This is a genomic window from Methylobacterium sp. NFXW15 (assembly GCF_049887755.1).
GTDB lineage: Bacteria > Pseudomonadota > Alphaproteobacteria > Rhizobiales > Beijerinckiaceae > Methylobacterium.
The window spans coordinates 56,386-170,144 of sequence record NZ_JAGEKG010000002.1 but is presented as its reverse complement, the minus strand read 5'-3'; the positions used below and the strand labels follow the sequence as shown (position 1 = coordinate 170,144).

Sequence of the window (113,759 nt, the reverse complement as noted above, 5' to 3'; positions counted from 1 at the left end):
CGGAAATGGGTCTCCGCCAGTTCCTGCAATCGCATCCCCGCGATGCCCGCGTGCCCGGCGCGACCTACTGGCTGGGTGAGAGCTATCTCGCCCGAGGCCGCACCCGTGAGGCGGCTGAGCAGTTCCTGAAGGTTTCGACCGACTACGCCCGCTCTGCCCAGGCGCCGGAGGCGATGCTGAAGCTCAGCGTGTCTCTGAACGCGCTCGGCGCCAAGGAGCAGGCCTGCGCCACCCTTGCGGAACTGGAGCGCAAGTTCCCGAATGCCGGGACCGGCGTGCGCCAGGGCGTGACCCGCGAGCAGAAGCGCGCCCGCTGCACGGCGTGACCGGACCGGACGATCCGGTTCTCGATGCGCTCCGCCCCTGGCTGAAGCCGGGCGGGGCGGGACACGTGCTCTTGGCCGTCTCGGGCGGTCCTGATTCAACCGCGCTGATGTACGCCGCCGCGAGCCTGCGGCCGACGAGTCCGCTGCTCGTCGCCACGATCGACCATGGCTTGCGGCCTGACGCCGCCGCTGAGGCCGAAGCTGTCGGGCGCGCGGCCCATGCGCTCGGCCTGCCCCATGCGGTGCTGTGCTGGCGCGGCGACAAGCCGATCACCGGCCTTCAGGACGCCGCCCGCGCTGCCCGCTACCGCCTCCTCGCGGACCATGCCGCTCAAGCGGGCGCCGATCTCGTTCTCACCGCCCATACCCGCGACGATCAAGCCGAAACGGTCCTGATGCGCCTTGCCGCGGGCAGTGCCCTCGCCGGATTGGCGGGGATGCGTCCCGAGCGACAACTCGCCCCTGGACTGCGCCTCGGGCGGCCCTTCCTCGGCCTCGACAAGACGGCTCTGGTCGGCTGGTGCGAGGCCCGCGGCATTCCGTTCGTACGCGATCCGTCGAACACGAATCCTCTCTTCGCCCGTGCGCGTCTCCGCGCGGCGGCGAAGGCCCTCGCCGCCGAGGGCCTGACGAGCACTCGGCTCGCGCGCCTTGCCGAGCGGGCTGCCCGCGACGAAGCGGCACTGCGCCAGGCGGCCCAGTGCGCCTTGCTCGATATACGGCTGTCCGCGCCGGATGGAGGGATGCGCCTCGACGGCCTGCGTCTACGTGATCTGCCGGAGGCCGTGGCGCTGCGCTGCATCGATCTGGCAATCGAGGCCGCGGGGGGATCGGGCCACCGGCTCGAACGGCTCGAAGCACTCGTGTTCACGCACCTCCTGCCGGCCCTGCGCGCCGGAACGACGATGCGGCGGACCCTTGCGGGGCTCGTGATCGGCGTCGATGCGCGCGGAATTCTGATTTTTTCCCCTGCACCCCCACGGAAGAATGCCGGACCTGCGTCACCCACGACCGGCTTACTTGGCAACGGGGACCCCCCCGCCTACATTGGCGATGCGTGATCGGACAGGCTGGCGCTGTTGCGCGAAGGCCATCTGGGGGACCGCGCGCGCCAAGGATCGATCGATGAACCCGAATTTCCGCAACTTCGCCTTGTGGGTCGTCATCTTCCTGCTTGTGCTCGCCCTCGTCACGCTGTTCCAGAATCCTGGGCATCGGGGCGGCGGCAGCGAGATCGCCTACAGCCAGCTGTTGAACGATGCCGATGCCGGCAAGATCCAGTCGGTGGTGATCTCCGGGCAGGATGTGTCCGGGACCTACGTGGGTGGCGGCAACTTCACCAGTTACGCGCCCAACGACCCGAGTCTCGTGTCCAAGCTTCAGGGCAAGGGCGTCCAGATCACCGCGCGCCCGCCGTCCGACAACACGCCGTGGTTCATCCAGCTTCTCGTGAGCTGGCTGCCCATCCTCGTGTTCATCGGTGCCTGGATCTTCCTGTCGCGTCAGATGCAGTCTGGCGCGGGCCGGGCCATGGGCTTCGGCAAGTCGAAGGCCAAGCTCCTCAACGAGGCGCATGGGCGTGTCTCCTTCGATGATGTCGCCGGCGTCGAGGAGGCCAAGGAGGATCTGCAGGAGATCGTGGAGTTCCTCCGCGACCCGCAGAAGTTCCAGCGCCTGGGCGGCCGCATCCCGCGCGGCGTGCTCCTCGTGGGCCCGCCCGGCACGGGTAAGACCCTCATTGCCCGCGCCGTCGCGGGTGAGGCCAACGTGCCGTTCTTCACCATCTCCGGCTCGGACTTCGTGGAGATGTTCGTGGGCGTCGGCGCCAGCCGCGTGCGCGACATGTTCGAGCAGGCCAAGAAGAACGCGCCCTGCATCATCTTCATCGACGAGATCGACGCGGTCGGCCGCCATCGCGGCGCGGGCCTCGGCGGCGGCAACGACGAGCGCGAGCAGACCCTGAACCAGCTCCTCGTGGAGATGGACGGGTTCGAAGCGAACGAAGGCGTCATCATCATCGCGGCCACGAACCGTCCCGACGTGCTGGACCCCGCCCTGCTGCGTCCGGGCCGGTTCGACCGTCAGATCATGGTTCCGAACCCCGATGTGACCGGCCGTGAGCGCATCCTACGCGTCCACGTCCGCAAGGTGCCCTTGGCTCCCGATGTCGATCTGAAGACCATCGCCCGCGGCACCCCCGGCTTCTCGGGTGCGGACCTGATGAACCTCGTCAACGAATCGGCTCTGCTCGCCGCCCGTCGCGGCAAGCGGATCGTGACGATGCACGAGTTCGAGGATGCCAAGGACAAGGTGATGATGGGCGCCGAGCGGCGTACCCTCGTCATGACCGAGGACGAGAAGCGGCTCACCGCGTACCACGAGGGCGGCCACGCCATCGTCGCCCTCAACGTCCCGGCGACCGACCCGGTCCACAAGGCCACGATCATCCCCCGCGGCCGGGCGCTCGGCATGGTCATGCAGTTGCCCGAGCGCGACAAGCTGTCGATGTCGTTCGAGCAGATGACCTCGCGGCTGGCGATCATGATGGGTGGCCGCGTCGCCGAGGAGATGATCTTCGGCCACGACAAGGTGACCTCCGGCGCCCAGTCGGACATCGAGCAGGCGACCCGCCTCGCGAAGATGATGGTGACGCGCTGGGGCTTCTCGCCCGAACTCGGCACCGTGGCCTATGGCGACAACAACGACGAGGTCTTCCTCGGCATGTCGATGGGGCGCCAGCAATCGGTGTCCGAATCGACCGCCCAGAAGATCGACGCGGAGGTTCGGCGTCTGGTCGAGACCGGTCTTACCGACGCCCGGCGGATCCTTGCCGAGCGGAAGGACGACCTCGAGTCTCTGGCTCAGGGGCTCCTCGAATACGAGACCCTGACCGGCGAGGAGATCCGCAACCTCATCAAGGGCCAGCCCCCGGTTCGCGACGGTGGCGATACGCCCTCGACACCGGCCCGGCCGTCTTCCGTCCCCTCTGCTGGCCGTGGTCGGCCGAAGGAGAGCGATGGCGGGATGGAGCCACAGCCGCAGGTCTGACCTGTCAGCACTGACGTGATTGGGGGCGCCGTGAGGCGCCCCTTTTCTTTGCGCTTCCCCTCAGCCCGCTCCGTCATTGCGAGCGCAGCGAAGCAATCCAAGGGCGGGAGGGCGGCTTACAGCCGTGGCGCTTCCCTGGATTGCTTCGTTCCTCGCAAAGACGGTGAGGGTATCAGGCCCGCCACCAACCTTTCCGGTCAGAGTCTCAGATGGCGGCGCATCCCTGGATTGCTTCGCTGCGCTCGCAATGACGGCGGGCGTGTAGGCATTCGTGACAAGCTTTGCGTTTTGTCTGCTTAGCCATTCGTGATGCTTGGCCGTATGGATCTTCGGTGTTTCAAGGTCCGCTGACGACCTCATCACCCCACGAACAATGTCCTCCACCGTCGCCATCGTTGCGCTCGGAGCCGTCACGGCAGGCTTCGTCCAGGGGCTCTCCGGCTTCGCCTTCGGGCTCGTCGCCATGTCCTTCTGGGCTTGGGTGATCGATCCGAAGCTAGCCGCGGTGCTGGCGGTCACGGGGGCCTTCACGGGCCAAGTGGTCGCGGCCTTCTCGGTGCGGCGGAGCTTCGACCGCGCCACCTTGGTCCCATTCCTCTTGGGTGGTCTCGCGGGCATCCCGATCGGCGTCGGGCTGCTGCCTCATCTCGATATGATGTGGTTCAAGGCGCTCCTCGGTTTGCTTCTCGTCCTGTGGTGCCCGGCGATGCTGCTGGCGAAGGATCTGCCGCGCGTCACCATCGGCGGGCGACCAGCGGATGCCGTGGTCGGGCTCTGCGGCGGCATCCTGAGCGGGTTCGGGGGCTTCACCGGCACGCTCCCGACCCTGTGGTGCACCTTGCGCGGCTACGAGCGGGATACGCAGCGAGCAGTGATCCAGAACTTCAACTTGTCGATGCTGGCCGTCACCCTGACGAGCTACATCGCCACCGGCCTCCTGACGCGGGAGGCGCTGCCAATGCTGGCCATCGTCCTTCCGAGTATGCTGGTGCCGTCCTTTCTCGGTACCCGGCTCTATCTCGGCATCAGCGAGGCGACGTTCCGCAGGCTGGTGCTGATGCTGCTGACTGTTTCGGGCCTGACACTTCTCGGCTCGGCCGTTTCCCGTTGGCTCTGACGAAGCCCGCCCCATTTCGACCGCCTTTGTCGCGGAGCACCCGATTCACCACGCCATCGCCCGAAGCTCGGCCGATGGGCGATTTTTGCTATGATGATCGGGTGCGCCCCGCACGGCGCAGGAGATGCGACGTTGCGCAAGTATTTCGGGACCGACGGCATCCGTGGCCGCGCCAACGGCATCATCACGCCGGAGCTCGCCCTCAAGGTTGGGCAGGCGGCGGGCCTCGTCTTCCAGCGCGGCGACCACCGCCATCGGGTGGTGATCGGCAAGGATACGCGCCTCTCGGGCTATATGATCGAGACCGCCCTCGTCGCAGGTTTTACCTCGGTCGGCATGGATGTGCTCCTCCTCGGCCCGGTGCCGACGCCGGCTGTGGCGATGCTTACCCGGTCGATGCGCGCCGATATCGGCGTGATGATCTCGGCCTCGCATAATCCGTTCGAGGATAACGGCATCAAGCTGTTCGGCCCGGACGGGTTCAAGCTCAACGACGAGGTCGAGCGCGAGATCGAGGCCCTGATCGATGCCGAGCTGCACACCAAGCTTGCGGGCTCGTCCGACCTCGGCCGGGCGAAGCGGATCGAATCCGTCCATGCCCGCTACGTCGAATTCGCCAAGCGCACGCTGCCCCGCTCCGTGACCCTGGAGGGTCTGCGAGTGGTGGTCGATTGCGCCAATGGCGCCGCCTACCGCGTCGCCCCCGAGACTCTGTGGGAACTCGGTGCCGAAGTCATCAGCATCGGCGTCGAGCCGGATGGCTTCAACATCAATCGGGATGTCGGGTCGACCGCGCCGACCGCCCTGGTGGACATGGTGCGCGAGCGCAGGGCCGATATCGGCATCGCCCTCGATGGTGACGCCGACCGGGTGCTCATCGTGGACGAAAAGGGCCAGGTCGTGGACGGCGACCAGTTGATGGCTGCCATCGCCCGTTCCTGGCAAGAGGACGAGCGCCTCACCCAGCCGGGCGTGGTCGCCACCATCATGTCAAACCTCGGCCTGGAACGCTTCCTTGGCGGCCTGGGGCTCAACCTCGCCCGGACGGCGGTGGGCGACCGCTACGTGCTCGAGCATATGCGCGAGCACGGCTACAATCTCGGCGGCGAGCAATCCGGCCACATCATCATGTCGGATTACACCACCACGGGGGATGGTCTCGTGGCGGCTCTGCAATTGCTCAGCGTCGTCCAGCGCAGCGGGAAGCCGGTGAGCGAGGTGTGCCACTGCTTCGATCCGCTGCCGCAGATCCTCAAGAACGTTCGCTACCGCTCCGGCGAGCCCCTGCGGCAGGACAGCGTGGTGACGGCAATCGAACAGGCCCGCGGACGGCTCGGCCAATCCGGTCGCCTCGTCATCCGCCCGTCCGGTACGGAACCGGTCATCCGCGTGATGGCCGAGGGCGATGACCGGAGTCTCGTGGCGGAAGTCGTCGACGAGGTGGTCGAGGCCGTCGCCAAGGCCGCCGCCTGAGTGAGGCTCGGCAACGGCTTTATTCGTAAAGGGAGACGAGGTCGCTCGGCGCGGTGACGCGCCATGCCGCGAGCAGCGCCTCGCGGAGGGTCTCCTCCTCGCAATCGGGCAGATCGAGATTGGTCCACCCCCTCCGGCCCCACGAGCCGTCGAGGGGCTGGAATAGGTCCGGCTCGGCTTCACAGAATGCGTCCTGCACCTCCGGCGTCAGGCGCAGCACGAGCCTGTCCTCCTCGATCCAGAGCGTCGCGAGCACCCGGCCCCCGACACGGAAATCCGGATTGCCGCGATGAGCGCCCTCGATGACGTCGGGTAGCAGGCGCGCCAGCGCCCGCACATCGTCTCCGTTCATCGCCTCTCCCTATCCGACAATGATTCTCCCTCATCCGCGTCGCATTCCGAGATTTTAACGCCTCGGTAAGACTTCAAGCGCCGCGCGAATCCTTGATCAGGGATAAAATTTAACGTTAAGCTCGGTTTAAGGTCTTTCGGGCACCTTCACGAATGTCTCACGGCCGGAGAGCAGTTTCCGGCGCACGATACGAGTGAAGGAACCCTTATGGCCCGCTCCAAGCTTCATGCTGTGGTGCGCGTCGCGACGCTCGTGGCGAGCGTCGGCGCACCCTGCCTCGCCCTAGCTGCGGATCTCCTCCCGCCGCCCCCGCCGCCGCCCATGCCGCCGCCGGTCGAGTTCGCGGGAGGCTGGTACCTCCGTGGCGATGTCGGCGCCAGCATCTACACCGCGCCGAAGTACAGCGTGAACGACATCCCCGGAACGGTCTTCTTCGGTGAAGCGCAGTCCGGCGGGCTCTTCGCGGGCGTCGGTGTCGGCTACCAGTTCAACAACTTCTTCCGCGCTGACGTGACGGGCGAGTACCGCACCGCCGCCCTGCGCCTGTCGAGCTACAACGACTTCGGCACCGGCATCAACAACGACGTCACCGGCCGCAACTTCAACCTGACCAGCGGCCACTACGATGCGGCCGTGGTTCTGGCGAACGCCTATTTCGACCTCGGCACGTGGTACGGCATCACGCCGTTCGTCGGCGGCGGCGCGGGTGTGGCGTTCAACAACTTCTCGGGCTTTACCGATAGCGGCATCACGAATTTCACCTACCCCTTCCGTTTCAACCAGCCGACCTCGCCCGGCTTCTTCAAGACGAAGTCCACGGAAAGCTTCGCCTGGGCGCTCCATGCCGGTCTCGCCTATGACGTGACCCCGAACTTCAAGGTCGAATTGGCCTACCGCTACCTGAACCTCGGTCATGGCCAGACCGGCGCGCTGACCTGCCTCGACGTGTCTTCGCCGCCCTGCACCACGGTGCTGAAGGCGAAGAACATCGAAGCCCACGATATCAAGCTCGGCCTGCGCTACATGATCGGCACCGCCTTCGTGCCTCCGCTGCCGCCGCTCATGCCCGAGCCGCTGGTGACGAAGTACTGATCCACCCAATCAATAACTTTCAAACGGCGCGGGCTTCCCGCGCCGTTTGCGTTTTTGCGACCGCGTCGATCGAGGTGCTTTCAACTCAGGACACCTAAAGATTTTCAAATTCAACGCTCGATTAAGGTTACTACTGTACACGAAAGGAGTGGCGTGAAGACTCATCTGCTTCGCAGCCCCGAGGATTGTTGGGATGCGTAAGATCTTGATTTCGCTGGTCGCCGTGGGCGCAGCCGGAGCGGCCCAAGCCGCCGATCTCGATTACGATTACCTCCGCGGCGCCGATTACGACCCGCCGCCCTCGGCGACGATCGACTGGAGCGGTTTCTACATCGGTGGTCACGGCGGTTGGACCTCGAACAGCCTCGGCTACGGCAACACCGCCCGTCCGATCGTGGCGAGCTATCTGCGCCAGACCGTGATCGAGAACGAGATGGGTGTCTCGTCCCTGCTCTCGACGCCGACGAGCAAGCGCGTGAACGGGACGTCCTTTGGCGCCTATGTCGGCTTCAATGCTCAGTTCGATGATATCGTGCTCGGTATCGAAGCCGATTACACGCATTTCGGAACTGCCGGCAGCGTATCAGACCGGATCGGTCGCACGATGGTGACGAGCGACGGCTATTTCAACACCGTCAACCTTGCGGCCACCTCATCCACCAAGGTCACGGATTACGCATCGCTGCGGGCGAGAGCCGGTTACGCATTCGGCAATTTCATGCCTTACGTGACCGGCGGCGTCGCCATTGGCTCAGCCCAGGTGACGGACAAGGTCAGCATTCAGGTCGCTGGCTACGATCAGACGACCTACCGGGCCAACCTCGCCCAGGGCGCGGGCGGCACGCCCGCGTTCGTCAACAGTTACGGCTACAGTGCCTTCAACCAGGCCAACCCAGGCGCGGGCATTCTGGCGGCTCCTTACATCTTCAATCGCACGAAGACGAAGACCGTAGCGGGCGTCGCGGCGGGGGCGGGTATCGAATACGCGATCACGCCGAACATCCTGCTCCGTGCCGAATATCAGTACGTGCTGTTCGACGCGTTCGAGGGCCACAAGGCCAACCTGAACACCATCCGCGGCGGCGCGGCGATCAAGTTCTGAGCCTGGAGGCTTCGCCATGACACAGGGTTCGCGGGCCATCCGCCTGCCGCTCGTTGCGATCCTCCTCTGCGGTGGGCTTCTGCCCGCCACGGCGCGCGACGACGTCTTCTCCGATGCGCCTCCGCGCCGGGTCTATCTCAAGCGCCACCACGCCCTACGCGTCTACGGCCCGCCCCCGGCCATCGTGAGCGGCTACCTGCCCCGCAACAACGGCGTGCCGATGTACAACGAGCCGCCGGGCCCGCGCGCGCGCTACGGCTATTACGGCCGCTGATCAGCTTTCCAGCTCGCTGTCCCAGTAGAGATAGTCGAGCCAGGTGTGGTGATACTGGCGGTGGTCGAATTCGGGCTGGCGGTGGTGCAACTCGTACCGCGTCGGCCGCCGCGGCTCGTTCATGAGCGGCATCTCGGCTTCGTCCGGCGTGCGATTCGCCTTGCGGAGGTTGCAGGGCGAGCAGGCCGCGACGACATTCTCCCAACTCGACAGGCCACCCCGCGAGCGCGGGACGACGTGGTCGAAGGTCAGGCCGCCCGAAGGCAGGCGCAGGCCGCAATATTGGCAGGCGAAGCCGTCCCGCAGGTAGATGTTGTAGCGGGTGAAGGCCGGGCTTCGTGCCAGCGCCACATAATTCTTCAAGGCCACCACGCTCGGCACCCGCAGCGACCGCGAGGGTGAGCGCGCCTCCACGTCGTAGCTCGCGACCAGGGTGACGCGGTCGAGGAACAGCGCCGTGAAAGCGTCCTTCCAGGACCAGAGAGACAACGGATTATACGAGAGCGGCCGATAATCCGCGTTCAGGACGAGTGTTTGAAGGTCCATCATCGGCACGACTCGCTCACGGCTATCTCTGGCGCGTCCAGCGCGCGGGAAGTGTCCCGCGCCCCGCCCATCCCCCGCGCTCGCGGCCGGAAACGGGCGGAGAGCGCCGTCGGGATGCTGCCGCCAAGCAGATCCCGGCGCACGCCTCGCGCGGTGTCGAAAGAAGGGTGAGGTGGTGCGACAGGGCCGGGGGCCGGCGCGAAGACGCGCCGGGTCTGGCACTCGGATACGGTACGCGGCCGGGCCGGGGCGTCACTGCCGCTGGCCGCGCCCCTTCGCTAAATGACGAAAAGGCCCTGTCCATAAGGCGTTCATCTAAGCTCACCGTGACAGCCTTGTGAAGCTTTTCGTGTCCGGTCGCAGGGACGCACCCACACCTCAGTCAATCCCGCGAGATGCCCCCGCGTTCGCTGCACCGCGTGAGCTCGGGGGTTGGGTCCCGCACGCTTTGGCCTTATTCCTCTGGCGAAACGGCGGCCCCGCGCGGTCCGCCCACCGCGACTCGCCCGCGAATCGCCGGACGCCCGCCGCCCAGGCGCCACCCCGGCCACCCGTCGAGAGGTTTGCTCATGCTGTTTTCGCCAGTGCGCGTGTCGACGCCGCACGGCCCGCGCCGGCTCCACACCACGCCGCTCGCGTTTCTGGCCACCCTCATGGTGGCTTTGTGCCTTGCCTCCCCCCTTGCCACCCCCCTCCCCGCCTCGGCCCAGGAGCCCGCCGCACCGCCGCCGGCCGCTCCAGCCAAGCCGGATCAAGCGAAGCCGACCGAGGGAAAGCCGGGTGAAGCGAAACCCGGGGAGGCGAAGGCAGCGCCCAAGCCTCCCATCGTGCTGCCGGAGCCCCCGAAGGAGTTCAAGGAGGTTCGCGCCAAGCTTGATCAGGCCAAGGCCCAGCTCGACAAGGATGAGAAAGAGCTCGCCAATCCCGACCTGAGCGCCGTCGACCTCACCCGCATCCGCGATGCGGTGCAGACCGTGAGCGACGAGGTCCGCGAGATCGTCGGACGCCTCGATGATCCGCTCGCCTCGGCTAAGGAGCGACTCACCCAGCTCGGCGCCAAGCCGAAGGAGGGCGAGGAGAGCGCCGACGTCGCCCAGCAGCGCGCCGAGCGCGAGGCCGCCGTCAACCGGATCGACGAGACCCAACGCCTCGCGCGCTCCCTGGTGGTGCAAGGCGACCAGATCATCGACCGCGTGTCGAACCGGCGCCGGGCCTCCTTCGCCAAGGACCTGTTCAACCGGACCCAGCCGCTCATCAGCCCGAGCCTCTGGACGAAGGTGATGGCGGACGTCCCCCGCGACACGCGCTCCCTTCAAAGTGCGCTCTCGGATATCGGCCTGCTGTTCTCGCGCAACGGCAGCCTCGGCAACCTGCTGGTGCTGGGCCTTGCCTTCGGCATCTCGGTCGCCCTGTATTTCGGGCGGCGCAACATCGCCCCCCGGGCGGCACGGCGCGACGAGAGCAAGACGGAGCCGTCCCGCCGGGCGACGCTTCTCGGGGCGTGGCGCGTGATCCTCGTCGGTACGGTTCCGGCGGTCGCCGGATCCTACGCGGTCTACTACGCCCTCGATGAGACCAATCTGCTGCCGTCCCGCCTGCTTCCCGTGGCGGGGATGATCCTCTGGGGGCTCGCCTTCATCGCGGCCGTCGAGGCCCTGTGCGACGGGTTGCTGAGCCCGGACAAACCGAACTGGCGCCCCGCGCCGGTCAGTGATTCCGCGGCGACCCGGCTCAAGCTCCTGGCGGTCGGCATCGCCACCATCGCGGTGGTGGTGAAGTCGGTCGAGGCGCTGAACTCCGGTATCTCGGCAGCCCTGCCGATCTCCATCGCGACGAGGGGCATCGGCGCCCTGGCGACCGCGCTCATCCTCGCCATCGGCCTGCACCGGTTCGCGGATACCGAGGACGAGGAAGAGGCCTGCTTCGGTCCCTACGTGCCGACCAAGACGACCACCGGCATCGGCGGACCCGCGCGGCTGCTCGGCTGGATCGCGGTGGCGGTGATCGGTTTTGCGGCGCTTGGCGGCTACGTGGCGCTCGCGACCTTCATCATCGACCAGATGATCTGGACGGCCAGCGTACTCGTGCTGCTCTACCTGCTGGTGCAGAGCGTCGAGACCTTCCTCGGCAAGGCGCTGACGGACGGGAGCCGACTCGCCACGGCGCTCCAGGCCAATACCGGCCTGCGCAAGCGGTCGCTCAACCAGATCTCGGTGCTGGCGACGGGTGCCGCCCGCGTCGTTCTGATCCTGCTGGCGGCTTTGCTGATCCTGGCGCCCTGGGGACTCGATTCGACCGACATCGTGTCCTCGATGCGCTCGGCCTTCTTCGGCTTCCAGGTCGGCGGCGTCACGATCTCGTTGTCCTCGATCGTGCTGGGGATCGGCGTCCTGGCGATCGGGGTGATCATCACCCGCGCGATCCAAAGGTGGCTCGACCAAACCTACCTGCCCGCCACCGACCTCGATGCGGGCCTCCGCAATTCGATCTCGACGGTCGCCGGGTATTGCGGCTTCCTGCTCTCGCTGGCGCTTGCCTTCTCGTATCTCGGCCTGAGCCTCGAGAAGATCACCATCGTGGCCGGCGCCCTCTCGGTCGGTATCGGTTTCGGTCTTCAATCCATCGTCAACAACTTCGTCTCGGGCCTGCTGCTCCTGTGGGAACGGCCGATCCGCGTCGGCGATCAGGTGGTGATCGGCGACTCGGAGGGCATCGTGAAGCGGATCTCGGTGCGCTCCACGGAGATCCAGACCTTCGACCGTTCGGCGGTCATCGTGCCGAACTCGAACCTCATCTCCGGCATCGTGAAGAACCGGGTACGTGGCGACAGGACGGGACGGCTCTCGCTCCTCGTCAACGTGCTGCGCAATCAGGATCCGGTGAGGGCGGCCGAACTCATCACTGGCTGCGCCGACGCACATCCGAACGTCGTGCGCGATCCGCCGCCCCGCGTCGTATTCCGCAAGATCGGCGACACCTTCCTCGAATTCGAGCTGCTGGCCTGGATCAGCGACGTGTCGCTCGGCCTCAAGGTGCAGACGGACCTGAACTTCGCGGTGTTCAAGACGCTGACGGAGTCCGGCCTGATCCCGCCCCTAGGACCTGGCTCCAGCGTCGTCACCATCCAGGGTCTTGACGGCATGCAGAACGCGATGGGCGAAATCGCCAAGACCTTCGTCCGCCCGAACCCCGATGCCGACAAAGGTCCGCAGGCCCCGGCCATGCCCCAGACCGCGCCGCTTTAACCGCCAGAGCGGCCGGCCGCCGCAACGTGGAGCTTTTCGTCCCCCTCGGGGTCGTCGATCCGCGCCGCGTTGCGGCCCGTCTTCTTGACCGCGTAGAGCGCGGCATCGGCCCGGGCGAAGAGATCGTGATGCGGGCCCTTACCCGCACGGGCGATGCCGACCGAGGCGCCGACCTTCAGTAGGAGGCCGCCATGGGGGAACGGGCAAGCGAGGCCCGCGACGATGGCCGTGCCGAGGGTGCGCAGGGCCGACGTCTCGGCTGGAGGGGGCATGAGCACGGCGAATTCATCCCCGCCGAGGCGCGCGACGAGGTCGGCGCTCGCGCAGATCTGCGCCAGCCTCGCCCCGGCTCGTTTGAGACACGCATCGCCCGCCGCGTGGCCGTGCTCGTCGTTGATGGCCTTGAACCCGTCGAGATCGATGAGGATGAGCGCACCCGGAGCCACCCGTCCATCGGCCTCCGGTTCGCGGAAGCGGCGCTCGAAGGCCCGGCGGTTCGGAAGCCCGGTCAACGCGTCGAGATCGGCGCTACGCTTCAACTCGGCGAGGCGGACGATATCCATCGTCACATCCTGATGCGTCCCGAACAGGCGGACCGGAACGCCATCGCGCATCTCGATGCCCGCCCGCGACCGCAGCCAGCGTCGCTCGCCACGCGGCGTGACGATTTCCGTATCGACGGCGAAGCCTGCGCCCCTGGCGATGGCCCGGGCGCGCAGGGCCTGGAGCAACCGCCGCGACGCGTCGTCATACAGGTCGAGGATGCGCGGGCGGTGGAGGCGCGAGCCGCGCGGCAGACCGAACACGTCGAAGCTGTTTCCGGACCAGTCGAGGGTGTCGTCCCACAATCGGCATGACCACAGACCCGCGCCGCCCGGCAGGTCCGCCTGCCTGATGATGCCATCCTGGCGTGTGAGGAGTGCGGCCTGCGCGCGGATGATCGCGGACTGGATAGCCAGCCGTGCCGCCGCCTTGTCGCCTGCCTCGGAATGGGGGATGTCGGCTCGCCCTGACATCTCACCGTGCTCGCCTGAGATCGGCTGATCGTGCCGTATCCCGGTAAACGTTCGATCAAGCACGGCCCCCGATGCGAATTCGTAACGCCACGCCTATATGCGGCTCTCCCTTGCTGAGTTGTCGATCGAGGCGGATGTGAGCGAACGGCCCGGACGGAGAGCGGGACAGGGATACGGATTCGTCGCCGCGTTGACGGTCACGGCCGTCCTCGGTGCCTGCGCCGCGAACACGCCCGTCACGAACACGGTCCCCACGCTCTACCTGCCGCTCGCGTCGAACACGGCACAGGTCGATACCGGGACCGCGCGGGACATGATCTCGTCCTACCGGCGCAATCACGGCGCAGGCCCGCTCGCCCTCGATCCGGAGCTGCAAAAGCTTGCGGAAACGGAAGTGGCCGCCATGGCCGCCGCCGACCGTCCGAGCCAAGCGCAGACGGTGAAGTCGGCCGTGACGCGGCTCGGCTACGAAGACGTGAACGCGAACCTCTCCGCCGGGTACCATACCCTTGCGGAAGCCTTCTCGGGCTGGCGCGAGAGCCCGCCGCACAATGCGACCATGCTGGCGCCTCAGGCGACCAAGATGGGCATCGCCACCGCCTACGCGCGGGGGTCCAAGTACAAGGTGTACTGGGCGTTGCTCACCGCGCGCTGAAGCGACGCTGCCGGTCAGTCCGACGCCAGTGCGGCATGCTCGGCGACATGATGCTGCCTACGGCCCCCTGAGCGATAGGAAACCTGGCACAACCGGTGGCCAGCTTTAGTGTCATAGACTGAACGAAACGTAAAAGTCGCAGGGATCCTGTCACATCCCGTCATCGCCCGTTCAGCCGGGACAGGGCATAAGCGCCTCGTCACATGGGGCATTGCCCCGGCAAGCGGGCGCACCCCGCTGTTGGCATTGGGGGACGGTTCCCGCCTGATCAGGGCCGGGTCCGTCGGCGGAGCAGTAAGATGGTTCGTCTTTACGGACGGGTTCTTGGTTTCCTGAAGGCGGAGCGGGGTCTGGCGACCTCGCTCGCTGTCGCCAACGTGCTGTTGGCCGTGGCGGCTTTCGCTGAACCGTTGTTGATGGGCCGGATCATCGACGGGCTCACGCATCTGAAGCGTGGCGGCAACGCCATGTCCCAGATGCTGCCGCTGATCCTGGCCTGGGTTGGTTTCGGTTTCTTTACCATCGGCGCAGGTGTCTTCATCGCCCTGCATGCCGACCGGCTGTCTCACCGCAACCGCCTGTCCAGCATGGCGGCCTATTTCGAGCACGTGCTGGATCTGCCTCTGGCCTTCCATTCGGCCAACCATTCCGGCCGCGTCCTCAAGGCGATGCTGGAGGGCACGAACGGCATGGCGTGGCTGTGGCTCGGCTTCTTCCGCGACCACCTCGTGGCCCTCGTCTCCCTCGGCGTGCTCCTGCCGATGACCCTGTTCATCAACTGGCAGCTCGGTTCGATCCTCGTGGTGCTCGTGCTTGCCTTCACGGCGCTCACCACCTTCGTGATGCGCCGGACCGAGACCCTTCAGGGTCAGGTGGAGCACTTCAATTCGGGCCTCGCCGCTCACGCCTCGGATGCGCTCGGCAACGTCGCCGTCATCCAATCCTTCACCCGCGCCAAGGCGGAGAAGGACGCGATGCGCGACATCATCGCCAAGCTGCTCGCCGCACAGATCCCTGTCCTGTCCTGGTGGGCGCTTGCGAATGTCGCGACCCGCGCTTCGGCCACGATCACCATGACTGCGATCTTCGTGACCGGCATCTCGCTCTACCAGGCAGGTACGACCACCGTGGGTGAGGTTGTGGCCTTCATGAGCCTTGCGACCGCCTTCGTCTCGCGCCTCGACCACGTGGTCGGTTTCGTGAACGGCCTGTTCCAGCAGGCGCCGAAGATCGCCGAGTTCTTCGCGATCTACGATACGGTGCCCGCCGTGGCCGACCGGCCGCACGCCAAGCAGGTCGCTCGTTTCGAGGGCGAGGTCACCTTCGAGGACGTGACCTTTTCCTACGACGGCCGCCGTCAGGCGCTGGATGGCGTCTCCCTCTCGGCCAAGCCGGGTGAGACCATCGCCCTGGTCGGCACCACGGGTTCGGGTAAGTCGACCACCCTCGGCCTGCTTCACCGCAGCTTCGACCCGGCCTCCGGCGCGATCCGCATCGATGGCCTGGACGTGCGGGATGTCGCTCTCTCGTCGCTGCGCCATAACATCGGTGTGGTGTTCCAGGAGCCGATGCTGTTCGCCCGCTCGATCCGCGAGAACCTGCAGGTCGGCCGTCCGGACGCGACCGATGCCGAGATGCTGGAGGCTCTGGACCGCGCCCAGGCCGGGGAGTTCATGGCCCGGCAGGCCGATGGGCTCGACACGATCATCGGCGAACGCGGCCGGTCTCTGTCGGGCGGCGAGCGTCAGCGCCTCTCGATCGCTCGCGCCCTGCTGAAGAACCCGCCGATCCTCATCCTCGATGAGGCGACCTCGGCGCTCGACGCCGCGACCGAGCGCAAGCTCCAGGGCGCCCTGGAAGCGGTGATGGAGGGCCGGACGACCTTCGTGATCGCCCACCGCCTCGCCACCATCCGCGATGCCGACCGGATCCTCGTGTTCCACGAAGGCCGGATCGTGGAGAGCGGCACCTTCGACGATCTGGTGGACCAGAACGGCCGATTCGCCGACCTCGCCCGCGCTCAGTTCATGGCGGCGCAGGCCGACGACGCCGAGAGCGGCCTCGCCCTCGCGGCCTGAGGCTCGCCGAACAAACAGAAGGCCCCGGTGATCCAGCGATCACCGGGGCCTTTGTCGTTTGACCGTACGTGAAAACGGATCTGCCTCACACTGCTGCGTAGCGCCGGGACGCCACGCGAACCGGGACGGCAACAGGTGCCTCGCGCGGGCGGAGGACGTCGGCGAGAGAGACGAAGCCCTCGGCCGCGCGCTCGTCCGAGGCACGTAGACCGAAGCCGAGAGCGAAGGAGCGAGTGAGTTCACCGTCCCTCTCGATGCCGAACCGGTCGAGAGCGGTGAGGAACGCCTCCCGAAACAGGCTCGGGCGGCACCACGACTTCTCGGCCATCTGCAACGGCCAATCCCACAGGCGCTCCGCCCGGCGCGAGGCGACGGAGCCGCGGGCGATGAAATAGCCCGTTCCGCGATGCTCCAGCCCGTCCTCTTGGACGGACCATTCGGCATTGCGGAAGAGTTCGACGGAAGCCGCTTCGCTCATCGGGAAGGCCCCAGGTGTTAATGGAACGTTCCAAGAACACTGGACCGTAACAACGGACACGTCAAGCGCTCGTTCCCGAAGCGTTCGCGGTCGTCCCGTTGAGGAGGTTGCTATCGCCTGTCAGCGCTTGCCGAACATCGGATGCTCGACCCGATCGCCCGCCTTGATACCGAGACGCGCGGCCGTCCCGGCATTGAGTTCGAGCACAGCCAGTACAGGGCCATTCGAGGGAATGATGGCTGTCGACAGCGGCTCCGTATCCGCAGCGACGCGCGAAACCGTCCCGTCCGGGCGGATGAACACCATGTCGAGCGGCAGATAAGTGTTCTTCATCCACATGGTGACCGGCTCGTTGCGTTCGAAATCGAACAACATGCCGTGGTCGGAAGCCATATGGCGGCGGAACATGAGGCCTCGGCTGCGCCCGGCATCATCGCGCATCACCTCCACCGAGAAACGGCGCGGGCCACCCTGCGTGGCGATGGTCAGGGGCTCGGTCGGAACCGGCGCGGCCTTCACGACAGTCTGAGCGGATGCCGTGTCGAGGCAGACGGGCGCGAGCCCGAGACCCGCCGCCGAGAGGAGACAAGCCAGGATGCGTGCGGATCGTGAAACGCTGGTCAAGAGTCGAGCCTCACACGGATCGGGCCGTCGCGGCCCGTGGACATTCCGTCATAGCCCGTTGAAGCCGAGAGCGCGACGCGCCGGCCGGTCACGATTCGTCTCAGTGAGACGAGGGTAGGCCCCCTTCGATAAGCCGCACCTCGGCCGCCATCACACCCTTCGAACCGTCGCCGTAGCGCACGAGGACCGCCTCGCCCGGCTTCAACTCGGCGATGCCATAGCGGCGCAGCGTCTCCATGTGGACGAAGATGTCCGGCGTACCATCACCCCGGGTCAGGAAGCCGAATCCGCGCAGGCGATTGAACCATTTCACCACCGCCGTCTCGAGGCCGCTCGTCGGCGTCACCGTCACGTGGGTGCGCGGCATCGGCAGTTCGGACGGGTGCAGGGCCGCCGTCTGGTCGAGGGAAATCACCCGGAAAGCCTGCCAGCCGCGAGGCTTCTGCACCGCCTCCACGACGATGCGCGCACCTTCGCTCGCCGCCTGGAACCCATCCCGGCGCAGACACGTGACGTGCAAAAGCACATCGGCGGAGCCGTCATCGGGGACGATGAAGCCGAACCCCTTGGCCACGTCGAACCATTTCACGCGGCCGGCCACCTCGACAAGGTCCAGGGGCTCCTCGGTGCGTTCGGCGATCTGCCCCTCGGGCAGTTGGGGGATCTCCGGCCCGGATCCGCGTTCGTCAGACATGGCCGAAACTACCTACACTGAATCGCGGTGCGCGCTCACGAGATAAGATTAACGAAGTCCTGAATCGCTGAAAGCCCATTTGGCCAGCAACGGCGCTCGTCCGCGTTGCAATCTTGGCCGGGGCGGCGCGCCCGCAACAGTTTTAAGGGTTCGATAAGGTCCGGCTGCAGGCCCTGCGACACTTATGCAATCATAGATTGAGATACGAAGGTGGATGAAGACACGCCATCCGTCCGAATGCGACTTCCAGCATGACCGTCCGGTGGTCACGAGAAGGTGAAAGCTATAGCGGTCGCGGGCCGCCCATGGTTTGAGCGGGGCATGGCTTCACCCTCCTCATCCAGCTCCCCGGACGCGCGGCGCCTGCCTGTCATCGACGCGGCCCGCGCCATCGCGCTTCTCGCTATGGCGTGTTTTCACGGCCTGTGGGATCTCGGAAATGTGCGGCTGACGCCGGAGAACTACGCCGCCACACCCATCGGCAAGCACGCGGCCGAGGGGATCGCGGGCTCGTTCCTGATCCTCGTCGGTGTGGGGCTGGTCCTGATGAACGGGCAGGGCGTCCGCCTTCGACCGACCCTGGTGCGACTGGCAAGGATCGTCGCCGGCGCGCTTGCGGTGACGGTCGCGACCTATGTGGTGTTCCCGGATGCCTTCGTGTTCTTCGGCATCCTGCACTGCATCGCCGTGGCGAGCGTGCTGGGGTTGCCGTTCCTGTTCCTGCCCTGGCCGGTCACGCTGACGGCCGCCGCCCTCGTGCTGGCAGCGCCTCTTCTGGTGCAGGCCGATTGGCTCGATTCCCCGGCCCTTTGGTTTCTCGGCCTCGGCCGGATCACCCCGCACACCAACGATTACGTGCCGCTCTTCCCATGGTTCGGGCTCGTGCTGACGGGCATCGTGCTCGGGAGGCTCGGCCTGTCGATTTTGGCACGCTCGCGTCTCGGCCTATGGCAACCGAGGAGTAAGCTCGGCAAGGTCGCGACCTTTGCCGGTCGGCACAGCCTCGCGGTCTATCTGATCCACCAACCGGTGCTGTTCGGCCTCGCCTTCGTGCTGGCGCAGGCCGTGGGGCCGAACCCGAGGGCCGGGCTCAAGGCGTTCCGAGCGGATTATCTCGCCATGTGCACACGGGGCGGCGGCGCGGCAGCCCCCTGCCGGATCGCGGCGCGCTGCACCGGCGAGGCGCTCCTGCGCGAAGATCTGTTCCGGGAAGACGGGCGCCCCTACTCGGTCGAGGAGCGCGCCCGTGCCCAGGCCCTGTCGCGGGGCTGCTACGACGCCGCGGAGGGCGGCAGCGACCCGCGCTGAGGCGGGCCGCCCGGCGAAGGATCAGTCCTTCGCGCGCTCGACGTAGGCGCCATCGGCGGTCATCACGACGATGCGGGTGCCGGCGGCGATGTGCGGCGGCACGGTGGTGCGCACGCCGTTGGAGAGCGTCGCGGGCTTGTAGGAGGACGAAGCGGTCTGGCCCTTGAGCACCGGCTCGGTCTCGGCGACCTCGAGCACGACGCGCTGGGGCAACTCGATGGTCAGCGGCACGCCGTTATGGACCGACAGCATCACCGCCATGCCTTCCTGAAGGTAGGGGGCGGCATCGCCCACCACGTCTTCCGGCACCGCGATCTGCTCGTAGTTCTCGGGGTTCATGAAGTGGAACCCCTCGCCGTCGCTGTAGAGGAAGGTGTGCTCGCGATCCTCCACGAAGGCGCGCTCCACCTGCTCGGTGGTGCGGTAGCGCTCGGAGACCTTCACGCCGTCGGTGATGCGGCGCATGTCGAGCTGCGTGACCGGCGTGCCCTTGCCAGGGTGGATGTTCTCCGCGAACAGGATCACATACAGCTTGCCGTCCTTTTCGACGACGTTGCCCTTGCGGAGCGTCGAGGCGATCACCTTCACGGAAATGGTCCTAAATTGACGAGGTTCTGGCGGCGCGCGGAAGGCGCAGTTCCGCGAGCGGATGTCCGCACCTATCTCATTCGCGGCCCGGTTGCCAGCCGCGCCGGACGACTTCCCCCGGAGCACCGGAACCGTGGCTGACGCCCCCTCCCCCTGGTGGACGCGAGGTCGCCATGCCGACAGGCGGCCCCGGCTGCTGCTGCGGAACCGAATCACCGCCCAATTCAGGGCGTGGTTCGCTACTCGCGATTTCGTGGAGATCGAAGCCGCCTGCCTTCAGGTCTCGCCGGGTAACGAAGCGCATCTCTCGGCCTTCTCGACGCACGCCATCGGCGCCAGCGGTGCACGAACCGGGCTGCATCTGCACACCTCGCCGGAATTCGCCTGCAAGAAGCTGCTGGCGGCGGGGGAGAGCCGCTTGTTCAGCCTCGCGCGGGTGTTCCGCAACCGCGAGCGCGGGCCCCTGCACCACCCCGAATTCACGATGCTCGAATGGTATCGCGCGGGCGAGGGCTACGAGATCCTGATGCGAGATGCCGCCGACCTCATGGCGCTCGCCGCCGAGACGGCGGGAGCGAAGACCTTCACGTGGCGGGGGCGCGAAGCCGATCCCTTCGCAGCACCCGAACGGATCACGCTCGCGCAGGCCTTCGATCGCCATGCGGGGATCGATCTCCTGGCCTGCATCGCGGCGGACGGCACGACGGACCGCGACCGCCTCGCCGCCGATGTCGCGCGGGTGGGCCTGCGGGTGGCAGAGGACGACACCTTCGCCGACCTGTTCTCCCGGGTGCTGGTCGCACGGGTGGAGCCCCATCTCGGCATGGGGCGGCCGACGATCCTGTGCGAATACCCGATCAGCGAGGCCGCCCTCGCCCGGCCCGCGCCGCACGATCCCCGCGTGGCCGAGCGTTTCGAGCTCTATGCCTGCGGTGTCGAACTCGCCAACGCCTTCGGCGAACTCACCGACCCCGCCGAGCAGCGTCGCCGTTTCGAGGCGGAGATGGACGAGAAGGAGCGCGTCTACGGGGAGCGTTATCCGATCGATGAGGAATTCCTCACCGCCCTGGCGGCGATGCCGGAGGCCTCGGGCATCGCGCTGGGCTTCGACAGGCTGGTGATGCTCGCCTGCGGCGCCGGGCGGATCGAGGACGTGTTGTGGACGCCCGTCGCGGAGACCGCGCCGTGAGCGGGATCCTGCGCCACCCGGAGCAATTGCTGGCCGCCGGTCTGGCTACGGAAGAGGACCTCGCGGCCCTCCGCCCGGTGCTGGCCCGCTACGCCCTGTCGATCACCCCCGACATGGCGGAATTGATCGACCCGGCCGATCCCGCCGACCCCATCGCCCGCCAGTTCGTGCCGCGGGCCGAGGAACTGAAGGCCACCCCGGAAGAGCGAGCCGACCCGATCGGGGATGGCACGCATGAGAAGATGCCCGGCCTCATCCACCGCTACCCGGACCGGGTGTTGCTGAAGCCGCTCCATATCTGCCCGGTCTATTGCCGCTTCTGCTTCCGCCGGGAGAGCGTCGGCCCCGACGGGCTCGGCACCCTTACCGAGGCACAATTCGAGGCGGCCTTCGCCTATATCGCGGCCGATCCGGCGATCTGGGAGGTGGTGCTGACGGGGGGCGATCCCCTGGCGCTCTCGCCCCGGCGGCTCGGGATGATCGCCGAGCGTCTGCGCGCCATCCCCCATGTGAAGGTGCTGCGCCTCCATACCCGCGTGCCGGTGGTGCAGCCCGCCCTCGTGACGGATGGCCTCGTGAAGGCGCTGTCCCGGTTCGGCGGTGCGGTGTTCGTGGCGCTTCACGCCAATCACCCGCGCGAGTTCACCGCGGCGGCCCGCGAAGCCTGCGCGCGATTCGTGGATGCCGGCATCCCGATGGTGAGCCAGTCGGTGCTGTTGCGCGGGGTCAACGACGATGCCGCCACCCTGGAGGCGTTGATGCGCGTCTTCGTGGAGAACCGGATCAAGCCCTACTACCTGCATCACGGCGATCTCGCGCCGGGAACAAGCCATCTGCGCACCGGCATCGCGGAGGGGCAGGCGCTGATGCGAGACTTGCGTGGGCGCCTGTCAGGGCTCGCGCAGCCGACTTACGTGCTCGACATCCCCGGCGGGCACGGCAAGGTGCCGGTGGGACCAACCTACATTCACCGGACCGAGGCCGGCATGGCGGTATCCGACCCCGCCGGGCGAACCCATCCCTACCCACCCGAGGAGACCCGATGATGCGCAGGCTCTGGGGCCGACTGAGTTCGGTGAACGTCCAGAAGGCCGTCTGGGCGCTGGACGAGGCGGAGTGGGCCTATGAGCGGCTCGATGCGGGCGGCGCCCATGGCGTGGTGCGCGAACCCGCCTATCGCGCGATGAACCCGAACGGGCTGGTGCCGACCCTCGAGGAGGACGGCTTCTTCCTGTGGGAATCGAACGCGATCCTTCGCTACGTCGCCTCGCAGAGCCCGGCTCTGGCTCTCCCCACCGACTCGCGCCAGCGCGCCCATGTCGAGCAATGGGTCGATTGGCAGGCGACGAGCTTCACCCCCGCCATGCGCGATGCGTTCTGGCAGCTATTCCGGGTTGCCGATCCGAACCGGGACCTCATTGCCGCCTCGCTCGCGGCCTCGGAGGTCTATGCCGCAATCCTCGACGCGCATCTCGCCGGGCGGGACTATGCGGTGGGCGAGAGCTTCGGCATCGCCGACATCGCGCTGGGCTGCGCCGCGCATCGCTGGCTAAACCTGCCGGCCGAGCGCCAGGAGCGCCCGAATTTGCGCCGCTGGTACGAGCACATCGCCGTGCGCCCCGGCGCCGCCCGCGCGCTGGGAGAACCAGTCGGCTGAGCCGAGGGATCGGTCCCGGCCGCCCTTGCGTTGCCGCCGGACCCACGCCATCCCCACCGCCACCTTTGCTGCCAAGATCAGACTACGAAGAGCTGGAGCGTCCGTATGGCGATCGACCCCACCCTGCGCGATGCCCTGAGCGCCGTCACCACGGCCAGCATCGGGCGCGCGCTCGAACGGGCGGGCCTTCGCGACTTCGCGCCCGCCCATCTCGGCAAGCGTTCCGGCACCACCATCGTCGGTCCGGCCCACACCCTGCGCCTCGTGCCCGCCCGGGGCGAGGGCATCGGCGACCTCGCGACCGCGATCGAATCGGTGCCAGAGGGCGCGGTCGTCGTCATCGACGCGGCGGGCACGGGACGCCCCCTGCCCTTCGGCGCGATCATCGCAGGCCGCCTGTCGAGCCGCGGCGCGGCGGGGCTCGTCACTGACGCGTCCCTCTCGGAGGAGATCGGCCTGCCGGTCTGGGCCGCGCAGGGCGGCGCGCTCGGGGGCCTGTCGCTCGCGGGCAGCTGGCAGCCCGTGGCCTGCGGTGGCGCGGCAGTCCATCCCGGCGACATCGTGGTCTGTGGCCCGGACGGAGTCGTGGTGATTCCGCCGGAGAGGGCGGAGCAGATCGCCCTGGAGGCCGTGGAGCAGCAGCGCCTCGACCTGTGGCTCCAGCGCGAGGCCGAGAAGGGCGTGAGCCTCTACGGGTTGCTGCCGCCGGATTCGAGCGCCCGCGCCCGGTTCGAGGCCGAGACTGGCTCGGCCTGACCGGGATGTTCTTCCCGCTCTCGAAGCTGATCTTCTTTCTGATCACCCCTTCGAACCTGCTGATCATGATGAGCGTGGCGGGGGCCCTTCTCCTCGCCGCCACGCGGCTTCGGCGCACGGGCTCGACCCTCGTCCTATCAGGCACGCTCGGCCTGCTTCTGGCGGGGATGTCGCCGCTCTCGGACCTCGTGATCCTCCCACTGGAACAGCGGTTCCCCGCCTTCGCGACCGAGGGCCTCGAGCCCACCGGGATCATCATGCTCGGCGGTGGGATCGAGACCGGCCTCTCGGCGGCGCGGGATCAGGTCGTGGTCAATGATGCGGGCGAGCGGCCGATCTACTTCGCGGACTTGGCCCGCCGCTTTCCGAAGGCGCGGCTCGTCTTCTCGGGCGGCAGCGGCATCCTCGGAGGCGGCACGTCCGAGGCCGACATGGTCAGCCGCCACGCGGATGCGATCGGCCTGCCCCGCAGCCGACTGATCCTCGAAAGCCACTCGCGCAACACCCGCGAGAACGCCACCTTCACGGCGGCGCTCGTTCACCCGAAGCCCGGCGAAACCTGGCTGCTGCTGACTTCGGCCTGGCACATGCCGCGAGCCGTCGGCTGCTTCCGACAGGCGGGCTTCACGGTCGAGGCCTTCCCGGTCGATTACCGGACCAGGGGATGGAGCGACCTGCTTCATTTTCACAGCTTCAGTTCGGACGGGCTGCTCCAGCTCGACCTCGCCGCCAAGGAATGGGTCGGCCTGTTGGCCTACAAGCTCGCGGGCTATATCCCCGACTGGCTTCCGGGTCCGGCCTCACCCCCGCCTTCGGGCAATGCCAGCCGGTAGATCCCCCGGAAATCATCAGGATCGACCGGGCGGCCTTTCCGCAGGATCGCGACCCGGCCCTCATGGGCCAGACGCACCGCGACGCGCCGCACCGGTTGCATCAGAGGCCCCCATCCATCCGGATGCGGGCCGCCGAGCGCCCGCGCCACTTCCGATGGGCAGATCGTCTTTCCCGCGCCGCGCTCGGCGACGAGGCGCAGCAACGTCGCCTCGATGGCATCGGCATCGGTACTCATCGTTTTCTCCCGTCCAACGGGCCTTCGTGCGCACATTCGCCCAAGGCCAGCAATTCCCGCCGGATGCGCGATCCGAATTGGCGATGCCACATCACGCACACGACGAAGGTGGTGGAGCCGAACAGGATGAGCGGCCCCACGAACCAGCCGAGATAGGCGAGCGCGAAGAAGAATGCCCGCTGCCCCCGCGCGAAATGACTGCCCGCGCTGACATTCATCGCCGCGATCCGGCTGACCGTACGCAGCATCTCGGATTCGGGCAGGTCCGTCCCCCGGGGCGGGACCGCGCCCAGGAGGATCGCGCTGTAATTGAACAGCCGGTAGGCCCAGGCGAATTTGAAGAAGGCGTAGGTGAAGACGAAGGCCAACCCCGCGACCTTCACCTCCCAGGTCAGCCGGTTGGCGACCGTGCCGAAGGGCAGCATGGCGAACATGTTGATCACCTCGTCGCCCGAGCGCGACAGGGTCAGCACCGAACCCAGCGCGATGAGCGAGGTGGAGGCGAAGAAGGCCGTGCCGTTCTGAAGCGATGCGTTGATCTGCGTGTCGACCACCCGGTTGTCGCGCACGATCACCTGCCGCGCCCAGTTCCCCCGGTGACGGTCCATGATGCGGCTGAGCGAGATGCGTGTCCCGCTGAGACGGCTCACCGAGATGCCGTAGGCCGTCCAGGCCGCCAGGAAGTACAGCAAGGCCGCGAGATCGAGGGGCGAGAAGCCGGAGCCGGCGGGCAGATTGGGCATGGTCTCCGGTGCACAGTGGGACACGGATCGGGCCCCGGCCTTACCAGCCGGATCGTCCCGACAGAACCGCCCTCTGGTGATGATCAGCCCCGCTCGACAGTGAAGCCCGGTCTTGCGGGCGCTTCGGCACCCTCCGTGACGGCGACGTCATCGACACGCGCGAGGAGCGGCCCTTTACGGCAGAGGGCGAGCATTCGCTCCACGGTCTCGGCCGGTCCGCTGAACAGGGCCTCGACGCTCCCATCGGGCAGGTTGCGGACGTAGCCCGACAGGCCGAGCCCCGCGGCCTTGTCCTTGGTCCAGGCGCGGTAGGACACGCCCTGAACGCGCCCCCGGATGATGGCGGACACGGTACGCTCGTCGCTCATGCCACGCCTTCCCATTCGGTGATCGTCATGGCGGCGGCCCGCGCAGCCAGCCACCGAGCTCGCGGATGTAGGGCGCGGGCAGTTGCGCCGCCGTCGCTGCCGCGAGCACGGCTTCGAGATAGCCGGGCCTCGGACGCCCCGGCGCTGTCGAGCGACCGAGATAGATCAGTGCTCGGCGCACTCCCTCGGCCGTCCGCACCGGTAGATACGCCTTGGTGTAGAGCCCACCCGACACACCCTCGTAGCGGTCGAGGGCCGGTATGTCGTCGAGGGCGAGTTCCCACAGGACACCGTGAACGAGTCGCCCTGGACAAGCCACCACCGAGGCATAGCCCTCGCGCATGACGATGAACCGATATCCCGGCAGCTGCCCCCGGCCGATCAGGCGCGAGACGGGGCATCGCCGGGCCATGGCGGCGGCGTCCATATTGGCGCCGTAGGCGAAGTAGAGCGGCAAAAGACGCGGCGTATTGCGACGTTACTCACCCCGTTCGCGGGCGCGGGCCAGGGCCCATTCGTTGGCCCGCATCGCGGCATAGGCCAGGATCACGCCCGCCGCCGGGATCACAAAGATGACGAAGATCTCGCCGGAACTCATAGCCTCAGGCTCCGAAGCACCCGTCTCGCCGTCCAATGTATGATGGCCCCAGCGCAAAGCCAGAGCAAGACGAACAGCAGGGTCGCCAGCTTCAGCGGCGGAGCGGTGGAGACGCCGAAGCTGAACGCCGTCATCGGCGTTACGAACCCGATGACGACGTAGGCGACGGCGACGTTATTCAACGCCGTCGCCAGGAGCTTCGTCTGCTCGTTATGGATGGCCGTGACGTTCGCCTGGGGCTCACGCGAATTCGAGGATCACCGCGTCGACGGCGAGACTGTCGCCCTCCTTCGCGTGGATCTTGCCGACCGTGGCATCGCGCTCGGCCCGCAGGACGTTCTCCATCTTCATCGCCTCGACGACCGCGATCGGCTCGCCGTTCTTCACCTCCTGGCCCTCGGCCACGAGGATCTGCTTCACGAGGCCGGGCATCGGGCAGAGCACCTGCTTCCCCGAGCCCGCCTGCTCCTTCACCGGCATCAGGATGGCGAGTTCGGCCTCGCGACGGGTATAGACCCGCGCCTCGGCCGCCGCGCCGGCATGCTGCAGGAACACGCCGTTCAGCAGGCCGCGCACCTGGATGGCGACGCGCTCGCCGTCGATCGTGCCGATCCAGACCGGCTGGCCCGGCAGCCACGTGCTGGCGACGCTCAGCGCGGTGCCGTCCTCGCGGGTCACGCGCACGCCGTCGCCCTCGCTCTCGACCGTCACGGCAATTCGCTCGCCCGCGAGCGACACCACCCGCTCCTTCTCGAAGTCGAACAGGCCGGGGGCGCGCATCTGGCCGCTGATGCCGCGCTTGCGCTGGTTGAGCTTGTGGTCGATGGCCGCCGCAGCCGCCATCATCCGGGTCGCGACGATGCCCTCCGGCTCCGGCGCGGTGAAGCCGTTCGGGAATTCCTCGGCGATGAAGCCGGTGGAAAGCCGTCCTTCCTGCCAGCGCGGATGGGCCATCAGCGCCGAGAGGAACGGGATGTTGTGGCGGATGCCGTCGATGGCGAAGGCGTCCAGCGCCTCCCCTTGCGACTTGATCGCCTCAAGGCGCGTCGGCGCCCAGGTCACGAGCTTGGCGATCATCGGATCGTAGTGGATCGCGATCTCGCCACCCTCCTCCACGCCGGTGTCGTTGCGGACGATGGCCTCGCCCACCCGGCCCTCTTCCGGCGGCTGGTAGGTGGTCAGGCGGCCGATGGACGGCAGGAAGTTGCGGGTCGGGTCCTCGGCGTAGACGCGGCTTTCCACAGCCCAGCCGTTGAGCTTCACCTGCTCCTGCGTGAGCGGCAGCGTCTCGCCCGCCGCAACGCGGATCATCAGCTCGACGAGGTCGAGGCCGGTGATCATCTCGGTGACCGGATGCTCCACCTGGAGGCGGGTGTTCATCTCGAGGAAGTAGAACGACTTGTCCTGCCCCGCGACGAACTCGACCGTGCCAGCCGAATCGTAGTTCACCGCCTTGGCGAGGGCGACGGCCTGCTCGCCCATCTTGCGGCGGGTCTCCTCATCGAGGAGCGGCGACGGCGCCTCTTCGATCACCTTCTGGTTGCGGCGCTGGATCGAGCACTCGCGCTCGCCGAGGTAGATCACGTTGCCGTGCTTGTCGCCGATCACCTGGATCTCGATGTGGCGCGGGTCCGTGATGAACTTCTCGACGAACACACGGTCGTCACCGAAGGAGGACGACGCCTCGGACTTGGCGCGGGCGAAGCCCTCCGCGACTTCGTCGGCCGAATGGGCGATGCGCATGCCCTTGCCGCCGCCGCCTGCGGAGGCCTTGATCATCACCGGATAGCCGATCTCGTCGGCGATCTTCACGGCGTGCTCGGGGCTTTCGATGATGCCGAGGAAGCCCGGGACGGTGGAGACGTTGGCGGCCGCGGCGGCCTTCTTCGATTCGATCTTGTCGCCCATGGCGGCGATGGCGCCGGGATTCGGACCGATGAACACGATGCCGGCGGCTTCAAGCGCCTTCGGGAAGGCCTCGCGCTCGGACAAGAAGCCGTAACCCGGATGCACGGCCTGAGCGCCGGTCTGCTTGCAGGCCTCGACGATCTTCTCGATCACCAGATAGGACTGCGAGGCGGCGGCCGGGCCGATATGGACAGCCTCGTCGGCCATCGCGACATGCACGGCATCCCGGTCGGCGTCCGAGTAGACAGCCACGGTCTTGATGCCCATGCGCCGCGCGGTCTTGATCACACGGCAAGCGATCTCGCCGCGGTTAGCGATCAGAATCTTGTCGAACATCACTCAAGCCGCCCTGCATCGGATCGCCGGATTGCAGACCGGCTTATTTGATCCGATAAATCAGATATGTCGCGGACGGAAGCTGTGCGGCAACGCCGATCACGCCGCGAGGGCGAAGTGGCGGCGGGAGCGGGTTGCAGGCTCGCGGACCCAGGAGTTCGCTTCAAGGGCGAAGGCGGTCAGCGACTCGGACGATCCTTGCGCCTCGCGGACGATCTCCTGAGCGATCCGGGCGGCGACCGGGGTCGGGCCGGTACGGCCGGTCAAGGTGGCGGCGAGCCAGGACGCGGTCTCGCGATCGACGTAGCCGGTGGAGCGCTCGCCCCACACCACGTAGTCCACGACCATCGCGGTAAGGAAGTCGGCGAAATCCTCGGAGGACGGCACGGCGCGCTGCAAGGCGATCAAGAGGTCGACCTCCTCGCGATGGGTGATGCCGTCCATCAACACCTCGCGCTTGAGGACGAGGAGGTCCTCCGCGGAAATCTCACCCGCCGAGACGGCATGGTTGCAGAACTGTTCAACCGAGATCTGGATCATGATCGCTGCCTCCGCGACCTTCTTCGAGGTCGCCCCTGTCGTTCCGTGTATCCGACAGTACGAGGCGGCTGATCTTCCAGAGGTTAACACGCAAATCTGAACGGATCTTCAGGTAAACACCTGACAACGAGAGAGGCTTATTCGAAGGTTGCCGTGTTTCGTTAGCGGAGAATGACCACGCTCCCTTCGCGGCGGCGCGCGAGGCCCGTTGGGTTTCGAAAAATGCCGCGATCCCTAGGCTTCCGCTTTCAACCCATGGTCCGCGCCCTTCGGCCGTGGCACATTGCCGGCTCCTGTTGCAGCGGCGCGGCAGAGTGCATTTCGGGAGACAGCCCGCGTGACGACCCTCTACGTCAGCCATCCCGCGAGCTTCGACCACGTAGTCCCGGAGGGGCATCCGGAGCGTCCGGCGCGCATGCGCGCGATCGAGCAGGCCCTGGAGGACGAGCGGTTCTCCGCGCTCGTGCGGGTTCAGGCCCCACGGGCCGAGCCCTCCGTGGCAACGCTGGCCCACCCGGCCGAATATGTCGATGCCCTGATGGCGGCGGTGCCGGAAACGGGCATGGTCGGCATCGATTCCGACACGATCCTGTCGCCCGGCAGCATGGAGGCAGCGTTGCGCGCGACGGGCGGTGCCATCCATGCCGTGGACGCGGTGATGCGCGGGGAGGCCTCCAACGCCTTCGTCGCCATGCGCCCGCCCGGCCACCACGCCGAGAAGACTCGGGCGATGGGCTTCTGCCTGTTCAATCACGCGGCCATCGCGGCCCGCCATGCGCGCGCAGCCTTCAACGTGGACCGCGTGGCCCTGGTCGATTGGGACGTCCATCACGGCAACGGCAGCCAGGACATCTTCTGGGACGACGGCGCGGTGCTCTACTGCTCCACCCACCAGATGCCGCTCTACCCCGGCAGCGGTGCCGCCTCCGAACGGGGCGAGAAGAACACCATCGTCAACGTGCCCCTGCACGCCAACGACGACGGCGAGGTCTTCCGCGAGGCGTTCGAAAACGGAATTCTGTCGCGACTCGAAGCCTTCCGTCCGGATCTCATCATCATCTCGGCGGGGTTCGACGCGCACCGTCTCGATCCCCTGGCGAATCTGCGTCTCGAGGCCGAGGATTTCGCTTGGGCGACCCGGCGCCTCATGGAGGCCGCCGAGCGCAGCGCGGGCGGGCGCGTCGTCTCCGTGCTGGAGGGCGGCTACAGTCTGGAAGGGCTGTCCCGCTCCGTCTCCGCCCATGTCAACGCGTTGATGGGCCACTGAGAGCTCCTCACAAACGTCTCGTTCACCAGGAGTTCTGCCCCTGGCCTCGACAGCGCAGCGGGAGTTTCGTGAGAGACTCCAAGCCCGTCGAGGCGACGAGCGGGGCGATCCGATAAGAGCGTCCAGTTTTCCAGCACCCGCAAGCAAGCGATAAGGATCGCGAAGAGCTTTCTTCGTTTCACCTTGGCGCTCGCTCGTTAGTTGCATATTTCATTAGTCATTCGCGTGCAGTGGTACTCTTTCGGGGAGAAAGAGTTTGCTGCCGCACGATGGCACCGCCCTCAGCCACGATGAACCGTGCGGCCCGCCGCTTCCGAAAAGATCGGGCGGGCACGACGGCGGTGGAGTTCGGGATCCTGGCGGTCCCGTTCATGCTGACGCTCATGGGTGTGTTCGAGGTCGGCTACACCTTCTTCATGATGTCCGCACTCGATTACGCCGCGAACAAGAGCGCGCGCGCGGTGATGACGGGCGCGGTCTCGACCGCCGGCATGAGCGCGAGCACGTTCCGCACGTCGGTGGTGTGCCCGAAGCTCCCCGCGAATTTCAGCTGCGCGGATATCTTCGTGAATGTGAGCCTCGTGCCCGCAGGTACGAACCCGACCGGCTATTACTCGTACGTCAACACGGGACAGAGCGCCCTTATCGTTCCAGCGCTCAATGCCACCGCCAACAAGTTCTGCCCCGGCTCCGGCGGACAATACGTAGTGGTGCAGATTCTCTATCCCGTCAGCTACTTCACCATGCTGTTCGCCGGGCAATCCCCGACGATCTACAATGGCCGCCAGGTCAACGTCCTGATGTCGACCGCGACCTTCAAGGCCGAGCCCTACGGCAACGGCGCGGCCTATGCGAATTGCTGACGATGGGGTGTCGCGACATCCGGGCTCGTTTCCGCCGTGATCGCAGGGGCGTCGCGGCCGTCGAGTTCTCGCTGATCTTCCCGGCGCTGCTGGCCATCTCGGCCTGCATCTTCGAGTATTCCAGTTTCGTGCGTCAGTCGCGCCAGCTCACCGACACGGCCAATTCCATCGCGGAGCTTCTGGCGGCGGATTCGGACACGACCGTCTCCTACACGGACCTGCACTACGCTTTCGACTCCGCGATGCTGACCTTCCCCAAGGTGTTAAGCGACGCCACCCGCAAGGGCATTGCCTGGTCGAACGACATCACGATCTCGCTCGCCGGAATCAGCTTCGCGCCGACGGTCAGCGGCTGCACGAGCAACTGCACCTACGTCGCCAACGTGAATTGGACCGGGGCAGCCAAGGAGCGCGCCTGCGCCGTCCGCCCGACATCGACCACCGATACGAGCCGCCCGAGCACCGCGACCCTGCCCGCCAGCCTGTTTACGCCGGTGGCCAGCCCACAGGGGGGCAACGGCCCGCCGCTCTACGTCGTCGTCGCGGACGTGACCTACACATGGTCGCCCGTGGTGTTCACGGGTCTGCTGAACAGCGTCACGCTCAGGCGGTCCTCATACATCAACCCCCGATACGTCAGCACGCTCAAGTACAAGGTCGTGAGCGGCGATGACGGCTTCGGGCTGGCCTGCCCGGGCTATTGACCCATGCCTCCGACCCATCCCGGCGCAACGCCCCCAGCGGTCTTACGGAACCTCATGACGACGCCAGCCGGACTGTTCATGCGCTTCCGTCGCGTGCCCTCTTTCCTGCGCCGTGCCTGGAACGAGCGCCGGGGAAGCCTCACCCCGATCTTCGCCTTCTCGGCGATCCCGATGGTCGGTTTCATCGGTCTGTCCATCGATTACGGGATGGAGCTGGCTGCGAAGGCGAAGCTGGATCACGCGGCCGACGCGGCGGTGGTCGCGGCGATCACCAGCGCACAAACCTATATCGTCAGCTACACCGGCCAGGGCGATCCCACCTCGTCCGCCATGGATGTCGGGAAGGCCCAGGCGGCCGCGCAGTTCAAGGCGAATACCGGCACGCTCCCCGGCACGGCGCCGACGCCGACCATCACCATGACGGCTTCGGGCCGGACGCTCAGCGCAACGACGTCCTATGCCTTCTCAATGCCGACGATCTTCATGCGCGCGCTCGGCACCACGACCGCGAGCTTCACCGGCACCGCCAGCTCGACCCTCACGATCCCAGCCTTCACGAACATCCATATCGTGATCGACACGTCATCCTCGATGGGCATCGGCGCCACCACGGCCGATCAGCAGATCGTCTACAACGCGACCGGTGGCTGCGCCGTCGCCTGCCACCACACCAACACGACCGACCTCGCCCGCAACAAGGGCGCGACGTTGCGCATCGATGTGGCCAAGAACGCCGTCGTCACCGCCCTGAAGCAGATTATCGCCTCGGGCAACGCGAGCCGTTTCAAGGTCTCGGTCTGGACGATGAGCACCCAGTTCGCGAACGTCTTTCCCCTGTCGACGGCCATCTCGGACGCCGTCACGACAGTGCAGGGCCTGGACATCACCGACGCCGCCAAGGACGGCGGCACCAACACGAGCTACAGCCTGAAAACGCTCGGCAACACTCTCAATACCGACGGCAACGGGCTGACATCCAACACCGCCCAAGGGTTCGTGATGCTGATCACCGACGGGGTGCAGGATTCGGACATGAAAGTGAAATCCGGCAGCAACTGGGTCGATGGCTACGACCCCAATTTCACGCCCTATAGTCCCTGCCAGAATCCGAACTGCAAAAGCCTCACCGGCTTTTCCGTGCCCATCTACATCCAGTCCTTCGATCCGTCGGCCTGCGCAACGATCAAGTCGAAGGGCTATACGCTCATGACCTTGAACACGAAGTACATCGTGCCCCCGGCAAACCTGCAGAGCAGCAGCGCGACGCTCAACAGCGTGTTCACCTTCGTCAAGGATTATCTGGCGAGTTCGATATCCTCGAACCTCGCGTCCTGCGCGTCGTCGTCGAGCTACGCCTACGCGGCCGACTCGCCGAGCGAGATCAATACCGCCGTCCAGCAGATGTTCTTGGCCGCCGGAGCGCAGGCGCGGATCACGAATTGATCCGCGCCCTCTCGGCCTAGAGAGGCTCGTCGCCCAGAAGCTCGATGCCGAAGCCCGAGAGGCCGACATAGGAGCGCGACGAGGTCGCGAGATTGCGGATCGAGACGACGCCGAGGTCGCGCAGGATTTGGGCGCCGAGGCCGATCTCGCGCCATTGCCGGGCGCGCGCCGCCTCGGCCCCCTCGTCGGTGACGCTCTTGAGGGGAACGCCCGCCGTCCCGTCGCGCAGGTAGACCAGGACGCCCCTGCCCTTCTCCGCGAAGCGACGCAGGACCGAGTCGATCTGCTGGCCTCCGCCGATCACATCGGCCGCCACGTTCGAACGATGTAGGCGCACCAGAACGTCGCGACCGTCACCGATATCGCCCATCACGAAGGCGAATTGCTGGATGCTCTCAAAGGGCGTCGTGTAGGCATGGGCGGTCACGGTGCCGTGCGCCGACTGCACGGGGAAATGCCCGACGCGCTCAACCAGACGGTCGCGGGACTGCCGGTAGGCGATGAGGTCGGCCACCGAAATCCGCTTGAGGTTGTGCGTCTGCGCGAAGGCGTCGATCTGCGGCCCCTTCATCACCGTGCCGTCGTCGTTGGCGAGTTCGCAGATCACACCGACCGGCGGCAGGTCCGCGAGCTTGCACAGGTCGACCGCAGCCTCGGTATGGCCCGAGCGCATCAACACGCCGCCGTCGCGGGCAATCAGCGGAAAGACGTGGCCGGGCCGCACGAAATCGGCGGCGCCCATGTTGCCGTTGGCGAGCGCCCGCACGGTGTTGCAGCGCTGCTCGGCCGAGATGCCGGTGGTGAGCCCGTGCTTCACGTCGACGGTGACGGTGAAGGCCGTGCCCAGCGGCGCGTCGTTCGAGGCGACCATCGGATCGAGGCGTAGGCGCCGCGCCTCAGCGACCGTCAGGGGCGCGCAGACGATGCCGCAGGTGTTGCGGATGATGAAGGCCATCTTCTCCGGCGTGCAGAGCGAGGCGGCGACGACGAGATCGCCCTCGTTCTCGCGGTCGTCATCGTCGGTGACGACGACGATCTCGCCGCGGGCGAAGGCGGAGATCACTTCGGTGACGGTGGAATGGCTCACGTCAGGCTTCCTAAACTCATGAACGTCCCGCGCGGGATCGGCCTTACCTGTCAGGGCTGCCCCACCTGACCACGATGGCGCAGATAATGGTCCGCCAGCACGCACGCCATCATCGCCTCCGCGACCGGCACAGCGCGGATGCCGACGCAGGGGTCGTGACGGCCCTTGGTGATCAGGTCGAGCTCGGCGCCGTCGCGGCTCACCGATTGGCGGGGGGTGAGGATCGAGGAGGTCGGCTTCACCGCGAAGCGCACCACCACCGGCTCGCCGTTGGAGATACCCCCGAGGATGCCGCCTGCATGATTCGCGAGGAAGCGCGGGCGGCCACCGTTGCCGGAGCGCATTTCATCCGCATTGTCCTCGCCGCGCAGGGCCGCCGCCGCGAAGCCGTCGCCGATCTCGACCCCCTTCACCGCGTTGATCGACATCATCGCCGCGGCGAGGTCCGCGTCGAGCTTGCCGTAGACCGGTGCGCCGAGCCCCGGCGGCACGCCCTCGGCCACCACCTCGATCACCGCGCCGACCGATGAGCCATCTTTCCGGATGCCGTCGAGATACTCCTCGTAGAAGCGCGCCGTCTCCGCATCGGGGCAGAAGAACGGATTGTTGCCCACCTCGTCCCAGTCCCACCGGCTGCGGTCGATGGCGTGGGGGCCCATCTGAACGAGGGCGGCCCGGATCGTGACGCCCGGCACGACCTTCCGCGCCACGGCGCCCGCCGCCACCCGCGCGGCGGTCTCGCGCGCGGAGGAGCGACCGCCGCCCCGGTAGTCGCGGATGCCGTACTTGGCGTCGTAGGTGTAGTCCGCATGGCCGGGCCGGTAGCTGTCGCGGATCTCGGAATAATCCTTCGAGCGCTGATCCGTATTCTCGATCATCAGCGCGATCGGCGTTCCGGTGGTGAGCTGGCGCCCGCCGGTGCGATCGTCGGAGAAGACGCCGGACAGGATCTTCACCTGATCGGGTTCGCGCCGCTGCGTGGTGAAGCGCGACGTTCCCGGCTTGCGACGGTCCAGCTCCGCCTGAATCTCCTCGGCTTCGAGGATCAAACCCGGCGGGCAGCCATCGACGACGCAGCCGAGCGCCACCCCGTGGCTCTCGCCGAAGGTCGTGACGCGGAACAGGTGGCCGAACGTGTTGTGAGACATGGCGGCTCGCTCTAGCGCGGGTCGACGCGAGTCACAAACCGTATCCTTGTGGCCCGGAAGCCGCACGCCGGGACGAATCGCCAAAGAGCAGTCGAATCATCAAAACTTACGTATTCGCGGAGGGAATAAAATTCGCAGTACGGTCGTGGAACCGAGGTGCCATGCTCACGCTTGTAACGGCAAAGGTTATTGCACAGGCAGGCACCATGAAGACCTCGGTCACTGCGCTCGCAGCGCTCCTCGGCATCTGCGTTCTTTCCGCTCCCGCCTTCGCCGCTTCGTCCTACGACCCCTTCGGTCAGAACGATGCGGAGGATTACTACGCCGAACAGAGCCCCTACGGTTACCAGGGCACCTACAACCCGAGCTACGGCCAGGGCGTGCAGGCCGCACCGCAGGCGCAGGTCCAGCCGATTCCGCGCGAAGTGGTGGCCTTCTCGGGCAACTACGCGCCGGGCACGATGGTGGTCTCCACCTCCGAGCGGCGGCTCTACCTCGTCCTCGGCAATGGTGAGGCCCTGCGCTACGGCGTCGGCGTCGGCCGTCCGGGCTTCACGTGGAGCGGCGTGAAGACGATCACCGCCAAGAAGGAGTGGCCGTCGTGGGTGCCGCCGAAGGCGATGCTTGCCCGCCGCCCCGACCTGCCGCGCTACATGGCTGGCGGCATCGAGAACCCGCTCGGCGCCCGCGCCATGTATATCGGCGGCACCGAGTACCGCATCCATGGCTCCAACGAGCCGGACACGATCGGGCAGGCCGTGTCATCGGGCTGCATCCGCATGACGAACGACGATGTCAGCGATCTCTATGAGCGCGTGAAGGTCGGCGCGAAGGTCGTCGTCCTGAACTGATCGACGCCTTCTGAAGCAAAAGGCGCCCTGCCCGGCCTCGACAGCCGCGCAGGGCGTTTTCATTTCTACGGAACGACGCGGCCCACGGCAGTCTGCGCCGGGCTGAACGAAGCGATCGGCAGATCGCAGAAGCAACGGGCGCCCAGCGGGCGCGGGCCCGGCAGCGGGCAGGAATAAGGCTTCGGCCCGGTCAGCCCCTGCTGCACGGCATCGCAATTGTAGCCCGCCTCGCGCACAACCCGGCGGCGCGGCGGCGGTGCGTATTCCTCTTCGTAGGCCGGGGCGCGGCGGTAATAGCCCTCGCGCGGGCCATCGTAATATTGAGCGTCGGCCGTCGTGACCGACGAGGCGAGGGTCAGCGCACCCAGGGCGCCGCAGAGCCAGCGCGCTCCGCCACGGAATCCGTTCATCGTCGCACTCCCATTTCCACTCGAGCCGCATCGGCCCCGCTTCGCCGCTCTCCGTGGGAATGGGGGCGAAAACGAGACGGCCCGCCCCAGGGTGGGGCGGGCCGTCTACCTAGTCAGGGACCCGGACGAACCGAATCAGTGGTTGGTCGAACGCTCGGCGGCGTTCTGGACGTTCTCGGCCGTCTGGTTGGCGGCGTCGCGGCCCTGCTCCATGGCGCGGCGAGCCTCATCGGCACCCTGCTGCATGGCGGACTTGGCGCGCTCGGCGCCTTCCTGCATGGCGCTCTGCGCGATGCCGCTGAACTCCTTCGCCTGGCTTTGCATCGCCGCGAACTGGCTGCGGACGAAATCGGCCTGGATCTGCATGGCTTCCTGCACGTCCTTCGCGCGCACGAGGCGCTTGGCGAAGTCGAACGCCGCATTGACGTTCTGCTCGGCATATTCGAAACCGCGCGACGAGGCGTTCTGCGCATTGTTGCGGGCCACCTCGGCCGAACCCTGGACCGTGTCGGCCGTGCGGCGAGCAGCGCCCATGAAGCTGTCGAAAGCCTTGCGGGCTTGGTCAACGCTCTTCTCGGCGAAATCGCGCATCTCGGTCGGGACTTCGTAATTCGGGGTGTTGCTCATGGAGGGCTCCTCTTTTGTAAGCGGCTGTTGATGGCGCGTTGTGCACTGCACAATAATCGATTCGCAACCATATGCCACCCGCGCCGCCGGCATTAAGGTTGACATGACGTAAACGTGTGACGGCGAACGCCGGAGTCCAGTCATGGGCTCCACTTCACGCTACAAAGAGTGTCGTTCGCATGCCACGAGCAGGCGTTCGGCATGGTGAACGGACTTTGGTTTAGGGCCGGGAGCGGAGTCGCGGGGCTTGCACACCGACAGCACATCGCGGGACGACAGCCTCGCGTCGGCTTTCGCACTCTGGGAGCGCGAGCCGGCGCTTGCGGCTGCCTTGAAGAATCCCGGCGGGAGCCATCTCGTGCTCGATGCGCGGCATGGGCGGGTGCGTCACGCCTCGCCCGCCGCCGCGCGTTTGGCGGAGGCCCTGCGCGGCGTCGACGGCGCGGGCATCGCACGGCAGATCGCGGCCTGTTGCCCCCACGAGGGCGGCCATCGGCTCCTGCGCCTGCGCCTCGATCCACGCCGGATCGTCCCGCCCTCACTCTTCCTCGTCTCCCGCGCGTCGGATGCGTTAGGCTCGACCGTTTACCTCGCCGTGCCCTCGGGGCCGCTCGCCTTGCCGCGCCTCCCTGCGGCACCGGCCGCAGCGGAGCCTGCCTCTCCGCCACCTGCCCCACCGCACGCACCCGAACCCGTGGTGGAAGCCCCACGGGAGGGAGACCGTTTCCTCTGGCGGAGCGACGAGAATGGCGTGCTGACCCGTATCAGCGGCCCGCTCGCGATTCTGGTAGGCCGGGATTGGCGGACTCTCGCAGGGGGCGACGCCTCCGGCGCCGAATCGCTGGCGACCGCGCTGGCGGGACGCGCGACGTTCCGCAAACTCCCGATCAGCCTCCGCTTCGGTCCCAACAGGGTTCACGCCGACATCTCGGGCGCGCCCGCGGGTCGCGAGGGCGCATCCTTCACGGGCTTCGAGGGGTTCGGGGTCGTTCGCGGCGTCGCGCGGGCAGATGCCGGGCTCGCGACACTCGCCGACGATCTCATTGCCTTCGGCTCGGACGAGGACGCCGAGACCGGCAACGATGCCACCCTCTCCAATGACGAGCACGCGGCCTTCCGCGAGATCGCGCGGGCGCTCGGGGCGCGCTACGCCGGAGACGAGGCGGATCCGGCGGGACATGTGCCGCCCGAGCGCATCGCCGGGTCGGTCATGCCCTTCCCCGGCTTGCGGGCGGACCTCGCCCCCGTGGCGCCGGAGGCGGGCGACGAGAGCGGTGGGTTACTCGACAGCTTGCCCATGGCGGCCCTGGTCCATCGCGGCGACACGATCCTGGCGGTCAACCGACCCTTCCTCGACATGACCCGCCACGCCGACCTCGCCTCGCTGCGGGACGTGGGCATCGATGCGATCTTTCCCGGCGGCCCACCGAATTTCCGCAGCGGACAGTCCCACGAGACCGCCATCGGCACCGCGAGTGGCAATGCTCGCCCGGTCGAGGTGACGCGCGGGATCTGCGCCTGGGACGGCGGCCCCGCCGCCATCCTTCTGCTGCGCAGCCTCGAAGAGAACGACCCGCGCCGGGAACTCGCCGCCGAGCGACTCGCCCGCGAGGTGCAAGCCGGGCGCGCGCTGGGCGCGGAGGCGGCGCTCGATGCCCTGCAGGCGGGCGTCGTCACCATCGACCGCGACGGACGCGTCGTGACCCTGAACCGTGCGGCGGCCACCTGCCTCGGTGGCACTCCGACGGAACTCGTCGGCAGCGCCTTCGCGGGCCTGTTCGATACGGGCAGCGCGACCCTGCTTGCGGCGGCCCTGGCCGGCAGCGGCGACACACCCGCTGCCGTGCTCGCGCAAGGCCGGGCCATGACCCTTGCCTTGGCGCCGCCGCGTCCGGACGGGCATCGGGTCGCGGTTCTGCATCGGCTGCCGGACGCTATTCAGAGTGTCGCCCCGGCGCCGGTCGAAGCCCGGCCGGAACCCGCGCCCTCCCCCGCGATGAACCTGAGGCGGCTGGACCGTGAGTTGCGCGAGCCGGTGGATGCCATTCTGTCGCTGACCCATGCGATGCTGGAGGAGCGCTACGGCGCACTCGGCGATCTGCGCTATCGCGCCTGCCTGTCCGACATCCGCGATGCGGGCGAGCGAATCGTCGGCCGCATGGCCGAGTTGGCGGATCTAGCCGCCGTGGAAGCGGGGCAGATCGCCCTCGATCCGCATCCGCTGGCCCTGAACGAGGTCGTCGCGACCTGCGTCGCCCAGCTTCAGCCGGAAGCGGCGCGGGGTCGGATCGTCGTGCGCACCAGCTTCTCCGCCGATCTCGCCGAACTCGAGAGCGACGAGCCGAGCCTGCGCCGGGCGGTGATCCTGGTGATCGAGCACGCGATCCGCCGTTCGGTGGCTGGCGGACAGGTCATCGTTTCAACGGGGCCGAGCGACGGCACCGAGATTGCCCTGCGCGTCCGTGACGGCTGCCCGTCGAAGGAGCACGCCGCGACGAACACGGCCGAGGAGGATACCCGCCTCGCCCTGCCCCGTGCCCTGGTTCAGGCCAATGGCGGAAGCCTGCACATGGCGGGCCGCGGCGACGAAGGGATGCTGGTCGAAATTCTATTGCCCACCCGCCGGGGAATGCGGTCAGGCCAGCGAGACAAGTCAGAACCTTTGTCATCGTAAGAACCGGGCTGACTGGAATGTTACCGTCCGCTCTTGGTTACCTAAGTCAAGGTTGCTTGACAGACCGGTGATACCCCAGTCATCACGTTTGCATTGCGCTCAATTTAATTCGGGCCCGTCGGGTTCTTGTGCGCAGGGCGAGCGACGGGGTTACCGGACAGCCCGCCATGGCGCTACACGACTTTGGAAGTCCTGGCTGCGCGGTGTGAACCGCGATACGATCAGGCACCAAAAACAGGGATGGAACACGATGGAAGGCAGGGTCGTCGAAGTCCAGGACGCGTGGCGCCAGGGCGCCCTCGTCAATGATGCCCAGTATCGGGAAATGTATCAGGCCTCGGTGAATGATGCCGAAGCCTTCTGGGGCGATCACGGCAAACGCATCGACTGGATGACGCCTTATACGCGCGTCAAGAACACCAGCTTTGAACCCGGCAATGTCTCGATCAAGTGGTTCGAGGACGGCAAGACCAACGTCGCCTATAATTGCGTCGACCGTCATCTCGAGACGCGCGGCGAGCAGACCGCGATCATCTGGGAAGGCGACAACCCGGACGAGTCGAAGCACATCACTTATCGTGAATTGCACGCGCAGGTCTGCCGCTGGGCCAACGTCCTGCGGAACCGGGGCGTCGAGAAGGGTGACCGCGTCACCCTCTATCTGCCGATGATCCCCGAGGCCGCCTACGCCATGCTGGCCTGCGCCCGGCTCGGCGCCATCCATGCCATCGTCTTTGGTGGCTTCTCTCCGGACTCGCTGGCCCAGCGCATCCAGGGCTGCGGTTCGAAGCTGGTCATCACCGCCGACGAGGGCCTGCGCGGCGGACGCAAGGTTCCGCTGAAGGCCAACGTCGACGAGGCGATCAAGCGCCTCAGCTCGCCGATCGTCGATCACGTCGTCGTCGTACAGCGCACGGGCGGCGCCGTGACCATGGAGCCCGGCCGCGACGTCTACTACCACGAGGCCGCCGAGCAGGTGACCGACGAGTGCCCGGCCGAGCCGGTCGAGGCCGAGCACCCGCTCTTCATCCTCTACACCTCGGGCTCGACGGGCCAGCCGAAGGGCGTGGTGCACACCACGGGCGGCTACCTCGTCTACGCCTCCATGACCCACCAGTACGTGTTCGATTACCGCGAGGGCGACGTCTACTGGTGCACGGCCGATGTCGGCTGGGTGACGGGCCACAGCTACATCGTCTACGGGCCGCTCGCGAACGGCGCGACGACGCTGATGTTCGAGGGTATCCCGACCTATCCGTCCAATTCCCGCTTCTGGGATGTCGTGGACAAGCACAAGGTCAACATCTTCTACACCGCGCCGACCGCGATCCGCTCCCTCATGGGCGGCGGCGAGGGCCCGGTGAAGAAGACCTCCCGCGCCAGCCTGCGCGTGCTGGGCTCGGTCGGCGAGCCGATCAACCCGGAAGCCTGGGAATGGTACTACAAGGTCGTCGGCGACAGCCGCTGCGCCATCGTCGATACGTGGTGGCAGACCGAGACCGGCGGCATCCTGATCACCCCGCTCCCGGGTGCTACCGCCCTGAAGCCGGGCTCGGCCACCCGGCCCTTCTTCGGCGTGAAGCCGGAGATGGTCGATGCCGAAGGCAAGGTTCTGGACGGCGCCTGCGAGGGCAACCTCTGCATCGCCGATTCCTGGCCGGGCCAGATGCGGACGGTCTACGGCGACCATGAGCGGTTCGAGCAGACCTACTTCTCGACCTACCCGGGCAAGTACTTCACCGGCGACGGCGCCCGTCGTGACGCGGATGGCTATTACTGGATCACCGGCCGCGTGGACGACGTGATCAACGTCTCGGGCCACCGGATGGGCACGGCGGAGGTGGAATCCTCCCTCGTCGCGCACCCGAAGGTGTCCGAGGCGGCCGTGGTCGGCTACCCGCACAACGTGAAGGGCCAGGGCATCTACGCCTACGTGACCCTGAACGAGGGTGAGAACGGCGATGACGCGCTCCGCAAGGAGCTGGTCGCCTGGGTGCGCAAGGATATCGGGCCGATCGCATCGCCCGATCTGATCCAGTTCGCCCCCGGCCTGCCCAAGACCCGCTCCGGCAAGATCATGCGGCGCATCCTCCGCAAGATCGCCGAGGACGATTTCGGCTCGCTCGGCGATACGTCGACGCTGGCCGATCCGGCGGTGGTCGATGACCTGATCGACAACCGGCAGAACCGGGGCTGATCTTTCCCGTATCGATGACGGGCAAGGAAAGACGGGGCGGTCACTGCAAGGTGGCCGCCCCCAATAACAAGATGAACCCAAGACTTAAGCTTGGACAGGACATGGAAGGTCGGACACACCCGCCTTCCCGGGAGGATATCGGCATGAGTGGCTCGACGGTTGGACGTGCGGGGGCGAAAGTCACGCCCATAGGAGCAACGGGCGGGGACACCGTCGATCCGCAGCTGGAACGCATCGCCAGGACACCGGAATTCCAGATGCTCGTGGCCGAGCGCACAAAGTTCGGCTGGATCCTGACCGGCCTGATGCTGCTGGTCTATTTCGGCTTCATCGGCCTGATCGCCTTCGACAAGTCCGTGCTGGCGATCAAGGTCGGCGGGGCCACGGCCTCGCTCGGCCTGTTCCTCGGGGTCTTCGTGATCCTCTTCGCCTTCTTGCTCACGGGCATCTACGTCGCCCGCGCGAACACGCGCTACGACGCCCTGAGCGACGCCCTCAAGTCCAAGGTCGGCCGGTAATGCGTCACGCTCCCCTCTTCCTCGGCCTGACCCTCGCCGCGATGGCGGCGACGGCGGCTTACGCGGCCGGTCCCGATCTCGGCGCCGTGCAGCAATCGGCCACGAACTGGCCCGCCATCGGCATGTTCCTGTTCTTCGTGCTGCTGACGCTCGGCATCACCTACAAGGCGGCCCAGGGCTCCAAGTCGGCGGCGGATTTCTACGCGGCGGGCGGCGGCATCTCGGCGGGCACCAACGCACTCGCCATCGCGGGTGACTACATGTCGGCCGCCTCGTTCCTCGGCATTTCCGGCCTCGTCTACACCTCCGGCTTCGACGGTCTGATCTACTCGACCGGCTTCCTCGTCGGCTGGCCGATCGTGCTGTTCCTGATCGCCGAGCGGCTGCGCAACCTCGGCAAGTTCACCTTCGCCGACGTGGCGAGCTTCCGTCTCGACCAGACGGCGATCCGCATCATCTCGGCGACGGGCACCCTCGTGGTGGTGGCTTTCTACCTCATCGCCCAGATGGTCGGCGCCGGTAAGCTCATCCAACTCTTGTTCGGCCTGCCCTACCTCTACGCCGTCGCCATCGTCGGCGTGCTGATGATCGTCTATGTGGCCTTCGGCGGCATGAAGGCGACCACCTGGGTGCAGGTGATCAAGGCCTGCCTGCTGCTCGGCGGCGCCACCTTCATGGCGGGCGCCGTGCTCTACTTCTACGGCTTCAACCCCGAGGTCCTGTTCAAGAAGGCCGTCGAGGTCCACCCGAAGGGCGACGCCATCATGGCGCCCGGCGGTCTGGTCTCGAATCCCATCGAGGCGATCTCGCTCGGCGTCGGCCTGATGTTCGGCACCGCGGGCCTGCCGCACATCCTGATGCGCTTCTTCACGGTGTCGGACGCGCAGGCCGCCCGGAAATCGGTGTTCTACGCGACCGGCCTCATCGGCTACTTCTACATCCTCACCTTCATCATCGGCTTCGGCGGCATCGCGCTGCTCATGTCGGATCCGAGCTACTTCAAGCTCGGCGCGGCGGGCACCTTCGACAAGCTGAAGGACATGGTCGGCGGCACCAACATGGTCGCCGTGAACCTCGCCAACGCGGTCGGCGGCCCGTACTTCCTGGGCTTCATCTCGGCGGTGGCCTTCGCGACCATCCTCGCGGTGGTGGCCGGGCTCACCCTCGCGGGCGCCTCGGCGGTCAGCCACGATCTCTACGCTCAGGTGATCGCCCGCGGGCGCACCACCGAGGCGGGCGAGGTTCGGCTGTCGAAGATCGCTGCGGTGGTCATCGGCCTCGTCGCCATCGTCCTGGGCTACATCTTCGAGAACCAGAACGTCGCCTTCATGGTCGGCCTCGCCTTCTCGGTGGCGGCGAGCTGCAACTTCCCCGTCCTCGCGATGTCGATCCTCTGGCGCGACACCACGACCTGGGGTGCGCTGGCAGGCGGCCTCGTCGGCCTCGTCTCGGCCGTGACGATGGTGGTGCTGTCGAAAGCCGTGTGGGTCACCACCTTCGGCCACCCGGCGGCGCTGTTCCCCTATGACAACCCCGCCCTGTTCTCGATGCCGCTGGCCTTCGCGACGATCTTCATCGTCTCGAAGATGGATAATTCCCGCCGCGCCCAGCGCGAACGGGCGGCGTTCGAGGCGCAGTTCGTGCGCTCGGAAACCGGCATCGGCGCGACCGGCGCCCACGCCCACTAGTCGATCTCAGTACTTTTCCGGCCAACACAAAAGGGCGCGGCGAAAGCCGCGCCCTTTTTCGTGTCCAGCGTTCGCCTGACGCTTTGCGACGGTTGTGTTGATAGTTGCCGTTCACGAACGCTTTACCGGTTGGGCCGGGCGTTCCAATGAGGTAACGCATAACTGCCCTGCGCAAGAAGCAGGTCTACGCCGGGGTGAAAGGGACGGTCGAAACATCCGTTCCCTCCCGGCGGTGCGATACCTTGGGAGGACAAGAAAATGGCAGTGGCAACCGCGGTACCGCGGGCCGGAGAGACCGCCCGGCCGATGACGGCCGGCGAGAAGAAGGTCATCCTGGCCTCCTCGCTCGGTACCGTCTTCGAGTGGTACGACTTTTTCCTCTACGGCTCTCTCGCGACCGTGATCGGCGCGCAGTTCTTCTCGGCCTATCCGGAAGCCACGCGCAACATCTTCGCACTGCTCGCCTTCGCGGCGGGCTTCATCGTGCGGCCGTTCGGTGCGCTGGTGTTCGGCCGCCTCGGCGATCTCGTCGGGCGCAAGCACACCTTCCTCGTCACTATCCTGATCATGGGCATCTCGACCTTCGCGGTCGGCCTGCTGCCCTCCTACAACACCATGAACGCCTATGGCGTCGGCTGGATCGCGCCGGTGACGCTGCTCGTCCTGCGCATGCTCCAGGGCCTGGCGCTCGGTGGTGAGTATGGCGGCGCGGCGGTCTACGTGGCCGAGCACGCTCCGGTGGGCCGTCGCGGCTTCTACACGTCGTTCATCCAGGCGACGGCGACGCTGGGCCTCCTGCTGTCGCTGATCATCATCCTGTCGACGCAGGGCTACGTGAACAGCGCCTTCCCGGCGACCACGGTCACCAACGCCGACGGCACCACGACCACGCTCACCGCCTTCCAGGTCTGGGGCTGGCGTATCCCGTTCCTCGTCTCGGTGGCGCTGCTGGCGATCTCGGTCTGGATCCGCCTCCAGATGAGCGAAAGCCCGGCCTTCAAGAAGATGAAGGAAGAGGGCACGCACTCCAAGGCACCGCTGTCCGAGGCATTCGGTCAGTGGAAGAATGCCAAGTGGGCCCTTCTCGCGCTGCTCGGCCTCACCGCCGGTCAGGCCGTGGTCTGGTACACCGGTCAGTTCTACGCGCTGTTCTTCCTCCAGAGCATCCTGAAGGTCGATCAGTTTACTGCCAATGTCATGGTGGCGTGGTCGCTGATCGCCGTGACCGGCGGCTTCCTGGTCTTCGGCGCGCTCTCGGACAAGATCGGCCGCAAGCCGATCATCCTGGGCGGCTGCCTTCTGGCCGCGCTCACCTACTTCCCGCTGTTCAACATGCTGACCGCCAGCGCCAACCCGGCCCTGCACGCGGCTCAGGCGAACGTGCCGGTGGTGGTGAAGACCAACACGTCGGACTGCTCGTTCCAGTTCAATCCGGTCGGCACGGCCAAGTTCACGAAGGAGTGCGACATCGCCAAGGCGCTGCTCGCCCGCTCCGCCGTGAACTACACCACCGAGAACCAGTCGGCCGGCACGCCGACCGTGGTCACCGTCAAGGGGAAGGACTTCCCCGTGGCCGACCCGGCCTTCGCCAAGACGATCACGGCCGCTCTCACCGAGGCCGGCTACCCGTCGGCGGCGGCGAACCCGAGCGTGATCAAGGCGGCGCATCCGCTCGACATCTTCTCGGGCCAGAAGCTCGCGGTGATCGGAATCCTGTTCATCCTCGCGGTCTACGTGACGATGGTCTACGGCCCGATCGCCGCCGCGCTGGTGGAACTGTTCCCGACCCGGATCCGCTACACCTCGATGTCGCTGCCCTACCATATCGGCAACGGCTGGTTCGGCGGTCTCCTGCCCGCCACCGCCTTCGCGATGGTGGCCCAGACCGGCGATATCTACTACGGCCTCTGGTATCCGATCGTGATCGCGCTGTTCACCTTCGTGGTGGGCCTGATCTTCATCCCCGAGACCAAGGATCGGGACCTGATGGCCTGAGCCGGCTTCCCGGCGCGGTCACGCGCCGGGGATTTTCGCGCAACGTCATTGCGAGCGCAGCGAAGCAATCCAGGACAGCGGGACGTTTCAGGACGTCTCGTATCCCTGGATTGCTTCGTTTTCGCTCGCAGTGACTGCGGCGATCAGTGCCGGAAGTGCCGGTGTCCGGTGAACACCATCGCCAACCCCGCCGCATCGGCGGCGGCGATGACGTCGTTGTCCCGCATGGAGCCGCCCGGCTGGATCACCGCCGTAGCGCCCGCCTCGGCCGCCGCCATCAAGCCGTCGGCGAAGGGGAAGAAGGCGTCGGAGGCGACCACTGCCCCCTGGGCGAGGCTCTCGGCGAGGCCGAGCCGGTCCGCACCCTCGCGGGCCTTCCAGGCGGCGATGCGCGAGGAGTCGACCCGCGACATCTGCCCGGCGCCGATGCCCACCGTCGCGCCGCCCTTTGCGTAGACGATGGCGTTCGACTTCACGTGCTTGGCGACCCGATAGGCGAAGCGCATGTCGGTGGCCTCGGCCTCCGTGGGCGCCCGCTTGGTCACGACCTGGAATGGCATGTCATCGACGGTGACGGCATCGCGGCCCTGCACCAGCAGGCCGCCCGCGAGCGTGCGCACGGTCTCGCCGGGCGCATGGGGATCGGGCAATCCGCCCGCGAGCAGGAGACGCAGGTTCTTCTTGCCCGCGAGGATGGCGATGGCCTCCTCGGTGGCTTCGGGCGCGATGATGACCTCGGTGAAGATCTCCACGATCTTGCGCGCGGCCTCGGCATCGAGCGCCCGGTTGAGCGCGACGATGCCGCCGAAGGCCGAGACCGGATCGCAGGCGAGCGCACGCTCATACGCGTCGAGCAGGCTCGCCCCTTCGGCCACGCCACAGGGATTGGCGTGCTTCACGATCACCACCGCCGCCGTGCGAGCGGGGTCGAACTCCGCGACGCATTCGTAGGCCGCGTCCGTATCGTTGAAGTTGTTGAACGACAGTTCCTTGCCCTGAAGCTGGCGGGCCGTCGCCACGCCCGCGCGGGGAATGCCCGGCGCGCGGTAGAAAGCGGCGCTTTGGTGCGGGTTCTCGCCGTAGCGCAGCCCCTGGGCGAGGCTGCCGCCGAAGGCCCGGAAGGCCTGCGGCTCGTCCACCTCGAAGCGCGCGCCCATCCAGTTGCTGATGGCCGCGTCGTAGGCGGCGGTGCGGGTATAGGCCTTCTGCGCGAGACGGCGGCGAAGGGCGAAGCCGAGGGTGCCGTCTCCAGCCTCCAGCGCGGCGAGCACCGTTCCGTAATCGGCGACGTCGGTCACCACCGCCACATCGGCGTGGTTCTTGGCCGCCGCGCGGATCATCGCCGGGCCACCGATATCGATGTTCTCGATGCAGTCGTCCTCGGGCTTGTCGGCGGCGATCGTCGCCTCGAACGGGTAGAGGTTGACCACGAGCAGATCGATGGCGCCGATCCCGTGGGCGGCGAGCGCCGCCTGATGCTCGGGATTATCGCGAATCGCCAGGAGCCCGCCATGCACCGCCGGGTGCAGGGTCTTCACGCGCCCGTCCATCATCTCCGGGAAGCCGGTCAGGTCCGCGACCTCCACGACCGGGATCCCAGCCTCCTTCAGCGTCTTGAAGGTGCCGCCGGTGGAGACCAGCGCGATGCCGCGGCCATGGAGGGCGCGGGCGAAATCGACGAGGCCGGTCTTGTCGGAAACGGACAGGAGCGCGCGGGACACCCGCACGTGATCGTGGGTCATGGGAGCGTGCCGAATTTTTTATGGATTTCAGCGTCGCGGTTACACGGAAACGACGCGAACGGCCAGCCTCGGGCTCATCCTCAGCGGGCAGACGCCCCGGCGAGCCGTGCGAAAGTCCACCGTACCTCGGCCGAATCGGTCACGGCGAGGTAGAGAACGATCTGATCGGAGCGGCGCGGCCCGCTGAGCCCCGCGAAATACACGCTCTCCTCGATTCGCACCTCCGCCCCCTCGGCATCGAACAGCCAGACCTCGCCGAGCGCCGAGGCGAGCTCGATTCCGCCGGGGACATGGCGCACGGCAACCGCCGGGTGAATGTGGAACCGCACCGCCACGGAATGGCCCCGCGCGCGCCCCGGCAGGCGGGCCTTCGCACCCTTGCCCTGGCGCAAGAAGGCATCGTGCCCGTCGAGGCGCCCCTCTTCCGGAAGCAGGTGCCAGCGGCGCTCGTGGATCAGCCCGAATTCCTGCATGTAGCCGTCGTGCCGGGCGGCCAGGACGAGACCGTCCCCCTGTTCGACGCGCTCGGCCGCGACGTTCATCGGACCGCGCAGGACCACCGGCCCGAGGCGGCGACTGAGCCACGCGCTCATCCGCCGTTCCCACCACCAGCCGGATTTCACCACGAAGCGGCAGGAGGAGGCATCGTCCACCGTGGCAGTGGAATGAGCGGCGGTGGAACGGGCGAGCTGACGCAGGTCCGACCCGCTGGCGGGCAGGCCGCAATTCACGACGATCCGCTGCGGGCCGCTCGACATTTCGAAGGACAGGCACCCCGCCCCCGCTGCCACCGAGTAGGGCAGCGGCGCACAGGCGCCGACATCGGCGGTGAGGACGACGCGTCCCCCTTCCAGCCTCTCGTAGCCGGAATTCGGCGCATGCATCATCGGCCGCCCGAACGTATCGTCATAGACGAGCAGCGTGGCGAGATGATCGGCGTCGGTCGCCCCCATGCCGTTGAAATGGCTGAGGGACGCATCCGGGTGGCGCAGCAGCCGCAAGAGCGGCAGCATCCGGTCGATAGCCCGCAGCAGCGCGGAAGGCGGCTCGACCGAGCGGCTGAGGAAGGCCTGCCGCAGGGGCAGGAGATCGAGCAGGAGTTCGACGCAGAAGCGTGGGTTGCGCGAGAGATGGCCGCCATCGGCCAGGATCTGGCGTTCGAGTTCCCGCACCAGCACCCGCGTCGCCCGGCGCAGGATCGACTGGATCCCCTCGCAGCAGAGGCCCGCGTAACAGAGCGCCACCGCCGCGTTCAGCCGGAAGGGAGGGACCACGCCGCGCCGCAGATCGCGTTCGAGCTGCTGCGCGTTCCGGCCGATGGCCCGCAGGAAACTGTCGTAGAAGCCGTGATCGGCGCCTTCCAGCACGAGCGGCGACTGGCACAGGAACGAGATCAGCCGCCGCGCGGCCACGGGCGTCCGCCGCGCGAGCACCGGATCGCCCCGCCCCGCGATGAAATCGGAGACGAAGCTGCGGGCATTGGCGCGGGCCAAGGCCGTATCCGCTGCGCGCAGGTGGCGGAGCCAGCCGAAGCCGTACAACTCGTCCGCCCATTCCGGCGAAGGCGGCGCATAATCGAAGGGCGAGCCGCCACCCGCCGCGAGCGAGCGCCCGGCGAAGACGAAGAGGCCGGAATAGATGTCGTCGGCGAAGGTGGCGTCCGAGGTGCGCAGATCCTGCGGCGCGATCACGAGGGCGCCCACACGGACGCGCGCCAGGATCGCCGGCGGCGCACTCAGGCGCGCGACCGCGCCCCGCACTGTCCGTGCCACCTCACGCCCGACCAGGCGATAGAGGCGCCAGCGGTCAGGCCCCCAGCCATCAGGCCCCCAAGCCACGCGTTCTCCCATGACTTCGGGACCGGGAGACCTCGCGTCGAGGTTCGGCCGGTACCCTCCCGCCTCAAGGTAGGGCGGGCCTCTTAACCATTGGTTTACGCTGTGTCAGCCCATCCGGATCCGTCAGCGCGGCGCCAGGGCGGTCTCGAACGCCTTCACGTTGGAGGCGATCATCGCGAGATAGGTCGGGGCGGGACCGTCCGAGGGCGAGAGGGCGTCCGAATAGATCTCCCCGCCGATCCTTGCGCCGCTCTCGCGGGCGATGCGCTCCATCTGGCGCGGGTCGGTCACCGTTTCGAGAAACACCGCTGGGACCTTTTCCTTTCGGATCTGGGTGATGATCCGGGCTACGTCGCGAGGGCTCGCCTCGCTTTCGGTGGACAGGCCCTGCGGCGCCATGATCTTCAGGCCGTAGGCGGCCGCGAAATAGCCGAAGGCGTCGTGCGTGGTGATGAGCCGTCTGTTCTCCGCCGGGATCCGCGAGAGAGCCGCCCGCACGTCCCGGTCGAGCGCATCGAGCTTGGCGCTGTAGTCGGCTGCGGCACTGGCGTAGTCGGTGGCATGGGCCGGATCGACCTTCGCCAGCCCGTCGCGGATATTGGCCACGTAGGTCTTCACATTGGCCACGCTCTGCCACGCATGCGGGTCCACCGCGCCATGGCCGTGATCGGCATGGCCATGCGGATCGGCTTCCTCGATCGTCGGCACGCCGTTGCTGGCGGTGACGACCGGCGCCTTCGTACCGGACGCGCGGATCAGCCGCTCGATCCAGCCTTCGAGGCCGAGGCCGTTGACGACCACGAGATCGGCGCCGGCCAACTTGCGCGCATCGCCCGGCGACGGGCTGAAGCTGTGCACGTCGGAGCCCGGCCCCACCAGCGTCGAGACCTCGACATGGCGCCCGCCAACCTCTCGCACCAGATCGCCGAGAATCGAGAAGGTCGCCACCGCGCGTACCGGGCCCTCCCCGGCAATAGCCGAGGCCCCGGCCCAGAGACACACGGCGATCACAGCCGCCACACGCACGATCCCGCCCAACCCGCACCTCCATGCCATGGCGGGCTCATAATGTAACATTATTACATACACAAGGCGGATACATCGCGAGCGCCAGATCGGAACCGGAAACGCGTTCACGCGCGTCTCCCGAACCACGAGGAGATCACCATGTCCCGTCGCACCACCGCCCTGCTCGCCACCGGCCTCGTCGGCCTCGGGCTCGCGGGTGCTGCCTGGGCGCACGACAGACACCCCGGCGGCCCGCACGGTCGCTGGAGCGCCCTGACGCCGGAAGACCGCGCCGCCTTCGCCGATGCCCGGATCGCCGCGATTCATGCCGGCCTGAAACTCACGCCTGATCAGGAGAAGCTGTGGCCGCCCGTCGAGGCCGCGATGCGCGACATGGCCAAGATGCGCCAGCAACGTCACGCCGCCATGGAGAACCGGCCGCGCTTCGCCGACGACGCCCCCGCCGCCCTCCGGTCCATGGCCGACATGGCGTCTGCCCGCGCCGATGCCCTGCGCAAACTCGCGGACGCGACGCAGCCGCTCTACGCGAGCCTCGATCAGGACCAGAAGCGTCGCGCGCTGGTTCTGTCGCGTCCGATGGGACCGATGGGCGGGCCGGGCTGGCGCCATCACCATCACGATCGCGACCACGAGGATGGGCCGGAGGGCGAGGACCGCTGAGTCGGCTTTCGAGCGGAATGGCTTGATCCGCGGCGGCGGGGGCGTCACACCGCCTCCGCCGCCCCAATCCGGGGCCGGCGATCAGGATCGAACCGGACTCTTCATGGCACGCCTGCCGGGCGACACGGCCCCCCTGCTCGTCCGGCTGTGGCGGGAATGGCTCTCCCCCCACCGCGCGGTCCTCGCCATCGTGCTTGGGTTGATCGCGGTGGTCGGCGCCTCGACAGGGCTCTACCCGGCGCTGATCAAGGCGGCCTTCGACGCCTTCGACCGCAAGGATGCGGCGGCCATCGCTTATGGCCCCCTCGTCGTCGTGCTGGTGACGTCGCTGCGCGGCTTCGCGCTCTACGGCCAGACGATCCTGACGAACCGCGTCGTCACGCGCGTCGAGGCGGACATGCAGGCCGCCCTCTACGGCCACCTCATCGATTCCGATCTCGCTCAGCTCGGCCGGGAGAGCCCCGCCGCCCTGACCCAGCGCTTCACCACGGATTTCGCCTTCATCAAGGAGGCGCTGACCCGCATCTCCACCGTGCTCCTGCGCGACGTCGCGATGCTGATCGGCCTCGTCGCCGCCCTGCTCTGGATGGACCCGATCCTCACCCTGGTCGCGGCGGTGACCGTGCCCTTCGTGGCGGGCCCGATCGGCAAGATCGGCAAGAAGCTGCGCCGCGTCTCCACCTCGACGCAGGAGCAGATGGGCGCCACCGCGAGCCTCATTTCCGAGAGCCTGCAGGGCGCCCGCGTCGCCAAGACCTTCGCGATGGAGGGCTACCTGAAAGGCCGCACGGCGGAAGCGCTCGACGAGGTGCGCCGCCTCAAGATGAAGGCCGCCAATGCGCGCGGGCGGCTCGATCCTCTGCTCGAAATCGGCGGCGGGCTCGCGGTGGCCGTGGTTCTGGTCCTCGTCGGTCAGCGGGTGTTGAACGGAGACCGTACGGTCGGCGATTTTACCGGCTACGTGGCGGCGTTGCTGCTCGCGGCTCAGCCCGCGCGGGCGCTCGGCAACCTCAACGCGATCCTGCAGGAGGCCGCCGCTGCCCTGCGCCGCTACTTCGACCTGATGGATGAAGCCCCCACGATCCGCGAGGCCTCCGGTGCCACGCCCCTGAGGGTGACGAAGGGCGAGATCCGGTTCGAAGGCGTACGCTTCCGCTACCGCGCCGACGCGCCTGCTCTCGAAGGCATCGATCTCGTGGCCCCGGCGGGCAGCGTGACCGCCCTGGTCGGCCGGTCCGGCTCGGGGAAATCGAGCCTGCTCAACCTCGTGCCCCGGCTCTACGACGTGAATGCGGGCCGGGTGACGATCGACGGGCAGGACGTGCGCGGGGTGACGCTTGCATCCCTACGGGCCGCCGTCGCCGTCGTATCCCAGGACGTCGTGCTGTTCGACGACACCATCGCCGCCAATATCGGCTTCGGACGACCCGGCGCATCGCAGGACGAGATCGAGGCGGCGGCCCAGGCGGCGGCGGCGCACGGTTTCGTCTCGGCGCTGCCGGGGGCTTACGGGTTCCGCGTCGGCCCGGGGGGCGGAAAACTATCGGGTGGGGAGCGGCAGCGGATCGCCCTGGCCCGCGCTTTCCTGAAGGACGCGCCGATTCTCCTGCTCGATGAGGCGACCTCGGCCCTCGATTCCGAATCGGAGCGGCTGGTGCAGGAGGCGCTGAGCCGCCTGATGCACGGGCGTACAACGCTCGTCATCGCCCACCGCCTCTCCACCGTCCGCGATGCCGGGCTGATCGCGGTCATGGAAGCGGGCCGCGTCATCGAAACCGGCGACCATGACGAGCTCGTCGCGATGGGCGGGGCCTATGCCCGCCTGCGGCAGTTGCAACTCAGCGACGATCCGGTGCGTCGGGAGGACAGTGGCGTCCTGGCTCAGAGCACGCCATAAGGCTTGGGATGTGCTCCCCGCCGCCGCGACCGCCCGTGCCGCGCGGGCGAGCGCGCCGGAACAAGGGTTCCGAGCCGAACGGGTCCGTGATGGGGCCAAGCGCGGCTCGGACCGAGAGGACCTGACCGTGAGCGACCTGACGTTCGAGATCGAGAGCAACCCGGCCCCCCGCTCCACCGAAGACCGCGCGGCCCTGATGGCCAATCCGGGCTTCGGCAAGGTGTTCACCGACCACATGGCCATCGCCCGCTACAGCGCGGAGCGCGGCTGGCACGATGCGCGAATCACCGCGCGGGCGCCCATTCCCCTCGATCCGGCAGCGGCGGTGCTGCACTACGCGCAGGAAATCTTCGAGGGCCTCAAGGCCTACCGCACCGCCGACGGCGGGGCTGCCCTGTTCCGGCCCGAGGCCAATGCCAAGCGGTTCTGCAGCTCGGCCGAGCGCATGGCGATGATGCCCTTCCCCGAGAAGGCCTTCATCGACGCGCAGCGCAAGCTCGTCGAGATCGACCGCGCCTGGATCCCCGACTCGCCGGATGGCAGCCTGTATCTGCGCCCCTTCATGATCGCCAACGAGGTGTTCCTGGGGGTGAAGCCCGCCACCGAATATCTGTTCATCACCATCGCCTCGGCGGTCGGTTCCTACTTCAAGGATCCGAACGGCACCGTCACCGTGTGGCTCTCGGAGCATTACACCCGCGCGGCGCCAGGCGGCACCGGCGCGGCCAAGTGCGGCGGCAACTACGCGTCGAGCCTCGCCGCGCAGGCCGAGGCCGCGAGCAAGGGCTGCGAGCAGGTGGTGTTTCTCGACGCGGCCGAGCGCCGTTACGTCGAGGAATTGGGCGGCATGAACGTGTTCTTCGTGTTCGAGGACGGCTCGCTGCTGACCCCGCCGCTGTCGGACAGCATCCTGCCGGGCATCACGCGCGATTCGATCATCACCCTGGCCCGTGAGGCCGGAATGACCGTGCGCGAGGAGCCCTATGCCATCGATCAGTGGCGCGAGGATGTGCGCTCCGGCCGCCAGACCGAGGCTTTCGCCTGCGGAACGGCGGCGGTGATCACACCCATCGGCAAGGTGCGTGGCCGCGAGGACGATTTCGCCATCGGCAACGCCGTTGCCGGGCCGGTCGCCCGCAAGCTCCGTAGCATGCTGGTCGATATCCAGCGCGGCAACACCAACGATTCCCACGGCTGGTTTCAGAAGGTGTTCTGAGCGGCTTCGGCCGCCATTCCATCTCCGTCGTCATTGCGCCCCCGGGCGGAGCCATGACGACGGAGGGGCCGGACCAGCAAACAATTTTAGATTGTAAGTATTATCTCCTTCATTTCACAAATTGTATTTGTATTACAATTCAATAATTCAGTTTTGACCGGAAACATTTAGCGCTAAACGCTTCCATGCCAGCGGCCAAAGCCGCCCGCCATGGAGAGGGTTTGATGCTGCTGCCGACCTCGGCGCTTCGGTCGATGAAGGTGATGTTTGCGACGCCTTGCTACATCTCGGCGGTGTCGATGAACTACGTCACCAGCATGTACGGGCTGGCCTATGCTTGCGCGCAGAACGGCATGACGACGATGCTGGCGATGCGCAGCGAAAGTCTGATTACCCGGGCCCGAAACCGGATCGTCAAGGAGTTCCTTGCGGACGAGTCGCTGACCCATCTGTTCTGGATCGACTCCGACATCGCCTTCACGCCGGACGCCGTCTTCCGGACCTTACTGGCGGACCGGGACATCGCCTCCGGCGTCTACCCGTTGAAGACCAACAACTGGCCGGCGGGGGGACTACCGGCGGGGATGACCTACGCCGATTATCAGCGCTGCTACACGAACTACGCCTTCAACCCGATCGGCCAGGGCACGGAACCGCTTCAACCCTACATCGACGAAGACGGCTTCATCGAGGTCGCGGAGGCGACGACGGGCTTCATGGCGATCAAGCGGGAGGTGTTTATCCGCATGATGAAACACTACCCCGAATTGAACTACGTACCGGATGGGCGCCAGCAGGACCCCCTCGCCCATCTCTACTGGCTCTTCTTCGATTGCATGCTCGACCCGGATTCGCGCCGGTACCTTTCGGAGGATTATGCCTTTTGCCGTCGCTGGCGCGACATGGGCGGGAAGGTCTATGCCGACTTGGAGTCCCGGCTCGATCATCTCGGCCAGCACACCTATGTCGGCGACTTCGGCGCCAGCCTCCGGGCTCAGGGTCATCTCTGAAGAACGAAGCGCAATCCTCAGATTCGCCTCTTTCCTGCGGCAGGGCTCGACCCGATCGGCACGGAGGCTCTCTCGTTGATCCGCTTCGAGAACGTCACGAAGGTCTACAAGACGGACGGCCACCGCCGCACCATCCTGGAACAGGCATCCTTCACCCTGAAGCCCGGCATCTCCTACGGCATTCTGGGCATCAACGGCGCGGGTAAGTCGACCACCATGCGGCTCATCGCCGGCACGGAAGAGCCGACGCGCGGGCTGGTGAAGCGTGGCCTGCGCGTATCCTGGCCGCTTGGGTTCGGCGGCGGCTTCCACCCGCAGATGACGGGCCGCGACAACGTCAAGTTCATCGCCCGCATCTATGGCGAGGATCCCAAGCGCGTGCTCGACTTCGTGGAGGACTTCTCCGAACTCGGCAGCTACCTCGACGTGCCGATCCGGACCTATTCTTCCGGCATGAATGCCCGCCTCGCCTTCGGGATGAGCATGGCGATTCCGTTCGACTGCTATCTGATCGACGAGGTGACCTCGGTCGGCGATGGGCGTTTCTCCCGGCGCTGCGAGGAGGTATTCTCCCAACGCCGCAAGCATGCCGACGTGATCATGATCTCGCACTCGATGGAGGTGATCCGGTCGTGGTGCACGCAAGGCATCGTGCTGCTGAATGGCCGCGCCATCGTCTACGAGGACGTGAACGACGCCATTGAAGTCTATCACCGCCTTAACGCCTGACGCTGTACACACGCGCCGACATTGTTTTGCCGTCAGGCACTGGCATGTCCCACCCGGCGCTGGTGACGATGGCCGACTGAGGTCGGCACCGGACGTTCGGACAGATCGGGAATCGCTCGATGAACATGGAGATCGGCAAGCCTGAGGGCAAGCCGCTCACGCCGGCCGACCGGCAGCAGCAGATCGCGGAATCGCTTCGGCAATTCGCGCGCATGTCGCGCTTCGCCGACCGGCGGAAGGGCATCCGGTCGTACCAGACTCACGTCAAGAGCGACCCGTGGGTTCCGGTCCTGTTCGTGATCTGCTTCATCCTGCCGACCCTGGCGGGCGCCATCTATTACGGCCTGATCGCGTCCGACCGCTACGTGACCGAAGCGCGTTTCGCGATCCGCCCCGCCATCGGCGCCGTCGAGAAGGCGACACCGGATTCCGTCGGCACCAATTCCGGCGTGGCCTCGCAGATGGTCGCCCAGGACACGCTGATCACCTTCGCCTACATCCATAGCCGCCCGATGGTGGAGGTCCTCGAGAAGCAGCTTCCGATCCGCGAATGGTTCGGCCGCGATAGCATCGACTTCCTGTCCCGGTTCGACACCGAGAAGCCGATCGAGAAATTCCTGAAATATTGGAAGCAACGGGTGGATGTGGAGGTCGAATCCGGCTCCGGCATCATGAGCCTGACTGTCGAGGCGTTCGACCCAGACGAATCGCTCTCCATCGCCAAAGCCGTCCTCAAGGAGTCGGAGAGGATGGTCAACGAGTTGAGCACGACCGCGCGCAATGACGCCTTGGCCGAGAGCAACCGCGAGCTGAAGCTGGCGGACGAGCGCCTGCGGAAGGTCAGCGTCGCCGTCCGTGACCTTCGCAACCGCGAGGGCGTCCTCGATGCGCAGAAGAGCAACGAAGCCAACCTGAAAGTCGTCTCGGAATTGCGCGCGGGTCGTATCAACCTCGCGATACAATTGGCCATCGGCCAGCGCGACCTCGGGCCGGAGTCCCGCCGCATCATGGATCTCAAGCAGCAGATTCGTGACATCGACGACAACATCGCGCGGATCGAGAAGGCGAGCGCCACGCAGGACCCTGAGCAGAAGCGCGTGTTGTCAGAGGCGCTCACCCGCTTCGAGGCCCTGGAGAACGAACGCAAGAACGCGACGAAATATTACGAGCAGGTGCTGAGCGCCCATGAGCGGGCCCGCATCATCGCCGCGCGACAGGTCGAATTCTTCAGCCCCATCGTGCAGCCGGTTCGAGCAGAATCCTCGACCCAGCCGCGCCGTATCCTGATGATCAGCCTGATCACGGCCGGAGCGGCGTTGTTCTTTGCCACCGCCCTGTTCGTGCGCAAGGCCATGGAATAATCGAAGGGCAGCAAGACCCAAACTTGAAGGGCAGACGCCGCACGCTTACACTACTGTCGGCAATACTACAGTAAAGTTGCAGTATTAATATACACAACTTGCTGGTGCAGACGACGGTGAAGCGAGATGAGCGCCAGCGAAGAGGCTGTCTGCGTCGCGATCAATGACAACGATCGCGCGTGGTACGAGATGCTGGTGCCCTTCATCCTCTCGCTTCGGCGGAGCGATTTTCAAGGCCACATCGCGGTCATTGGGTTCGGGCTATCCCAGCGCAAGATCGATATTCTGCGTGAGCAGGCCATCAACGTCCTGGTGGCCGAGGAAGAGTCTCTGCCGGTCGGGCGCTACCTCGAGGTGGCGCGGATCTGCGATCTCAATCCCGGACTGAAGAAGATCGCGCTCTACGATGCCGACATCTGGTTCCCGGCACGCACGTTCGATCTGTTCTCACTGGTCGAAGGCGACACCATCTTCGCTTGCACTGATGCTTGGTTCTCCGACTTCATTACAAACCCGTTGATCGGGCCGAACAGCCAAGCCCATTCGCGGATGGTCCGCGATGAAGTTGCGAACCTCTACGGTAGCGCCCTCCAGGCAGGCCTGATCGCCGGCTCGAGGCAGGCTTGGCGGGACTTCGCGGCACATGTCCGCGAATGCCTCGGCCGGATCGGGACCGATTTTCGTGCGATCTACGGCCTGGACACGACCATATTGCATCTATGGGGCGCGAAAGAACGCGTGACGCTGCTGCCGGACACGCAGAATTTCGTCACGAAGAACGGCGTGAAGGAGGGAATAGACGCACATTGCAATGTCACGCTGTCTTCCGCGTCGGGTCCGATCCGTGGCCTGCACATGACGACGGACATCCGCTTCCTGAATTGCTGGCGCTTCTACAATATCCATAGCAGCGAGGCGCTAGGCGCCGCGGCTCCCTTCGCTCTGTCGGCATCCGAGGTGTCGCCCCTCCCGGCCGTGCCGCCCCAGGTCGAGGGAGCGGCGGCGGAAATGGGACTCGAGATCGTCGCCATCGCCAGCGAGGAGAGCGCGCGTTGGCAGGCTTTCCAGGACGGCGAAAACCTCACAGTCATCGCTGCGGGCAATCACCAGATCCGGCTTCGAACGGCGAGGGAGTTCACGCCGTTGGTGATCACCGTGATGTATCTGTCGGGCCATCCGGCACCCGTCCGGGCATGGATCGAATCCGCCGGACAGGTCTTGGTGATCGGCCGGAACATGATGCAGGCCGTTTTCCTCCCCGCGCCGCCGGGAACGGAGCTCTCGCTCCATTCCGAAAGCCTGCCGGGGCAGGACTGCACGATCGTGTGGAAGCTCTCAGATCGTGACGCCATGCGGCAGTAGCGCGGCCATTCTTAGGGCCGGTTGCCGCCGAAGACTTGATGAGGCCCGTTCTCGGCATCCTGTCCACTGGTACCGCCGGTCCAGCCCTCGGCGCGCCAGCCCTCGGCCCGCTCGTCGAGATCGATCGAGCCGGATTCCCGTAAGGCCGAGATCACCTGCTCGGCGCGCCCCTCGTCGCTTCGCACGGTCACAAGGGTCCCACCCCGTCGGACGCCTTCGGCATAGGCGGCCGCCTCGGCCTCGGTCATACCGGCGCCCGTCAATCCGCCGACGAGTCCCCCCGCAGCCGCGCCGATCCCCGCCCCGGTCAGGGCTGAGACGAGCCAGCCTGCCGCGACGACCGGACCGATGCCGGGCACGGCAAGCATACCGAGACCGGCGAGCAAACCCGCCCCGCCGCCGATGATGCCGCCGACCGCAGCGCCCGTACCCGCCGTCCCGGCGGCATTGGCCTCAGCCTCTCCGGCAATGGGAGCGGCTCCCGGCGCGGAGACGTCGGGGGCGTCCGGCGAACGGGTCGCGAGAATCGCGATGTCGGCATGGGGAATGCCGAGGGCTTCCAGACGCTCGATGGCGGTCTGCGCTTCCGCGTAGCGCTCGAACAGGGCGGTGACGGCGCGTTCCGGCATGATGCCTCCTTCGGGTCTTGCCCGGTCAAGCGCCGGGCGCCGGGCCGGTTCCGGCCAGAAAGCATTCGGTTAACGCGCCGCTAACCATCCGCCCGGCAAATCTTGCCGGGTGTTTGCGGGCGAGGCCCGGCGGGGGACGGAATGAGCGAGGCGGCCACGCCCACGGGCGGGGGACTCAGCGGCACCGCGGCGATGCTCGGGCAGATCGGGCTGCCGACCCGCAGCGATCTGCACGCACTGTCGAAGCGGTCCGACCTGCTGTTCGCGACCGGCGTGCTCGGCATCCTCGCGGTGCTGATCTTCCCGTTGCCGTCGATGCTCCTCGACCTGCTGCTCGCGGTGTCGATCATCATGTCGGTGCTGATCATGATGGTCGGCCTGTCGATCGACAATCCGCTCGAGTTCACGGTCTTCCCGACCCTGCTGCTCATCGCGACGATGTTGCGGCTCGCCCTGAACCTCGCCTCCACGAGGCTGATTCTCGGGCACGGGCACGAGGGCACGGCCGCAGCCGGTCACGTCATCGAGGCGTTCGGCCATTTCGTGATGGGCGGCAATTTCGTGATCGGGATCATCGTGTTCGCGATCCTGATCATCGTGAACTTCGTCGTCATCACCAAAGGTTCGGGCCGTATCGCGGAGGTGGCGGCGCGCTTCACCCTCGATGCCATGCCCGGCAAGCAGATGGCCATCGATGCCGACCTGTCGGCCGGTCTGATCGACGAGAAGGTCGCCAAGGCTCGCCGTGCCGCCTTGGAAGAGGAATCGTCCTTCTTCGGTGCGATGGACGGTGCCTCGAAATTCGTGCGCGGCGACGCGGTGGCGGCGCTGCTCATCACCTTCATCAACGTCATCGGCGGCATCATCATCGGCGTCGCGCAGCAGAGCATGAGCTTCGGCGACGCGGCCAAGAGCTACACGCTGCTCACCATCGGCGACGGTCTCGCAAGCCAGGTTCCGGCGCTGATCGTCTCGACGGCAGCGGGCATTCTCGTCTCGAAGGCGGGCGTGCGGGGGGCGGCCGACAAGGCGATGGGCAAGCAATTGGCCCATTACCCGAAGGCGCTCGGCATGTCGGCGGCGGTGATGCTGCTGATCGGCCTCCTGCCGGGCATGCCCATCCTGCCCTTCCTGCTGCTCGGCGGCGGGGCGGGCTACGCGGCCTGGAAGCTCAACAGGGAGGCCAAGGTCGCTCCGGTCATGGATGCCGAGGGCAAGCCGGTCGAAGCCGCGCCGGGCGCGCCCGCGAAGGAGGAGACCGTCACCGACCTCCTGAAGCTCGACGATCTCAAGCTCGAGATGGGCTACGCCCTGCTGCCCCTGGTGAACGGCGAGGGACAGGACCGGCTCACCGATCAGATCAAGGCCTTGCGTCGACAGCTCGCGGCGGAACTCGGCTTCGTCATGCCCTCCGTCCGCATCCTCGACAACGTCCAGCTCGATGCCAATTCCTATGTGGTGCGGGTGAAGGAGATCGAGGCCGGCACCGGCAAGATCTTCCCCGGCCAGTTCATGGCGATGGACCCGATGGGCGGTCAGGTGCAGCTGCCGGGCCAGCACATGCTGGAGCCGACCTTCGGCCTGCCCGCCACCTGGATCGACGCCTCCCTGCGCGACGATGCGCAGCTGAAGGGCTACACCGTGGTCGATGCTGCGACCGTGGTCTCGACGCATCTCACCGAGGTCATCAAGGCGCACGTCTCCGAGCTTTTGAACCACGTCGAGGTCCAGAAGCTGATGCGCGAATTGCCGAAGGAGCACGGCGAGCTTCTGAAGGAGGTCTGTCCCTCGCAGATCTCGACCACCGGCATTCAGCGCGTGCTGCAATTCCTGCTGGCGGAGCGTGTCTCGATCCGCGACCTGGGCACGATCGTCGAGGGGATCGCCGAGGTCGCCGGAGCCGTGAAGAACCCGCGCGACGTGGTCGAGCATGTCCGCGCCCGCCTCGGCCGCCAGATCTGCGCGCAGTATCAGGGACCGGACGGGGCTCTGCCGATCGTCACATTGTCCCCTGCCTGGGAGCAGGCCTTCGCGGAATCCATCGTGGGGGAGCGCGAGGAGCGTTACCTCGCGATGCAGCCCTCGAAGCTGTCGGAATTCGTCAATCTCGTGCGGGACCGCTTCGAGACGGCGGCGCGATTGGGTGAAATGCCGGTCCTCGTCACCTCGGCCCAGTCGCGTCCGTTCGTCCGTTCGATCATCGAACGCTTCCGCCGCGAGACGCCGGTGATGAGCCAAGCGGAGATCCACCCTCGCGCAAGGCTGCGGACGGTGGGCTCGATCTAGCGCCGTATCCGACCCATTTGGCTGACTTGCCTCCGTCTTTGCGAGCGTAGCGAAGCAATGACGAACGGGGATCCATCAACGGGAAGGGCTCAACTCGGTCGGCCACCGTTTTGAAACGCAGCGAAGCGGCCCGGGGGACCGGACCGCTTCGACACGTTCGATTGGGAGAGGCGTGGGGACCGGTCTCAGACCGCCTTGCGCTTCAGGTCCCGCTCCAGTTCGTGGGCATCGAGGCCGGGCACCGTCACAGGCGCGTCCGGCACGGGCTTCGGTGCGTGCGGGTGAGCGGCCGTGCCGATGGCAGCCGCGAGGCGGGCGCGCTCGAAGGCCACCACCACGACGATCGAGATTAGCGCAGGGATCCAGAAGTAGAAGATGCGGAACACGATCACCGCCGCGATGATCGCGTCCTTCTGCGCCGCGTCGGTGATGTTCATCGCCGTGATGAACACGATCTCGAACACGCCGAGACCGCCGGGCGCGTGAGAGGCGAGCGCCACCGAGAACGAGGCGAGGAAGATCGCCAGGACGGGGATGAAGCCGGGGTTCATCGCATCCGGCAGGGCGAAATAGATGATGCCCGCCGCGCCGAGGAGTTCGAGCGGGGCCGCCACGAGCTGCCGCACCATGATCCCAGGACGGGGATATTCGAGCTTGAACGAGCGGATGTGCAGGGGGCGCAGATGCAGGATCGAGCCCGCCGCATAGAGCGCGACGAAGCCGAGCATGCCCGCGCCGACGATGTAAGCGGTCTTCGGATCGGTGAGGAAGCCCGGCAGCTTGCCGTCGAGGCGGCTCAGTAGCTGCGGGTCGATGACCAGGGTGATGCCGCCGAGCAGCACCGTGCCGAGAAAGAAGGTGAACGAGCAGAGGGCGACGAGCACCGCCACCTGTGCCGCCGTGAGGCCTTTGGCCGTGTACGCGCGGTAGCGAACCAGGGCGCCGGAGAAGACCGAGGCGCCGATATTGTGGGACAGGGCGTAGGTCGTGAAGGAGCAGAGCGAGACGAACAGCCACGAAATGTGGCGCACCCCGAGATGCAGCAGCGCGATCCGGTCGTACCAAGCCAGCGCTGCATAGGCGACGAGGGTCGAAAGGGCCGCCAGCATGATCCGGTGCGGCGGAATCGCAAGGATTGCGTTGCCGATCGCCGAGATCGAGGTGGTCTTCAGCTCCTGATACAGGAAATAGCCGGAGATCACGACGGCCGCGAGGCCGATAAGCGGCCAGATAAACTCGCTGAGCTTCTTCATGGATAAGGACGCCTTGGGAATGGCCCCTGATGCGCCACTATCCGGCGCGCCGCAACCCGGTGGGACCCGGTTGCCGGCGCGCTCACATGTCATTCGATCGTGACGGTTTCGTGCACGCTGGCACGACGCCGACTTCAGGCGCGGGCGCGGTTCAGCCCGATGCCGTCCATGGCCGCCTGATCGCGGGCGTTCTCGGCCGCGCGCTCGGCGGACCGTTCGCGGTCGTCGAGGATTTCGACCTTCTTCAGCTCTTCGAAGGCTTCGCCGAGTTCGGCCTTGGCCTCGGCCAACTGGCCTTCGAGGGCCTGGGCCGATTGGCGCATGTTGTCCCGCCGGGTCGCGGCCGCGCGGGCATAGGTCGGGTAGGCGAAGTGACCAACATCGGTGATCCCGGCGCGGGACTCCTCCAGGGCGACTTCCCGATCAAGTTCGGTCGCCATGCGGTTGAAGTCCGCCATCATCATCTCGATCTGAGTCACGCGGCGACGCTTCTCATCGACCTGAAAGCGACGCAGGCGAATCAGCGTATCACGCGATTTCATGGGGGGACGCTCACTCCACGCGGTGCGCGCCGGCCATTGCCGCCCGATGCGCGACGAACTCAGGCTCCCCCGACGATCTGGGCGAGCCGTGCGTAACCATCGCCGATGGACGTTGCTTCTTCCTTACCTTGCCCCAGAAAAGCCTCAAGATCTGGCATGAGCGCCACCGCCTCATCGACCTCTTGAGACGAGCCCGCGCGGTAGGCGCCGAGGCGGATCAGCTCCTCCATGTCGGCGTAGGTCGAGAGCACACGGCGCGCCCGCCTCACCACCGGCAGGAAGGCCGGATCGCAGGAGCGCGGCATGGTGCGCGACACGGAGCGCAGCACATTGATCGCCGGATAGCGCCCGCGCTCGGCGATCGACCGCTCCATCACGATATGGCCGTCGAGGATGCCACGCACGGCATCGGCCACCGGCTCGTTGTGATCGTCACCCTCCACCAGAACCGTGAACAGCGCCGAGATCGTGCCCGCGCCGGTTCCCGGCCCCGCCCTTTCGAGCAGGCGCGGCAATTCGGAGAAGACGGTCGGCGTGTAGCCCTTGGCGGTGGGTGGTTCGCCCGCCGCGAGCCCGATGTCGCGCTGGGCCATGGCGAAGCGGGTGATCGAGTCGATCATACACAGCACGCGCGCGCCTTGATCGCGGAAGTGCTCGGCCACCGACAGGGTGACGTAGGCGGCGTTCCGGCGCATCAGCGCGGGCTCGTCGGACGTGGCCACCACCACGACGGAGCGCGCGAGACCCGCCGCGCCGAGATCGTCCTGCAGGAACTCCTGAACCTCGCGCCCGCGCTCGCCCACGAGTCCGATGACGGCGACATCCGCTGCCGTGTAGCGCGCGAGCATGGAGAGCAGCACGGACTTGCCGACGCCGCTGCCCGCGAAGATGCCCATGCGCTGGCCGGCGCACATGGTGAGGAAGGTGTTGATGCAGCGGATACCGAGATCGAGCGGTGCGCCGACCCGCTGCCTTGCATGGGCGGGGGGAGGATCCGCCCGCAGCGGATAGATCTGCGGCCCCTGCGGTAAGGGCCCGAGCCCGTCCACCGGCCGACCCAGGGCATCGATGACCCGGCCGAGCCACTCGCCTGTGGGGCGGATCGCGCCCGCGGCCTCATCGCGGACATAGGCCGGGCAACCCCTTCGAACCCCATCGAGGGAGCCGAATGGCATGGCGAGCGCCCGCTCACCCTGAAAGCCGATGATCTCGCAGGGAATGACGCCCTGCCCGCCCGCACCTTCGATATCGAGCCGCCCGCCGAGCCGCATTGCCGCGACCGGCCCGGCCACCTCGATCAGGAGCCCCCGGATCGCCACGACCCGGCCGTAGGTTTCCAGCGCTTCGACCCGCGCGACCCCGTCGAGAGCCGACGACAAATTCGTCACGGATCTTGCCGGCTCGTTCGCCAACGCACCCCTCCTCAACGGTTCGTTTACCCGCCTCCTTAACACTGCGGTCATCGGGCTTGTAGCGGCCTGATGCCGGGAGGCTCGTCCGCCTTTGCTCGCTCGCAATGCCGAGGGGGTGTGGCAGGCGGGTGACGCCCTCGCAGCGGATCGTTACGGCCGAAGTACTTAGATGCGTATCGCAGGCGAAACACGCTGCGATCGAGGGGGCGTTTGCGCGTCTCGCCACCGACGCCGGGGGAAATTTCTCCGGTCAAGCTGGCCGATTGCGAAAGTATGAGCTTGCGGGCGGGAATCAGGTTTTGTTAACGATTAACTCATAGCGTTTCACGTCAAGTGCGGTGGGGCGCCTGTCCACAGGCCGGTGGCAGGCTGTCAACGGGGACGTGTGCGCGCGCTGTTACGGCCGGCTGGGCTGGGGACCGACGATGCGGGTACTTCTGATCGAGGACGACAGCGCGACCGCGCAAAGCATCGAATTGATGCTGAAGTCCGAGAACTTCAACACGTACACGACAGATCTTGGCGAGGAAGGGATAGACCTCGGCAAGCTGTACGACTACGACATCATCCTCCTTGACCTGAACCTGCCCGACATGTCAGGTTACGAGGTGCTTCGCAACCTCCGCGTCGCGAAGGTGAAGACCCCGATCCTCATCCTCTCCGGCCTCGCCGGCATCGAGGACAAGGTGAAGGGTCTCGGCTTCGGCGCCGACGACTATCTCACCAAGCCCTTCCACAAAGATGAACTCGTGGCGCGCATCCACGCCATCGTCCGCCGGTCGAAGGGCCATGCCCAGTCGGTCATCACCACCGGCGACCTGATCGTGAACCTCGATCAGAAGACGGTGGAGGTCGGCGGCGCACGCGTCCACCTGACCGGCAAGGAGTACCAGATGCTGGAACTCCTCTCCCTGCGGAAGGGCACGACCCTGACCAAGGAGATGTTCCTGAACCATCTCTATGGCGGCATGGACGAGCCCGAGCTGAAGATCATCGACGTCTTCATCTGCAAGCTGCGCAAGAAGCTGGCCAATGCCAGCCAGGGCAAGAACTACATCGAAACCGTCTGGGGCCGCGGCTATGTGCTGCGCGAGCCGATGGACGGCGAGGAGCGTATGGCGGTCTGATCCGCCTCGAAGGTCCAGCCCCCTTCGAACCCCGTCGGCCTCGGCCGGCGGGGTTTTTCGTTTTGGCTGCCCCGCCACGACGTCCCGCAGCGACGTCTTGCCTGCAGCATGATCCGAGGAAACTCGGAGCAGCCCCCTTCCACCATCATGGCGAGCGGAGGGCGCAATCTGGGGAGCCGCCCCCCAGGCTTAGGCCCGCAGCCATGATCGTTCGGCTCCGCCCGCGATCAAGACGCGGCGGCATCGATCAACCGACACCGAAACCGCGCGAGTCGATCGGCTCAACAATAACAGCTCAGGTATATGCACGAGACAACCGATCTTGTTCGATCGAATGATCGAATATGATCTTATCTAATCAAATTATGTATTTTCTGGCTCAATGCGGATGTTTTTGTCTCATATATATTTGTATTCGTATATTTTGTATCGACATTTGTTGCATATTTGCGACATATCAGACCAAGAACTGTCGTATAAATCCAATATTGTTGGCTATAATGCCGATATTGGAGGTTGCATACATGAAAACACTTACAATTTCAGCTTTCGTGGCGGCATTTTCAGCTACAACAACTTATGCGGGCGATCTTCCGCGCAGACCCATTCCTTCTGAGCAGGTCGGGGTCCCCAACCCGATCTTCAACTGGTCCGGTCCTTACGTCGGCATGAATGCCGGATATGCGCAGGGTGGCGATACCCTCAAGGATCTCGGGTCTCCCACTGTCGTGTCGGCGCTCGGGACCAACAGGGTCAATCTCGAGAGCGAGGGTTTCACCGGGGGCGCCCAGGTTGGCTACAATTACCAGCTCAGGCCGGGCGACGGCTTCGTGGTGGGCATCGAGGGCGACGCGCAACATGTCGGCCTACAACGCATGCGCAACCTGCAATCCACGCCCGAGATTCCAGCCAATAACGCCTCCGGGTTTGGCTTCACGGACCGCAATAATTCTGTAGCCACATCAACCACCAACGGCCTTTACACGATCCGTGGCCGTGTCGGCTTTGCGTTCGATCGCTTCCTCGTCTACGGGACGGGTGGCGTAGCCTTCGGCGATATCCGTACGCGCGGCGCCTATACGTCCGAAGAGCTCACCTACCAAGATCACGTCTTGGTCAGGAGCCATCCGGACACACAGCAAAGCTTCCGCCTGCGCAGCATTCAGACTGGCTATGCGGCCGGTGGCGGCATCGAGTATGCGCTTCCGCAGCAGGAAAAGACCGCCCAGGCCGTCACGATACGGGTCGAGTACCTGTACTACGACCTCGGTCAACGGACCATCGTCGTGAACAATGGCTTCAGGCCCAAGGCGACCACCCATGGGGACTTGGTCCGGGCAGGCGTGAACTTCAAGTTTGGCGAGCTCTGATACGGGGCTCTCAACGAACCGGGGATCGGGGCGCTCACCGCGCGGCTTGCCGCACGGGGGTGCCCCGTCCTCGCATGAGGTCGCACGCTGATCCCGTCGAAGGACCGATGGCGCGACCTCTCAAAGAGAATGCCCCGCGCCCGTGACTTGGCGGCGAGTTCAGTGACAAACGACTGTCTGCCAACTCCGCGGACCTAGCCTGGCAGACCGCGTTTCACCGCATTCCCGGTCCCGAAAAAACCTGTGCAGCAGGGGCGACGATGACGTAGCTACCGCAGGGCGCTGTCTTGGAGATCACGGCGCTCGCCACACCCCAGACATAGGTGCCGCCCCGATCCGTCGCGACGACGGGGCCGCCCGAATCGCCGAGGCAGATTCGTCCGCCGCCATCGACCCGGGCGATGGTGAGACCGGTGCTGGTGGAGGCGACGGGGGTGAGGCCTGCCGTGCGCAACCTGCCGACGCCGGTCCGGGACAGGCCCGCCCCCGCGAAACGAAGATGCTTGGGCACCCGGCTTGGATCACTGGCGATCGACACCGGCCGTTGCCCCTTCACCGGCTCGGTCAGCCGAAGCACCGCGAGGTCGACGGAGAGATCTTCCAGGGTGATGCCCGTGGCCGCGTTCGGCAGCATCTCGCCGGGATCGGGGCTGTATCGTGCCGCGACCTTCGCGGTGTAGACCGGACGGACGGGGTTGCCGCCCTTGAAGAACACGACGAGCGCGCCGAGCGGATCGCCGTTCACGCAATGGGCCGCCGTCAGCACGAGATCGGGCGAGACGAGGACTCCGGAACAGCGGGTGAGCTTCAGCGCCTCCTCCGGTTGGGTGATCGTCCCCAGGCCGACCGTGGCCTGAGCGAGGGCATCGCCCCCCGCCACGGATCCACCGTCGATGGCGTGGCCAGGCGTGGCGGCGAAGACCGCCATGGCCGCCGCGACTAGGAGGCGGCCCCTACCGACGATGCGCAAATGCGTGCTCCGTGCCTAACCGCCGACCGTCCAGGTCGTGGTGCCGTCCTTGTTGTCCTTCACCGACACGCCCATCGCGGCGAGCGCGTCGCGGGCGCGATCCGAGGCCGCCCAATCCTTGGCCGCCCGCGCATCCTTGCGCGCGGCGATCAGCGCCTCGACCGCGGCGACGTCGATGCCGGAGGCGGCGACGCGCGAGTCCTCACGCTCGGATTGGGTCTGGTTCAGGAACCCGAAGAGGTTCGCCGCCGCCCGCAGATCCTCGGGCGAAGACAGCTTGTGCAGCTCAGCAATGGCCGCCGGGGTGTTGAGGTCGTCGAGGAGAGGCGCGAGCACGCTCCCGGGCATGGCGGCCGATGGCGTGGCGTCTCCGGCCGAGGCGTACCAGCGGTCCAGCATCTTGCCGGATTCCTCCAGGCCCCGCACCGTCCAGTCGATCGGCTGGCGGTACTGCGTCTTGAGCATGTTGAGGCGCACGACTTCGCCCGGCCAGTCGTTCAGCACCTGCCGGATGGTGATGAAGTTGCCGAGGGACTTCGACATCTTCTCGCCCTCGACCTGCAGGAAGCCGTTGTGCATCCACACATTGGCCATGACCGGCGTGCCGAAGCAGCAGCGCGACTGCGCCACCTCGTTCTCGTGATGGGGGAAGATCAGGTCGATCCCGCCCGCATGGATGTCAAAGGTCTGGCCGAGGTGCTTGGCCGACATGGCCGAGCATTCGATATGCCAGCCGGGCCGCCCCGGCGAAGCGATGCCGCAAGGCGAAGGCCAGGACGGTTCGCCGGGCTTCGAGGGCTTCCACAGCACGAAATCGAGCGGCGAGCGCTTGTAGGGCGCCACCTCGACCCGCGCACCCGCCTCCATCTCGTCGAGGGGGCGCTTCGAGAGACGGCCGTAATCGGGCATGGACGGCACGTCGAACAGCACGTGCCCGTCCGCCGCATAGGCATGACCGGCGGCGACGAGGCCCTCGATCATCGCCACCATCTCGGCGATGTGATCGGTGGCACGCGGCTCGATGAAGCGCGGCGGCTGGCCCGGCGTGTTCACATCCTCGGGCATGAGGATGCCGAGATCACGCACATCCTGATGGAATTGCGCCAGGGTGCCGTCGGTCAGCTCGCGAATGGTGATCCCGCGTTCGGCCGCACGCGCGTTGATCTTGTCGTCCACGTCCGTGACGTTGCGCGCATAGGTGACGTGGTCCGGCCCGTAGAGGTGTCTCAGCAGCCGGAACAGCAGATCGAAAACGACGATGGGCCGGGCATTGCCGATATGGGCGGCGTCGTAGACCGTCGGCCCGCAGGCGTAGAGGCGCACGTTCGCGGGGTCGATCGGCGCAAAGGCGTCCTTCCGGCCGGTCAGCGTGTTGTAGAGCCGCAACATCGGCGCCATGAAACCCGTTCCTTCCAGCCGCCCCCGCCCGGCGGCCGATCTCCAAAACGCTTTGTCCCCCTAGGGGACTGGGCCGCCTTCCGGCGACGGCGCGGCGAAACCGTGGCAACCGGCCGGGCGCGGCCGGGCTGCCTGTTGCACCGCCGCGACGGTGCTCGGCGCCCGATGGGGCTAACGCAAATGCGTGAGGATTTCGAGAACGGAGAAACACGGGCAGGCCCCACGAGGGCATAAGGGTTCCTTAACCCTCCTCCCCGACCGTTCCTTCAGCGATCGTCACGTCACCCATCCCGTGACCGAGGACATTTCATGCGACGCACGGCTGCCGGATCTATTGCCTTCGTTGTGCTGACGGCTCTCTGCCTCAGCCAAGCCCAAGCGGGCGGCGACGGCGAGACGCCCCGCGTGGCGGCGAACCATGTCGAGAAGACCTTCCTCATCCCGTCCAGCGATGGCTACGGCGTGGCCGATTGCCTGACTTCGCCGGGCAGCGAGTGCGGACAGGTCGTCGCCAATGCGTGGTGCGAAGCGCAGGGCTTCGCCTCGGCGGGCTCCTATGGCACCGCCGCCGCCGACGAATATACCGGCGCCATCGCGCAGCCGGCCACGCCGAAGCCGGCCGACCGCCCGATCCGCATCACCTGCCAGGATTGAGCCGGTCGCCCGGCTCACGCCTCACTTCACGAAGTCTGAGCACTTGGCGGCAGGCTCCGTGCCCCAGGGCGCCAGCGGCACCGCCGAGGTCGAGTTCTTCGGCGAACCCTGGATCACCTTATCGGAATAGACCATGTAGATCAGCGTGTTGCGCGCCGCATCGCAGCCGCGGACGATCTGCATCGACTTAAAGATCAGCGAGCGGCGCTCGCTGAACACCACCTCGCCCTGCTTCAACTTTTCCTTGAATTGCACAGGCCCGGTCTGGCGGCAGGCCAGCGAGATGTCCGACACATCCTCGGCCATGCCGAGGGTGCCCTTGATGCCACCCTTCTCGGGCTGCGTGTACCAGCAGGCCACACCCGAAACGGACGGATCGTCGATGCCGTAGACGACGAGCTTGTCGTTGGGCGTCAGCGGACGCCACACCGTTGATTTGTCGAAGATCCTGTCCGGATCCTGGGCCAGAGCCGGGGCGGCCACCGAGGCCGTCAGGGCGGCGGCGAGGCCGATCCGGGTGAGACTGCGAAACAACATAAGCGGTCAATTCCCCCTTTGGTATGACGGGGTGGATGTAGGAGGGGTGACGCCCCGCTTCGAGGAGGTTTATTGTTGTTTTCGTCTCCCCCGCGAACGAGAACCGGCCGCGCCGCGGTCGCAGCCCGATTCTGAGCGCGAATTCAGCGATGATACGGATGTGTTCTACGCCGTTCGAGAGCCTGATCGGCGCCCCGGTCCGCCGGGTGCTGACTGCGCTCGCGCTGGTTGTGGGGTTTGGTGCCAGCCCGGCGCTGGCCCTGCCGGGCGCGATGCCCGACAGTCCGGATAGCCCTGCCAGAGTCGAGCCGGTGGCGCCGCCGCCGAACTTGCCCTCACCGGAATGCCGCCGTTACCGCGCCGAACTCGCATCCGTACAATCGGGCGCCAGTGCGACCCGTGCGCTGCAGGACGAGATCGGCCGTCTCCAGACCTATTACCGGAGCCTCAATTGCGAGGGCGGCAAGTTCCTGTTCTTCGACACGCGGCCCCCGCAATGCGGCGCTGTCGAGCAGCGCATCCGCGCGCTCAACGCCACCTATGGCGGGGCGGTGATCGACGACAGCTCCTCCCGTAAGCGCGAATTGCAGGCCCTCGTGGCCCGCGCCTGCCCGTCTCGCGAGACGGTCTCGTCCTCGGGAGAGGCGTACGCGCGCGGCGGGGCGCAGGTGATCTGCGTCCGGACCTGCGACGGCGGCTATTTCCCGATGCCGAACCTGCCGGAGGGCCGGGGCGGTGCCGACGACCTGTGTCAGGCGCTCTGCCCCGGTACCGAGGCGGTGGCCTATTCGATGCCCCATGGCGACGAGGCCTTGAAATCGGCCGCGACCGTGAAGGGCAGCCGGGCCTATACGAGCCTCGCGAACGCCTTCAAGTTCCGCAAGACCTTCGTTCCGAATTGCTCCTGCAAGCCGGACGGCAAGACCTGGGCACAATCCCTCGTGAAGGCCGAGAGCATGCTCGTCCGGCACAAGGGCGATATCTTCGTGACGCCGATGCAGGCCGAAGCCCTGTCCCGGCCGAAGGTGAGACTGACCCTCGTCGGCCGCGCCGACCGGACGGCGGCCGAACTCGCCGCCGACGCCGCAGGCCGGGCCGCGCAAGAGGCCAAGGGCGTCACGAACACCTCCGACGCCGCAGGCACCGCCGCGAAGACGGAGGGAGCCGAAGGGCGCCGGGGCGACCATGTCGCCGTCCGGGTGATCGCGCCGGATCTCGTGGCGGTTCCTGCTCGCCTGACTCCCTGAAACCGGAACCTTTTGGCGTCTGTGAAGTTCGGTACGGCCCGAATTGAACGAGATGCCGATGCAGCGTTACCGCCTTCTCCTCCTGGCAGGCACGGTCCTGCCGGGGCTGGTCCTTTCCCCGGTCGCCTCGGCGCGGCCGGAGGGTTTCGTCGTGGCCCAGGGGGGGCCGGAGGAGCGTGGGCCGGGTGGGCCTGGGGGACCGGGTGGACCTCGTGGCGGTGGGGGCCCGGAGCGCGGCGGCCCCGGCATGGAACGCGGCGGCCCCGAGCGTGGCGGTCCCGCCATGCGGGAGCGGCCCGAGCCGCGTCCCGAGCGCGCGCCGCCCGCCGCCCGCGAACGGCCGGAACCTCGTGAGGCCCCCGAACCGCGCCAGCCTCGCATGGAACGTCCCGAGCGGCCCGACCGCCCTGAACGGCCCGATCGTCAGGACCGTCCCGAGCGCGCGGCACCTCAGCCCGAGCGCGAGCGCCCCGAGCCCCGCCAGCAGCAACAGCAGCGCGAAGACCGCGAAGAGCGGCGCCAGCAACAGCAGGAGCGGCAGCGCCCGGATGCGCGGCCGGACCGTCCCGATCCGCGCGAGGATCGCCAAGGCCCGCGCGAGGATCGCCAAGGCCCCGGCGCGGGCCGTCCCGGTCCAGACCGGACGCCGCCCGCAGCGAACGCGCCCCGCCCGCAGGAGACCCCCGACCGGCCCGGCCCGGATCGCGGCCCGCCCGGTCGTGACCGCGACGGCGGTCGCCCGGGCGCCGATCGCCCGAACAACGACCGTCCCGGCAACGAGCGCCCCGGCGCTGATCGCCCGGGTGCCGAGCGCAATGCGCAACCGCCGGCTCCGAACGCGGCGCCGGGCGTGCCCGGACGTCCCGTGCAGCGGCCGGAGGACGGTCCGCGTCCCGGTGGCGACCGCAATGGATCGAATGCGCCGCCTCCTGCGCCGAACGCCACTCCCGGCACGCCTGCGCCCGGCGCTCCTGCTCCTGGCGCTCCTGCTCCTGGCGCTCCTGCTCCTGGCGCCCCCGGTGCCGAGCCGAACCGTCCGGTCCCGCCGAACATGCGGCCCGGCGTGCCGGGTCGTCCGTTCACGCCGCCTGGTCAAGCCGCTCCCGGCGAACCCGGTGGACCGGGCCAGCCGCCGGTTCCGGGCCAGGGCCCGAACCAGCTGCGTGACGGTGATCCCCGTGATGGCCAGTTCCGTGACGGTCAGTATCGGGATGATCGCGATGGACGTCGCGGCGCCCGTGACGACTTCAACACGCCCGGGCGGCCGGGATACGTCCCGGGCGGCTTCCGCGACAACGAGAATGTCCGCGACTACGAGCAGGTCCGTCGCGACCGCCGCGAGTTCAGCGCGGATGGCCGCACCTATTATCGCGAACCCGGCCGCGTCATCGTCCAGGATCGCAGCGGCTACCTGATCCGCCATGACGAGAACGAGCGCTTCCGTGAGCTCGATCCGCGTGGCTACCGCTACGAGCGCCGGGGCAGCGACTACATCAGCTACATCGACCGGCCCGGCGGCGACCGCATCTACACGGTCACGGACGATGATGGTCGCATGCTACGCCGCTACCGCCGGTATTCGGACGGGCGCGAGGTCGTCATCATCGACAACAGCTATGGCGGCGCGCCGCGTCCGATCTACGACGACGTGGTGGTTCTGCCACCGCCCGATATCCGCATCCCGCGGAACCGGTACGTGGTGGATTATGAAGAGGCGGATCCGAGCCTCGTCTACGAGACCCTGACCGCGCCGCCGGTCGTCGCGGTGGACCGCCGGTACACCCTGGACCAGATCCGCTACAGCCCGGATCTGCGCGCCCGGATGCGTTCGGTCGACATCGACACGATCAACTTCGACACCGGATCGTGGACCGTGACGCCGGATCAGGCCCGCCGCCTCTCGGTGATCGCCGACGCGATCAACAAGGCCGTCCGTGCTAATCCGCAGGAAGTGTTCCTCATCGAGGGCTACACCGACGCTGTAGGCTCCGACATCGACAACCTGTCCCTGTCGGATCGCCGGGCGCAGTCCGTGGCTACGGTTCTGACGCAGCAGTTCCAGGTGCCGCCCGAGAACCTGACGACCCAGGGCTACGGCGAGCAATACCTGAAGGTGAACACACAGAACGCGAGCCGCGAGAATCGTCGCGTCACGGTTCGCCGCATCACCCCGCTGTTGCAGCAGGGCGACGGACAGGCTTCGGCCCCGCCGCCGCGCCAGTGACCGTCACCTCCCCTCCCCGCGATCATGGGGAGGGGAGATCCGGCGGAAGCGGTGTAGAAGGCCCTCGTGCCGATTGCCGCCTCCGCCTCTCCTTCCGTCAGCGATGCCACGCGTATCGGCGCGCTGGCCCATCGCGCCCTGATCGATGAACTGGAGGCGTGGCCGAAGCCCGGTCTCGTCAGCCCGGTCGATTCCGGCAGCCATCGCGACATGGATGCGGGTACGCTCCGGCGCAGCGCCGGGGCCATCGCGCCGTTCTTTCCCGATCTTGTCGAAGCCGGTGCCTGCGGGGTGCCGCTCTCCGAACTGCGCCGGATCGGCCTTTTGGCCGAGGCCGCCATGCTCGCCGCGACCGGCGGCGTGAACGCCCATCGCGGGGCGATTTTTTCGCTCGGGCTCATTTGCGCCGCCGCCGGTCGCTTTGCCGGAGCGCCGTTCCCGGCCGAGGTGCGGGCCGTTCAGGTCGGAGACCTCTGGGGCGAGGAGATCGGGCGCAGGCCTGCCTCCCCCGTCAGCCACGGCGGACGCGCGACCCTGCGCTATGGTGTCGGAGGAGCGGGGGCGGAAGCGGCGGCCGGCTTTCCGGCCGTGAGGGAATTCGGCCTGCCCGCCCTGCGCCGGGGGCGGCACCTTGCACCGGGCGATGTCCAGGCGGCGCGGATCGAATGCCTGTTCGCGCTGATGGCCGAACTCGATGACACCAACCTGCTCCACAGAGGTGGTCCCGAGGGCCTGCTCTTCGCCCAGCGTTCGGCGCGGGATTTTCTCGATGCGGGTGGGGTCGGCGTGGCCGATTGGCGAGATAGGGCCACGACCCTACACCGTGCCTTCGTGGAGGCCCGCCTCAGCCCCGGCGGGGCGGCGGACCTGCTGGCGGTGACGCTGTTCCTCGACAGCCTCTCCACCTCGTAGCAGGCTAGAGCCGTACTCGACCGAGTTGAGCCGCCCCCGTCGAGGATTCCCAGCCGTCCTTGCGAGCGCAGCGAAGCAATCCAGAGAGGCGCCTGAGCCAGCTTGGTCGAAGACGGCTTTAGTTGCGGGCCATCTGCACGGTCCCGCCCGCATTGGCGAGGTTCGGCGGGGCTCCGCCCGATCCGGCGACCACGACGAGTTGGCGGATCTCGCCGCGCAGGTAGGATTCGAGGAACTTGTTGTAGTCGCGGAACGACACGCAGCCGTTCGAAGCCCCCGATGGCCCCAACATGAAGGTGTGGGCGAGGAGACCGACGCGGCCGTAGACCGCCTCCGGCCCGCCGACGGGGGTCAGGCGGATGGCCCGCACCCCATGGAACAGGGCTTCGCGCTCGGTGAGCTGATAAGTGCCGGGCGGCGTCGCGCCGCGCATGCGGATGTGGACGTTGCGCGGATCGTCCATGATGTCGCCGAGGCCGGAATGAGCTTCCAGCCGCTCGCCGTTCGGCAGGGTCACGAGGCGGGCGGTGATGTCGTAAATCGCCGTGCCGCCCTCTCCGGCGGGCGGAGCGAGAGGCGGACTTAACCGTGGCTTCGGCGTGATGTCGGCGGGTCTGGTCTCAAGCGAGGTGTAGGCGCGGGCGGGGGTGGATTCCACGCCGAACAGCTTCTCGAAGAACGACCGGCTGTCCTCCGGCGCGGGTGTCGGTGGCAGGGCGGCCTCCTGGCGGACGGGGGCGCGGCTGGCGCGGCGGGTCGGCGTGCCGCGCAGTTCCGGCGGGCGCGGCACCGGCAGCGGCACGGTCATGGCCGTGCGCGGCGGAGTCGCCTCGACCACGGGTGGGGTCGAGGCGGGAGCGTCCTCGGCCGTCGCGGCGGCGGGTAGTCCCTCGGTCCATGCCCAGCGGGAGAGCTTACCCGCGAGATCGGCGTGCCACGGGTCGAGGAGGTCCTGCGAAGGGATCGGCGCTTCGGCAGTAGGCTCCGGCTCATCGACGCGGAGGGCGATCTGCTGCTCGGCGGGCGGCACCGGCAGATCGGAGATTCGGCCATGGCCGCCGAGGACGGTGAGCAGCAGAGCGGCGGTGAGAACGCCGAGCGGCGCCAGCGTGGAACGGCGGCGGGCCTGTGCCTTTCCAGCGGCAAGCTGCGTGCGATCTATCATCGGGCGCCCATGCTCCTCGTGCCGGTCGAGGCACCCGCCCTCGTCCGCTCCGGCGAATCGCCGGGACGCGGAAGGAGAGGCTGGCCCCGCAGGGACGTGACAGAAGCGTAACGCGGCGGGCGATTTCAGGGCGCGGACGTGGTCGATCCGGGTCGCAAACGGACCGATTTCTGGCGAAAACCCGCACGATCCCGGTTTTGGCCGCAATTGGCGGCCCGGATCATGACGATGAGATGAGGGAGAAAGTGGTGCCGGAGGAGGGATTTGAACCCCCGACCTTCGCTTTACGAAAGCGCTGCTCTACCACTGAGCTACACCGGCAACCGGCCGAACCCAGGGCCCGGACGCGGGAACGCTCATAGCCCCCTCACCCGCCCAAAGCAAGACGGCTGGCGCCGTTCAATCCGCCGAGAGTTCGTCTTCGAGGAAGGCGCGCACCGCCGCGCGGTCGACACCGGGCGCGATGAAGCTCTGGCCGATGCCCCGGGCGAGGATGAAGGTCAGCGCGCCGTCACGCACCTTCTTGTCCTGAGCCATGGCGTCGAGGATCGCGTCGGCATCGCCACTGCCGCCGGGCACCTGCTGCAACCGGGTCGGAAGGCCCGCGAGGACGAGATGGTTCGCCACGCGCCCCGCCTCCTGCCCGCCGCACAGGCCGAGCTTGGCCGAGAAGCGGAAGGCCAGAGCGAGCCCGATGGCGACGCCCTCGCCGTGGACGAGGCGTTCCGAGGAATAACCGGTGATGCGCTCCAGCGCATGGCCGAACGTGTGACCGAGGTTCAGCAGGGCGCGCTCGCCATCCTCGCGCTCGTCACGGGTGACGACGCCCGCCTTGGCGCGGCAACAGGCGGCGACCGCCTCGTCGCGTTCTGGCCCACCGGTGAAGATGCCCCGCCAATGGGCTTCACACCACGCGAAGAAGCCCTCGTCGCCGATGAGCCCGTATTTCGCGACCTCGGCATAACCTGCCCGCATCTCCCGCTCGGACAAGGTGTCCAAGCTCGCCGTGTCGGCGAGGACGAGGCGGGGCTGGTGGAAGGCGCCGATCAGGTTCTTGCCGAGGGGCGAGTTGATGCCGGTCTTTCCGCCCACCGACGAATCGACCTGCGCGAGGAGGCTCGTCGGCACCTGCACGAAGCGCACCCCGCGCCGCAGGCTTGCAGCAGCGAAGCCCGCGAGATCGCCCACCACGCCGCCACCGAGGGCGACAACGAGGTCGTTCCGCTCGATCTTCAGGGCGAGCAGCCCGTCACAGACCTCGGCGAAGCGCGCATAGGATTTCGATGCCTCGCCCGGCGGCACGGTGACGATGCCCGCGCGCAGCCCGGCTTCCTCCAGGCTCGCCTTCAGCGCCTCGGCGTAGAGAGCCCCCACCGTGGAATCGGTGACGATCCCTGCCGCCCTGGCTCCGAGGGCGGCAAGGCGCGCTCCCGCTTCCGCCACGAGGCCCCGGCCGATCAGGATGTCGTAATCGCGCCCCCCGTCGAGGGCGACATGGACAGTCAGCGGTTCGGTCACGTTTCTGGACTCACTGAGCCGCGAGGGCGGGCGGCGGATCGAGATAGGCGACGAGGGCTTCCATCACCTCGTCCACGACGCGGTCATGCGAGACGTCACGCGACAGGACCACCACATCCGCTTCGGCATAGACCGGATGGCGGACCTCCATGAGCGCCCGCATCGTCGCCTCGGGGTCCTCGGTTTGCAGGAGCGGGCGATTGCCGCGCTTGCGCACGCGGCGCATCAGCACGTCGAGATCGGCCTTGAGCCAGACGGAGACGCCGCGCTCGCGCACGCGCTCACGCGTGGCCTCGCGCAGGAAGGCGCCGCCGCCCGTCGCCAGAACCAGCGGACCGGCCCTGAGCAGGCGCGCGATCACCCGCTCCTCGCCATCGCGAAAACTCGGCTCGCCATAGATCGTGAAGATGTCGGGGATGGTCAGACCGGCGGCGGCCTCGATCTCGTTGTCGGCATCCTTGAACAGCAGCCCGAGGCGGCTCGCGAGGCGGCGGCCCACGGTGCTCTTGCCAGCGCCCATGAGACCGACGAGCACGATCGACCGGAGCCCAAGGCCCCGCCGCAACCGTGCTTCGATAGGCTCCTCGGCCTCCGTCTCGCTCATCGGCTCCCGCAACACACGTCCACACGCCACTGAAATCCGGGCCGCCTGTCGGCGCCGCCCCGGCAGCGGCCACCACGCCGCATCCGAAAGGGGGCTCTTAGCGCGTTTCACACGCAGCGCGAAACACACCGTTCGTTCCTCGCCTGTGTCTCTCCCGGCCTTGTCAGCGCCGCGATCGCATGGTGGAAACCGCCTATCCGATGCGGCCGAGCTCGGCGGCCCTTCCGGCTTTCCCGACCGGCACCCGTCAGCCCCGAGGATCGACCGACGTGCCGACCCTGTTCCGCTTCTTCGCCACCATCGCGATCATCGCCGGGCTCGTCTTCGCCGGCATGTTCGCCCTGGCGACCTTCGTACAGCCGACCCCGCGGGAGATGACCGTCTCGGTTCCCGCCTCGAAGCTTCAGCCGCCGCGGTGAGCGATCCGGCGGGCCCGTTACAACCGGAGGTCGGCGATTATCTCGACATGCTCGCCGCCGAACGGGGTGCCGGAAGCAACACGATCGAGGCCTATCGGCGGGACCTGAGCGACTACCTCGCCTACCTCGCCCGCACCGGCCTGAGCCTGGAGCGCGTCGATACCGCCGCCCTACGCGGCTTCGTGGCCGATCTGGATACGCGCGGCCTCTCGGCGTCCACCGCCGCGCGACGCCTCTCTTGCGTGCGCGGCTTCCACAGGTTCCTTTACGCCGAGGGCATGGCCGAGGCCGATCCGAGCGCACCCGTAGGCGGACCGCGCCGGGCGCGTCCGCTGCCCAAGGTGCTCTCGATCGCCGAGGTCGACCGCCTTCTCGCGGGCGCGCACGAGGTCGCGTCCCGGCCGGATCAGCCCCCCGGCCCCGCACGACGGGCGCGCCGCATGGCCTGCCTGCTCGAACTGCTCTACGCGACCGGCCTGCGCGTCTCGGAACTCGTCGCCCTGCCCCGCAGTGCCGCGAGCAGTGATGCGCGGATCCTGATGGTCAAGGGCAAGGGCGGACGGGAGCGGATGGTCCCCCTGACGGAGACGGCGCGGGCCGCGATGGCGGTCCACCTCCCCGCCGTACCGGACGACAGTCCCTGGCTGTTTCCGTCCGACAGCGAGAGCGGCCACCTCACGAGGCAGGCCTTCGCCCGGGACCTGAAAGACGCCGCGACAGCCGCCGGGCTGAGGCCGGACAAGGTGAGCCCGCACGTGCTGCGGCACGCCTTCGCGAGCCATCTCCTGCATAACGGCGCCGACCTGCGCATCGTCCAGGAGTTGCTGGGTCACGCCGATATTTCCACCACGCAAATCTATACCCACGTTCTCGATGACCGGCTCAAGGCAATGGTCCGAGATCTGCATCCGCTCATGGACAAGCCGGTGGACGTGGCCTAGCCCCGATTTGAATTCATTGTGCCATCGCCGGTACAAGTTTAGAGTTCGGCACTGAGGGATGGGACGGCGCGCCGTCACGGTTGTTCGAGAGGTGGAACGAAGATGGCGGGTCCCGCCGTGAAGCGCAGAAGCGCGATGATCACTGAGACCGGCAAGGCTCCCGAGGCGCGCAAGGCGACCCTCGTCGAGGCGCAGCGGCTCGACAACCAACTCTGCTTCGCGGTTTACGCGGCGGCGCATGCGTTCGGCCGCGCCTACCGCACCCTGCTCGGCCGCTACGATCTCACCTACCCGCAATACCTCGTGCTGATGGTGCTGTGGGAAGAGGACGGGCTCACCGTGAAGGAGATCGGGGAGCGGCTCTTCCTCGATTCGGGAACGTTGACGCCGCTTCTCAAGCGGCTTGAGGCTTCGGGTCGCGTGCGCCGGGCCCGGGACCGGCCGGACGAGCGGCAAGTCAGCATCTTCCTGACCGAGGCGGGCGAAAGCCTGCGCGGCACCCTGTCCTGCATCCCCGACGAGGCGGGCGGCATGACCGGCTTCGACCTGAAGGGCCGCAAGGACCTTCTCAAGGATCTCGTCAACCTGCGCGACGGACTGCGGAACGGCGAGCCATCGTAGCCCGAAACAACGACGCCCGGCCTTGCGGGCCGGGCGAACGTTCGGGCACGACGCTTGAAGGACATGCCCGGCCATGAAGACCGGGCACGTGAACCCCTTAAGACTGCGTCTTCAGGTAGGCGATCACGTCGTTGATCTTCTTGTCGTCCGTGTAGCCCTGGAAGATCATCTTGGTGCCGGGCACCTTGGTCTTCGGGTTCTTCAGCCACTCGTGCAGGTTGGCTTCGTCCCAGGTGATGCCCGAGTTCTTGAGGGCGGCGGAATAGGTGTAACCCTCATAGGTGCCCGCCTTACGGCCGACGACGCCCTTCAGGTCCGGACCGACGCCATTCTTCTGGAAGTTGTGGCACGCCTTGCACGGGGCGAACGCCTTCTCACCGGCAGCCGCATCGCCGGCCTCCTGGGCCTGGGCCGACAGGGGGATCATTGCGGCGAGGATGGCACCGAGAACGAGCTGACGCATGAATTTCCTCCTAGTTACGGCTTTGGCCGGTCTCGCGAGCGTTGACCCGTCGTGACTGGAACAGGTCTAATCTCATACGCTCAATCGTTGCAACGCTTGATGAACGAGAGTGGATGCGTCTTTTCACGCCATCCGTCACGTTTTGGGTAGCCTCCTTCATCCCGGCCCGTCGCAGGGGATGGAACGGCGTTTTCAGGGTAGTTCCATCCCATGCCTCGTTGGATCTTCGTCCTATTTTCGATCGCGCTCGGGCTGTCCGTGGTGGGCAGCCTGCTCATCGTGCTGCGCAGCCCCAATTCCCTGCCGCCCGCCACCAACGCAGCGCGGCCGCCGTCCTGACCGGCCTTAGAGCCGCCACAGGTCGATGCCGGCTGGAGCCGCACTCCGGTCGAGCATTCCCGTCACATCGAGGACATCGCCGCGCCCCTCGGTCAAAAGAGGGATGATCCCCGTCCAGCCCCGCTCCCGCACCGACCGATGGGGCACGGCGAGGATGACGGCGTCGGCGGGCACAAGTTCATCGAAGGGGGTGAGCGCGAAGCCATGCTCGCGTCGCACCATCTCGGGATCGGCCATGGGGTCGGCCACCTGTACCGCCACCCCATAACCGGAAAGGCCTCGCACCACGTCGACGGCGCGGCTGTTGCGGATATCGGGGATGTCCTCCTTGAAGGTCACGCCCAGCACGGTGACACGCGGCGCCGGCCGCCCCCGGCGTAGCAGGCGCCGGATGCAGGTCTCGACCACGTGCCCCGCCATCGCGTCGTTGATGCGCCGCCCGGCGAGGACGAGTTCGGGATGGTGGCCCGCCTCCTGCGCCTTGTGCGTGAGGTAATAGGGATCGACCCCGATGCAGTGGCCGCCGACGAGGCCGGGGCGGAAGGGCAGGAAGTTCCACTTCGTCCGCGCCGCCGCCAGCACGTCGCCGGTATCGAGGCCGATCCGTGCGAAGATCAGCGCGAACTCGTTCATGAGGGCGATGTTCACGTCGCGCTGGACGTTCTCGATCACCTTCGCCGCCTCGGCGACGCGGATCGATGGTGCGCGATGCACGCCCGCCAGAGCGATCGCGCCGTAGGTCCGTGCCACGATCTCCAAGCTCTCGGAGTCGCTCGCCGCAACGACCTTGATCACGCTGTCGAGCCGATGTGCCCGGTCACCCGGATTGATCCGCTCCGGCGAGTAGCCGAGGGCGAAATCCCGCCCCGCGATAAGCCCAGAGGCCGCTTCCAGGATCGGCGCGCAAACCTCTTCGGTGGCGCCGGGAAAGACGGTCGATTCGAACACCACGATGGCGCCGGGGGACAAGGCCGCACCGACGAGGCGCGAGGCCGATTCCAGCGCCCCGAGATCGGGAGTGCGCGCGGCCGTGATCGGCGTCGGCACCGTGACGATGTAGAAATCCCGCCCGCGCAGATCGGCCGGATCCGCGCTCGCCCGAAGGTCCGGCAGGTCTTCCTCCGGCACCTCGCCTGTCCGGTCTCGTCCGGCCGCGATCTCGGCGACGCGGGTGGGATCGATGTCGAAGCCCACCGTATCGAACCCCGCCTTGGCGAAGGCCACCGCGACGGGCAGGCCGACATAGCCGAGCCCGATCACCGCGATCCTGCGACCTTCCACCATCCCGACGCCCCGCACGCTGCCGTCCGCTTCCGCGCCACGGGAGGCGGCCCGAGCGCTGCCGTCAAGCTTCGTGATAGGCGCGATACCAATCCACGAAGCGGCCGATGCCGGTTTCGAGGGGGGTGCCGGGGGAGAAGCCGACATCGCGGGCGAGGTCAGCGACATCCGCGAAGGTTTCAGGCACATCGCCGGGCTGCATGGGCTGGAGGTCGATCTCAGCCCGGCGGCCGAGCTTGCGTTCCAGCAGAGCGATCATTCCCATCAGGTCGGCGGGTTCGGAATTGCCGATATTGTAGAGGCGGTAGGGCGCGAGGCTGGTACCAGGATCGGGATGCCCGCCGTTCCAGGCCGGATCGGGCGCGGCCGGGCGGTCGATCAGGCGAACGATCCCCTCCACCACGTCATCGATATAGGTGAAGTCCCGCCGCATCCGGCCTTCGTTGAACACCTTGATCGGCTCGCCCGCCAGGATGGCCCGGGTGAACAGGTACATCGCCATGTCCGGCCGTCCCCACGGACCATAGACGGTGAAGAACCGCAGCCCCGTCGTCGGCAGGCGATAGAGGTGGCTGTAGCTGTGCGCCATCAGCTCGTTCGCCTTCTTCGTCGCCGCGTAGAGGCTGACGGGGTGATCCACGTTCTGGTGGATCGAGAACGGCATCGCCGTCACCGCGCCGTACACGGAACTGGACGAGGCGTAGATCAGGTGCCCCACCCCATGATGGCGGCAGCCCTCGAGCACGTTGAGGAATCCGGTGAGATTGCTCGCGGCGTAGGCGTGTGGGTCGGTCAGCGAGTAACGGACGCCCGCCTGCGCGGCGAGGTGAATCACCGTGGTGAAACGCCCCTCGCGGAACACCGCGTCGAGACCCGGCCCGTCCGTGAGATCGAGGCGGTGGAACGCGTAGCCCTCGCCCGCCAGGCGGCGCAGACGCGCCTCCTTCAAGGTGGTGTCGTAATAGGCGTTGACGTTGTCGAGCCCGGTGACCGCCCGCCCCTCGGCGAGCAGGCGGTGGGCGACGTGGTTGCCGATGAACCCGGCGACGCCCGTTACGAGGATGCGCGGTTCGGTCATCTCGGACGAAACACCCCATACCCGCAGCCGACGATCCGGCTTCCCTAGCATGACCCTGCGCCTTCGACACCCAGAGCCGCGCCCAGGCAGTTCCAGAGATTGTGATCGCAAGTTTTTAGCCGACGAGCATTTCGCCCTGTGCCTGTTCGGTCTATTGCGCAACACTCGACACAAGCGCTTGCCATCGAACAGGGCGAACCCGATTTACTCATGATGTCCGAGACCCCGCGCCGCGCCGGAGCCTTCGTGCTCCAAACTGTTCCGATCTCCGCGCAGGGCCCGGTTCTCGATGAATTCACCCGCCGTCGCCTGGGGCGGCAGCTGCGCGCCCTCTACGATCCGGTGATCGATGAGCCGATCGATCCGCGTCTCGCCGAGCTTCTTCAACAGCTGGAGACGGACCGCACCGGTTCCGGCAATTGAGGCCAGTCCGGCCCGCCCACACCGTTTAGTGAGTATTTGCCGATAGACGCATCCGGTCGCCGGAGGACCAGAGATGCGGCTCAGTGTGGTGATCTGCACCTATGAGCGGCCGACGCTCCTCGCCGCGCTTCTGCGCTCGCTGATGGGGCAGGACGGCGCCGGAGACGGCGAGACTGAGATCGTCGTGGTCGACAACAGCGACGGCGAGACCGCGAGGCCGGTGGTCGAAGATCTGGTGCCGCGGGCGCCCCTGCCGATCCGCTACCTCACCGCGCATCCCGCCAACATCTCCGTCGCCCGCAATGCCGGTTGCCGAGGCAGCATCGGCGACGCCGTCGCCTTTCTCGACGACGACCAGCAGGTCGAGCCTGGCTGGCTGATGGCCGTGCGCGACGGGCTCGCGCGTTATCCGCATGATGTGTTCTTCGGGCCGATCACCCCGCATTTCGAGGATGCGGCCGCGGTGACACCCGCCGCCCGCACCCTCTTCACCCGGCTCGGCGGGCAGGCGGCGGGGCACGAAGTGTTCGCCCTCGGACGCCCGGCCTCGCAGAGCTTCGTCCTCTCGACCGCCAACAGCATCTTCCGCCGCGCCACCGCCCTGCGGGACGCGGACCCGTTCGATCCGCATTTCGGCCAATGCGGCGGGGAGGATCTGCACCTGCTCTGCCGCTTGGCCCGCGACGGCCGCCGCTTCGGCTGGCTACCGGAGGCGCGGGCTACGGACTTCGTGCCCCGACACCGGGTCAGGACGGGCTACCTCGTCCGCCGCCATTTCGCGGGGGGGCAGGCCTATGCTGCCACCTTGATCCGCACCAGCCCGACCCCCTTGCGCGACGAGGTGATCATGGCGGCCAAGTCCCTGGTGCAGATCGGCCTGCTGCCGCTGATGGGGCTCACAATGCTCCGTCGAGAGGCACCGGGGCGCAGCTTCGCCATTCGCGCGGCCGGGATCGTGGGCAAGCTCCTCTGGCGGCGTCTCTATCCGTTGTACCGAACCGAGGCGGCCTCGTTGCGAGGATCTTAAGGCTCGCGCAGCAGGATTGGAGTGGGTGACGCGAAATCACCCTCGAGCGAAGACACTATTAACTCTATCGATAATTCCAACAGCGCGACGGCCTGCCGTTTTAACTCAGCACAAGCGGGCGCGCGTTACGGAAAAGTCGATACGGGCCTTGGGCCCGCCGGGATAATCCGCTCCGAAGTCCGGAACGGATCATCCTGGGCAGCGACTTGCATCGTCCGGGTGACGGCCCGGCCGACGGCGTCGAAGCCGGGATGCAGGGCGCTGCGTTGTCGGGGAAAGCCGGTCGATGCAGCTGATCGAACGCCAGAACAGTCCGAGCCACAGCACCTTCCAGGCTGCGGAAGTTGACGAGTGGGATGCGTTCCGCCTCGAAATTCGCGAGGCGTTGGCATCGCTGCGCCGTCATGCCTTCGCGATCGGGATGTGCGTGCTCGGGGCCGTGGTGCTGGCGACGCCCGTGATGGTGCTTCGCACGCCGAACTATCTCGGCACGGCGCAGGTGCTCCTCGACCCGCGCGGACTGAATGTCGTCAGCAACGAACTCGTGCCGCAGCCGCCCTCGGCCGACGTGAACGACGCGGTCATCGAGACCCAGTCACGCTTCCTGCATTTCGATGCGGTGCTGCAGGAGGTTGTCCAGCGCCTTAGGCTGACCGAGGATCCCGCCTACACCGCCCGGCCCGGTCTGGTCGGACACATCAAGGCGATGATCGGCCTGACCAGCCCGGCCCCGCCCGCCGATCCGGTCGACGTGGCCAGCAAGATCCTCGGCAAGCAGACCACCTTCCAGCGCGAGGGCAAGAGCTTCGTCGTGAACCTGACGGTGCGCGCCAACGACCCGGACAAGGCGGCCCGCCTCGCCACCGCCATCGGCCAAGCCTTCGTGGACGATATCGAGCGCCGCCGGAAGGAAGTGGTGGTGAAGGCCCGCGACGCCATCGGCGCCACCCTGAAGGGCCAGAGCGAGCATGTCATCGCCGCCGAGCAGGCGGTGGAGAAGTACAAGCGCGAGATCGGCGTGGTCGATCAGGACGGGCGCGGGCTCAACACCGCCCGCGTCAGCGAGCTGAACTCGCAGCTCCTCGCAGCGCGGGCACAGACCCGCGTCGCCGCCTCCCGCGTCGCGGCGCTCGAAGGCCGCAGCGCCTCGCCGACGGATGCGGCGGGCGCCGACACGGTGGAATCCACGACCCTGTCCCAGCTTCGCCTGAACCTCGCGGAGGTGACGCGCCAGCAGGACAATTTGCGCGCGACGCTCGGGCCGCGCCATCCGGCGGCGGTGGAGGTCGAGGCCCAGGTGCGCAGCCTGCGCGCCGCCATCGCCAAGGAAACGGGTCGGCTGCAATCCTCCCTGCGGAGCGAGCTGGCTGCCGCGCGCAACCGTGAATCCGCCCTGGAGCGCGACCTTGCCCGTGCCGAGGCCGACACGTCGCGTACCAACACCGCCCTCGTCACCCTGCGCCAGTTGGAGCGCGAGGCCCTGGCGCAGCGCTCGGTCTACGAAAAGACCTTGGCCCGCGAGCGCGAGCTTCTCGAGCAGGAGAGCGTCGGCACCTCGAACGTCTCCCTCGTCAGTGCGTCGAAGCCCGATCCGCAATCGGCCGATCTCCAGCCCGCTCTGGTCATCGCGGCGGCGGGCCTGCTCGGCCTGCTCGCGGGGGCGGCCGGAGCGATCCTCGTCGACCGTCGCGGCGGGCGTCTGCATTCGGCCGAGCGGCTGACCGCACGCACCGGAATCCCGGTTCTGGGCGTGCTGCCCCTGTCGCGCAAGCGGCTGCGCGAGGCCAGCGAGACCGTCGCGGTGCTGGCAGGGTCGCGCGCCTCCCCGTCGGCGCGCATCCTCACCCGGCTGGCAGATTACCTCGATGAGGCCGCCGAGCGCGGGCAGGTTCGGCTTCTCATCGTCTCGGCCTCGAACGGTCCGCTTTCCACCATCATCGCCCAGAACCTCGTTCTGGCGCAGGCGGCGCGTGGGCGCCGGGCCCTGCTCGTGGACGGCGATGCGCGCTCCGGCCGCCTGACCTGGATGATCCCGCGCGACGCGCAGGCCAGTGTAATGTCCTGCACCGTGGAAGGCTTCCCGCCCTTCTGCGCCACCACGGCGGGTGAGCGTGCCGCGCCCGATGCCATGCCGGAGCGGGACGAAGGCTACGACTGCGTCATCATCGACGGCGGCGACGGCCAGGACGAAGTCCGGCTGCGTCGCTCGGCCTCGACCGCCACGGCCATCGTCCTCGTCGCCGAGGCGGGCGTGGCCACGGCGGATGGGATCGAGGATCTGCGGGCCGCCCTGCTGTCGAGCGGGGATAAGATCGCCGGAGCGCTGTTCGTCGTCTCGGGCGCCGATCCGATCGTGCCGGCTCCCGCACGCTCGCGCCCGGCGCCGCAGCGCTTCGCCCTTGCCGGGGACAAGGAAGCTCTGGCGTGACGAGCGCGTGGCTTCCGTGACCACGGCCCTCCCGACGTTGACACCGGAGGCTCGGGGCCTCGCCGCCCTGGCCCCCGGCAGGACCGGCACGAACCCGCGCATCCGGCGGGCGCCGTGGTTCCTGCGCGCCCTGCCCGGCGCGCTGTGCCTCGCCTTCTTCGCCTACATGTTCATCGGCGTGATGCCGATGACCGATGCGAGCGCCATCACCTCCGGCGACGGCAACTCCACCGAGCGCCTCGCCGTGCTCGGAATGACCGGGATCGCCCTGTTCGAGATCGTCCGCCGCCGCAGGATCGTGCTGCCGCTGGTCATGCGCTCATGGCCGGTCTGGCTGGTGCTCGGCTGGTTCTGTGCCAGCGTGTCCTGGGCCGCCTTCCCGGACATCGCCGTGCGGCGCGTGAGCGTGATGGTGTTCATCTGCATCATCACGTTGGCCATCGCGGCGGGGATCGGGCCGATGCGGCGCGTTCTGGGCTTGATGGCGGGCATCCTCGTCGTGGTGATCGCGGGCGACCTCGCGGTCACGGCGCTCAACCCGGGCTTCGCCTTCACCGAGATCGGCGTGCGCGGCTACCACCAGCAGAAGAATGTCGCGGGTCTCGTGGCGATGCTGGCCTTCATCATCGCCATCGGCTGGACCTGCGCCGCCCCGCGCCCGCGCCGGGTGCTCGCGGGGCTGGCCTTTGCGCTGGCGGCCTTCGGCTTCCTCGTGCTCACCAAGAGCAAGACCTCGATGATGCTGGCGCTGCTCGGCGCCGGGCTCCTGCCGTGCATGCTGGTGCTACGCCGCCTGGGTCCGGCGGCGGCGCTGTTCCTCACCCTTGCGGGCGTTGGAACGGTCGGTGTGACCTATCTCGGCGTCACGGCCTTCGGCGGCGACTTCATCGGCCTTCTGACGCCCGGCAACGATGCGAGCTTCACCGGTCGCACCCAGATCTGGGACTTCGCGGCGAGCGAGATCGCGCGGCGGCCCTGGACCGGCTATGGGTTCGGCTCGTTCTGGGACGTCGGCGATGCCAACGACCCGCTGCATCGCGCGCCACCCGGCTCCTGGCTCGCCACCCTGAAGATCGGAGAGCGGGCCGACGTGGTGATCAACGAGGCCCATAACGGCTACCTCGACCTGCGGCTCCAGGGCGGCGCTCCGGCCCTGGCCTTCGCGGTGCTGGCGCAACTGCTGACGGTCTATGCGCTCGCCGTGAAGCTGTTCTCCCGGCGCACCACCCGCGCGGATGCGGTGGCGGCGGCGACCTTCCTCGTCATCGCCCTCGTCGTCCTCGTGCACAACGCCACGGAGTCGAGCCTCTGGATGCGCGGGCAGGTTCTGGCCAACGTGTCCATCCTCATCAGCCTGCTGGCCTTCAGACGAGAGCCCGCACCCGAGCCCGCAGGGAAACACCCATGACGATCCGCCGGATCGGCGGCTGGATCGGCGCGGGGCTCGCCGACGCGGCAGGCCGCCTCGTCATCCTGTCCGTCACGACCGCCTTCCTCGCCCGGATCCTCCCACCGGGGGATTTCGGCGCGACCGCGCTGACGCTCTCCATCGTCACCGCCTTCTCCATGGCGGTCGGGACGCCCTACGAAGAAGCGCTGACCCAGGCGAAGGTCGTCCGCCGGGACGACCTCGGGGCGGTGCTCGCGCTCTCGATGGTCGCCGCCCTCGGCTTCCTCGCGCTCTGCGTTCCGGTGGGCTTCCTGCTCGACCACGTCTACGAGCGCGCCGACCTCCGCCTGCTTCTGCCCACCACCGGCCTGCTGTTGCTCGCGCAGGGGCCGATGACCCTGGCGACCGCCGTCGCGAGGCGTCGGAAGGCGTTCTACATCATCAACGCGTCGAGCATCCTCGGCCATGTGATCGGGGCGGCGATCGCCATCGGGCTCGGCCTCGCCGGCGCCGGCATCTGGTCCCTGGTCGCCCTGCGGATCGTCCTTGTCTTCGCGAGCGCGGCGAGCCTGTTCTGGATGCTCGGACTGAAGGTTCGGCCGGTCTGGTCCTGGGGGCGGCTCGCCCGGTTCAACCGCTTCGCCGGGCTCGTGCTGGCCTCGCGCCTCGTCGAGAACGCCACCTACGTCGTCTACAACACCCTCACCGGCGCGCTCTTCGGCCTGACCGTGCTCGGCTATCTCAACATCGCCATGCGGCTGATCGAACCGGTGCGCGGGGCCATCACGGCGGTGACGCACAACCTGTGCTTCCCGCATTTCCGGGGCAGTGCCCTCTCGCGGGAGAATGTCGGCGAGGCAGCGGCGGAAGTGGCCCGCGAGACCTCCGCGCTCGTCGCACCGACGATGATGGGACTTGCCGCCGTCAGCCCCCTCGTCGTGCCGCTCATGGCCGGGCCGGGCTGGACCACGGCCGAACCCATCGCGGCGGCCCTGGCGGCGGGCGGTCTCCTCGCTTTGCCCTCGCAGGTGGTGCAGACCGCGCTCTCCGCGAGTGGTCGGCCGCAGAGCGTGCTCCTGTCCTACAGCGTCGCGCTCGTGATCCTCGCGCTGACGCTGGTGGCGACGGCCGGGCTCCATCCGGCCACGATCGGCTTGGCCCGGCTCGCCGGGGATCTGTCCCTCACCGCCACCACCGTGCTGATCAACGGGCCGCTGATCGGCTTGTCGCCCTGGCCGCTTCTACGGCGGCTTTCGGGGGTCTGGCTGTCGGCGGCGATCATGGCGGTGATCGTCGCATGGCTCGGCATCACCCTTGCCGATGCCTACGGGCCGCTGCTCGCTCTGATCGTCGCCATTCCCGCTGGCGTGCTGATCTACGTGCCGCTTCTGTTCCTGATCAGCCGCGCGAGCTTCGATTCCCTGGTCGGACGAATCCGCCCACTGCTGAGCCGCGCGCCCGTGGCGGGCCTGCGATGACCGGTGCGATCCTCGTCACCGGCGCGGGCGGATTCATCGGCAAGGCGGTGGTGGCACGGCTGCGCGAGACGAGCCTGCCGGTGCGAGCCGGACTGCACCGCCTGCCCGATGGTCGCGATCCGCCCGAGGGAGCCCTTCGCTGCGATCTCGACGATCCGCGCAGCCTCGATGCCGCCTGCGCCGAGGCCTCGGCCATCGTCCATGCGGGCGGACGCTCGGCCGCCGCAATGCCGGACCAGCTTCGCAATCTTCTCGCCGCCGCCGAGCGGGCGGGCATCGACCGCATCGTCCAGCTCAGCTCCATCGCCGTCTACGGCCCCGCCGAGGGCCGGATCGGCGAGCCCGACGCGCCTCCTCCGACGGCCGCTCCCGACGATCCGTACTGCGCTGCCAAGCGCGCCTGCGAGGCGATGCTCCGAAGCTGGGCTGCGGCCCGTCCGGGGCGGCGGGTCGCGATCCTGCGGCCCGGCATCGTCTACGGACGCGGCAGCGATCTCTGGATCGAACGGCCGGTCGCGGGCCTGCGCGCGGGCGTGCTCGGCCCTCTCGGGCTGCGCGGTGAAGGCATCGCGGCCCTCGTCCACGTTTCGGATGTGGCCGAGGCCGTGCGTTGCGCCCTCGCCGCCCTCACGGGGCCGGGTCAGGGAGTGATCGCGGCCAACATCGTCGGGCCTGAGACGCCGACCTGGAACACCTATTTCGCGACGCTCGCCAGCCGCGCCGGGTTGCCGACGCCGCGCGCCCTCCCCCCGGGACGGCTCGCGATGCTGCGCGCCCTATCCCTTCCGGCCAAGGCGCTGGCGCGCCTGCGCCTGCCCGTGGGCGGACTGCGCTTTGTGCCCGCTCCGGGCGAATTGCGCCTGTTCGCCCGGGCCGCACACTACGACACCGTCCGCGCCCGGACCGAACTCGGCTTCCGCGCGGGCATCCGGCTCGCCGAGGGGATGGATGCATCCTTCCGACACGACACGACCCACCCGTGAACGAGCGCCGCGCCATGTCCACGATCGCCGAAACGGCTCCGACGCTCGAAGCCTCGAGCGCGGCGCGTGTGAGCTTCCTCGACCTGCCGTTCGACAGGCTCGATCTCGACGGCACACTCGACATCCTGCTGGCGGTGCCGGAGGGCGAGCGGTTCCGCTACCTCGTCACGCCCAACGTCGATCACATGATCCGGATCGCGGACGATCCCGAGACCGCGCGCCTCTATCGGGAGGCGTGGCTCTGCATCAACGACAGCCGCATCCTGACGCAGCTGGCGCGGACCTGTGGCACCGACCTGCCACCCGTGCCGGGCTCGGACCTCGTCGCGGCCCTGATGACCCACCCCCGGCTTGCGAAGGATTCACCCGTCCTGATCGTCGGCGGCAATGAGGGGCTGGCAGAGTCCGTGAGTCGACTCTGCGGACTGACGCAGGTGTCGCAGATCTCCCCGCCCATGGGCCTGCGCAAGGACCCCGCCAAGCTCGCCGCGACGGTGGAGGCCATCGAGGCCCGGCCTGCGCGCTTCGTCATCCTGGCCGTGGGCTCACCGCAGCAGGAGATGCTGGCCGCCGCCCTCGCCAAGCGTGGGATCGCGCGGGGCGTGGGCCTCTGCATCGGCGCGGGGCTCGAATTCCTCGTCGGCGAGCGCCCCCGCGCGCCGACGATCTTCCGCGTCGCCAATCTCGAATGGCTGTTCCGCCTCGCCTGCGAGCCACGCCGCCTCGCCCGCCGTTACCTGATCGACGGCCCGCGCATCTTCAAGCTGGTGTGGGACTACCGGCGCCGGGCACGCTGAGCCCCTTTCATCCGCGTGCGATGGCCTGCGCGACGATGGTGCGCCGGGCCTCGGTCGACAGCGGAATGGTCGATTGGATGCCGAGCCCGTAGCGGCCCGGCCCGACGACGGGGATGGCGCCGCCCTCCGACCAGACGGTCTCGCACAGGCTTTCGGCCGAGGGCGCATGGCCGGATGCCACCAGGCCGAGCACCTTGTCGCAATAGACGCCGTAGAGGATGTACTCGGAGAAGTCGCGGGTGGCGGCGAGCGCCTCGATGGGGTCGCGGCCCGTGACCTCGCCGATCCGCTCCAGCAGGCCCCGGACATTGGTCCGCCGCCACGTGACGAACTGATCGATGTAATCAGCCTCGTGATAATCCGAGGGCGGCAGGCCGAGCAGCGTCGAGGCCGCCCGGTGCCAGGGCGCATGCATCACGTCGTCCGCCGCACCCGGAAAGCGGGCGAGGCGCACCAGACCGCCGGTCTTCAAGGCCTCCGCCGGCAGCGGGCGCACGAAGGCGGTGTCGCTGTCGAGATGCACCACGACGTCGCTCGACGCTCCGGCGGCGGCGTTGAGCTTCATGATCTGCTGGGCGATCCAACCCCGGACCGGCCGCCCCTTGAACGAGACGTAGACGTTGCGCCGGGGCAGCCGCAGGCGGCGTCGCCATTCCGGCCCCGGCAGCGGAAGCTTGCGCAGCCAAGCGGGCAGCAACTCCTCTTGGGGCACCAGGGCGCGGCGCCCCCCGGCCAGCGGCCGGAACAGCGCCATGTCGGCCGAGGGCACCGCCAGAAGATGCGACGCGCCCATGGGAGCGAAGCGGTCGGCCGTCTCGCAGAGCAGGCGGCAACACTCGAAATCGCCCGCGAAGGACAGGGTGATCAGGGTCGGCGGGTTATCCATGGTCGATGGCTCTTTCGCCTGTTCTCAGACCGCCCAATCCATCGGCCGCAGCACACCCGCCTGCGACGAGACCGTCGCCGGGCGAGGAAACCGCTCCGGATGTTGCAGCATCTCGGTCACCTCGGTGATGTGAACCGCAAGGTCCGCATCCATCCGGCCGGGCCGACCGGCGGCGGCGGCCTCGGCGAAGTCACTGACACCGCGCAGGAAATCCATCGGTGGGCGACCGCGCCCGCTGCGGAAAGGTACGGGACGCACCGCCTTCACCACCCTGCCCTTCCGCGAAGGAAAGCGTCGTTCGAGGAAGCGGTCGAGGCGGCTCGTGGCCGTGCGCTTCAGGCGGACGGGACCGGCGAAATCCCACGGTTCCTCGACCTGCAGCACACCCGCGTCGCCCACGATCCGCAGGCGGTGATCATAGGGGGCGACGATGGAATTGGTGACGCGGGCCACGATGCCCCCGTCGAACTCCAGAAGACCGCAGGAAAAGTCCGGTGCCGGGTGCACCGGCTGGTCGCATTCCTTGTCCGGGATCAGCAGCGAGGCGTAGGCGGTGACCCGCCGCACCGGCCCGAACATGGCGACGAGCAAGGTCACCACGTAGCCGGCATGTTCGAAGGTGCAGCCGGTCTCGAACTCGCCCTCGGCCGGCCAGCGGCGCCCGCTGCGGCTGATCCAATTCCGATAATCCGCCTTATGGACCATCCCGTCATCGAGTTCGGCGTAGACGAGGCGCACGCGCCCCACGGCACCCTCGCGCACCGCGCGCCACAGCGTCTGAGCCTGCTCGCCAAGGATGTTGCTCGGTGCGGCAGCGAGGCGAACACCCGCCGTCGCCGCGGCATCGCGCAAGCTCCGGGCCTCGCTCAACGTCATGCCCAGTGGCTTCTCGGAATAGACGTGATGACCGGCAGCGATGGCCGCGCGGGTGACGGGCGCGTGGTTCTCCGGATCGGTGAGGTTCACCACGACGCCGAGATCGGGCTCGGCCAGCAAATCGGCGAGCGAAGCGTAGGCGCGGTCGCCCCAGGTCTTGGTGAAGGCGGCCAGCCGCTCCGAATCGCGATCGTAGACGCCGGCCAGTTCTAGCCTGTCCGAATGCAGATCGAGGCACTGGCGGTACATATCCGCGACATAGCCGCAGCCGACGAAAGCAATTTTCATCCTGCCCGCGCGATTGTCAGCGTTAAATTTACCATTCTCTGAGAAATTACCGCGCAAATCCGGTATTGATCTCACGTTATCAGGTGCCGACTTTACTTCCGGCTGGAATAAGTCGCACCAGTGATCAAGTTATAGCTCTTCGGTTAGTTATTCATGAACCTCCCAGAGAGCATCGGAGACGGCATGCGCGGCACCCCGCCGATCGCGGTGAGCGTGGTCATTCCCACGCTGAACCGTCACAAGGCGCTCGAGCGCGCCCTGGGCTGCATCGTCGCGCAGCAATTGCCGACCGACACGGCGGCCGAGATCGTCGTGGTCGACAACTCCGTCGACGCGAACGCGCAGGCCCTGGTCGCGCAGCTCGCGGCGGATGCGCGCCTGCCCATCCGCTACGTCTCGGTGCCGAAGCCCGGCATCGCCACGGCGCGGAACGCGGGTGTCGCGGCGGCGCGGGGCGAATGGATCGCCTTCATCGACGACGACGAGACCGGCGGCCCGCATTGGCTCGCAGCCCTGCTCGCGGTCGCCCGCCGGGGCGAATACGATGCGGTGTTCGGCCCAGTGAGCGCGCGGGCCGACGACAACCTCGAGATCGGCCCCTTCGCGGCCTATTTCGCCCGTGGCGTCACGGCCGAGGACGGCGGGGATGTGACCCACCGCGCCGCGTATCTCGGCACGAACAACTCACTCTTCGCGGCCTCGATCTGCGCGGTTCCGGGCGGCCCCTTCGAGGAGCGCCTGAACAGCATCGGCGGCGAGGACAGCCTGTTCCTGCAGCGCCTCGTGAACGAGGGGCGCCGGTTCGGGTGGGCCTCCGGCGCCGAGGTGACGGAATGGGTGCCGCCCCGTCGGCTCGATTGGGCCTATGTCCGCCGCCGCCGTTTCCTCAGCGGCCAGATCCGCACCTTCGTCCACGAGATGGCCTCGCCCCGCAGCCGTCTGAGCGTGGCCCGGTGGATGATGGTCGGCGTGGCGCAAGCCATCGTCTCGGGGGCACTGTCGCTACTCCTGGAGCCGATCAACCCGCCCGCCGCGCGACACCACCGGATCGCGGCCTGCGGCGGCCTCGGCAAGATCTTCTGGATGACCCGTTTCCGGGGCTCCCTCTACGGGACCGGGCTGGTTTCGTGAGGCCGAGCCGCCGGGCGCTTCTCACCGGCGCCGGGGCGACGATCTGGGCCAGCGCCACGGGCGCGGGCGAGGTTGCGAGCATCCGTGTTCGGAACGGCGCCCCGCCCTTCCCTGTCAGCCCGCTGATCTACGGATCGGGCGAGATCGGCACCCTCGACGGCGGCCCGCCCTCGGCGGAACTCGACCGGGCGGCCGGTGTGAGCCTGCGCCGGTTCGGCGGCAATTTCGCCACGAGCTACAACTGGACCAACAATGCCTGCAACGCCGGCAAGGACTGGCAGCAGGCGAACGGCGACTTCCTGAGCGAGTCCGTCGGCCTGCCGCAGGTCGAGCGCAACCGTCCGGCGGCGGTGATCGCGGCGATGCACGGCTCATCCCTGTCCATGGGCGCCAGCAGTATCGTGACCCTGCCGCTCGCGGGCTTCGTCGCGGCGGACAAGAACGGCCCCGTCGGGCCGGACCAGGCCGCACCGTCGGCGCGGTTCGTGCCGGTGTCCTGGGAGGGACGGCGCCCGGCCTCCGCCCCCGTCGATCCGCGGGTCGCGGACATCCCGCATTGCCTCGCCACCCTCATCGACCGGTTCGGCCCCGCCGGATCCGAAACCGGCATCCGGGGCTACATCCTCGACAACGAGCCCGGCCTGTGGGCGACCCAGCACCCACGCATTGTGCGGGCTCCGGTGCGGATCGCCGACCTGATCGCGAGGGCGCTGAAGGCGGCGCGGGTGATCAAGGCCATCGACCCCGGCGCCTGGGTGATCGGCCCGGCGAGTTGGGGCGTCACCGGCATGGTGAGCCTCCAGAACGCGCCCGATTGGGACGCCTTCAAACACCATGGCAGCTTTCTCGCCGCCTATCTCGACGCCTTCCGGCAGGCCTCCGAGCGCGACGGGCGACGCTTGCTCGATGTCCTCGACGTCCATTGGTACCCGTTCAGCGACCGGGGCACTCTGTTCCGCAGCGAGGATCCGGCGCTCGCCGCCTCGCTCCTCGACGCGCCGCGCTCCCTGACCGAGCCAGGCTTTCGCGAGGCGAGCTGGGTGACACAAGCCCTGCCGGTGGCGATGGAGGGCGGCCTGTCCCTGCCGCTCCTGCCGAGCCTGGAGCGCATCGTTCGAGGGAACTTCCCCGGCACGGGCATCGCCATCACCGAGTACAATTACGGAGGAGCGGGCCAACTCGCCTCGGGCCTCGCCCTGGCCGACGCGTTGGCCCGCTTCGCGAGAGCCGACATGCGGCTCACCGCCCATTGGGGCTCCCTCGCAGGCTGGCTCGGCACCGCCTTCCGGCTCTACCGGAACTACGACGGCAAGGGCGGCCGCTTTCCCGATTCGGGCCTTCCCGTCGATGTCTCACGCCCCGACATCCTCACGGTCCGGGCGGGCGTGGAAGGCGAGCGCCTTCATCTCGTCCTCATCAACCGCGGGTCGCAGGACGAGGCCGCCGACATCGTCTTCGACCGGCCGTTCAAGGCCGCCCGGCTCATGCGCTACGGCTTCGATGCCGCGCATCGCGACATGGCCGAGACGGACCCGCCGACGACCCTCTCAGGCCCGCTGCGCGTGACCCTGCCCTCCCGTTCCGCCCGGCATTGCGTGCTGACGCCGGTCTAAAACGGTTCTGCTTGCCGTTGTGCCAAGGGCGGAAGCCAGATACACAGGAGGGATGACGGTGCCCCGCAAGGGGTGAAAAGGGAACGCGGTGAGGGTGTGCCCGAACCCGCGGCTGCCCCCGCAACTGTAAGCGGCGAGCGCCTGCCAGCAGCCACCGGAGCGATCCGGGAAGGCGGCGGGCGCGCCCTAGCCGCGAGCCAGGAGACCTGCCGTCATCCTCGACGTTCAACGTGCCGCCGGTGGGGCGGCAGGAGAGCCCTGATGACGACCACGACCCTCGCCCCCGTCGCGATCCGCTCGAACGAGCGCCTGCTCGCAGTCGCCATGGCGGCCTTCCTCGGCCTCGGCCTCGTGTTCATGGCGGGCTTCTCGCCGGCCATCGCGTTCCACAACGCGGCGCACGACTTCCGGCACGCCCAGAACTTCCCCTGCCACTGACGCCCACGCGCCAGGGATGATCCTCAGGCTTCTGTCGGCGGCACTGGCCGCCGGCTTCCTCGCGGCTATCGTCGCCACGGGGCTCCAACTCGCGTTGACCTCTCCCCTCATCGTCGAGGCGGAACGGTACGAGATGCGGGAGCCCACCCGTGCGGCGCAGGCACTGCCCATTATTCTCGCCCATTCGGGGCATGACCACGCGGCACCCGATGCCGCGCCCGAATGGCAACCCGCACCCGGCTTCCAGCGCATGGCCTTCACCGGGCTCGCGACCCTCGTCGGCGGCGTCGGCTACGCGCTGCTCCTCGGCGCGGTGCTGATCGCGCTCGGCCGCGAGCCGACCTTGCAGACCGGGCTCGCCTTCGCGCTGGCCGGGTTCGCCAGCGTCGCCCTCGCCCCGGCCCTTGGTCTGCCGCCGGAACTGCCGGGACAGGAGGCGGCACCGATCCTCGCGCGGCAGGTCTGGTGGGCCATGACGGCGGTCGGCACCGCGATGGGGCTCTACCTGATCGGCGTCCGCCGCTCGCTCATCGGCATCCTCGGCGGCCTCGTGTTGATCGTCGCGCCGCATGTCGTCGGCGCGCCGCAGCCTCCGGCGGGAACGTCCGAACTCCCGGCAGTTCTGGCCGCGCAATTCGCCGCCCGGTCGCTGGCGATCAGCGCGGTATTCTGGGCCATGATCGGCCTCGGCTTCGGCTGGGCGTGGCAGAGCTTCGGCCCCGCGAAGGGCGCCCGCCATGTCTGAGGCGGAAACGATCCTCTACGTCTGCACCACCTGCCGACGGGAGGGTGACGACCCGGAGGCGCCCCGCGCCGGGGCACGTCTCCATGCCGAACTGGTGCAGCGTGCAGGCGCCCTGCGCGTCGAGCCGGTGGAATGCCTGTCGGTGTGCAAGCGGCCCTGCACCGTGGCCGTCGCCTCTCCCGGACGCTGGACCTACGTCTACGGGGATCTCGACCCGGTCGAGGCGGCCGAGACGATCCTGGCGGGCATCGGCGCCTATGCCGGAACGCCGGACGGCATCGTGCCCTGGCGCGAGCGCCCCAAGGAATTCCGTTCAGGCGTTATCGCCCGCATCCCTCCGTTTCCCCCGCGCCCCGAGGCCGCCGAATGACCATCGTCGCGAAGATTCCCTGCACGATCGTCACCGGCTTCCTGGGAGCCGGGAAGACGACCCTCGTCCGCCACGTCGTGGAGAATGCGAAGGGCCGTAAGCTCGCCATCCTCGTCAACGAGTTCGGTGATGTCGGCTTCGACCGCTCGTTCCTGGCCGCCTGCGGCGTCGAGGGCTGCACCGAGGAGTCCATCGTCGAGCTTCCGAACGGCTGCATCTGCTGCACGGTGGCCGACGATTTCGTGCCCGCGCTCGAAACGCTGCTCTCCCGCGCCGAGCCGCCGGAGCACATCCTGATCGAGACCTCCGGCCTCGCCCTGCCGAAGCCGCTGGTCCAGGCTTTCCAATGGCCCGCCATCCGCTCGCGCGTGACCGTGGACGGCGTCGTCGCGGTGGTGGACGGGCCTGCCGTGGCGACCGGCGCCTTCGCCGAGGATCCGGAGGCGCTCGCCGCTCAGCGCGCGGCGGATACGAGCGTCGATCACGACAACCCCCTCGAAGAGGTGTTCGAGGATCAGCTCCTCTGCGCCGACCTCGTAGTGCTCAACAAGGCCGACCTGATGGATGCGGCCGGGCTCGCCAAGGTGCGCGCCGAGGTGGAGGGCCACCTGCCCCGCGCCGTGAAGCTGGTGGAGACCGCGAACGGCGCCATCGACCCGCGCGTGCTGCTCGGCCTCGGCGCGGCGGCCGAGGACGACCTCGCCAACCGCCCCTCGCATCATGGCGAGGGCGAGGATCACGACCACGACGATTTCGAGACCGTGGCCCTGCCGGTGCGCGCCGCCGTGACGGCGGGCGACCTCGCCGCCCGAGTCGAGAAGGCGGCGGAGACCGAGGGCGTCCTGCGGATCAAGGGATTCGTGGAAGTCGAGGGCAAGCCCATGCGCCTCGTGGTGCAGGGCGTCGGACGCCGGGTGTCTCACCATTTCGACCGTCCCTGGCGCTCGGGCGAGGCCCGCGATGGCCGCCTCGTCGTGATCGGCCTGAAGGGCTTCGACCAGAACGCGGTGGCGAAGGCGCTCGCGGGATGATCCCAGCTCCGGCCTTGCCGCGCGCCGGTTAGGGAGGGCCCCATGCACCTCCTGCGCGTCGACACGGTCTCCCTGGACGAAGGCGAGGCGGCGGTGGATCTCGGCCAGGAGCCGGGCGACCTCGTGGTCCTGTCCTTCACGGATAGCGACCTCGCGGGCCTCGCCCGTGCCCATGCGTCGGCGCCGGGTCTGCCCTCGCTCCGGCTCGCCAAGCTCGCGAAGCTGCGTCACCCGCTCTCGGTCGATCTCTACGTCGAGAAGGTGATCGCCCAGGCGCGCGCGGTGGTGATCCGCTGCCTCGGCGGGCTCGATTACTGGCGCTACGGCGTCGAACGCTGTGCCGAGGCGGCACGGGCGAACGGCGTCGTGCTCGCCGTGCTGCCGGGGGACGACAGGCCCGATCCACGCCTCGCGGCCTTCTCCACCGATCCCGCCCTGGCCGACGAACTCGACCGTTATTTTCGCGCCGGCGGGCCGGAGAACCTGCGCCGCATGTTCCAGCGCCTCACGGTGGAGATCGGCCAGGGCGGGGAGGCCGAGCCTCCCGTTCCGCTGCCGCGCGGCTTCGCGTGGTGTCCCGGCTGCGGGCCGGTGGCGCTGGATGTCGCCCTGGGGGCGGGGCGGAGCGGTGCACCTTTCCTCCTGAGCACCACCGTCATTGCGAGCGAAGCGAAGCAATCCAGGGAAGCGCCTCGTCTGGAGAAGGCCCGCAGCTCTGGATTGCTTCGCTTCGCTCGCAGTGACGAGTTTGGCGGAGGGAACGGAGACGTCACTCCCCTCGCCCTTCTCCTCGTCTACCGTTCAGCCATCCTCGGTGGCGACACCGCCCCCTTCGAGGCGCTGGCGCTGGCGCTTCAGGAGCGTGGGATCGGCACGATGACGCTCGCTGTGTCGAGCCTCAAGGATCCTGACGCAGTGGCCGCCGTGAAGGCTGCGCTTGCGGCCAAGCGGCCGGATATCGTGATCGCGGCCACAGCCTTCTCTGCGCGGGACGATGCCGGGTTCGTCCTCGACCGCGCCGGTTGCCCGGTCCTCCAGGCTTTCACCGTGGGCTCACCCCATGCAGCCTGGGAGGCGTCGGCGCGGGGGTTGAGTGCCTCCGACCTCGCCATGCAGGTCGCCCTGCCGGAATTCGACGGGCGGCTCGCGGGCTTCCCGATCGCGTTCAAGGAAGAGGCACCGGAAGAACAGGGATTCTCCGAGCGGCGGCTCGTCCCCTTTCCCGAGGGCATCGCCGCGCTCGCCGAGCGGGCGCGCGGCTGGCTGCGGCTAGCCGCCCTCCCCCGGGCCGAGCGCCGGGTGGCCGTGGTGATGTCCGATTACCCCGCGCGGGGAGGACGGGCAGGGTTCGCGGTGGGGCTCGACACGCCCGAGAGCGCTCACGCGCTGTTCTCCGATCTGGCGCAGGCCGGATACCCCGCCCTTGATCTTCCTGAGACCGATGCGCTGATGCGAGCGCTGACCGAGGGCGAGGCCGCGTTCGCCGTTCCGCTCGCGGATTACATTGCGTGGCTTGAGACGCTGCCCGAAGGACTCCGCGATGCCATTCGCGATGCCTGGGGTGATCCGGCGGACGATCCGCAGTGCCGCGAGGGCTCGTTCCTCTTTCGCAGGGTCGGCGGCGCCTGTGCCCTGTTCCTCCAGCCCGACCGGGGCCGGGATTCCGACCGCAAGGCGGGCTACCATGACCCCGACCGGGTGCCGACCCACGCCTACTGCGCCTTTCATCTCGGCCTTCGCAGGGATTTCGACGCGCTGGTGCAACTCGGCACTCACGGCACCACGGAATGGCTGCCGGGCAAGGCGGTGGCCCTGTCGCCCCTGTGCTGGCCCTCGCTCTGCGTCGGTGCCCTGCCGGTGATCTATCCCTTCGTCGTGGATGATCCCGGTGAGGCCGCCCCGGTGAAGCGACGGCTCGGCGGGATCGCGCTCGGGCATCTCACCCCCACCATCGCTCGCGCCGGGTTGCCACCCGAGTCGGCGCGTCTGCGGGAATTGGTGGAGGAATATTCCTCCGCAACCATCCTCGACCCTCGCCGGGCGAAGCTGCTCGCCACCGCCATCCTCGAAGAGGCCGAAGGCCACGGCCTGCTCGCGGGCGCGGGCATCCCGGCCGATGCGCCGATGGAAGACGCCCTGACCGCCCTCGACGCCCACCTTTGCGACCTCGGCGAGACCGCCTTCCGCGATGGGCTGCACATCTTCGGCCGCGCGCCGGAGGATGCGCCCGAGCCCGTCCGCGCCAGCGCGGCGGGGGAACGGGCGGGCCTGCTTGCGGCGCTCGACGGCCGTTTCGTCTCCCCCGGCCCGGCCGGATCGCCTTCGCGCGGTCGGCTCGACGTGATGCCGACCGGGCGCAACCTCACCACCCTCGATCCCCGCGCCATCCCGAGCCGGGCCGCGACCCTGCTCGGCGAGAAGGCGGCGCAGGCGGTGGTGACGCGCTACCTGCAGGACGAGGGCAGCTATCCCGCCCGCATCGTCATGGATCTCTGGGCGTCCCCGACCCTGCGCACCGGGGGCGAGGACGTGGCCCATGCCCTGTCGCTGATGGGTGTTCGCCCGGTCTGGGACCACGCCAGCACCCGCGTCACCGGCTTCGAGGTGCTTCCGCTCGCGGTGCTCGATCGCCCGCGCGTCGATGTGACGATGCGGGTCTCCGGCGCTTTCCGCGACACCTTCCCCGACACGCTGGCGCTGCTCGACCGGGCCGTGCGCGCCGTCGCCGCCCGCGATGAGGACGAGGAGGACAACCCCCTCGCCGCCGCCGCCCGCCGTGGCGAGGCCGGAGCACGGGTCTACGGCGCGGCCCCCGGCCGCTACGGCGCGGGCGCGGCCTCACTCGCCCTCGATGGGGATTGGCAGGCGCGCGCCGATCTCGGCCGGGCCTATCTCGACGCCAGCGGCTACGCCTATGGCGATCGCGAGGGGCCGGATGCCGGGTTCGGTGAACGCGTGGCCCAGGCCGATGCCTACGCCCATGCCTTCGACGTGGCGGAGCGCGACCTGTTCGACGGCGATGCAGCAGTCGATGCCATGGGCGGGTTCGCCGCCGCCGCGAACCTCACGGGCGCGAGCCCGGCCCTCTACAGCCTCGACGTTTCCGAGCCGGAGCGGCCCAAGGCCCGTACCGCACGGGAGGATTCGGCCCGGCTGATCCGCGCGCGGCTCGCCGATCCGCGTTGGATCGCGGCGCAACTGCGCCATGGCTATCGCGGGGCGCAGGAATTGGCGCAGGGGCTCGATGCGGTCTTCGTCCTGGCGGCGGGCAGCGATGCCGTGACCGATGCCGGGTTCGAAACCCTCTACTCCGCCTGGATCGCCGACCCGGACGTGTTCGAGCGCCTGCGCGCCGCCAACCCCGCCGCCACGCGGGCGATCCTCGACCGGTTCGACGAGGCCCGCGAGCGCGGCCTCTGGACGAGCCGCCGCAACGCCCTGCCTGCCGACGCGCTGATGGGCGAGGCGGCGGAGTGAGTTCGCGCGCCCTCCCCGATAGCGCCCGCCGGGGCTGGTGCCCCGGTCTCGGACGGCCCATGCCGACCGGCGACGGGCTGCTCGCGCGCATCCACCCTCCGCTGGGCATCCTGACGCTCGCCCAGGCCAGGGCGGTGGCGGAGGGCGCCCGCCGCTACGGCAACGGTCATCTCGACCTGACCGCGCGGGCAAACCTTCAGATCCGCGGTGTCAGCGAGGCGACGACGGCGCCCTTGACCGCCCTTCTCGGTGCGGTCGGCCTCGGCGACACCCGTACGGATGGCGGCCCGCAGCGCCTGACCCTGACGAGCCCGCTGGCCGGGCGTGAGCCCCTCGACATCCCCGCTCTCGCGCGTGCCATTGAGGATATGGGGCGCGGCGTTCCCGGCCTGCCAGCGAAGACCCTCGTGGCCGTGGGCCTGCGGATGGACGAGGCGGATTTGTCCGTTCTGTCGCTGGCGGCGGATCGCGTGGCCATCGTCGCCGGGACGTCCGTCTGGGCGTGCAGTTCGACGGACACCCCTTCCGCCATCGGCGCCCTGCTCACCGCCTTCGCGGCGACGGGCAAGCGGCGGATGCGGGAGGTCCCTCCCGATACCCTCACCATTCCCCGTCATTGCCAGCAGAGCGAAGCAATCCAGGGCGGCGGGCCGTCCGCGAATGTGGTGCCGGGCCTGTCGAGCCACGGGGGTCAGCCCATCTTCGCCCTCGACGCGCCCTTCGGCCGCTGCACCGTCGAGGCGTTTGAGCGGCTGATCGCCGTCGCGGAAACCATCGGCGCGCCGGAATTCCGCCTGTCGCCCACCCGCGGCATCGTCCTGCTGCCATCCCACCCGGAGCGGGTCCGCCTCGCCGATATCGCCGCCGATTTCATCACCACGGCGGACGATCCCCGCCGGGCGGTGGCCACCTGCACGGGCGCGCCCGCCTGCGCCTCGGGCTCGACGCCGACGCTTCGGGATGCCGCGAGCGTGGCGGACGCCTTCCGGCCGCTGGCGGCGCGGGGCCTCGTGGCGCATGTCTCCGGCTGTACCAAGGGCTGTGCCAAGCCCGGCCCGGCCGACCTGACCCTCGTGGGACGCGAGGGCCAGTACGGCGTCGTCATCGGTGGAAATCCGAGCGACACACTGTCCCTTCAGATCCCTATCGAGGCGGCGATAGAGCGTTTAGGAAGGGCGGCAAGTGTCGGGCTTGCCGCCGCCTTCGCGCCGGCTTCCATCGATATCGGGAGGAACCGGAGACCCGCATGAGCGCGAGCCCGAACGCCGTGCAGCCAGACGCGTCGCGTTACGACTATGTCCGCGATGGCGGCGCGATCTACGCGAAATCCTTCGCCATCATCCGCGCCGAGGCCGATCTCGCCCGCTGGAGCGGCGCAGCCGAACGCTGCGTCGTGCGCATGATCCATGCCTGCGGCATGACCGATCTGCCCAAGGACGTGGAGATGTCGGACGATTTCGCGGAAGCGGGCGTCGCCGCGCTCGCGGGCGGCGCGCCCATCCTCTGCGACGTGCACATGGTAGCCGATGGCGTCACCCGCGCCCGGTTGCCGGCTGACAACAAGGTGATCTGCACCCTGCGCGATCCCCGCGTGCCGGACATGGCGCAGCGGCTCGGCACCACCCGCTCGGCGGCGGCGATGGAATTGTGGCGTGAGATCCTGCCGGGCAGCGTGGTGGCGGTCGGCAACGCGCCGACCTCGCTGTTCCGCCTGCTCGAACTGCTGGACGAGGGTGTCGCGCCCCCGGCCGCGATCATCGGCATCCCTGTCGGGTTCGTGGGTGCGGCGGAATCGAAGGAGGCCCTGGCGCGGGACGGACGGGTGCCGTTCGTCGTCGTCCACGGGCGTCGGGGCGGCAGCGCCATGACGGCGGCAGCCGTCAACGCGCTCGCCAGCGAGGTCGAGTGATGGACGGGCTCGTGCCCTTCGAGGGCGAGACGGAAGACCTGCCGCGCATGGCGACGACGGGCACGCTCTATGGCGTCGGCATGGGGCCGGGTGATCCCGACCTGCTGACCGTGAAGGCGCGGCGCATCCTGGAGCGGGCGCCGGTCCTCGTGCATTTCTGCAAGCAGGGTAAGCGCGGCAACGCGCGCGGCATCGCCGACGCGATCCTGCGAGACCCGTCGCGGGAAATGGCGCTCGCCTATCCCTACACGACCGAGCTTCACCCGGAGCACCCGGACTACGTGTCCGCGCTGGCCGCCTTCTACGACGAGGCATCGGACAAGCTCGCCGCCCATCTCGGTGCGGGCCGGGACGTGGCGATCCTGTCCGAAGGCGATCCCTTCTTCTACGGGTCGTTCATGCACCTGTGGCGGCGCCTGAAAGATCGCTTTCCCGTGGATGTCGTTCCCGGCGTCACGGGCATGTCCGGCTGCTGGACGCGAGCGGGCACGCCGATCACCTGGGGCGACGACGTCCTCACCGTGCTCCCGGCGACCCTGTCCTTCGACACGCTGGTCGAGCGCCTGCGCGGCACCGACGCCGCCGTGGTGATGAAGCTCGGGCGACACTTGCCGAAGGTGCGCAAGGCGCTGACCGAGGCGGGGCTCCTGTCCCGCGCGGTCTATGTCGAGCGCGGGACCATGCCGGGCGAGCGGGTCATCCCGCTCGAAGTCAAGGCGGACGACGACGCGCCGTATTTCTCCATGGTCCTCGTTCCAGGCGAAGGCCGACGCCCGTGAGTGGCAGCGTCACGGTGGTCGGGCTCGGGCCGGGCGATCCGTCCCTGCTGACCGAGTCCGCCCGCCGCGCCCTCGACAGGGCGACGGATCTGATCGGCTATTTTCCCTATGTCGCCCGCGTCCCGGAGCGCGAGGGTCTGGTTCGCCACGCCAGCGACAATCGGGTGGAGGTCGACCGCGCCCGCCATGCTCTGGCGCTCGCGGCCTCCGGTCGGCATGTCGCGGTGGTCTCTGGGGGAGATCCCGGCGTCTTCGCCATGGCGGCGGCGGTGTTCGAGGCGGTGGAGCAGGGCGAGCCCGACTGGCGCGACCTCGCCATCACCGTCGAACCAGGCATCACCGCCATGCTCGCGGCGGCGGCCCGGCTCGGCGCACCGCTCGGCGGGGATTTCTGCGCGATGTCGCTGTCCGACAACCTCAAACCCTGGCCGGTCGTGACCGCGCGGCTCGAAGCCGTGCTGCGGGCGGATTTCGTGGTGTCGCTCTACAACCCGATCTCCAAGGCCCGGCCCTGGCAACTCGGGGCGGCGCTCGACCTCGCCGCCAGCATCCGGGCGCCCGAGACCCCGGTGATGTTCGCCCGCGCCATCAGCCGACCGGACGAGGCGATCCGCGTGACGACCCTGTCGGAAGCCGAAGCCTCGCAGGCCGACATGGCGACGATCGTGATCCTCGGCGCCACCGGGACGCGGCTGATCCCGCGCGAGGGCAAGGCCCCGTTCGTCTACACCCTGCGCAGCGTGCCGGGTGCCGCGTGACCACCCGCCCGCAACCATGTGAGCGCCCTCGCCGCGTCGGGCACGCTCGGCACATCGGGCTTCAGCGGACGGCGGACCATCACCATGGGGAGGCCGAGGCTGCGGGCCGCGATGACCTTCCCATAGGTCGCCGCGCCCCCGGCATTCTTGCTGACGACCACCTCGATACCCGCCTCGCGCATCAGGGCCGCTTCCGCCTGCGCATCGAACGGGCCGCGCGCGGCGATGGTGGTGAGCCTCGGCACCGGCAGCGTATCGCCGATCGGTTCGATGCTGCGCACGACATAGGTGTGGTGTGGCGCGTCCGCGAAGGCCGCCACCTCCTGCCGACCGATGGTGAGGAAGACATGGCGCGGCACGGGCCCGAGCGCCCGCGCCGCTGCCGCCATGTCCTCGACCTCGATCCAGTGATCGCCCTCCCCCGCCTCCCAGGCTGGGCGACGGATCGCGAGCAATGGAAGTCCGGCGATCCGCGCCGCCTCGGCCGCGTTGGCGGAGATCCGCGCGGCGAAGGGATGGGTGGCGTCGATGAACGCCGCGATTCGCTCCTCAGCCAGGAAGCGGGCGAGCCCCTCTGCGCCGCCGAAGCCACCGACCCGCACCGGCACGGCCGCGGCCATCGGCGTGCGGGTGCGCCCGGCCAGCGAAAGGGTCGTCTCATAGGCGGGCTCGGTCGCGAGCGCCTTGGCGAGGGCGGTCGCCTCCGTGGTGCCGCCGAGGATCAGAAGTCGCGTCGCGGAATCGGGCATGGCCGCCTTGTCCCCGCCCGGTGAGCCGATGTCGAGCCGCCGTTGGCTGACCATCGTCGGGATCGGCGAGGATGGGCGCGCGGGTCTCTCGCCCGCCGCCACCGCCGCCCTCGACGCGGCGGAGGTCGTCTATGGCGGGCGCCGCCATTTCGAATTGGCCGGGCCACTCACGGCCGAGAGGCGCTCCTGGCCGAGCCCGATCCACGAAGCCTATCCTGGCATTCTCGCCCGGCGGGGGCAGGCGACCTGTATTCTCGCCACCGGTGATCCCTTCCATTACGGCATCGGCGCCGAGATCGCCCGGCTTGTCCCGGCGGACGAGATCGCGGCCTTCCCCCAGCCGTCGGCATTCAGCCTCGCCTGCGCCCGCCTGGGCTGGCCTCTGGCGGAATGCGATCTCGTGACCCTGCATGGGCGGGCCTCGGAGCGGATCATCCCGCATCTGCGGCCGGGCGCGCGCCTGCTCGTCCTCTCGTGGGACGGACACACCGCCGCCGCGCTCGCCGCGCTCCTGACCGGACGCGGCTTCGGGGCAAGCCACATCACGGTGCTGGAAGCGATGGGCGGCCCGCGCGAGCGGATCCGCAGCGCCCGCGCCGAGGCCTTCGAGTGGGATGGAATCGATGCCCTGAACACTGTGGCCATCGAGGTCACGGGCGAGGCCGAGGGTCTGCCGCTCACGCCCGGCCTGGACGACGCTCTGTTCGAGAATGACGGCCAACTCACCAAATCCGAGATCCGCGCGCTGACCCTCTCCGCCCTTCGGCCGCAGCCGGGGCGGCTTTTGTGGGATATCGGTGCGGGTGCTGGCTCGGTGTCGATCGAGTGGATGTTGCGGGCGCCCTCGCTGAGGGCCACAGCCATCGAGGCCAAACCCGAACGGGCGGAGCGGATCCGCCGCAACGCCCTGTCGCTCGGCGTGCCCGGCCTGTCGGTCGTGCTCGGCCGCGCTCCGGAGGCTCTGAATGGGCTACCGCCGCCGGATGCGGTCTTCATCGGTGGCGGCGTGTCCGAACCCGGGCTGATCGACTTCGCCGCCGGGGCCCTGCGGCCGGGCGGACGCTTCGTCGCCAATGCGGTAACGCTGGAGGGCGAGGCCGCCCTGCTCGCGGCCTATGCCGAACGGGGCGGCAGCCTCCGGCGCTTCACCGTGGGGCGTGCGACGCCGGTCGGCGGGCTTCAGGGCTGGCGCATGGCGATGCCCGTGACCCAATGGGCCTGGACCAAGCCGTGAGCGTGGCTCGCCCGATCGTTGCCGGAATCGGCTTCCGTCGTAACGCCGAAGCAGCCGAGATCACGGCTTTGATCACGCGCGCGCTGGAAGCGGCCGGGGCAGAGCCGGAGCATCTAGCAGCCATCGCCACCGCCCTCGACCGGGCGGGGGATCGAGCGATCCGGGAGGCGGCGAAACATTTCGGCCTCGCGCCGATGGGCGTCGCCCGCGATGCGCTGACAGCCTGCGATGCCGCCGTCGAGACCCGGTCGGCGCGGATCGAAGCCTTATGGGGGGTCGGCTCGCTCTGCGAGGCGGCGGCCCTGGCGGCGGCAGGGCCTGGCGCGCACCTCGCGCTGCCCCGGATCGCCAGCGGCAGCGTCACCTGCGCACTGGCCTTCCGTCGCGAAACCCGCCAGAGGGCTGAAGGATGACCGTCCATTTCATCGGCGCGGGGCCGGGCGCAGCCGACCTGATCACCGTGCGTGGCCGCGACCGTATCGCCGCCTGCCCGATCTGCCTCTATGCCGGCTCCCTCGTCGCCCCCGAGATTCTGACCTGGTGTCCGCCGGGCGCACGGATCGTCGATACGGCGCCTCTTTCCCTCGACGCCATCATGGCCGAGATCGAGGCCGCCCACGCGCAAGGACTGGACGTGGCGCGGCTGCATTCAGGCGACCTTTCGATCTGGTCCGCCCTGGCCGAGCAGCTGCGCCGCCTCGATCGGCTCGGCATTCCCTACACTCTCACCCCCGGCGTGCCCTCCTTCGCGGCGGCGGCCTCGGTTCTTGAGCGGGAACTGACTGTGCCGGGCCTCGCGCAATCCGTGGTGCTGACCCGGACCTCCGGTCGCGCCAGCGCCATGCCCGAGCGCGAGAGGCTGGCCGCCTTCGCCGCCACGGGCGCGACACTCGCGATCCACCTGTCGATCCATGTCATCGATTCGGTGGCGCAGGAACTCGTGCCCCATTACGGCGCCGATTGTCCCGTCGCCGTCGTCTTTCGGGCGACGTGGCCGGACGAGGCCGTCATCCGCGGCTCGCTGGCGACGATCCCACAACTTGTGCATGCTGCAACCCTAGAGCGGACCGCAATTATTTTTGTGGGACCTGCTCTGGACGCCCGCGAATTCCGGGAAAGCGCTCTTTACGCCGCCGATTACGATCGCCGATTCCGGCCGAACGGCGCCGTCGGGGGCAAATCACCATGAGTGCGCGAGGCCTTCTCGTCGCCGCGCCGCGCTCGGGGTCAGGCAAGACGACCGTCACATTGGCGCTGATGCGCGCCCTCCGTCGCCTGGGGTTGCGCATCCGGGGCGCGAAATGCGGGCCCGATTACATCGATCCGGCCTTCCACTGGGCGGCCACGGGTGAGCCGAGCTTCAACCTCGACAGCTTCGCCATGCCCCCCGCGCTGCTCGATGGCTTGGCGAGCGCCTCGGCGGCGCAGGCCGATCTCGTCCTCGCAGAGGGATCGATGGGTCTGTTCGACGGGGTTCGCGCCGCCGAGAGCCGGTCCGGCGCCAATGCCGACATCGCCGCACGTTACGGCTGGCCGGTCGTTCTGGTGATCGACGTTTCGGGCGCGGCCCAATCGGCTGCCGCCGTCGCACTCGGCTGCCGCGTCTACGATCCGCGCGTGACCATTGCCGGGGTGATCCTCAACAAGGTCGCGAGCCCCCGTCACCGCCGCCTGGTCGAGGCGGGGATGGAGAAGGCGGGCTTAAGGGTGTTCGGCGCTTTCCCACGGGAGGCGGGACTGGTGCTGCCAGAGCGCCATCTCGGCCTTGTCCAGGCCGGCGAGACTGCCGATCTCGCGGCCCGATTGGAGAAGCTTGCCGACATGGCCGAGGCCGGTTTGGACCTCACTGCGCTCATGGAGGCCGCAGGCGGTTCGGTTCCGGCGGGAGCGGAGCGATCCATCGTGCCGCCGCCAGGGCAGCGCATCGCCATCGCTCAGGACGAAGCGTTCAGCTTCCTCTATCCGCATATGGAGCGGGGTTGGCGGGAGGCGGGGGCCGAACTCGTGCCGTTCTCGCCCCTGGCCGACGAGGCGCCACCCGAGGCGTGCGATTGTTGCTGGCTACCGGGAGGCTATCCGGAACTCCATGCGGGCCGGATCGCCGCCGCACAGCACTTTTTGGAAGGCACCCGTGCCTTCGCACGCACCCGCCCGGTTCATGGCGAATGCGGTGGCTACATGGTGCTGGGTGAGAGCCTGGAGGATGCCGAGGGGGCCATCCATCCGATGCTGGGATTATTGCCGGTGGCGACGTCCTACCGTCGCCGGAAATTGCATCTCGGCTATCGCGTGGCGCGGTTGGCCGAGGATGGAACGCTGGGACGCCGCGGCGCCTGCCTGATCGGGCACGAGTTCCATTATGCCAGCGTCACTTCGGAGGCGCCGGACGAAGCCAGCGCACTTGCCCGTATCGCCGATGCCGAGGGAACCGATCTCGGTTTCATGGGGCACCGGCTCGGCCACGTCAGTGGAAGTTTCTTCCATCTGATCGCGGCCGGCGAGTGACGATGACTTCAAGGGGAAGGGGTCGGGTCGTTACGCCTGGGGGATAGTCTCGCCCGCGTTTCCATTGGCGCGGAGATGCGCGAGACGGGCGGCACTGCGGACCAGGGCCAGGACATCCCGGCGCATCTGGTCGTCGACGATCTGCGTATAGGCGCGCAGCAATTCCACCGAGCCCTGGGCGTTGAGGAAGCTGAAGACATCCTCCTGCGGACCGTCGGAGGTCGTGTTGTCATCGAAGAAGGCGGAAACCGGCACTTCCAACAGCCGGGCGATCTCACGCAGACGGCCGGCGCCGACGCGGTTCTGACCCTTCTCGTACTTCTGCACCTGCTGGAACGTCACGCCGACGGCATTGCCCAGGGCCGTCTGGCTCAGGCCGCGCGCCTTACGCAGCGCCGTGATCCGCAGGCCGACCAACCGATCCACATCGGTCGTCTGCTTCGGCATCAGGGGCGGCGTCGCATCCTTCGCCATCGGACGGGCGACCTTTATTGAAAGGTCCATCGTGTTGTGTTCGCCGTTTTCCACTGACCCAAACCCCGTCTTCGTGTGCTTACCGGGAGCAGCTTTCGGACTTCCCGGCTCGGTGTGTCACTACACCGCTATCAATCACTAGATCCAATTCGCTCGATCCTGCAAGTCTTGCGATACACCCTCAGGTTTAGGGGGCGATTATGACCGTTTTTATGTCACTCAAACCGCCCTTTTTACAGGTTGTATCTTGCAAGTTTTCGCAACCGCGAAAGATCTTCAGCTCTCTTATTCAGGTGAACTCTCAATGAGAAAGTTCAAGAAATAGATCTGGCGCGCCGGACACACATATGTTCGTAGGTTTCGAAAAGTTAAAATTTGTTAACTTTTCTGCCAACGGTACGGTGCCCATCGCCAGACTCCTTGAATCCGCCCTGGCGGCTTAACGGTTCGTTCACAAGGCAGCACCAAGCCCAGTAAATGCCAAATCCGCATTCTGAATTCAAAACGCGAACTCAGCGGTGGCGCTCATCCCACTCCGCCTGCGGTTCGTCGGCTGGATACAGAGAAATGCCATAGAGTCGATCACGTTCCGCTGTCATACTTCGTACAAAAACCTACAATCTAACGAAATATTGGCAACTCGAGCACGTAAATTCTTGGCACCCCTGCGCGGGGCGCAATGCATTTGCTTCGCCGGGCTGCGGACCACGCGCTGAATATGAGCCTCGGCGACTTTCCTCGGCAGCCCCGCACGAATCACTTTAAGTATTCCACGGAGTTGCGGCGCGCAGATTCTGCGGTTACTGCTCCCGGATTCTTCACGGACAAGCCTAACGTAAGATCAGCTCGAGTGCGGAACGCCGCGGCCGCGCCGTGATGCGATGAGACAATGACCCCTCCCACCGGGCCTTGGGGGGATGTGTCGAGGCGACGGGCTCGAGGCTTGCTCACGATCCCGGTGAGAGCCGCGTACGAAACCGCGTTCGTTTCAAAACGGCACAGATACCGATTGGTACGGCACAGGCAGACCAATGCTTCAGGAGCGGGTCCCACAATCGTACGAGCCGATCACGCTGAGCGGCACGACCCGCCGCCGCCGTGTGTGGGCGGGGGTGCTGCCACAGCGCGGTCGCGGCTTCATGCGGGTCATGCTGTCGGTTGCGGCAGCGATGGCGGATTTCGCGGCCATCGCGGGCGTGACGCTGGCGAGCGAGGTCGGCTATCGGGTGCTCTTCGCCCATGACGACGCATGGCCGACCGAAACGCGCGGCCTTCAGCTCTCGGCGCTCCTCAGCCTCATCATCGTCACCACCAATGCCCTGCGTGGGGAATACGCGCTCGACCGGATCGTCGAAGGTCGCGCGGGGCTCAGGCGGGTCGTGTCGCTGTGGTTCGTGGCCTGGGCGGTCGTGCTGGTCATCGGCTTCCTCACCAAGACGACGACGGACTATTCCCGTCTCGTCTCCCTTGTCGTCTTCTTCGTC

The 113,759-nt window shown here is 67.8% G+C and carries 105 protein-coding genes, 1 tRNA gene and 1 riboswitch (2 of these 107 only partly in view); of the genes, 68 read left to right on the top strand and 38 right to left on the bottom strand.

The annotated features are described in order from the left end of the window. The 5 genes from ybgF to glmM all read left to right on the top strand — a co-directional run. Positions 1 to 326, top strand: partial view of a tol-pal system protein YbgF gene (ybgF, locus tag J4O73_RS05070; RefSeq protein WP_426215211.1) — the 3' portion only. 655 nt of this gene lie to the left of the window's left edge; 326 of the gene's 981 nt are visible here — the last part of the coding sequence; its start codon lies beyond the left edge, outside the window; it ends in the stop codon at positions 324 to 326. Next, positions 323 to 1,387 carry a tRNA lysidine(34) synthetase TilS gene (tilS, locus tag J4O73_RS05065; RefSeq protein WP_426215209.1) on the top strand — a complete coding sequence of 355 codons (1,065 nt, stop codon included), beginning with the start codon at positions 323 to 325 and terminating at the stop codon, positions 1,385 to 1,387. Before ybgF ends, tilS begins: the two co-directional genes overlap by 4 nt. A 64-nt stretch (positions 1,388 to 1,451) precedes the next feature. Beyond that, complete coding sequence (ftsH, locus tag J4O73_RS05060; RefSeq protein ID WP_426215207.1) at positions 1,452 to 3,374, top strand: ATP-dependent zinc metalloprotease FtsH; 1,923 nt, start codon at positions 1,452 to 1,454, stop codon at positions 3,372 to 3,374. A gap of 373 nt (positions 3,375 to 3,747) precedes the next feature. Next, entirely contained in the window at positions 3,748 to 4,491 is a 744-nt protein-coding gene (locus tag J4O73_RS05055; protein WP_426215205.1) for a sulfite exporter TauE/SafE family protein, read from the top strand. A 132-nt stretch (positions 4,492 to 4,623) separates the two neighbouring features. Continuing rightward, positions 4,624 to 5,964: a phosphoglucosamine mutase gene (gene glmM, locus J4O73_RS05050; RefSeq protein ID WP_426215203.1), complete on the top strand. Its 1,341-nt coding sequence runs from the start codon at positions 4,624 to 4,626 to the stop codon at positions 5,962 to 5,964. Positions 5,965 to 5,983: 19 nt separating this feature from the next. Here glmM and J4O73_RS05045 read toward each other — a convergent pair whose 3' ends face one another. Next, the gene (locus J4O73_RS05045; RefSeq protein ID WP_426215201.1) at positions 5,984 to 6,316 is read right to left on the bottom strand and encodes an MmcQ/YjbR family DNA-binding protein; all 333 of its coding nucleotides are present in this window, start codon (positions 6,314 to 6,316) and stop codon (positions 5,984 to 5,986) included. A 207-nt stretch (positions 6,317 to 6,523) separates the two neighbouring features. Here J4O73_RS05045 and J4O73_RS05040 point away from each other — a divergent pair, with 207 nt between their 5' ends. The 3 genes from J4O73_RS05040 to J4O73_RS05030 all read left to right on the top strand — a co-directional run bounded on the left by J4O73_RS05040 (position 6,524) and on the right by J4O73_RS05030 (position 8,784). Further along, positions 6,524 to 7,408, top strand: coding sequence for an outer membrane protein (locus J4O73_RS05040; RefSeq protein ID WP_426215199.1), 885 nt, complete (start codon positions 6,524 to 6,526; stop codon positions 7,406 to 7,408). Between the two features lie 193 nt (positions 7,409 to 7,601). Beyond that, positions 7,602 to 8,510, top strand: a complete 909-nt coding sequence (locus tag J4O73_RS05035) for an outer membrane protein (RefSeq protein WP_426215197.1) — start codon at positions 7,602 to 7,604, stop codon at positions 8,508 to 8,510. Positions 8,511 to 8,526: 16 nt separating this feature from the next. After that, entirely contained in the window at positions 8,527 to 8,784 is a 258-nt protein-coding gene (locus J4O73_RS05030) for a hypothetical protein (protein ID WP_426215195.1), read from the top strand. Here the strand turns inward: J4O73_RS05030 and J4O73_RS05025 are convergent, their stop codons facing one another. Then, entirely contained in the window at positions 8,785 to 9,333 is a 549-nt protein-coding gene (locus J4O73_RS05025) for an HNH endonuclease (protein ID WP_378966549.1), read from the bottom strand. Between the two features lie 566 nt (positions 9,334 to 9,899). Here J4O73_RS05025 and J4O73_RS05020 point away from each other — a divergent pair. Then, positions 9,900 to 12,575: a DUF3772 domain-containing protein gene (locus J4O73_RS05020; RefSeq protein ID WP_426215192.1), complete on the top strand. Its 2,676-nt coding sequence runs from the start codon at positions 9,900 to 9,902 to the stop codon at positions 12,573 to 12,575. Here J4O73_RS05020 and J4O73_RS05015 read toward each other — a convergent pair. Further along, positions 12,572 to 13,591 (bottom strand): diguanylate cyclase domain-containing protein, encoded by a 1,020-nt coding sequence (locus J4O73_RS05015; RefSeq protein WP_426215190.1) that lies wholly within the window; start codon positions 13,589 to 13,591, stop codon positions 12,572 to 12,574. The two genes, J4O73_RS05020 and J4O73_RS05015, sit on opposite strands and share 4 nt — an antisense overlap. A gap of 190 nt (positions 13,592 to 13,781) precedes the next feature. Between J4O73_RS05015 and J4O73_RS05010 the strand changes: the two genes are divergently transcribed. Beyond that, entirely contained in the window at positions 13,782 to 14,246 is a 465-nt protein-coding gene (locus tag J4O73_RS05010; RefSeq protein ID WP_426215188.1) for a CAP domain-containing protein, read from the top strand. 299 nt (positions 14,247 to 14,545) lie between these two features. Further along, a complete protein-coding gene (locus tag J4O73_RS05005) occupies positions 14,546 to 16,324 on the top strand; it encodes a glucan ABC transporter ATP-binding protein/ permease (protein WP_426215186.1) in 1,779 nt (592 codons plus the stop codon). Between the two features lie 85 nt (positions 16,325 to 16,409). On the opposite strand, the gene J4O73_RS05000 is transcribed toward J4O73_RS05005, so the two are convergent. The 3 genes from J4O73_RS05000 to J4O73_RS04990 form a co-directional block, all read right to left on the bottom strand. Beyond that, positions 16,410 to 16,802, bottom strand: a complete 393-nt coding sequence (locus J4O73_RS05000; RefSeq protein WP_426215184.1) for a hypothetical protein — start codon at positions 16,800 to 16,802, stop codon at positions 16,410 to 16,412. 120 nt (positions 16,803 to 16,922) lie between these two features. Continuing rightward, entirely contained in the window at positions 16,923 to 17,426 is a 504-nt protein-coding gene (locus J4O73_RS04995) for a DUF192 domain-containing protein (protein WP_426215182.1), read from the bottom strand. Between the two features lie 100 nt (positions 17,427 to 17,526). Beyond that, positions 17,527 to 18,120, bottom strand: coding sequence for a cold-shock protein (locus J4O73_RS04990; protein ID WP_426215180.1), 594 nt, complete (start codon positions 18,118 to 18,120; stop codon positions 17,527 to 17,529). Between the two features lie 321 nt (positions 18,121 to 18,441). On the opposite strand from J4O73_RS04990, the gene J4O73_RS04985 reads away from it, so the two are divergent. Continuing rightward, positions 18,442 to 19,428, top strand: a complete 987-nt coding sequence (locus tag J4O73_RS04985; protein WP_426215177.1) for a heparan-alpha-glucosaminide N-acetyltransferase — start codon at positions 18,442 to 18,444, stop codon at positions 19,426 to 19,428. A gap of 21 nt (positions 19,429 to 19,449) precedes the next feature. On the opposite strand, the gene efp is transcribed toward J4O73_RS04985, so the two are convergent. Beyond that, entirely contained in the window at positions 19,450 to 20,016 is a 567-nt protein-coding gene (efp, locus tag J4O73_RS04980; RefSeq protein ID WP_378966563.1) for an elongation factor P, read from the bottom strand. A 133-nt stretch (positions 20,017 to 20,149) separates the two neighbouring features. Between efp and epmA the strand changes: the two genes are divergently transcribed. From epmA to J4O73_RS04955, 5 genes are all read left to right on the top strand, one after another. Further along, positions 20,150 to 21,205: an EF-P lysine aminoacylase EpmA gene (epmA, locus tag J4O73_RS04975; protein ID WP_426215175.1), complete on the top strand. Its 1,056-nt coding sequence runs from the start codon at positions 20,150 to 20,152 to the stop codon at positions 21,203 to 21,205. Further along, positions 21,202 to 22,251, top strand: coding sequence for a lysine-2,3-aminomutase-like protein (locus J4O73_RS04970; protein WP_426215173.1), 1,050 nt, complete (start codon positions 21,202 to 21,204; stop codon positions 22,249 to 22,251). Before epmA ends, J4O73_RS04970 begins: the two co-directional genes overlap by 4 nt. Next, positions 22,251 to 22,862, top strand: coding sequence for a glutathione S-transferase family protein (locus J4O73_RS04965; protein ID WP_426215980.1), 612 nt, complete (start codon positions 22,251 to 22,253; stop codon positions 22,860 to 22,862). Before J4O73_RS04970 ends, J4O73_RS04965 begins: the two co-directional genes overlap by 1 nt. Before the next feature lie 105 nt (positions 22,863 to 22,967). Next, complete coding sequence (locus J4O73_RS04960; RefSeq protein ID WP_426215171.1) at positions 22,968 to 23,618, top strand: dimethylmenaquinone methyltransferase; 651 nt, start codon at positions 22,968 to 22,970, stop codon at positions 23,616 to 23,618. A 5-nt stretch (positions 23,619 to 23,623) separates the two neighbouring features. Continuing rightward, a complete protein-coding gene (locus tag J4O73_RS04955) occupies positions 23,624 to 24,451 on the top strand; it encodes a YdcF family protein (protein WP_426215169.1) in 828 nt (275 codons plus the stop codon). Here the strand turns inward: J4O73_RS04955 and J4O73_RS04950 are convergent. The 6 genes from J4O73_RS04950 to J4O73_RS04925 form a co-directional block, all read right to left on the bottom strand. After that, a complete protein-coding gene (locus J4O73_RS04950) occupies positions 24,388 to 24,687 on the bottom strand; it encodes a DUF3253 domain-containing protein (RefSeq protein ID WP_426215167.1) in 300 nt (99 codons plus the stop codon). The genes J4O73_RS04955 and J4O73_RS04950 overlap by 64 nt on opposite strands. Continuing rightward, complete coding sequence (locus tag J4O73_RS04945; RefSeq protein ID WP_426215165.1) at positions 24,684 to 25,430, bottom strand: DUF599 domain-containing protein; 747 nt, start codon at positions 25,428 to 25,430, stop codon at positions 24,684 to 24,686. Before J4O73_RS04945 ends, J4O73_RS04950 begins: the two co-directional genes overlap by 4 nt. An 83-nt stretch (positions 25,431 to 25,513) precedes the next feature. Beyond that, the gene (locus J4O73_RS04940; protein WP_426215163.1) at positions 25,514 to 25,798 is read right to left on the bottom strand and encodes an acylphosphatase; all 285 of its coding nucleotides are present in this window, start codon (positions 25,796 to 25,798) and stop codon (positions 25,514 to 25,516) included. A gap of 25 nt (positions 25,799 to 25,823) precedes the next feature. Further along, positions 25,824 to 26,255: a gamma-glutamylcyclotransferase family protein gene (locus tag J4O73_RS04935; protein WP_426215161.1), complete on the bottom strand. Its 432-nt coding sequence runs from the start codon at positions 26,253 to 26,255 to the stop codon at positions 25,824 to 25,826. 381 nt (positions 26,256 to 26,636) lie between these two features. Continuing rightward, positions 26,637 to 28,640 carry an acetyl-CoA carboxylase biotin carboxylase subunit gene (locus J4O73_RS04930; RefSeq protein WP_426215159.1) on the bottom strand — a complete coding sequence of 668 codons (2,004 nt, stop codon included), beginning with the start codon at positions 28,638 to 28,640 and terminating at the stop codon, positions 26,637 to 26,639. Positions 28,641 to 28,739: 99 nt separating this feature from the next. Then, a complete protein-coding gene (locus J4O73_RS04925) occupies positions 28,740 to 29,180 on the bottom strand; it encodes a hypothetical protein (protein ID WP_426215157.1) in 441 nt (146 codons plus the stop codon). A gap of 337 nt (positions 29,181 to 29,517) precedes the next feature. On the opposite strand from J4O73_RS04925, the gene J4O73_RS04920 reads away from it, so the two are divergent. The 4 genes from J4O73_RS04920 to J4O73_RS04905 all read left to right on the top strand — a co-directional run bounded on the left by J4O73_RS04920 (position 29,518) and on the right by J4O73_RS04905 (position 33,457). Continuing rightward, complete coding sequence (locus J4O73_RS04920; RefSeq protein WP_426215155.1) at positions 29,518 to 30,447, top strand: histone deacetylase family protein; 930 nt, start codon at positions 29,518 to 29,520, stop codon at positions 30,445 to 30,447. 269 nt (positions 30,448 to 30,716) lie between these two features. Beyond that, complete coding sequence (locus J4O73_RS04915; RefSeq protein ID WP_426215153.1) at positions 30,717 to 31,310, top strand: TadE/TadG family type IV pilus assembly protein; 594 nt, start codon at positions 30,717 to 30,719, stop codon at positions 31,308 to 31,310. A gap of 2 nt (positions 31,311 to 31,312) precedes the next feature. Then, on the top strand, positions 31,313 to 32,014 hold the full coding sequence (locus tag J4O73_RS04910; RefSeq protein WP_426215151.1) for a TadE/TadG family type IV pilus assembly protein: 702 nt from the start codon (positions 31,313 to 31,315) through the stop codon (positions 32,012 to 32,014). Between the two features lie 54 nt (positions 32,015 to 32,068). After that, positions 32,069 to 33,457: a pilus assembly protein gene (locus J4O73_RS04905; protein WP_426215149.1), complete on the top strand. Its 1,389-nt coding sequence runs from the start codon at positions 32,069 to 32,071 to the stop codon at positions 33,455 to 33,457. A 16-nt stretch (positions 33,458 to 33,473) separates the two neighbouring features. Here the strand turns inward: J4O73_RS04905 and ribB are convergent, their stop codons facing one another. Both ribB and aroC read right to left on the bottom strand, forming a co-directional pair. Further along, positions 33,474 to 34,544, bottom strand: a complete 1,071-nt coding sequence (gene ribB, locus J4O73_RS04900; RefSeq protein ID WP_426215147.1) for a 3,4-dihydroxy-2-butanone-4-phosphate synthase — start codon at positions 34,542 to 34,544, stop codon at positions 33,474 to 33,476. Positions 34,545 to 34,594: 50 nt separating this feature from the next. Then, entirely contained in the window at positions 34,595 to 35,692 is a 1,098-nt protein-coding gene (aroC, locus tag J4O73_RS04895) for a chorismate synthase (RefSeq protein ID WP_426215145.1), read from the bottom strand. Positions 35,693 to 35,898: 206 nt separating this feature from the next. On the opposite strand from aroC, the gene J4O73_RS04890 reads away from it, so the two are divergent. After that, the gene (locus J4O73_RS04890; protein WP_378966596.1) at positions 35,899 to 36,543 is read left to right on the top strand and encodes a L,D-transpeptidase; all 645 of its coding nucleotides are present in this window, start codon (positions 35,899 to 35,901) and stop codon (positions 36,541 to 36,543) included. 65 nt (positions 36,544 to 36,608) lie between these two features. On the opposite strand, the gene J4O73_RS04885 is transcribed toward J4O73_RS04890, so the two are convergent. Next, on the bottom strand, positions 36,609 to 36,953 hold the full coding sequence (locus tag J4O73_RS04885) for a hypothetical protein (RefSeq protein ID WP_426215143.1): 345 nt from the start codon (positions 36,951 to 36,953) through the stop codon (positions 36,609 to 36,611). Positions 36,954 to 37,088: 135 nt separating this feature from the next. Beyond that, complete coding sequence (locus tag J4O73_RS04880) at positions 37,089 to 37,580, bottom strand: phasin (RefSeq protein WP_378966600.1); 492 nt, start codon at positions 37,578 to 37,580, stop codon at positions 37,089 to 37,091. A gap of 247 nt (positions 37,581 to 37,827) precedes the next feature. Here J4O73_RS04880 and J4O73_RS04875 point away from each other — a divergent pair, with 247 nt between their 5' ends. The 5 genes from J4O73_RS04875 (at position 37,828) to J4O73_RS04855 (ending at position 46,652) form a co-directional block, all read left to right on the top strand. Continuing rightward, positions 37,828 to 40,254 (top strand): PAS domain-containing protein, encoded by a 2,427-nt coding sequence (locus J4O73_RS04875; RefSeq protein ID WP_426215141.1) that lies wholly within the window; start codon positions 37,828 to 37,830, stop codon positions 40,252 to 40,254. Between the two features lie 250 nt (positions 40,255 to 40,504). Next, a complete protein-coding gene (gene acs, locus J4O73_RS04870) occupies positions 40,505 to 42,451 on the top strand; it encodes an acetate--CoA ligase (RefSeq protein ID WP_426215139.1) in 1,947 nt (648 codons plus the stop codon). Between the two features lie 143 nt (positions 42,452 to 42,594). Continuing rightward, the gene (locus J4O73_RS04865; protein ID WP_426215137.1) at positions 42,595 to 42,969 is read left to right on the top strand and encodes a DUF485 domain-containing protein; all 375 of its coding nucleotides are present in this window, start codon (positions 42,595 to 42,597) and stop codon (positions 42,967 to 42,969) included. Continuing rightward, complete coding sequence (locus tag J4O73_RS04860) at positions 42,969 to 44,657, top strand: cation acetate symporter (protein WP_426215135.1); 1,689 nt, start codon at positions 42,969 to 42,971, stop codon at positions 44,655 to 44,657. The genes J4O73_RS04865 and J4O73_RS04860 overlap by 1 nt, the downstream gene beginning before the upstream one ends. A gap of 258 nt (positions 44,658 to 44,915) precedes the next feature. Next, positions 44,916 to 46,652 carry an MFS transporter gene (locus J4O73_RS04855; protein WP_426215133.1) on the top strand — a complete coding sequence of 579 codons (1,737 nt, stop codon included), beginning with the start codon at positions 44,916 to 44,918 and terminating at the stop codon, positions 46,650 to 46,652. Between the two features lie 143 nt (positions 46,653 to 46,795). On the opposite strand, the gene purH is transcribed toward J4O73_RS04855, so the two are convergent. The 3 genes from purH to J4O73_RS04840 form a co-directional block, all read right to left on the bottom strand. Continuing rightward, positions 46,796 to 48,394 (bottom strand): bifunctional phosphoribosylaminoimidazolecarboxamide formyltransferase/IMP cyclohydrolase, encoded by a 1,599-nt coding sequence (purH, locus tag J4O73_RS04850; protein ID WP_426215131.1) that lies wholly within the window; start codon positions 48,392 to 48,394, stop codon positions 46,796 to 46,798. A gap of 80 nt (positions 48,395 to 48,474) precedes the next feature. After that, complete coding sequence (locus J4O73_RS04845) at positions 48,475 to 50,232, bottom strand: heparinase II/III family protein (RefSeq protein WP_426215129.1); 1,758 nt, start codon at positions 50,230 to 50,232, stop codon at positions 48,475 to 48,477. Between the two features lie 123 nt (positions 50,233 to 50,355). After that, complete coding sequence (locus J4O73_RS04840; RefSeq protein WP_426215128.1) at positions 50,356 to 51,288, bottom strand: metal ABC transporter substrate-binding protein; 933 nt, start codon at positions 51,286 to 51,288, stop codon at positions 50,356 to 50,358. A 111-nt stretch (positions 51,289 to 51,399) separates the two neighbouring features. On the opposite strand from J4O73_RS04840, the gene J4O73_RS04835 reads away from it, so the two are divergent. The 7 genes from J4O73_RS04835 (at position 51,400) to J4O73_RS04805 (ending at position 59,496) form a co-directional block, all read left to right on the top strand. Further along, positions 51,400 to 51,921: a Spy/CpxP family protein refolding chaperone gene (locus tag J4O73_RS04835; RefSeq protein WP_426215126.1), complete on the top strand. Its 522-nt coding sequence runs from the start codon at positions 51,400 to 51,402 to the stop codon at positions 51,919 to 51,921. A 103-nt stretch (positions 51,922 to 52,024) separates the two neighbouring features. Continuing rightward, positions 52,025 to 53,818, top strand: coding sequence for an ABC transporter ATP-binding protein (locus tag J4O73_RS04830; protein WP_426215124.1), 1,794 nt, complete (start codon positions 52,025 to 52,027; stop codon positions 53,816 to 53,818). A 127-nt stretch (positions 53,819 to 53,945) separates the two neighbouring features. Then, on the top strand, positions 53,946 to 55,034 hold the full coding sequence (locus J4O73_RS04825) for a branched-chain amino acid aminotransferase (protein WP_426215122.1): 1,089 nt from the start codon (positions 53,946 to 53,948) through the stop codon (positions 55,032 to 55,034). Between the two features lie 224 nt (positions 55,035 to 55,258). Next, positions 55,259 to 56,044, top strand: coding sequence for a hypothetical protein (locus J4O73_RS04820; RefSeq protein WP_426215120.1), 786 nt, complete (start codon positions 55,259 to 55,261; stop codon positions 56,042 to 56,044). A gap of 75 nt (positions 56,045 to 56,119) precedes the next feature. Next, positions 56,120 to 56,773 (top strand): ABC transporter ATP-binding protein, encoded by a 654-nt coding sequence (locus tag J4O73_RS04815; protein ID WP_426215118.1) that lies wholly within the window; start codon positions 56,120 to 56,122, stop codon positions 56,771 to 56,773. Between the two features lie 119 nt (positions 56,774 to 56,892). Then, a complete protein-coding gene (locus J4O73_RS04810; RefSeq protein ID WP_426215116.1) occupies positions 56,893 to 58,134 on the top strand; it encodes a capsule biosynthesis protein in 1,242 nt (413 codons plus the stop codon). A 126-nt stretch (positions 58,135 to 58,260) separates the two neighbouring features. Beyond that, positions 58,261 to 59,496 carry a hypothetical protein gene (locus tag J4O73_RS04805; protein ID WP_426215114.1) on the top strand — a complete coding sequence of 412 codons (1,236 nt, stop codon included), beginning with the start codon at positions 58,261 to 58,263 and terminating at the stop codon, positions 59,494 to 59,496. An 11-nt stretch (positions 59,497 to 59,507) separates the two neighbouring features. Here J4O73_RS04805 and J4O73_RS04800 read toward each other — a convergent pair whose 3' ends face one another. Continuing rightward, positions 59,508 to 60,125: a hypothetical protein gene (locus J4O73_RS04800; protein WP_426215112.1), complete on the bottom strand. Its 618-nt coding sequence runs from the start codon at positions 60,123 to 60,125 to the stop codon at positions 59,508 to 59,510. Positions 60,126 to 60,266: 141 nt separating this feature from the next. On the opposite strand from J4O73_RS04800, the gene flhA reads away from it, so the two are divergent. Further along, the gene (gene flhA / locus J4O73_RS04795; protein WP_426215110.1) at positions 60,267 to 62,411 is read left to right on the top strand and encodes a flagellar biosynthesis protein FlhA; all 2,145 of its coding nucleotides are present in this window, start codon (positions 60,267 to 60,269) and stop codon (positions 62,409 to 62,411) included. 185 nt (positions 62,412 to 62,596) lie between these two features. On the opposite strand, the gene J4O73_RS04790 is transcribed toward flhA, so the two are convergent. The 3 genes from J4O73_RS04790 to fliI form a co-directional block, all read right to left on the bottom strand. After that, positions 62,597 to 63,664: a lysylphosphatidylglycerol synthase domain-containing protein gene (locus J4O73_RS04790; protein WP_426215108.1), complete on the bottom strand. Its 1,068-nt coding sequence runs from the start codon at positions 63,662 to 63,664 to the stop codon at positions 62,597 to 62,599. A gap of 134 nt (positions 63,665 to 63,798) precedes the next feature. Continuing rightward, positions 63,799 to 64,206 (bottom strand): flagellar export protein FliJ, encoded by a 408-nt coding sequence (gene fliJ / locus J4O73_RS04785; RefSeq protein ID WP_426215106.1) that lies wholly within the window; start codon positions 64,204 to 64,206, stop codon positions 63,799 to 63,801. Between the two features lie 59 nt (positions 64,207 to 64,265). Beyond that, complete coding sequence (gene fliI / locus J4O73_RS04780; RefSeq protein WP_426215104.1) at positions 64,266 to 65,618, bottom strand: flagellar protein export ATPase FliI; 1,353 nt, start codon at positions 65,616 to 65,618, stop codon at positions 64,266 to 64,268. Between the two features lie 425 nt (positions 65,619 to 66,043). Here fliI and ctrA point away from each other — a divergent pair, with 425 nt between their 5' ends. Both ctrA and J4O73_RS04770 read left to right on the top strand, forming a co-directional pair. Then, a complete protein-coding gene (gene ctrA / locus J4O73_RS04775; protein ID WP_238250123.1) occupies positions 66,044 to 66,745 on the top strand; it encodes a response regulator transcription factor CtrA in 702 nt (233 codons plus the stop codon). A gap of 524 nt (positions 66,746 to 67,269) precedes the next feature. Continuing rightward, a complete protein-coding gene (locus tag J4O73_RS04770) occupies positions 67,270 to 68,115 on the top strand; it encodes an outer membrane protein (protein WP_426215101.1) in 846 nt (281 codons plus the stop codon). A 214-nt stretch (positions 68,116 to 68,329) separates the two neighbouring features. On the opposite strand, the gene J4O73_RS04765 is transcribed toward J4O73_RS04770, so the two are convergent. Both J4O73_RS04765 and cysS read right to left on the bottom strand, forming a co-directional pair. Next, positions 68,330 to 69,085 carry a trypsin-like serine protease gene (locus J4O73_RS04765; RefSeq protein WP_426215099.1) on the bottom strand — a complete coding sequence of 252 codons (756 nt, stop codon included), beginning with the start codon at positions 69,083 to 69,085 and terminating at the stop codon, positions 68,330 to 68,332. Positions 69,086 to 69,100: 15 nt separating this feature from the next. Continuing rightward, positions 69,101 to 70,483 (bottom strand): cysteine--tRNA ligase, encoded by a 1,383-nt coding sequence (gene cysS / locus J4O73_RS04760; protein ID WP_426215098.1) that lies wholly within the window; start codon positions 70,481 to 70,483, stop codon positions 69,101 to 69,103. 309 nt (positions 70,484 to 70,792) lie between these two features. Between cysS and J4O73_RS04755 the strand changes: the two genes are divergently transcribed. Continuing rightward, on the top strand, positions 70,793 to 71,137 hold the full coding sequence (locus tag J4O73_RS04755) for a hypothetical protein (RefSeq protein WP_426215096.1): 345 nt from the start codon (positions 70,793 to 70,795) through the stop codon (positions 71,135 to 71,137). Between the two features lie 21 nt (positions 71,138 to 71,158). Here the strand turns inward: J4O73_RS04755 and J4O73_RS04750 are convergent, their stop codons facing one another. Continuing rightward, complete coding sequence (locus J4O73_RS04750) at positions 71,159 to 71,674, bottom strand: CreA family protein (RefSeq protein ID WP_426215095.1); 516 nt, start codon at positions 71,672 to 71,674, stop codon at positions 71,159 to 71,161. Positions 71,675 to 71,832: 158 nt separating this feature from the next. On the opposite strand from J4O73_RS04750, the gene J4O73_RS04745 reads away from it, so the two are divergent. The 3 genes from J4O73_RS04745 (at position 71,833) to mdcB (ending at position 76,057) form a co-directional block, all read left to right on the top strand. Further along, on the top strand, positions 71,833 to 72,921 hold the full coding sequence (locus J4O73_RS04745) for a DUF2865 domain-containing protein (protein ID WP_426215093.1): 1,089 nt from the start codon (positions 71,833 to 71,835) through the stop codon (positions 72,919 to 72,921). Between the two features lie 58 nt (positions 72,922 to 72,979). Beyond that, complete coding sequence (locus J4O73_RS04740; RefSeq protein ID WP_426215091.1) at positions 72,980 to 75,145, top strand: OmpA family protein; 2,166 nt, start codon at positions 72,980 to 72,982, stop codon at positions 75,143 to 75,145. Between the two features lie 66 nt (positions 75,146 to 75,211). Next, positions 75,212 to 76,057 carry a triphosphoribosyl-dephospho-CoA synthase MdcB gene (gene mdcB / locus J4O73_RS04735; protein WP_426215089.1) on the top strand — a complete coding sequence of 282 codons (846 nt, stop codon included), beginning with the start codon at positions 75,212 to 75,214 and terminating at the stop codon, positions 76,055 to 76,057. A 118-nt stretch (positions 76,058 to 76,175) separates the two neighbouring features. Here mdcB and J4O73_RS04730 read toward each other — a convergent pair whose 3' ends face one another. The 4 genes from J4O73_RS04730 to J4O73_RS04715 all read right to left on the bottom strand — a co-directional run bounded on the left by J4O73_RS04730 (position 76,176) and on the right by J4O73_RS04715 (position 79,344). Continuing rightward, positions 76,176 to 77,222, bottom strand: a complete 1,047-nt coding sequence (locus J4O73_RS04730; RefSeq protein ID WP_426215087.1) for a tlde1 domain-containing protein — start codon at positions 77,220 to 77,222, stop codon at positions 76,176 to 76,178. Between the two features lie 246 nt (positions 77,223 to 77,468). Next, positions 77,469 to 77,543, bottom strand: a tRNA-Thr gene (locus J4O73_RS04725). Between the two features lie 78 nt (positions 77,544 to 77,621). Next, complete coding sequence (gene aroB / locus J4O73_RS04720) at positions 77,622 to 78,740, bottom strand: 3-dehydroquinate synthase (RefSeq protein WP_426215085.1); 1,119 nt, start codon at positions 78,738 to 78,740, stop codon at positions 77,622 to 77,624. A 10-nt stretch (positions 78,741 to 78,750) separates the two neighbouring features. After that, positions 78,751 to 79,344: a shikimate kinase gene (locus tag J4O73_RS04715; protein ID WP_426215083.1), complete on the bottom strand. Its 594-nt coding sequence runs from the start codon at positions 79,342 to 79,344 to the stop codon at positions 78,751 to 78,753. A 269-nt stretch (positions 79,345 to 79,613) separates the two neighbouring features. Here J4O73_RS04715 and J4O73_RS04710 point away from each other — a divergent pair, with 269 nt between their 5' ends. From J4O73_RS04710 to J4O73_RS04700, 3 genes are all read left to right on the top strand, one after another. Next, positions 79,614 to 79,763: a histidine kinase gene (locus J4O73_RS04710; protein ID WP_426215978.1), complete on the top strand. Its 150-nt coding sequence runs from the start codon at positions 79,614 to 79,616 to the stop codon at positions 79,761 to 79,763. Further along, positions 79,760 to 80,704: a site-specific tyrosine recombinase XerD gene (locus J4O73_RS04705; RefSeq protein WP_426215081.1), complete on the top strand. Its 945-nt coding sequence runs from the start codon at positions 79,760 to 79,762 to the stop codon at positions 80,702 to 80,704. Before J4O73_RS04710 ends, J4O73_RS04705 begins: the two co-directional genes overlap by 4 nt. Before the next feature lie 135 nt (positions 80,705 to 80,839). Beyond that, on the top strand, positions 80,840 to 81,325 hold the full coding sequence (locus J4O73_RS04700) for a MarR family winged helix-turn-helix transcriptional regulator (protein WP_426215976.1): 486 nt from the start codon (positions 80,840 to 80,842) through the stop codon (positions 81,323 to 81,325). 97 nt (positions 81,326 to 81,422) lie between these two features. On the opposite strand, the gene J4O73_RS04695 is transcribed toward J4O73_RS04700, so the two are convergent. After that, positions 81,423 to 81,788, bottom strand: a complete 366-nt coding sequence (locus tag J4O73_RS04695; protein WP_378966669.1) for a c-type cytochrome — start codon at positions 81,786 to 81,788, stop codon at positions 81,423 to 81,425. A gap of 210 nt (positions 81,789 to 81,998) precedes the next feature. On the opposite strand from J4O73_RS04695, the gene J4O73_RS04690 reads away from it, so the two are divergent. Continuing rightward, positions 81,999 to 82,127: a hypothetical protein gene (locus J4O73_RS04690; protein WP_426215079.1), complete on the top strand. Its 129-nt coding sequence runs from the start codon at positions 81,999 to 82,001 to the stop codon at positions 82,125 to 82,127. A gap of 6 nt (positions 82,128 to 82,133) precedes the next feature. Here the strand turns inward: J4O73_RS04690 and J4O73_RS04685 are convergent, their stop codons facing one another. Both J4O73_RS04685 and J4O73_RS04680 read right to left on the bottom strand, forming a co-directional pair. Continuing rightward, on the bottom strand, positions 82,134 to 83,411 hold the full coding sequence (locus J4O73_RS04685) for a nucleotide sugar dehydrogenase (RefSeq protein ID WP_426215974.1): 1,278 nt from the start codon (positions 83,409 to 83,411) through the stop codon (positions 82,134 to 82,136). Between the two features lie 61 nt (positions 83,412 to 83,472). After that, positions 83,473 to 84,486 (bottom strand): NAD-dependent epimerase, encoded by a 1,014-nt coding sequence (locus J4O73_RS04680; RefSeq protein WP_426215077.1) that lies wholly within the window; start codon positions 84,484 to 84,486, stop codon positions 83,473 to 83,475. A gap of 210 nt (positions 84,487 to 84,696) precedes the next feature. On the opposite strand from J4O73_RS04680, the gene J4O73_RS04675 reads away from it, so the two are divergent. The 7 genes from J4O73_RS04675 (at position 84,697) to J4O73_RS04645 (ending at position 93,012) form a co-directional block, all read left to right on the top strand. Then, entirely contained in the window at positions 84,697 to 84,909 is a 213-nt protein-coding gene (locus tag J4O73_RS04675; RefSeq protein WP_426215075.1) for a NepR family anti-sigma factor, read from the top strand. A 73-nt stretch (positions 84,910 to 84,982) separates the two neighbouring features. Further along, a complete protein-coding gene (locus tag J4O73_RS04670; protein ID WP_426215073.1) occupies positions 84,983 to 85,936 on the top strand; it encodes a glycosyltransferase family 2 protein in 954 nt (317 codons plus the stop codon). A 286-nt stretch (positions 85,937 to 86,222) separates the two neighbouring features. Beyond that, on the top strand, positions 86,223 to 88,364 hold the full coding sequence (locus tag J4O73_RS04665) for an exopolysaccharide transport family protein (protein ID WP_426215071.1): 2,142 nt from the start codon (positions 86,223 to 86,225) through the stop codon (positions 88,362 to 88,364). A gap of 16 nt (positions 88,365 to 88,380) precedes the next feature. Further along, positions 88,381 to 89,772 (top strand): O-antigen ligase family protein, encoded by a 1,392-nt coding sequence (locus tag J4O73_RS04660; protein WP_426215069.1) that lies wholly within the window; start codon positions 88,381 to 88,383, stop codon positions 89,770 to 89,772. Next, positions 89,769 to 91,232 (top strand): oligosaccharide flippase family protein, encoded by a 1,464-nt coding sequence (locus J4O73_RS04655; RefSeq protein ID WP_426215067.1) that lies wholly within the window; start codon positions 89,769 to 89,771, stop codon positions 91,230 to 91,232. Before J4O73_RS04660 ends, J4O73_RS04655 begins: the two co-directional genes overlap by 4 nt. Next, positions 91,229 to 92,215, top strand: a complete 987-nt coding sequence (locus tag J4O73_RS04650; protein WP_426215065.1) for an NAD-dependent epimerase/dehydratase family protein — start codon at positions 91,229 to 91,231, stop codon at positions 92,213 to 92,215. Before J4O73_RS04655 ends, J4O73_RS04650 begins: the two co-directional genes overlap by 4 nt. Before the next feature lie 14 nt (positions 92,216 to 92,229). Continuing rightward, positions 92,230 to 93,012: a WecB/TagA/CpsF family glycosyltransferase gene (locus tag J4O73_RS04645; RefSeq protein WP_426215063.1), complete on the top strand. Its 783-nt coding sequence runs from the start codon at positions 92,230 to 92,232 to the stop codon at positions 93,010 to 93,012. A gap of 7 nt (positions 93,013 to 93,019) precedes the next feature. On the opposite strand, the gene J4O73_RS04640 is transcribed toward J4O73_RS04645, so the two are convergent. Then, positions 93,020 to 93,898 carry a DUF6492 family protein gene (locus J4O73_RS04640; RefSeq protein WP_426215061.1) on the bottom strand — a complete coding sequence of 293 codons (879 nt, stop codon included), beginning with the start codon at positions 93,896 to 93,898 and terminating at the stop codon, positions 93,020 to 93,022. 24 nt (positions 93,899 to 93,922) lie between these two features. Beyond that, positions 93,923 to 95,062, bottom strand: a complete 1,140-nt coding sequence (locus tag J4O73_RS04635; RefSeq protein ID WP_426215059.1) for a Gfo/Idh/MocA family protein — start codon at positions 95,060 to 95,062, stop codon at positions 93,923 to 93,925. Between the two features lie 183 nt (positions 95,063 to 95,245). Between J4O73_RS04635 and J4O73_RS04630 the strand changes: the two genes are divergently transcribed. The 11 genes from J4O73_RS04630 (at position 95,246) to cobJ (ending at position 107,313) form a co-directional block, all read left to right on the top strand. Continuing rightward, positions 95,246 to 96,193, top strand: a complete 948-nt coding sequence (locus J4O73_RS04630; protein ID WP_426215057.1) for a glycosyltransferase family 2 protein — start codon at positions 95,246 to 95,248, stop codon at positions 96,191 to 96,193. Continuing rightward, positions 96,190 to 97,806, top strand: a complete 1,617-nt coding sequence (locus tag J4O73_RS04625; protein ID WP_426215055.1) for a glycoside hydrolase family 44 protein — start codon at positions 96,190 to 96,192, stop codon at positions 97,804 to 97,806. Before J4O73_RS04630 ends, J4O73_RS04625 begins: the two co-directional genes overlap by 4 nt. A 39-nt stretch (positions 97,807 to 97,845) precedes the next feature. After that, a riboswitch (cobalamin riboswitch) is annotated at positions 97,846 to 98,034 on the top strand. A gap of 33 nt (positions 98,035 to 98,067) precedes the next feature. Further along, entirely contained in the window at positions 98,068 to 98,244 is a 177-nt protein-coding gene (locus J4O73_RS04620; RefSeq protein WP_378975213.1) for a CbtB domain-containing protein, read from the top strand. 16 nt (positions 98,245 to 98,260) lie between these two features. Further along, entirely contained in the window at positions 98,261 to 98,989 is a 729-nt protein-coding gene (locus J4O73_RS04615) for a CbtA family protein (RefSeq protein WP_426215053.1), read from the top strand. Beyond that, the gene (locus tag J4O73_RS04610; RefSeq protein WP_426215051.1) at positions 98,982 to 99,359 is read left to right on the top strand and encodes a DUF1636 family protein; all 378 of its coding nucleotides are present in this window, start codon (positions 98,982 to 98,984) and stop codon (positions 99,357 to 99,359) included. Before J4O73_RS04615 ends, J4O73_RS04610 begins: the two co-directional genes overlap by 8 nt. Next, positions 99,356 to 100,390, top strand: coding sequence for a cobalamin biosynthesis protein CobW (gene cobW, locus J4O73_RS04605; RefSeq protein WP_426215049.1), 1,035 nt, complete (start codon positions 99,356 to 99,358; stop codon positions 100,388 to 100,390). The genes J4O73_RS04610 and cobW overlap by 4 nt, the downstream gene beginning before the upstream one ends. A 42-nt stretch (positions 100,391 to 100,432) precedes the next feature. Continuing rightward, complete coding sequence (gene cobN, locus J4O73_RS04600; RefSeq protein WP_426215047.1) at positions 100,433 to 103,867, top strand: cobaltochelatase subunit CobN; 3,435 nt, start codon at positions 100,433 to 100,435, stop codon at positions 103,865 to 103,867. Positions 103,868 to 103,926: 59 nt separating this feature from the next. After that, positions 103,927 to 105,117 (top strand): precorrin-3B synthase, encoded by a 1,191-nt coding sequence (locus J4O73_RS04595; protein ID WP_426215972.1) that lies wholly within the window; start codon positions 103,927 to 103,929, stop codon positions 105,115 to 105,117. Beyond that, a complete protein-coding gene (locus J4O73_RS04590) occupies positions 105,114 to 105,776 on the top strand; it encodes a precorrin-8X methylmutase (RefSeq protein ID WP_426215045.1) in 663 nt (220 codons plus the stop codon). Before J4O73_RS04595 ends, J4O73_RS04590 begins: the two co-directional genes overlap by 4 nt. Then, entirely contained in the window at positions 105,776 to 106,555 is a 780-nt protein-coding gene (locus J4O73_RS04585) for a precorrin-2 C(20)-methyltransferase (RefSeq protein WP_426215044.1), read from the top strand. The genes J4O73_RS04590 and J4O73_RS04585 overlap by 1 nt, the downstream gene beginning before the upstream one ends. Continuing rightward, positions 106,552 to 107,313 carry a precorrin-3B C(17)-methyltransferase gene (gene cobJ, locus J4O73_RS04580; protein WP_426215042.1) on the top strand — a complete coding sequence of 254 codons (762 nt, stop codon included), beginning with the start codon at positions 106,552 to 106,554 and terminating at the stop codon, positions 107,311 to 107,313. Before J4O73_RS04585 ends, cobJ begins: the two co-directional genes overlap by 4 nt. Here the strand turns inward: cobJ and J4O73_RS04575 are convergent. Further along, the gene (locus J4O73_RS04575; protein ID WP_426215040.1) at positions 107,280 to 108,062 is read right to left on the bottom strand and encodes a cobalt-precorrin-6A reductase; all 783 of its coding nucleotides are present in this window, start codon (positions 108,060 to 108,062) and stop codon (positions 107,280 to 107,282) included. The two genes, cobJ and J4O73_RS04575, sit on opposite strands and share 34 nt — an antisense overlap. On the opposite strand from J4O73_RS04575, the gene cbiE reads away from it, so the two are divergent. The 4 genes from cbiE to J4O73_RS04555 are packed head-to-tail and all read left to right on the top strand — an operon-like array spanning position 108,061 to position 111,801. Then, the gene (cbiE, locus tag J4O73_RS04570) at positions 108,061 to 109,296 is read left to right on the top strand and encodes a precorrin-6y C5,15-methyltransferase (decarboxylating) subunit CbiE (protein WP_426215038.1); all 1,236 of its coding nucleotides are present in this window, start codon (positions 108,061 to 108,063) and stop codon (positions 109,294 to 109,296) included. The two genes, J4O73_RS04575 and cbiE, sit on opposite strands and share 2 nt — an antisense overlap. Next, on the top strand, positions 109,275 to 109,709 hold the full coding sequence (locus J4O73_RS04565; protein ID WP_426215036.1) for a cobalamin biosynthesis protein: 435 nt from the start codon (positions 109,275 to 109,277) through the stop codon (positions 109,707 to 109,709). Before cbiE ends, J4O73_RS04565 begins: the two co-directional genes overlap by 22 nt. Then, a complete protein-coding gene (cobM, locus tag J4O73_RS04560) occupies positions 109,706 to 110,485 on the top strand; it encodes a precorrin-4 C(11)-methyltransferase (protein WP_426215034.1) in 780 nt (259 codons plus the stop codon). The genes J4O73_RS04565 and cobM overlap by 4 nt, the downstream gene beginning before the upstream one ends. Next, positions 110,482 to 111,801 carry a cobyrinate a,c-diamide synthase gene (locus J4O73_RS04555; protein WP_426215032.1) on the top strand — a complete coding sequence of 440 codons (1,320 nt, stop codon included), beginning with the start codon at positions 110,482 to 110,484 and terminating at the stop codon, positions 111,799 to 111,801. Before cobM ends, J4O73_RS04555 begins: the two co-directional genes overlap by 4 nt. A 30-nt stretch (positions 111,802 to 111,831) precedes the next feature. Here J4O73_RS04555 and J4O73_RS04550 read toward each other — a convergent pair whose 3' ends face one another. Further along, complete coding sequence (locus J4O73_RS04550) at positions 111,832 to 112,251, bottom strand: helix-turn-helix domain-containing protein (RefSeq protein ID WP_426215971.1); 420 nt, start codon at positions 112,249 to 112,251, stop codon at positions 111,832 to 111,834. 1,055 nt (positions 112,252 to 113,306) lie between these two features. On the opposite strand from J4O73_RS04550, the gene J4O73_RS04545 reads away from it, so the two are divergent. Continuing rightward, a protein-coding gene (locus tag J4O73_RS04545) for an undecaprenyl-phosphate glucose phosphotransferase (protein ID WP_426215030.1) crosses the window boundary here: on the top strand, positions 113,307 to 113,759 show its 5' portion. It continues 1,056 nt past the right edge of the window; the window shows 453 of its 1,509 coding nt (coding positions 1-453); its start codon is at positions 113,307 to 113,309; its stop codon lies beyond the right edge, outside the window.

Bases quoted from the DNA above. Each gene is read 5' to 3' on its own strand.
- ftsH (WP_426215207.1), top strand. From the start codon at position 1,452: ATGAACCCGAATTTCCGCAACTTCGCCTTGTGGGTCGTCATCTTCCTG.
- J4O73_RS05055 (WP_426215205.1), top strand. From the start codon at position 3,748: ATGTCCTCCACCGTCGCCATCGTTGCGCTCGGAGCCGTCACGGCAGGC.
- J4O73_RS05045 (WP_426215201.1), bottom strand. From the start codon at position 6,316: ATGAACGGAGACGATGTGCGGGCGCTGGCGCGCCTGCTACCCGACGTC.
- J4O73_RS05040 (WP_426215199.1), top strand. From the start codon at position 6,524: ATGGCCCGCTCCAAGCTTCATGCTGTGGTGCGCGTCGCGACGCTCGTG.
- J4O73_RS05035 (WP_426215197.1), top strand. From the start codon at position 7,602: ATGCGTAAGATCTTGATTTCGCTGGTCGCCGTGGGCGCAGCCGGAGCG.
- J4O73_RS05030 (WP_426215195.1), top strand. From the start codon at position 8,527: ATGACACAGGGTTCGCGGGCCATCCGCCTGCCGCTCGTTGCGATCCTC.
- J4O73_RS05025 (WP_378966549.1), bottom strand. From the start codon at position 9,333: ATGATGGACCTTCAAACACTCGTCCTGAACGCGGATTATCGGCCGCTC.
- J4O73_RS05020 (WP_426215192.1), top strand. From the start codon at position 9,900: ATGCTGTTTTCGCCAGTGCGCGTGTCGACGCCGCACGGCCCGCGCCGG.
- J4O73_RS05015 (WP_426215190.1), bottom strand. From the start codon at position 13,591: ATGTCAGGGCGAGCCGACATCCCCCATTCCGAGGCAGGCGACAAGGCG.
- J4O73_RS05005 (WP_426215186.1), top strand. From the start codon at position 14,546: ATGGTTCGTCTTTACGGACGGGTTCTTGGTTTCCTGAAGGCGGAGCGG.
- J4O73_RS05000 (WP_426215184.1), bottom strand. From the start codon at position 16,802: ATGAGCGAAGCGGCTTCCGTCGAACTCTTCCGCAATGCCGAATGGTCC.
- J4O73_RS04990 (WP_426215180.1), bottom strand. From the start codon at position 18,120: ATGTCTGACGAACGCGGATCCGGGCCGGAGATCCCCCAACTGCCCGAG.
- J4O73_RS04985 (WP_426215177.1), top strand. From the start codon at position 18,442: ATGGCTTCACCCTCCTCATCCAGCTCCCCGGACGCGCGGCGCCTGCCT.
- J4O73_RS04965 (WP_426215980.1), top strand. From the start codon at position 22,251: ATGCGCAGGCTCTGGGGCCGACTGAGTTCGGTGAACGTCCAGAAGGCC.
- J4O73_RS04960 (WP_426215171.1), top strand. From the start codon at position 22,968: ATGGCGATCGACCCCACCCTGCGCGATGCCCTGAGCGCCGTCACCACG.
- J4O73_RS04955 (WP_426215169.1), top strand. From the start codon at position 23,624: ATGTTCTTCCCGCTCTCGAAGCTGATCTTCTTTCTGATCACCCCTTCG.
- J4O73_RS04950 (WP_426215167.1), bottom strand. From the start codon at position 24,687: ATGAGTACCGATGCCGATGCCATCGAGGCGACGTTGCTGCGCCTCGTC.
- J4O73_RS04945 (WP_426215165.1), bottom strand. From the start codon at position 25,430: ATGCCCAATCTGCCCGCCGGCTCCGGCTTCTCGCCCCTCGATCTCGCG.
- J4O73_RS04940 (WP_426215163.1), bottom strand. From the start codon at position 25,798: ATGAGCGACGAGCGTACCGTGTCCGCCATCATCCGGGGGCGCGTTCAG.
- J4O73_RS04930 (WP_426215159.1), bottom strand. From the start codon at position 28,640: ATGTTCGACAAGATTCTGATCGCTAACCGCGGCGAGATCGCTTGCCGT.
- J4O73_RS04925 (WP_426215157.1), bottom strand. From the start codon at position 29,180: ATGATCCAGATCTCGGTTGAACAGTTCTGCAACCATGCCGTCTCGGCG.
- J4O73_RS04915 (WP_426215153.1), top strand. From the start codon at position 30,717: ATGGCACCGCCCTCAGCCACGATGAACCGTGCGGCCCGCCGCTTCCGA.
- J4O73_RS04910 (WP_426215151.1), top strand. From the start codon at position 31,313: ATGGGGTGTCGCGACATCCGGGCTCGTTTCCGCCGTGATCGCAGGGGC.
- J4O73_RS04905 (WP_426215149.1), top strand. From the start codon at position 32,069: ATGACGACGCCAGCCGGACTGTTCATGCGCTTCCGTCGCGTGCCCTCT.
- aroC (WP_426215145.1), bottom strand. From the start codon at position 35,692: ATGTCTCACAACACGTTCGGCCACCTGTTCCGCGTCACGACCTTCGGC.
- J4O73_RS04890 (WP_378966596.1), top strand. From the start codon at position 35,899: ATGAAGACCTCGGTCACTGCGCTCGCAGCGCTCCTCGGCATCTGCGTT.
- J4O73_RS04885 (WP_426215143.1), bottom strand. From the start codon at position 36,953: ATGAACGGATTCCGTGGCGGAGCGCGCTGGCTCTGCGGCGCCCTGGGT.
- J4O73_RS04880 (WP_378966600.1), bottom strand. From the start codon at position 37,580: ATGAGCAACACCCCGAATTACGAAGTCCCGACCGAGATGCGCGATTTC.
- acs (WP_426215139.1), top strand. From the start codon at position 40,505: ATGGAAGGCAGGGTCGTCGAAGTCCAGGACGCGTGGCGCCAGGGCGCC.
- J4O73_RS04865 (WP_426215137.1), top strand. From the start codon at position 42,595: ATGAGTGGCTCGACGGTTGGACGTGCGGGGGCGAAAGTCACGCCCATA.
- J4O73_RS04860 (WP_426215135.1), top strand. From the start codon at position 42,969: ATGCGTCACGCTCCCCTCTTCCTCGGCCTGACCCTCGCCGCGATGGCG.
- J4O73_RS04855 (WP_426215133.1), top strand. From the start codon at position 44,916: ATGGCAGTGGCAACCGCGGTACCGCGGGCCGGAGAGACCGCCCGGCCG.
- purH (WP_426215131.1), bottom strand. From the start codon at position 48,394: ATGACCCACGATCACGTGCGGGTGTCCCGCGCGCTCCTGTCCGTTTCC.
- J4O73_RS04840 (WP_426215128.1), bottom strand. From the start codon at position 51,288: ATGGCATGGAGGTGCGGGTTGGGCGGGATCGTGCGTGTGGCGGCTGTG.
- J4O73_RS04835 (WP_426215126.1), top strand. From the start codon at position 51,400: ATGTCCCGTCGCACCACCGCCCTGCTCGCCACCGGCCTCGTCGGCCTC.
- J4O73_RS04830 (WP_426215124.1), top strand. From the start codon at position 52,025: ATGGCACGCCTGCCGGGCGACACGGCCCCCCTGCTCGTCCGGCTGTGG.
- J4O73_RS04820 (WP_426215120.1), top strand. From the start codon at position 55,259: ATGCTGCTGCCGACCTCGGCGCTTCGGTCGATGAAGGTGATGTTTGCG.
- J4O73_RS04810 (WP_426215116.1), top strand. From the start codon at position 56,893: ATGAACATGGAGATCGGCAAGCCTGAGGGCAAGCCGCTCACGCCGGCC.
- J4O73_RS04805 (WP_426215114.1), top strand. From the start codon at position 58,261: ATGAGCGCCAGCGAAGAGGCTGTCTGCGTCGCGATCAATGACAACGAT.
- J4O73_RS04800 (WP_426215112.1), bottom strand. From the start codon at position 60,125: ATGCCGGAACGCGCCGTCACCGCCCTGTTCGAGCGCTACGCGGAAGCG.
- flhA (WP_426215110.1), top strand. From the start codon at position 60,267: ATGAGCGAGGCGGCCACGCCCACGGGCGGGGGACTCAGCGGCACCGCG.
- J4O73_RS04790 (WP_426215108.1), bottom strand. From the start codon at position 63,664: ATGAAGAAGCTCAGCGAGTTTATCTGGCCGCTTATCGGCCTCGCGGCC.
- fliJ (WP_426215106.1), bottom strand. From the start codon at position 64,206: ATGAAATCGCGTGATACGCTGATTCGCCTGCGTCGCTTTCAGGTCGAT.
- ctrA (WP_238250123.1), top strand. From the start codon at position 66,044: ATGCGGGTACTTCTGATCGAGGACGACAGCGCGACCGCGCAAAGCATC.
- J4O73_RS04770 (WP_426215101.1), top strand. From the start codon at position 67,270: ATGAAAACACTTACAATTTCAGCTTTCGTGGCGGCATTTTCAGCTACA.
- cysS (WP_426215098.1), bottom strand. From the start codon at position 70,483: ATGGCGCCGATGTTGCGGCTCTACAACACGCTGACCGGCCGGAAGGAC.
- J4O73_RS04755 (WP_426215096.1), top strand. From the start codon at position 70,793: ATGCGACGCACGGCTGCCGGATCTATTGCCTTCGTTGTGCTGACGGCT.
- J4O73_RS04750 (WP_426215095.1), bottom strand. From the start codon at position 71,674: ATGTTGTTTCGCAGTCTCACCCGGATCGGCCTCGCCGCCGCCCTGACG.
- J4O73_RS04745 (WP_426215093.1), top strand. From the start codon at position 71,833: ATGTGTTCTACGCCGTTCGAGAGCCTGATCGGCGCCCCGGTCCGCCGG.
- J4O73_RS04740 (WP_426215091.1), top strand. From the start codon at position 72,980: ATGCAGCGTTACCGCCTTCTCCTCCTGGCAGGCACGGTCCTGCCGGGG.
- J4O73_RS04730 (WP_426215087.1), bottom strand. From the start codon at position 77,222: ATGATAGATCGCACGCAGCTTGCCGCTGGAAAGGCACAGGCCCGCCGC.
- J4O73_RS04715 (WP_426215083.1), bottom strand. From the start codon at position 79,344: ATGAGCGAGACGGAGGCCGAGGAGCCTATCGAAGCACGGTTGCGGCGG.
- J4O73_RS04700 (WP_426215976.1), top strand. From the start codon at position 80,840: ATGATCACTGAGACCGGCAAGGCTCCCGAGGCGCGCAAGGCGACCCTC.
- J4O73_RS04695 (WP_378966669.1), bottom strand. From the start codon at position 81,788: ATGCGTCAGCTCGTTCTCGGTGCCATCCTCGCCGCAATGATCCCCCTG.
- J4O73_RS04690 (WP_426215079.1), top strand. From the start codon at position 81,999: ATGCCTCGTTGGATCTTCGTCCTATTTTCGATCGCGCTCGGGCTGTCC.
- J4O73_RS04685 (WP_426215974.1), bottom strand. From the start codon at position 83,411: ATGGTGGAAGGTCGCAGGATCGCGGTGATCGGGCTCGGCTATGTCGGC.
- J4O73_RS04680 (WP_426215077.1), bottom strand. From the start codon at position 84,486: ATGACCGAACCGCGCATCCTCGTAACGGGCGTCGCCGGGTTCATCGGC.
- J4O73_RS04675 (WP_426215075.1), top strand. From the start codon at position 84,697: ATGATGTCCGAGACCCCGCGCCGCGCCGGAGCCTTCGTGCTCCAAACT.
- J4O73_RS04670 (WP_426215073.1), top strand. From the start codon at position 84,983: ATGCGGCTCAGTGTGGTGATCTGCACCTATGAGCGGCCGACGCTCCTC.
- J4O73_RS04665 (WP_426215071.1), top strand. From the start codon at position 86,223: ATGCAGCTGATCGAACGCCAGAACAGTCCGAGCCACAGCACCTTCCAG.
- J4O73_RS04655 (WP_426215067.1), top strand. From the start codon at position 89,769: ATGACGATCCGCCGGATCGGCGGCTGGATCGGCGCGGGGCTCGCCGAC.
- J4O73_RS04650 (WP_426215065.1), top strand. From the start codon at position 91,229: ATGACCGGTGCGATCCTCGTCACCGGCGCGGGCGGATTCATCGGCAAG.
- J4O73_RS04645 (WP_426215063.1), top strand. From the start codon at position 92,230: ATGTCCACGATCGCCGAAACGGCTCCGACGCTCGAAGCCTCGAGCGCG.
- J4O73_RS04640 (WP_426215061.1), bottom strand. From the start codon at position 93,898: ATGGATAACCCGCCGACCCTGATCACCCTGTCCTTCGCGGGCGATTTC.
- J4O73_RS04635 (WP_426215059.1), bottom strand. From the start codon at position 95,062: ATGAAAATTGCTTTCGTCGGCTGCGGCTATGTCGCGGATATGTACCGC.
- J4O73_RS04630 (WP_426215057.1), top strand. From the start codon at position 95,246: ATGCGCGGCACCCCGCCGATCGCGGTGAGCGTGGTCATTCCCACGCTG.
- J4O73_RS04620 (WP_378975213.1), top strand. From the start codon at position 98,068: ATGACGACCACGACCCTCGCCCCCGTCGCGATCCGCTCGAACGAGCGC.
- J4O73_RS04615 (WP_426215053.1), top strand. From the start codon at position 98,261: ATGATCCTCAGGCTTCTGTCGGCGGCACTGGCCGCCGGCTTCCTCGCG.
- J4O73_RS04610 (WP_426215051.1), top strand. From the start codon at position 98,982: ATGTCTGAGGCGGAAACGATCCTCTACGTCTGCACCACCTGCCGACGG.
- cobW (WP_426215049.1), top strand. From the start codon at position 99,356: ATGACCATCGTCGCGAAGATTCCCTGCACGATCGTCACCGGCTTCCTG.
- cobN (WP_426215047.1), top strand. From the start codon at position 100,433: ATGCACCTCCTGCGCGTCGACACGGTCTCCCTGGACGAAGGCGAGGCG.
- J4O73_RS04595 (WP_426215972.1), top strand. From the start codon at position 103,927: ATGCCGACCGGCGACGGGCTGCTCGCGCGCATCCACCCTCCGCTGGGC.
- J4O73_RS04590 (WP_426215045.1), top strand. From the start codon at position 105,114: ATGAGCGCGAGCCCGAACGCCGTGCAGCCAGACGCGTCGCGTTACGAC.
- J4O73_RS04585 (WP_426215044.1), top strand. From the start codon at position 105,776: ATGGACGGGCTCGTGCCCTTCGAGGGCGAGACGGAAGACCTGCCGCGC.
- cbiE (WP_426215038.1), top strand. From the start codon at position 108,061: ATGGCCGCCTTGTCCCCGCCCGGTGAGCCGATGTCGAGCCGCCGTTGG.
- J4O73_RS04575 (WP_426215040.1), bottom strand. From the start codon at position 108,062: ATGCCCGATTCCGCGACGCGACTTCTGATCCTCGGCGGCACCACGGAG.
- J4O73_RS04565 (WP_426215036.1), top strand. From the start codon at position 109,275: ATGGGCCTGGACCAAGCCGTGAGCGTGGCTCGCCCGATCGTTGCCGGA.
- cobM (WP_426215034.1), top strand. From the start codon at position 109,706: ATGACCGTCCATTTCATCGGCGCGGGGCCGGGCGCAGCCGACCTGATC.
- J4O73_RS04555 (WP_426215032.1), top strand. From the start codon at position 110,482: ATGAGTGCGCGAGGCCTTCTCGTCGCCGCGCCGCGCTCGGGGTCAGGC.